The sequence below is a fragment of the Streptomyces sp. NPDC096046 genome (genome assembly GCF_040303285.1).
Taxonomy (GTDB): Bacteria; Actinomycetota; Actinomycetes; order Streptomycetales; family Streptomycetaceae; genus Streptomyces.
The window spans coordinates 381,366-470,521 of record NZ_JBEOSZ010000001.1 but is presented as its reverse complement, the minus strand read 5'-3'; the positions used below and the strand labels follow the sequence as shown (position 1 = coordinate 470,521).

Annotated in this window: 79 protein-coding genes, 11 tRNA genes, 1 other RNA gene and 1 pseudogene; 46 read left to right on the top strand and 46 right to left on the bottom strand. The window is 71.1% G+C overall.

Annotated features, from left to right (window positions below; genetic code table 11):
- A partial coding sequence (locus ABTX62_RS02265; protein ID WP_352114380.1) for a DEAD/DEAH box helicase occupies nt 1-1,593 on the bottom strand: 1,593 nt, incomplete at its 3' end.
- Nucleotides 1,594-2,541: 948 nt separating this feature from the next.
- Nucleotides 2,542-2,892: a metallopeptidase family protein gene (locus ABTX62_RS02260; RefSeq protein ID WP_283974205.1), complete on the bottom strand. Its 351-nt coding sequence runs from the start codon at nt 2,890-2,892 to the stop codon at nt 2,542-2,544.
- Between the two features lie 83 nt (nt 2,893-2,975).
- On the opposite strand from ABTX62_RS02260, the gene ABTX62_RS02255 reads away from it, so the two are divergent.
- The 4 genes from ABTX62_RS02255 (at nt 2,976) to ABTX62_RS02240 (ending at nt 4,911) form a co-directional block, all read left to right on the top strand.
- Nucleotides 2,976-4,550, top strand: coding sequence for a metallophosphoesterase family protein (locus ABTX62_RS02255; protein WP_352114379.1), 1,575 nt, complete (start codon nt 2,976-2,978; stop codon nt 4,548-4,550).
- An 80-nt stretch (nt 4,551-4,630) separates the two neighbouring features.
- Nucleotides 4,631-4,703: transfer RNA gene (locus ABTX62_RS02250), tRNA-Glu, on the top strand.
- Between the two features lie 35 nt (nt 4,704-4,738).
- Nucleotides 4,739-4,813 (top strand) — tRNA-Asp (locus ABTX62_RS02245).
- A gap of 24 nt (nt 4,814-4,837) precedes the next feature.
- Nucleotides 4,838-4,911, top strand: a tRNA-Phe gene (locus tag ABTX62_RS02240).
- 239 nt (nt 4,912-5,150) lie between these two features.
- Here ABTX62_RS02240 and ABTX62_RS02235 read toward each other — a convergent pair.
- Nucleotides 5,151-5,447: an IS200/IS605 family accessory protein TnpB-related protein gene (locus ABTX62_RS02235; protein WP_352114423.1), complete on the bottom strand. Its 297-nt coding sequence runs from the start codon at nt 5,445-5,447 to the stop codon at nt 5,151-5,153.
- Nucleotides 5,448-5,721: 274 nt separating this feature from the next.
- Between ABTX62_RS02235 and hrpA the strand changes: the two genes are divergently transcribed.
- From hrpA to ABTX62_RS02220, 3 genes are all read left to right on the top strand, one after another.
- Entirely contained in the window at nt 5,722-9,666 is a 3,945-nt protein-coding gene (gene hrpA, locus ABTX62_RS02230) for an ATP-dependent RNA helicase HrpA (RefSeq protein WP_352114378.1), read from the top strand.
- A 94-nt stretch (nt 9,667-9,760) separates the two neighbouring features.
- A tRNA-Asp gene (locus tag ABTX62_RS02225) sits at nt 9,761-9,835 on the top strand.
- A gap of 156 nt (nt 9,836-9,991) precedes the next feature.
- Complete coding sequence (locus ABTX62_RS02220; protein WP_352114377.1) at nt 9,992-10,183, top strand: DUF6274 family protein; 192 nt, start codon at nt 9,992-9,994, stop codon at nt 10,181-10,183.
- Between the two features lie 461 nt (nt 10,184-10,644).
- Here ABTX62_RS02220 and bldC read toward each other — a convergent pair whose 3' ends face one another.
- A complete protein-coding gene (gene bldC, locus ABTX62_RS02215) occupies nt 10,645-10,851 on the bottom strand; it encodes a developmental transcriptional regulator BldC (protein ID WP_003949541.1) in 207 nt (68 codons plus the stop codon).
- 599 nt (nt 10,852-11,450) lie between these two features.
- On the bottom strand, nt 11,451-12,296 hold the full coding sequence (locus tag ABTX62_RS02210) for a DUF8083 family protein (RefSeq protein ID WP_352114376.1): 846 nt from the start codon (nt 12,294-12,296) through the stop codon (nt 11,451-11,453).
- Between the two features lie 220 nt (nt 12,297-12,516).
- On the opposite strand from ABTX62_RS02210, the gene ABTX62_RS02205 reads away from it, so the two are divergent.
- On the top strand, nt 12,517-13,623 hold the full coding sequence (locus tag ABTX62_RS02205; RefSeq protein WP_352114375.1) for a Leu/Phe/Val dehydrogenase: 1,107 nt from the start codon (nt 12,517-12,519) through the stop codon (nt 13,621-13,623).
- A 319-nt stretch (nt 13,624-13,942) separates the two neighbouring features.
- A complete protein-coding gene (locus ABTX62_RS02200; protein WP_283974199.1) occupies nt 13,943-14,191 on the top strand; it encodes a DUF3073 domain-containing protein in 249 nt (82 codons plus the stop codon).
- An 83-nt stretch (nt 14,192-14,274) separates the two neighbouring features.
- Here ABTX62_RS02200 and purM read toward each other — a convergent pair whose 3' ends face one another.
- The 9 genes from purM to purS all read right to left on the bottom strand — a co-directional run bounded on the left by purM (nt 14,275) and on the right by purS (nt 23,271).
- Entirely contained in the window at nt 14,275-15,354 is a 1,080-nt protein-coding gene (gene purM, locus ABTX62_RS02195) for a phosphoribosylformylglycinamidine cyclo-ligase (protein WP_352114374.1), read from the bottom strand.
- A gap of 45 nt (nt 15,355-15,399) precedes the next feature.
- On the bottom strand, nt 15,400-16,929 hold the full coding sequence (gene purF, locus ABTX62_RS02190; protein ID WP_352114373.1) for an amidophosphoribosyltransferase: 1,530 nt from the start codon (nt 16,927-16,929) through the stop codon (nt 15,400-15,402).
- A gap of 63 nt (nt 16,930-16,992) precedes the next feature.
- Complete coding sequence (locus ABTX62_RS02185) at nt 16,993-17,766, bottom strand: META domain-containing protein (RefSeq protein WP_352114372.1); 774 nt, start codon at nt 17,764-17,766, stop codon at nt 16,993-16,995.
- A 37-nt stretch (nt 17,767-17,803) separates the two neighbouring features.
- Nucleotides 17,804-18,601 carry a maleylpyruvate isomerase family mycothiol-dependent enzyme gene (locus tag ABTX62_RS02180; protein WP_352114371.1) on the bottom strand — a complete coding sequence of 266 codons (798 nt, stop codon included), beginning with the start codon at nt 18,599-18,601 and terminating at the stop codon, nt 17,804-17,806.
- 10 nt (nt 18,602-18,611) lie between these two features.
- Nucleotides 18,612-19,445, bottom strand: coding sequence for a M23 family metallopeptidase (locus ABTX62_RS02175; RefSeq protein WP_352114370.1), 834 nt, complete (start codon nt 19,443-19,445; stop codon nt 18,612-18,614).
- Between the two features lie 18 nt (nt 19,446-19,463).
- The gene (locus ABTX62_RS02170) at nt 19,464-19,964 is read right to left on the bottom strand and encodes an ArsR/SmtB family transcription factor (protein WP_352114369.1); all 501 of its coding nucleotides are present in this window, start codon (nt 19,962-19,964) and stop codon (nt 19,464-19,466) included.
- 111 nt (nt 19,965-20,075) lie between these two features.
- Nucleotides 20,076-22,334, bottom strand: a complete 2,259-nt coding sequence (gene purL / locus ABTX62_RS02165) for a phosphoribosylformylglycinamidine synthase subunit PurL (protein ID WP_352114368.1) — start codon at nt 22,332-22,334, stop codon at nt 20,076-20,078.
- Nucleotides 22,331-23,011 (bottom strand): phosphoribosylformylglycinamidine synthase subunit PurQ, encoded by a 681-nt coding sequence (gene purQ / locus ABTX62_RS02160; protein ID WP_283974191.1) that lies wholly within the window; start codon nt 23,009-23,011, stop codon nt 22,331-22,333. Before purQ ends, purL begins: the two co-directional genes overlap by 4 nt.
- Nucleotides 23,008-23,271: a phosphoribosylformylglycinamidine synthase subunit PurS gene (purS, locus tag ABTX62_RS02155; protein WP_010045045.1), complete on the bottom strand. Its 264-nt coding sequence runs from the start codon at nt 23,269-23,271 to the stop codon at nt 23,008-23,010. The genes purQ and purS overlap by 4 nt, the downstream gene beginning before the upstream one ends.
- Before the next feature lie 333 nt (nt 23,272-23,604).
- Between purS and ABTX62_RS02150 the strand changes: the two genes are divergently transcribed.
- The 8 genes from ABTX62_RS02150 (at nt 23,605) to ABTX62_RS02115 (ending at nt 28,233) form a co-directional block, all read left to right on the top strand.
- A complete protein-coding gene (locus ABTX62_RS02150) occupies nt 23,605-23,922 on the top strand; it encodes a histone-like nucleoid-structuring protein Lsr2 (protein WP_352114422.1) in 318 nt (105 codons plus the stop codon).
- Nucleotides 23,923-24,056: 134 nt separating this feature from the next.
- Nucleotides 24,057-24,128, top strand: a tRNA-Gly gene (locus ABTX62_RS02145).
- Nucleotides 24,129-24,246: 118 nt separating this feature from the next.
- Nucleotides 24,247-24,319: transfer RNA gene (locus tag ABTX62_RS02140), tRNA-Gly, on the top strand.
- Between the two features lie 130 nt (nt 24,320-24,449).
- Nucleotides 24,450-25,421, top strand: a complete 972-nt coding sequence (locus ABTX62_RS02135; RefSeq protein ID WP_352114367.1) for an ABC transporter ATP-binding protein — start codon at nt 24,450-24,452, stop codon at nt 25,419-25,421.
- Complete coding sequence (locus ABTX62_RS02130; RefSeq protein ID WP_352114366.1) at nt 25,418-26,221, top strand: ABC transporter permease; 804 nt, start codon at nt 25,418-25,420, stop codon at nt 26,219-26,221. Before ABTX62_RS02135 ends, ABTX62_RS02130 begins: the two co-directional genes overlap by 4 nt.
- Before the next feature lie 22 nt (nt 26,222-26,243).
- Nucleotides 26,244-27,518, top strand: a complete 1,275-nt coding sequence (locus tag ABTX62_RS02125; RefSeq protein WP_352114365.1) for a sensor histidine kinase — start codon at nt 26,244-26,246, stop codon at nt 27,516-27,518.
- On the top strand, nt 27,515-28,135 hold the full coding sequence (locus ABTX62_RS02120) for a response regulator (protein ID WP_352114364.1): 621 nt from the start codon (nt 27,515-27,517) through the stop codon (nt 28,133-28,135). Before ABTX62_RS02125 ends, ABTX62_RS02120 begins: the two co-directional genes overlap by 4 nt.
- A gap of 22 nt (nt 28,136-28,157) precedes the next feature.
- A tRNA-Gly gene (locus ABTX62_RS02115) sits at nt 28,158-28,233 on the top strand.
- A gap of 42 nt (nt 28,234-28,275) precedes the next feature.
- Here the strand turns inward: ABTX62_RS02115 and ABTX62_RS02110 are convergent.
- The 6 genes from ABTX62_RS02110 to ffs all read right to left on the bottom strand — a co-directional run bounded on the left by ABTX62_RS02110 (nt 28,276) and on the right by ffs (nt 37,392).
- Nucleotides 28,276-29,175, bottom strand: a complete 900-nt coding sequence (locus ABTX62_RS02110; RefSeq protein WP_352114363.1) for a phosphoribosylaminoimidazolesuccinocarboxamide synthase — start codon at nt 29,173-29,175, stop codon at nt 28,276-28,278.
- Nucleotides 29,176-29,297: 122 nt separating this feature from the next.
- Nucleotides 29,298-30,767, bottom strand: coding sequence for a N,N-dimethylformamidase beta subunit family domain-containing protein (locus ABTX62_RS02105; RefSeq protein ID WP_352114362.1), 1,470 nt, complete (start codon nt 30,765-30,767; stop codon nt 29,298-29,300).
- A gap of 216 nt (nt 30,768-30,983) precedes the next feature.
- Nucleotides 30,984-32,975 carry a hypothetical protein gene (locus tag ABTX62_RS02100; protein WP_352114421.1) on the bottom strand — a complete coding sequence of 664 codons (1,992 nt, stop codon included), beginning with the start codon at nt 32,973-32,975 and terminating at the stop codon, nt 30,984-30,986.
- A 394-nt stretch (nt 32,976-33,369) separates the two neighbouring features.
- A complete protein-coding gene (gene purD, locus ABTX62_RS02095) occupies nt 33,370-34,656 on the bottom strand; it encodes a phosphoribosylamine--glycine ligase (protein WP_352114361.1) in 1,287 nt (428 codons plus the stop codon).
- A gap of 146 nt (nt 34,657-34,802) precedes the next feature.
- Nucleotides 34,803-37,235 (bottom strand): DNA polymerase III subunit gamma and tau, encoded by a 2,433-nt coding sequence (locus ABTX62_RS02090; RefSeq protein ID WP_352114360.1) that lies wholly within the window; start codon nt 37,233-37,235, stop codon nt 34,803-34,805.
- Nucleotides 37,236-37,297: 62 nt separating this feature from the next.
- An RNA gene (gene ffs, locus ABTX62_RS02085) (signal recognition particle sRNA small type) lies at nt 37,298-37,392 on the bottom strand.
- A gap of 73 nt (nt 37,393-37,465) precedes the next feature.
- Between ffs and ABTX62_RS02080 the strand changes: the two genes are divergently transcribed.
- A tRNA-Ser gene (locus ABTX62_RS02080) sits at nt 37,466-37,553 on the top strand.
- Between the two features lie 62 nt (nt 37,554-37,615).
- On the opposite strand, the gene ABTX62_RS02075 is transcribed toward ABTX62_RS02080, so the two are convergent.
- Nucleotides 37,616-37,816 carry a hypothetical protein gene (locus ABTX62_RS02075; protein ID WP_352114359.1) on the bottom strand — a complete coding sequence of 67 codons (201 nt, stop codon included), beginning with the start codon at nt 37,814-37,816 and terminating at the stop codon, nt 37,616-37,618.
- A gap of 135 nt (nt 37,817-37,951) precedes the next feature.
- Between ABTX62_RS02075 and ABTX62_RS02070 the strand changes: the two genes are divergently transcribed.
- A complete protein-coding gene (locus tag ABTX62_RS02070) occupies nt 37,952-40,387 on the top strand; it encodes a helicase-associated domain-containing protein (RefSeq protein WP_352114358.1) in 2,436 nt (811 codons plus the stop codon).
- 204 nt (nt 40,388-40,591) lie between these two features.
- On the opposite strand, the gene ABTX62_RS02065 is transcribed toward ABTX62_RS02070, so the two are convergent.
- From ABTX62_RS02065 to ABTX62_RS02055, 3 genes are all read right to left on the bottom strand, one after another.
- The gene (locus ABTX62_RS02065; protein WP_352114357.1) at nt 40,592-40,936 is read right to left on the bottom strand and encodes an amphi-Trp domain-containing protein; all 345 of its coding nucleotides are present in this window, start codon (nt 40,934-40,936) and stop codon (nt 40,592-40,594) included.
- 66 nt (nt 40,937-41,002) lie between these two features.
- Nucleotides 41,003-41,227 carry a hypothetical protein gene (locus ABTX62_RS02060; RefSeq protein WP_283974160.1) on the bottom strand — a complete coding sequence of 75 codons (225 nt, stop codon included), beginning with the start codon at nt 41,225-41,227 and terminating at the stop codon, nt 41,003-41,005.
- Nucleotides 41,228-41,271: 44 nt separating this feature from the next.
- A complete protein-coding gene (locus ABTX62_RS02055) occupies nt 41,272-41,505 on the bottom strand; it encodes a DUF8825 domain-containing protein (protein WP_352114356.1) in 234 nt (77 codons plus the stop codon).
- A gap of 123 nt (nt 41,506-41,628) precedes the next feature.
- Between ABTX62_RS02055 and ABTX62_RS02050 the strand changes: the two genes are divergently transcribed.
- Entirely contained in the window at nt 41,629-41,850 is a 222-nt protein-coding gene (locus tag ABTX62_RS02050) for a hypothetical protein (protein WP_283974158.1), read from the top strand.
- 265 nt (nt 41,851-42,115) lie between these two features.
- On the opposite strand, the gene ABTX62_RS02045 is transcribed toward ABTX62_RS02050, so the two are convergent.
- The 3 genes from ABTX62_RS02045 to ABTX62_RS02035 are packed head-to-tail and all read right to left on the bottom strand — an operon-like array spanning nt 42,116 to nt 45,565.
- Nucleotides 42,116-42,601, bottom strand: coding sequence for an MSMEG_6728 family protein (locus ABTX62_RS02045; protein WP_352114355.1), 486 nt, complete (start codon nt 42,599-42,601; stop codon nt 42,116-42,118).
- A 17-nt stretch (nt 42,602-42,618) separates the two neighbouring features.
- Nucleotides 42,619-43,071 carry a DUF4383 domain-containing protein gene (locus tag ABTX62_RS02040; protein ID WP_352114354.1) on the bottom strand — a complete coding sequence of 151 codons (453 nt, stop codon included), beginning with the start codon at nt 43,069-43,071 and terminating at the stop codon, nt 42,619-42,621.
- A 13-nt stretch (nt 43,072-43,084) separates the two neighbouring features.
- Nucleotides 43,085-45,565: a SpoIIE family protein phosphatase gene (locus ABTX62_RS02035; RefSeq protein ID WP_352114353.1), complete on the bottom strand. Its 2,481-nt coding sequence runs from the start codon at nt 45,563-45,565 to the stop codon at nt 43,085-43,087.
- Between the two features lie 158 nt (nt 45,566-45,723).
- Between ABTX62_RS02035 and ABTX62_RS02030 the strand changes: the two genes are divergently transcribed.
- Nucleotides 45,724-46,692, top strand: coding sequence for a DUF72 domain-containing protein (locus ABTX62_RS02030; RefSeq protein WP_352114352.1), 969 nt, complete (start codon nt 45,724-45,726; stop codon nt 46,690-46,692).
- Here ABTX62_RS02030 and ABTX62_RS02025 read toward each other — a convergent pair.
- The 4 genes from ABTX62_RS02025 to ABTX62_RS02010 all read right to left on the bottom strand — a co-directional run bounded on the left by ABTX62_RS02025 (nt 46,592) and on the right by ABTX62_RS02010 (nt 51,937).
- Complete coding sequence (locus ABTX62_RS02025; protein ID WP_352114420.1) at nt 46,592-48,457, bottom strand: copper resistance CopC/CopD family protein; 1,866 nt, start codon at nt 48,455-48,457, stop codon at nt 46,592-46,594. The two genes, ABTX62_RS02030 and ABTX62_RS02025, sit on opposite strands and share 101 nt — an antisense overlap.
- A 306-nt stretch (nt 48,458-48,763) precedes the next feature.
- Nucleotides 48,764-49,243 carry a cupin domain-containing protein gene (locus tag ABTX62_RS02020; protein WP_352114351.1) on the bottom strand — a complete coding sequence of 160 codons (480 nt, stop codon included), beginning with the start codon at nt 49,241-49,243 and terminating at the stop codon, nt 48,764-48,766.
- Nucleotides 49,240-49,848 (bottom strand): GNAT family N-acetyltransferase, encoded by a 609-nt coding sequence (locus ABTX62_RS02015; RefSeq protein ID WP_352114350.1) that lies wholly within the window; start codon nt 49,846-49,848, stop codon nt 49,240-49,242. Before ABTX62_RS02015 ends, ABTX62_RS02020 begins: the two co-directional genes overlap by 4 nt.
- Nucleotides 49,841-51,937 carry a penicillin acylase family protein gene (locus ABTX62_RS02010; RefSeq protein ID WP_352114349.1) on the bottom strand — a complete coding sequence of 699 codons (2,097 nt, stop codon included), beginning with the start codon at nt 51,935-51,937 and terminating at the stop codon, nt 49,841-49,843. Before ABTX62_RS02010 ends, ABTX62_RS02015 begins: the two co-directional genes overlap by 8 nt.
- Before the next feature lie 78 nt (nt 51,938-52,015).
- Here ABTX62_RS02010 and ABTX62_RS02005 point away from each other — a divergent pair, with 78 nt between their 5' ends.
- The 6 genes from ABTX62_RS02005 (at nt 52,016) to ABTX62_RS01980 (ending at nt 56,011) form a co-directional block, all read left to right on the top strand.
- Nucleotides 52,016-52,750, top strand: a complete 735-nt coding sequence (locus ABTX62_RS02005; protein ID WP_352114419.1) for a siderophore-interacting protein — start codon at nt 52,016-52,018, stop codon at nt 52,748-52,750.
- 36 nt (nt 52,751-52,786) lie between these two features.
- Complete coding sequence (locus tag ABTX62_RS02000) at nt 52,787-53,380, top strand: HhH-GPD-type base excision DNA repair protein (RefSeq protein ID WP_352114348.1); 594 nt, start codon at nt 52,787-52,789, stop codon at nt 53,378-53,380.
- A 521-nt stretch (nt 53,381-53,901) separates the two neighbouring features.
- On the top strand, nt 53,902-54,240 hold the full coding sequence (locus tag ABTX62_RS01995; RefSeq protein ID WP_352114347.1) for a hypothetical protein: 339 nt from the start codon (nt 53,902-53,904) through the stop codon (nt 54,238-54,240).
- 54 nt (nt 54,241-54,294) lie between these two features.
- Nucleotides 54,295-54,435 carry a hypothetical protein gene (locus ABTX62_RS01990; RefSeq protein ID WP_352114346.1) on the top strand — a complete coding sequence of 47 codons (141 nt, stop codon included), beginning with the start codon at nt 54,295-54,297 and terminating at the stop codon, nt 54,433-54,435.
- A gap of 543 nt (nt 54,436-54,978) precedes the next feature.
- Nucleotides 54,979-55,275, top strand: a complete 297-nt coding sequence (locus ABTX62_RS01985) for a type II toxin-antitoxin system VapB family antitoxin (protein WP_003999914.1) — start codon at nt 54,979-54,981, stop codon at nt 55,273-55,275.
- A gap of 121 nt (nt 55,276-55,396) precedes the next feature.
- Nucleotides 55,397-56,011 carry a LytR C-terminal domain-containing protein gene (locus ABTX62_RS01980; RefSeq protein ID WP_352114418.1) on the top strand — a complete coding sequence of 205 codons (615 nt, stop codon included), beginning with the start codon at nt 55,397-55,399 and terminating at the stop codon, nt 56,009-56,011.
- A gap of 194 nt (nt 56,012-56,205) precedes the next feature.
- Here the strand turns inward: ABTX62_RS01980 and upp are convergent, their stop codons facing one another.
- Complete coding sequence (upp, locus tag ABTX62_RS01975) at nt 56,206-56,841, bottom strand: uracil phosphoribosyltransferase (RefSeq protein WP_283972326.1); 636 nt, start codon at nt 56,839-56,841, stop codon at nt 56,206-56,208.
- A 131-nt stretch (nt 56,842-56,972) separates the two neighbouring features.
- Between upp and ABTX62_RS01970 the strand changes: the two genes are divergently transcribed.
- From ABTX62_RS01970 to ABTX62_RS01935, 8 genes are all read left to right on the top strand, one after another.
- The gene (locus ABTX62_RS01970) at nt 56,973-57,221 is read left to right on the top strand and encodes a hypothetical protein (protein WP_352114417.1); all 249 of its coding nucleotides are present in this window, start codon (nt 56,973-56,975) and stop codon (nt 57,219-57,221) included.
- 275 nt (nt 57,222-57,496) lie between these two features.
- Nucleotides 57,497-58,039, top strand: a complete 543-nt coding sequence (locus tag ABTX62_RS01965) for a tRNA adenosine deaminase-associated protein (RefSeq protein ID WP_352114345.1) — start codon at nt 57,497-57,499, stop codon at nt 58,037-58,039.
- 56 nt (nt 58,040-58,095) lie between these two features.
- Nucleotides 58,096-58,527, top strand: coding sequence for a tRNA adenosine(34) deaminase TadA (gene tadA, locus ABTX62_RS01960; RefSeq protein ID WP_352114344.1), 432 nt, complete (start codon nt 58,096-58,098; stop codon nt 58,525-58,527).
- A gap of 45 nt (nt 58,528-58,572) precedes the next feature.
- A tRNA-Ser gene (locus tag ABTX62_RS01955) sits at nt 58,573-58,657 on the top strand.
- 140 nt (nt 58,658-58,797) lie between these two features.
- Complete coding sequence (locus tag ABTX62_RS01950; RefSeq protein ID WP_352114343.1) at nt 58,798-58,974, top strand: hypothetical protein; 177 nt, start codon at nt 58,798-58,800, stop codon at nt 58,972-58,974.
- A complete protein-coding gene (locus ABTX62_RS01945) occupies nt 58,974-59,267 on the top strand; it encodes a Dabb family protein (RefSeq protein WP_352114342.1) in 294 nt (97 codons plus the stop codon). The genes ABTX62_RS01950 and ABTX62_RS01945 overlap by 1 nt, the downstream gene beginning before the upstream one ends.
- Nucleotides 59,268-59,446: 179 nt before the next feature.
- The gene (locus ABTX62_RS01940; RefSeq protein WP_352114341.1) at nt 59,447-60,409 is read left to right on the top strand and encodes an RNA polymerase sigma factor SigF; all 963 of its coding nucleotides are present in this window, start codon (nt 59,447-59,449) and stop codon (nt 60,407-60,409) included.
- Between the two features lie 268 nt (nt 60,410-60,677).
- Nucleotides 60,678-61,580 carry an RNA polymerase sigma factor SigF gene (locus ABTX62_RS01935; RefSeq protein ID WP_352114340.1) on the top strand — a complete coding sequence of 301 codons (903 nt, stop codon included), beginning with the start codon at nt 60,678-60,680 and terminating at the stop codon, nt 61,578-61,580.
- A 444-nt stretch (nt 61,581-62,024) separates the two neighbouring features.
- Here the strand turns inward: ABTX62_RS01935 and ABTX62_RS01930 are convergent, their stop codons facing one another.
- Complete coding sequence (locus ABTX62_RS01930) at nt 62,025-62,222, bottom strand: hypothetical protein (protein ID WP_352114339.1); 198 nt, start codon at nt 62,220-62,222, stop codon at nt 62,025-62,027.
- 213 nt (nt 62,223-62,435) lie between these two features.
- Between ABTX62_RS01930 and ABTX62_RS01925 the strand changes: the two genes are divergently transcribed.
- The 3 genes from ABTX62_RS01925 to ABTX62_RS01915 all read left to right on the top strand — a co-directional run bounded on the left by ABTX62_RS01925 (nt 62,436) and on the right by ABTX62_RS01915 (nt 66,418).
- Nucleotides 62,436-62,921, top strand: coding sequence for a MarR family winged helix-turn-helix transcriptional regulator (locus tag ABTX62_RS01925; protein ID WP_352114338.1), 486 nt, complete (start codon nt 62,436-62,438; stop codon nt 62,919-62,921).
- Nucleotides 62,922-63,018: 97 nt separating this feature from the next.
- Complete coding sequence (locus ABTX62_RS01920; RefSeq protein WP_502997892.1) at nt 63,019-65,475, top strand: MFS transporter; 2,457 nt, start codon at nt 63,019-63,021, stop codon at nt 65,473-65,475.
- A gap of 88 nt (nt 65,476-65,563) precedes the next feature.
- Nucleotides 65,564-66,418, top strand: a complete 855-nt coding sequence (locus ABTX62_RS01915) for a YceI family protein (protein WP_352114336.1) — start codon at nt 65,564-65,566, stop codon at nt 66,416-66,418.
- Here ABTX62_RS01915 and ABTX62_RS01910 read toward each other — a convergent pair.
- Together ABTX62_RS01910 and ABTX62_RS01905 are read right to left on the bottom strand one after the other, a co-directional pair.
- Nucleotides 66,404-67,102, bottom strand: coding sequence for a GAF and ANTAR domain-containing protein (locus ABTX62_RS01910; RefSeq protein WP_352114335.1), 699 nt, complete (start codon nt 67,100-67,102; stop codon nt 66,404-66,406). The genes ABTX62_RS01915 and ABTX62_RS01910 overlap by 15 nt on opposite strands.
- Before the next feature lie 57 nt (nt 67,103-67,159).
- Nucleotides 67,160-67,882, bottom strand: a complete 723-nt coding sequence (locus ABTX62_RS01905) for an ANTAR domain-containing protein (RefSeq protein WP_283972314.1) — start codon at nt 67,880-67,882, stop codon at nt 67,160-67,162.
- A gap of 215 nt (nt 67,883-68,097) precedes the next feature.
- Between ABTX62_RS01905 and ABTX62_RS01900 the strand changes: the two genes are divergently transcribed.
- The gene (locus ABTX62_RS01900) at nt 68,098-68,451 is read left to right on the top strand and encodes an STAS domain-containing protein (protein ID WP_352114334.1); all 354 of its coding nucleotides are present in this window, start codon (nt 68,098-68,100) and stop codon (nt 68,449-68,451) included.
- A gap of 10 nt (nt 68,452-68,461) precedes the next feature.
- Nucleotides 68,462-68,932 carry a PPOX class F420-dependent oxidoreductase gene (locus ABTX62_RS01895; RefSeq protein ID WP_352114333.1) on the top strand — a complete coding sequence of 157 codons (471 nt, stop codon included), beginning with the start codon at nt 68,462-68,464 and terminating at the stop codon, nt 68,930-68,932.
- A gap of 1 nt (nt 68,933) precedes the next feature.
- On the opposite strand, the gene ABTX62_RS01890 is transcribed toward ABTX62_RS01895, so the two are convergent.
- The 7 genes from ABTX62_RS01890 to ABTX62_RS01860 all read right to left on the bottom strand — a co-directional run bounded on the left by ABTX62_RS01890 (nt 68,934) and on the right by ABTX62_RS01860 (nt 78,751).
- A complete protein-coding gene (locus ABTX62_RS01890; RefSeq protein ID WP_352114332.1) occupies nt 68,934-69,713 on the bottom strand; it encodes a TetR/AcrR family transcriptional regulator in 780 nt (259 codons plus the stop codon).
- 381 nt (nt 69,714-70,094) lie between these two features.
- Nucleotides 70,095-71,591, bottom strand: a complete 1,497-nt coding sequence (locus ABTX62_RS01885; protein WP_352114331.1) for an MFS transporter — start codon at nt 71,589-71,591, stop codon at nt 70,095-70,097.
- Between the two features lie 106 nt (nt 71,592-71,697).
- Nucleotides 71,698-73,896 (bottom strand): ArnT family glycosyltransferase, encoded by a 2,199-nt coding sequence (locus ABTX62_RS01880; RefSeq protein WP_352114330.1) that lies wholly within the window; start codon nt 73,894-73,896, stop codon nt 71,698-71,700.
- Nucleotides 73,893-75,413, bottom strand: a complete 1,521-nt coding sequence (locus ABTX62_RS01875) for a bifunctional glycosyltransferase family 2/GtrA family protein (protein WP_352114329.1) — start codon at nt 75,411-75,413, stop codon at nt 73,893-73,895. The genes ABTX62_RS01880 and ABTX62_RS01875 overlap by 4 nt, the downstream gene beginning before the upstream one ends.
- Nucleotides 75,414-75,427: 14 nt before the next feature.
- The gene (locus tag ABTX62_RS01870) at nt 75,428-77,035 is read right to left on the bottom strand and encodes a sensor histidine kinase (protein ID WP_352114328.1); all 1,608 of its coding nucleotides are present in this window, start codon (nt 77,033-77,035) and stop codon (nt 75,428-75,430) included.
- Nucleotides 77,032-77,772, bottom strand: a complete 741-nt coding sequence (locus tag ABTX62_RS01865; protein WP_352114327.1) for a response regulator transcription factor — start codon at nt 77,770-77,772, stop codon at nt 77,032-77,034. Before ABTX62_RS01865 ends, ABTX62_RS01870 begins: the two co-directional genes overlap by 4 nt.
- Before the next feature lie 106 nt (nt 77,773-77,878).
- Nucleotides 77,879-78,751 carry a DUF2797 domain-containing protein gene (locus ABTX62_RS01860; RefSeq protein WP_352114326.1) on the bottom strand — a complete coding sequence of 291 codons (873 nt, stop codon included), beginning with the start codon at nt 78,749-78,751 and terminating at the stop codon, nt 77,879-77,881.
- A 682-nt stretch (nt 78,752-79,433) separates the two neighbouring features.
- Here ABTX62_RS01860 and ABTX62_RS01855 point away from each other — a divergent pair.
- Nucleotides 79,434-79,967 (top strand): NUDIX hydrolase, encoded by a 534-nt coding sequence (locus ABTX62_RS01855; RefSeq protein ID WP_352114325.1) that lies wholly within the window; start codon nt 79,434-79,436, stop codon nt 79,965-79,967.
- Here ABTX62_RS01855 and ABTX62_RS01850 read toward each other — a convergent pair.
- Nucleotides 79,945-81,284 (bottom strand): annotated as a pseudogene (locus ABTX62_RS01850) (NsdA family TPR-like regulatory protein). The gene ABTX62_RS01855 and the pseudogene ABTX62_RS01850 overlap by 23 nt on opposite strands.
- A gap of 113 nt (nt 81,285-81,397) precedes the next feature.
- Between ABTX62_RS01850 and ABTX62_RS01845 the strand changes: the two are divergent.
- The 3 genes from ABTX62_RS01845 (at nt 81,398) to ABTX62_RS01835 (ending at nt 83,246) form a co-directional block, all read left to right on the top strand.
- Complete coding sequence (locus tag ABTX62_RS01845; RefSeq protein ID WP_352114324.1) at nt 81,398-81,640, top strand: hypothetical protein; 243 nt, start codon at nt 81,398-81,400, stop codon at nt 81,638-81,640.
- Nucleotides 81,641-81,846: 206 nt separating this feature from the next.
- Nucleotides 81,847-82,290, top strand: coding sequence for a glycine-rich domain-containing protein (locus ABTX62_RS01840; RefSeq protein WP_352114323.1), 444 nt, complete (start codon nt 81,847-81,849; stop codon nt 82,288-82,290).
- A 68-nt stretch (nt 82,291-82,358) separates the two neighbouring features.
- Nucleotides 82,359-83,246, top strand: a complete 888-nt coding sequence (locus ABTX62_RS01835; RefSeq protein WP_352114416.1) for a protein kinase family protein — start codon at nt 82,359-82,361, stop codon at nt 83,244-83,246.
- Between the two features lie 285 nt (nt 83,247-83,531).
- Here the strand turns inward: ABTX62_RS01835 and ABTX62_RS01830 are convergent, their stop codons facing one another.
- The 3 genes from ABTX62_RS01830 to ABTX62_RS01820 all read right to left on the bottom strand — a co-directional run bounded on the left by ABTX62_RS01830 (nt 83,532) and on the right by ABTX62_RS01820 (nt 85,035).
- Entirely contained in the window at nt 83,532-84,362 is an 831-nt protein-coding gene (locus tag ABTX62_RS01830; RefSeq protein ID WP_352114322.1) for a PASTA domain-containing protein, read from the bottom strand.
- Nucleotides 84,363-84,675: 313 nt separating this feature from the next.
- Nucleotides 84,676-84,748: transfer RNA gene (locus ABTX62_RS01825), tRNA-Arg, on the bottom strand.
- A 196-nt stretch (nt 84,749-84,944) separates the two neighbouring features.
- Nucleotides 84,945-85,035 (bottom strand) — tRNA-Ser (locus ABTX62_RS01820).
- Between the two features lie 284 nt (nt 85,036-85,319).
- On the opposite strand from ABTX62_RS01820, the gene ABTX62_RS01815 reads away from it, so the two are divergent.
- Both ABTX62_RS01815 and ABTX62_RS01810 read left to right on the top strand, forming a co-directional pair.
- Complete coding sequence (locus tag ABTX62_RS01815; protein WP_502997891.1) at nt 85,320-85,739, top strand: SSI family serine proteinase inhibitor; 420 nt, start codon at nt 85,320-85,322, stop codon at nt 85,737-85,739.
- Nucleotides 85,740-86,164: 425 nt separating this feature from the next.
- The coding region (locus ABTX62_RS01810) for a PAS domain-containing protein (protein ID WP_502997890.1) at nt 86,165-89,156 on the top strand (2,992 nt) is incomplete at its 3' end.

Sequence of the window (89,156 nt, the reverse complement as noted above, 5' to 3'; positions counted from 1 at the left end):
CGAACGCCCACCACCACGGCTGTCATCACGACGCTCGTCCCGGCGGAAACCACCACCACGACTGTCGTCACGACGCTCGAACCCACGGCCACCACGATCGTCCCGGTCCGCCCGGTCGACGTCCTGCGCCGCCGGCTGCTCGGGCACGGACACCTCGGCCGCCGCGGCCACCGCCGCCTGCGCCTCGGCCACCGCGGCCTCCGGGTCCTCACCCTGCTCACGAGCGACCCGCGCGACCAGACGGTCGGCCTCCTCGCGCAGCTCGCTCGCACGCCGCTGCGCCCGCTCCAGCTCCTTGGCGAGCTGAGCGACCTCACGCTCGGCCTGCTGCGCGGCACTGCCCACCGACTCGGCCTGAACCTCGGTCATCGACCGGGCACCGGTGATCTCGGCGACCTCCGGGTCGAACGCGCCGGCACCCTGGATGATGTGACGCCCGGCGTCGACGCCCGCGTCCTCCATCAGCCGGAAGATCTGACGCCGCTGATGCGGCAGCGACAGGGACACGACCGTGCCCGTGCGGCCGGCCCGCGCGGTGCGGCCCGCCCGGTGCAGGTAGTCCTTGTGATCACCGGCCGGATCCACGTTCAGCACCAGGTCGATGCCGTCGACGTGAATACCGCGAGCGGCGACGTCCGTCGCGACGAGCGCGTTGACGTAGCCCTTCTTGAAGTCCTCCAGCACACGGGTACGCGCACCCTGCGTCATACCGCCGTGCAGCGCGTCCGCCTTCACACCGGAGTCGCAGAGCTGCTCCGCGATACGGTCCGCGCCCAGCTGGGTGCGGACGAAGATGATCGTGCGGCCCTTGCGGGAGGCGATCGCGGCCGTGACCGGCGCCTTGTCCTTGGGCTTCACGATGAGAATGTGGTGCGACATGGTCGTCACATTGCCCTGGGCGCTGTCGACCTCATGCGTGACCGGGTCGGTCAGGTAGCGCTTGACCAGCGTGGAGATCTCGTTCTCCATCGTGGCCGAGAACAACATCCGCTGGCCGCCGGCCGGAACCTGGTCGAGCAGCTCGGTGACCTCGGGCAGGAAGCCCAGGTCCGACATCTGGTCGGCCTCGTCGAGAACGGCGATCTGCACGTTCTCCAGCGAACAGGCACCACGGTTGATGATGTCGCGCAGTCGGCCCGGCGTGGCGACCAGGACGTCGACGCCCCGCTCCAGGGCGTAGATCTGGTTGCCCATCGACGTACCGCCGCAGACGACCTTCATCTTCAGGCCGAGGACGTCGCCGTAGGGCTGCAACGCATCGGCGACCTGCATGGCCAGCTCACGCGTCGGCGTCAGGATGACCGCACGCGGCTTGTGCTTCTCGGTACGGCCACCGGCCAGCGTGGCCAGAGTCGGCAGACCGAACGACAGAGTCTTGCCGGAGCCCGTGCGGCCACGGCCGAGGATGTCCTTGCCGGCCAGGGCGTCCGGAATGGTCGCGGCCTGGATCGGGAAGGGAGTGGTCACGCCGTTCTGCGCAAGCTTGCGCACAACGCCTTCGGGAAGACCGAGGTCCGCGAACGTGGCCTCGGGGGCGTCCTCGATTGCCTCGTTCTCGGGCACGACGACGTGATCAGTACTGGCGATGGACATGCGAATGCGAAACCTTCCGGAGTCTCAAGTCGGCACGCGCCCGTCAACTCCGTGATTCGCGATTCGCAATACGACCGCCTCAATGCGGTCCACCACGGCAAGGGAGAGTACGCGCCACACGGCGCGCTCTGCAGTGGCGCCGGGCAAGATGGGATCAAACGATCTGCCACCATACGCACTCCGGGCCCCTCAAGGCAAACCGGACCGCGCAGGAGACAGTGGGCGACTGTCCGTCGACCGAACGGCCACCCGAGAGCTGCAACCACCCGCCCACCGGAAATGTTCCCACCCCGGTCCACAGACTCCCCGCCCCCACACCGCATCCCCACCTCACGCCGGCGAACCCGCCTCCGGCGCCGGCTCCCGCTGCGCCAACTGCGGACTCGGCGGCTCATGCGCCGACGACGACGGCTCCGGCGTCGGCTCCGGCGACACCGTCGGCTCCGGCGGCTCCGGCGTCGGCTCCGGCTCGACCGTCCGCGTGGGCGTCGGCGGCACCGGCGGCCTCGGCGAGGGTCGCGACGGCTTCCCCGGCCCGTCACGCCCCGGCGCCGACAGACTCACATCAGCGCTCGGCGACACCTCGGGGGACGCCGACCCCCGCGCCCCGCCCCCCTTGCCCTTCCCGTCCTTCTGGCTCTTGCCACGCCCCCGCTCACCCTCGGCCCCCGCCGCGCCGAACCCGCCGCCGCCCGAAACCGCCGGCCCCCCATCGGGCGCCTCACCACCCGGCCGACCGGCCGAGTGCGACGGCTTGGCACTCCCGCCCACGTCGTCGTCGCCGACACTCATACAGCCGGCGGCAGCGGCGACCGCCACGACCGTGACGGCCAGTCGGACGGGTACGTACAAGGGGCGCACGGGGCCACCTCCGGAAGGCGCGATGGAGTCAACACCTCCAACTCCCCCCGCCCACAAGAGGACACGCGCACCGCATTCACAACCCGGTCACCCGTACCCCAGAGCGTGAAGACGCGCGTCATCAATGCCGAAGTGATGCGCGATCTCATGCACCACAGTGATCTCCGTCTCCGCGACGACATCCTCCCGCGACTCACACATCCGCAACGTCGGATTCCGGTAGATCGTGATCCGATCCGGCAACACACCCGCGTACCACTCACCCCGATCCGTCAACGGAGTCCCCTCGTACAACCCCAACAACTCCGGATCATCCGCCGGCGGCTCGTCCTCGACGAACACCGCGACGTTGTCCATCAACCGCATCAACTCCGGCGGAATCCGGTCCAGCGCCTCGGCGACCAGCTCCTCGAACTCCTCACGCGTCATCTCCAGCACACGCCCATTGTCCGGCACCACCCCACCGCACGAGAGCCCTCCCGCTCCGCATATCCACCCACGCACACGGGCATACGCGACCAATGGCCCGCGTCCCCGCCACAGTCCGGAGCATCCTCAACCCGATCCTCCAGGGCCCACGCGCCCTCACCCGCCACTACCGCTCACGCCAGGCACCCACCACCATCGAACTCGTGGCACAGCCGCACCCCTGGACCCGGGCAGCAGGACTCGTCACCGTCGTCCTCCTCGGCGCCTGGCTGGGACTCCTCGTCGTCGGCAACGTCCGCGTCCCCGTCGGCCCCATGAACACCACCATGACCCTCCGCCCCTCCCTCACCGGCGGCACCAAAATCAACATCTCACCGCTCGGCGACCTCCAGCTCGACAGTCACAACGCCCCCCTCCGCCTCGACGTCAACATCGACCAACTCGACCCCGACCGCTCCCAAGCCCTCGTCGACCACCCCGAACGCCTCTCCGGCCTCCAAGACGAGGTCAACGAAGACGTCGGCCGCGGCACCCTCGACCTAGCCCTCCGCTCCGGCGTCGCCGTCGTCGCCGGAGCCACCGCCCTCGGCCTCGCCGTCTACCGCCGCCCACGCCGCGCCCTCGCCGCCGGCGGCCTCGCCCTCACCCTCCTCGCCGCCTCAGGCACCACCGCCTACGCCACCTGGCGCCCCGACTCCGTCCTGGAACCCAAGTTCTCCGGCCTGCTCACCTCCGCCCCCTCCCTCGTCGGCAACGCCCGCAACATCGTCACCGAATTCGACATCTACCAAAAGGAATTGGCCCGTCTGGTCACCAACGTGACCAAGCTCTACGACGCCACCTCTACACTCCCCGCCTACGCGCCCGACCCCTCCACCATCCGGGTCCTGCACGTCTCCGACATCCACCTCAACCCAGCGAGCTGGAAGATCATCGCCTCACTCGTGGAGCAGTACAAGATCGACGTCATCGTCGACTCCGGCGACACCATGGACCACGGCACAGCCGCCGAAAACGGCTTCCTGGACCCCATCGAAGACCTCGGCGCCCCCTACGTCTGGGTCCGCGGCAACCACGACTCGATGACCACCCAGCGCTACATGCAGAAGCTGAAAAACGTCCACGTCCTGGACGACGCCAAAGCCAAGACGATCAAAGGCCTGCGCTTCGCCGGCATCGGCGACCCCCAGTTCACCCCCGACCGCTCCCAGCAGGCAGGCGCCGAGCAGTCCCAGGAACTCGCCGGCGCCCGACTGGCCACAGCGCTGCGCGACCAGAGCACGGCCGGCACCCCGGTCGACATCGCCGTCGCCCACGAACCCGCCGCCGCCCGCGAAGTCGACGGAGAAGTCCCCCTGGTCCTGGCAGGCCACGTCCACCACGACGAAATGGAGATCCTGCCCTACGGCACCCGCCTCCGCATCGAGGGCTCCACAGGCGGCAGCGGCCTGCGCGCCATCGAGGGCAAGCACCCCGACCCCATCGAGACGTCGATCCTCTACTTCGACCGGGACACCCGCCATCTCCAGGCCTGGGACGAGATCGAACTGGGCGGCCTCGGCCTCACCACAGCCGAGGTCAGCCGCCACATCCCGAAGGAGAACCAGCCCGGCGCGAGCCCGTCCCCCAGCACCCCACCAGAGGGCACTCCGACGGCCTCTCCCTAAACCGTTTTGGCGATAGCTCCCCCCATCCCATATGCTTCTCACGTCCCCGACGCGCTGAGAAGCGCCCAGGCGGGCCGATAGCCCTCATCGTCTAGCGGCCTAGGACGCCGCCCTTTCAAGGCGGTAGCACGGGTTCGAATCCCGTTGGGGGCACGCACCACCCTGTGCGACACTGTCGTACGAAGCTTGGTCCTGTGGAGCAGTTTGGAGTGCTCGCCACCCTGTCAAGGTGGAGGCCGCGGGTTCAAATCCCGTCAGGACCGCTGAGGTTTCACGTGAAACCTTATGGCTGGGTAGCTCAGTTGGTACGAGCGATCGCCTGAAAAGCGATAGGTCGCCGGTTCGACCCCGGCCCCAGCCACAGCGAAGGCCCCGATCCGCGGATCGGGGCTTTGTTGTACGCCGTGATCCCGCCCGAGTACGAGCGTCCGCGTCCGCTGCCGAAGAGATGCGTCTCCCCGGCTCGCAGCTCGCCCCGCCGATGGCTTCGGCGTAAGCGGCGCATCCAGCTCTACGCGATCAGCGTGAGAGCAGGGACGTGCGACTCGGCCCCGCAGACCCAGGTCCACCAGCCGCGATCGGCGATGACGTGGGGCGCGTTCAGGTCCGCCTGCTCAACGAAGCCGCAGTCCTGCAGGAGAACACGGCCTGTGTCGGCCGGTTCCTCTTGTCGATGTGAGGGCAGCGTGAGCACTCCTGGCCGGTGTGGGCCGGGTGGACGTATACCACCGGCACTCCGGCCCTGCGCGCCCTGTATGCGATGAAGGCGCCGAGCTGGGCGAAGGCCCAGGAGTGGATCGTGACGCGTTGGGGCTTCTTCAGCCGTGCCCCTTCGCGGATGCCGCCCAGGTTTTCCAGGGGGATGCCGCGGCCGATGCGTTGGGTCTCCGGCTCCACACGCTTCCGCAGATGTGGGAGACGTGGTCGGCTGCCGCGTTGCTGGCGTGGAGGGTTACCTGTGGTGCCGATGCCTGTTCGGGGGTCGGCAGGAGTTTCGCGGATGACGAGTTTCACGTGCAGGAATGCAGGAGGAGGACGGGGCTGTGTTCAGGTGATCGATCTTCGGTCACTCGATCGAGTGGCTGGTCGGTCGTGAGCTCGCAGGGCGTCTTCGTGTGTGGTCGAAATCCGTTCGCCTCTGTTTTGCGGGGGATGAGATCCTGGATCGCGTATGTCTACGCACTCTGCCTCCGCCCTCGGCGCCCTCGCCCCCCGCCTGTCCGAGCTGTCCCTGCGCGATGCGCATCGGCTCGGGCGCAGGCTCGAAGGTGCGCGCAAGATTCGCAAGCCGGAGGCGCGGGCCGCCGTGCTCGCCGAGATCGAGGCGGAGGTGGGCAGGGCCGAGGAGCGGATGGCCGGGCGGCGTGCTCTTGTGCCGGAGGTCTCGTATCCCGAGCAGTTGCCGGTCAGCCAGAAGAAGAGCGATATCGCGGCGGCGATTCGTGATCATCAGGTCGTGATCGTCGCCGGTGAGACGGGTTCGGGGAAGACGACGCAGATTCCCAAGATCTGTCTGGAGCTCGGTCGGGGTGTGCGCGCCATGATCGGGCATACGCAGCCTCGCAGGATCGCCGCTCGTACGGTGGCCGAGCGGGTTGCCGAGGAATTGGACACGCCGCTCGGTGGGGCCGTGGGCTGGAAGGTCCGTTTTACGGATCAGGTCGATCCGGATGCCACGTTCGTGAAGCTGATGACGGACGGCATCCTGCTCGCGGAGATCCAGACGGATCGGGAGCTGCGCGCTTACGACACGATCATCATCGACGAGGCTCACGAGCGGTCGCTGAACATCGACTTTCTGCTGGGTTATCTGGCTCAGTTGTTGCCGAAGCGGCCTGATCTCAAGGTCGTGATCACGTCGGCGACAATCGATCCTGAGCGCTTTTCTCGGCATTTCGGTGATGCCCCGATCATCGAGGTCAGTGGTCGTACGTATCCGGTGGAGGTTCGTTACCGGCCGCTACTGGAGGAGGAGGGCGACGACGCCGACCGGGATCAGATCACGGCGATCATCGATGCCGTGGAGGAGCTGCAGCGGGAGGGGAAGGGCGACATCCTGGTGTTCCTCTCGGGTGAGCGGGAGATCAGGGACACGGCCGACGCGCTCACCAAGAAGAATTTTCGGTTCACGGAGATTCTGCCGTTGTATGCCCGGTTGTCGCATGCGGAGCAGCATCGTGTGTTTCAGCCGCATTCGGGGCGCAGGATTGTTCTGGCCACGAATGTGGCGGAGACCTCGTTGACGGTTCCGGGTATCAAGTACGTGATCGATCCGGGGTTCGCGCGGATCTCTCGTTACAGTCACCGTACGAAGGTGCAGCGGCTGCCCATCGAGCCGGTCTCGCAGGCCAGCGCCAATCAGCGCAAGGGTCGTTGTGGTCGTACGTCGGACGGTATCTGTATCCGTCTGTACAGCGAGGACGATTTCAACGCGCGTCCGGAGTTCACGGACGCGGAGATCCTCCGGACGAATCTCGCTTCGGTGATCTTGCAGATGACGGCGGCCGGCCTGGGTGACATCGAGAAGTTTCCCTTCATCGATCCGCCGGACCATCGCAACATCCGTGATGGTGTTCAGCTGCTCCAGGAGCTGAACGCTCTCGATCCGGCGCAGAAGGACCCGCGCAAGCGGCTGACGGACACCGGCCGCAAGTTGGCCCAGTTGCCGGTCGATCCGCGGTTGGCGCGGATGGTGCTGGAGGCGGACAGGAACGGTTGTGCGCGTGAGGTGATGGTGATAGCCGCCGCGCTGTCCATTCAGGATCCGCGGGAGCGTCCGGCGGACAAGCAGGCTCAGGCCGACCAGCAGCATGCCCGGTTCAGGGACGAGAGCAGTGATTTCCTGGCTTATCTGAATCTGTGGCGTTATGTCCGTGAGCAGCAGAAGGAGCGGGGTTCGTCGTCCTTCCGCCGGATGTGCAAGCAGGAGTATCTGAATTTCCTTCGCATCCGTGAATGGCAGGACATTTACACGCAGTTGCGCACGGTCGCGAAGCAGATGGGCATCCATCCCAACGAGGACGACGCCCCGGCCGACCGTGTCCATCTCTCCCTGCTGGCCGGCCTGTTGTCGCACATCGGCATGAAGGATGTGAAGGAGGGCGCGAAGAACGAGTACCTGGGGGCGCGCGGTGCCAAGTTCGCGGTCTTCCCCGGTTCGGCGCTCTTCAAGAAGCCGCCGCGTTTCGTGATGTCCGCCGAGCTGGTCGAGACCTCTCGTCTGTGGGCACGCGTCAACGCCAGGATCGAGCCCGAGTGGGTCGAGCCGCTCGCCGCGCACCTGGTCAAGCGCACGTACAGCGAGCCGCACTGGGAGAAGGACCAGGCCGCGGTGATGGCGTACGAGAAGGTGACGCTGTACGGCGTGCCGATCGTGGCGCAGCGGAAGGTCAATTACGGGCGGATCGATCCGGAGATCAGCCGTGAGCTGTTCATCCGGAACGCGTTGGTCGAGGGTGACTGGCGTACGCATCACAAGTTCTTCTCGGACAACCGGCGTCTTTTGACGGAGGTCGAGGAGCTGGAGCACCGGGCCCGGCGCCGGGACATCCTGGTGGATGACGAGACGCTGTTCGACTTCTACGACCAGCGGATTCCCGAGCATGTCGTCTCGGGCGCGCATTTCGACTCGTGGTGGAAGCACAAGCGGCATGAGCAGCCTGATCTTCTCGACTTCGAGCGCGAGATGCTCATCAACGAGAAGGCGGGCGAGGTCACCAAGGCGGACTATCCGGACTCGTGGCGTCAGGGGAATCTGAAGTTCCGGGTGACGTACCAGTTCGAGCCGGGTGCGGACGCCGACGGTGTGACGGTGCACATCCCGTTGCAGGTGCTCAACCAGGTGACGGACGAGGGTTTCGACTGGCAGATTCCGGGCCTGAGGGAGGAGTTGGTCACGGAGTTGATCCGGTCGTTGCCGAAGCCGGTCCGCCGGAACTACGTGCCGGCGCCGAACTTCGCGAGGGCGTTCCTGGACCGGGCCGTCCCGCTTCAGGAGCCCTTGACCACGACCATGGCCCGTGAGCTGAGGCTCATGGTGGGTGTGCCCTTCGAGGCGGACGATTTCGATCTGTCCAAGGTTCCCGACCATCTGAAGGTCACGTTCCGGATCGTTGACGAGCGGCGTCGCAAGCTGGCCGAGGACAAGGATCTGGAGGTGCTGAAGCTGCGGCTGCGCCCGAAGGCCCGTAAGGCCCTTTCGCAGGCGGCCGCGGCGACGGCCGAGCGCTCCGGGGGCGAGTCCTTGGAGCGCTCGGGCCTGACGGACTGGACGATCGGCGCTCTCACCCGGGTCTTCGAGACGCGCCGGGCGGGTCAGCCGGTGAAGGCGTATCCGGCGCTGGTCGACGACGGTGACACGGTGTCCGTGCGGCTGTTCGACACGGAGGCGGAGCAGGCGCTGGCCATGTGGAAGGGCACGCGAAGGCTGATCCTGCGGAACATTCCGGTGAGTCCGGCGAAATTCGCGAGCGACCGCCTGACGAACGCGCAGAAGCTGGCGTTGTCCGCGAATCCCCACGGTTCGATACAGGGTCTGTTCGACGACTGTGCGATGGCCGCCGCCGACAAGCTGATCGGGGACTTCGGGGGGCCGGCGTGGGACGAGGAGTCGTACCGGAAGCTGTTTGACAGGGTGCGTGCCGAGATCGTCGACACGACGGTGCGTACGGTGGGGCAGGTGCAGCAGGTGCTGGCCGCTTGGCAGGCGTGTGAGCGGCGTCTGAAGGCGGTGCGCAGCCCCGCGCTGCTGCCGAACCTCCAGGACGTGCGGGGGCAGTTGGACGCTCTCGTGAAGCCGGGTTTCGTGACGGAGGCGGGGGTGCGGCGCATGCCGGACCTGATGCGCTATCTGGTGGCGGCCGACCGGCGTTTGCAGCAGATGCCGGCAAACGTCCAGCGGGACACGACGCGGATGCAGAAGGTCCACGAGATGCGGGACGAGTACGCCTGGCTGCTGGAGCAGATGCCGCAGGGCCGGCCGGTGCCGTCGTCGGTCCTGGACATCCGCTGGATGATCGAGGAGCTCCGGGTCAGCTATTTCGCTCACGCCTTGGGCACGGCCTACCCGGTTTCCGACAAGCGGATCGTGAAGGCGATCGACGCGGCGGCTCCGTGACGGGGCGGGTACGGGGGGTGAGTTCGCGCCCGGGGCTCACCCTCCTGTAGAGTCTCTTCTCGCAGCGCAACGCACGAATGGCGCCGCGAAACCTGGTCCTGTGGAGCAGTTTGGAGTGCTCGCCACCCTGTCAAGGTGGAGGCCGCGGGTTCAAATCCCGTCAGGACCGCTTGATGAGAGCCCGGATCTTCGGATCCGGGCTCTTTTGTGTGCCCTGCCGTTGGTGTCCGGCTTCTGGGCCGCTCCACGCCGTCTTGACGCCCCTTCATTCCGTCGGTACCCCAGAACCAGGGCCGTTCTCCGTGCGGCCTTGTGGAGGTGGCGTATGGCGGCAGCGGTCAGGCACGAGACGCGGGCTCTGCTTCGCGCGCACTTGGCGGCCGCGTCGTCGTATCGGCACCTCACCCGGCACTGTCCGATCTGCCACCGTCTGCTGCGGCTGGCGATGGAGTCGGCGCCGCGTGCCGCTCAGGGCCCGGCTGCGGCCGGGGAGCACGAGAGGCCGGCTCGCGGGTGATCGACGTGTTGCCCCAACGCCCGCTGGGGCGGGGGTTGCTGGAGCCGGAGGGTTCTCTACCGCACTCGCGGCAGGGCTAACAAGCCGCTTGGTATGTGACGGGTGTCACCGCATGAGTTTTGGAAAGTGCGGTATTTACCTCCCTCCTACAAAGAGTCAATTTTATATGTGCAATTGCACCCTGACCGGGGCGTCCCGCACAGGGGATCCGGCACCCCTCCCCAGGCTCCTACAGGGCCGCTCACAGCAGCGTCGGCGGACCGATCGGGGGCGCACAAAAAAGATCGCGCTGGACCCGGCGGAGTCCAGCGCGATCGACGACGCACCCTTGTATGCCTGGAAAGCTCTGACTGGCGTGGGCGGGGGGCCTGTTGGGGCAGATCCCGCGTCGTGTGGAGCTGTGGTTCCGGACGGCGCGGCCAGTTGGGGGAACCAGCCGGTTTGCCCGGTTATTCAGTTGTTCAGGCCTCGCTGCGCTGCTGCGGGATGCCCGCGAGCAGAGCGCGGACCTCGGCCTCGCGGTAGCGCCGATGCCCGCCGAGCGTGCGGATCGACGTGAGCTTGCCGGCTTTCGCCCACCGCGTGACCGTCTTGGGGTCGACGCGGAACATCGTGGCGACCTCAGCCGGGGTCAGCAGCGGCTCGGCATCAGGGGTGCGAGCGGTCATGAGCGGCCTCCTCGGGAGAACCGAACCTTCTCGGTTCTTTCCTCTAAATTCTGCACCTTGACCCGCGTTGCCCGAAATGGCGGACGCGAGTCGAGTCGGTTATAGGACGAACGGCTTGTCCTCGGCACTACAACTACACCATCCGTCCAGCCGCGTCGGCCAAACCGATGGAATTGCCCCTCCAGGTGTTCATCAGCGACGGAAGCCGATGGACCATGCCATAGCGGACAGTCACACCGCTGTGACGATCAGTCACAGGGCGATCAGGAAGTCACCAGGCCCCCCAAAGCGTGCAATGCTGAGATTCCACCCATAGTGCAGCACCACGGGACGGAAGGAGCCCTCCCCGGACTCCTTGTCCTATTTTGGCATGAGGAGGGGCAAGGGACGCAAGAGCCTCGTACGTGTAGTCCGTCACGCTTGGCCTACTTGAGAGGTCTGCCCGGATCGGTCCCTACGTCCTTTGGTGACGGAGCCTCAGAAGACGCACAGCCGGCTTCAGGAACTTGATGCGAGGACGAAACCCCACATCGGGCGGTTCGTCAAACGTCAGTTCGTTACCGAGGGCGAGCGGTCCGCACGGTCATCAAGGTCAGGGGTCAGTTGGCCGACCGCAGATCCCGCACGGCACGCCACCGCTGCACGAGCCGGGCGTAGGCCTTCCCCGCGGCGGCCCTGTCGCCCCGGCGCAGCGCGGCGATGCCCTGCGCCACGTCCGCGGCGGAGTGGTCGTCCTCCAACGTCCCGGCCGGCACCGCGTGCACCAGGCCGCCGTAGTCCAGCTCCACCAGCGAGCGGGGGTGGAACTCCTCCAGCCAGCGCCCGACGTCCACCAGGCCGTCGATCAAAGGCCCCTCGTCCATGGCCTCCCGCAGGGCGCGCAGGCCCCGGGCCACCCGCCGCCGGGCCTGCACCATCGGGGTGCGGTAGCGCAGCACCGGAGGGCTGTCGCCCGAGGCGCCCTTGTCGTACTCGCGCTCCTCGTCGGAGACCAGCACGAACCAGTTGATCGGCACCTGCCAGGTGGCGGTACGGATCCACGGCCGGGCGTCCGGGTTGATCGACAGCCAGCGCTCGTAGTCCTGAGTCGCCTGGCGCCGCAGGACGGGCGGCAGGACCGCGTCCATGACCGGCGGCGGGAGCTCCTCGGGGAGCTCGTCCAGGGCGAGCCAGCCGCGCAGCCGGGTGCGCCAGGGGCAGACGCAGACGACGCCGTCGACCTCGAGCACGAAGGCGTCCTCGCTCTCGTGCACCGGCACCGCGACCGGCGGGGTGGGAGCCAAGTCGGCCAGGGCCCGGCGCAGTTCGTCCTGGTACGAAGGGCGGTCCGTCCGGCGGGCGTAACGGGCCCACTGGCTGCGCTCCGGCTCGGGGAAGGCGGCCAGCGGTTCGTACACGCGCAGGTAGGTCGCGTAGGGGACGATCAGCGAGGTCACCTTGGGCACGCCTGCTCCCTCCCCCGCGCGCCGCCGCGAAAACCTGCGGAACCCACTCGCGATCGCGCGGGAATCCACGCAAATCGTCGCACGGGTGTACTCCGGTCGGAGGTGATCCTGTGCACGGTGCGGTCAGCGGGCCCACCAGGCTCTAATCTCGTGCCCAACAGCCCCGCCACCCGCACGGGAGCTGGTCTCCGCCCGCCGCACCTACACAGGAGTCACCACCGTGACCGACGTAACCGGCGCACCTGCTGATGTACTGCACACCCTGTTCCACTCGGACCAGGGCGGACATGAGCAAGTCGTGCTCTGCCAGGACCGCGCGAGCGGCCTCAAGGCCGTCATCGCCCTCCACTCCACCGCCCTGGGCCCCGCGCTCGGCGGTACGCGCTTCTACCCGTACGCGAACGAGGCCGAGGCCGTCGCCGACGCGCTGAACCTCGCCCGCGGGATGTCGTACAAGAACGCCATGGCCGGTCTCGACCACGGCGGCGGCAAGGCCGTGATCATCGGCGACCCGGAGAAGATCAAGAGCGAGGAGCTGCTCCTCGCCTACGGCCGGTTCGTGGCCTCGATCGGTGGCCGGTACGTCACCGCCTGCGACGTCGGTACGTATGTCGCCGACATGGACGTCGTGGCCCGTGAGTGCCGCTGGACGACCGGTCGCTCCCCCGAGAACGGCGGCGCCGGGGACTCCTCGGTCCTGACCGCCTACGGCGTCTACCAGGGCATGCGCGCCTCCGCGCAGCACCTGTGGGGCGACCCCTCGCTGCGGGGCAGGCGGGTCGGCATCGCCGGTGTCGGCAAGGTCGGCCACCACCTGGTGGAGCACCTGCGGGCGGAGGGCGCCGAGGTCGTCATCACCGACGTGTGCGAGGACGCCGTGGGGAGGATCCTCGCGGCCCACCCGACGGGCGTGACGGCCGTCGCCGACACCGCCACGCTGATCCGCGCCGAGGGCCTCGACATCTACGCCCCGTGCGCGCTCGGCGGTGCCCTGAACGACGACACCGTGCCCGCGCTGACCGCCCAGGTGGTCTGCGGTGCCGCCAACAACCAGCTCGCCCACCCGGGTGTGGAGAAGGACCTCGCCGACCGCGGGATCCTCTACGCGCCGGACTACGTGGTGAACGCCGGCGGTGTCATCCAGGTCGCCGACGAGTTGCACGGCTTCGACTTCGACCGGTGCAAGGCGAAGGCGTCGAAGATCTTCGACACCACGCTGGCCATATTCGCACGTGCGAAGGAGGACGGGATTCCGCCGGCCGCCGCGGCCGACCGGATCGCCGAGCAGCGGATGCACGACGCGGTCCTGGCCCGCCGGGCCCGCTGACCCCGGTCCGGTGCGGGACCGATCGCGGATGTCTCGCACGTTTGACCGGTACCCGCCGGTGGGCAGTTAGAGAGAACTCTCACTTCTACCGGCGGGTCGACCGCCGATAAGTGGTTAAAATCGCGGTTGACCAGCGAGGACGGGGCGCCTCGAAGGTCCTGGGCGCGGGCACGTCATGCGGGCGACGTACCGTATGGGCGCGGGCTCAGGTACCGTGGAAGCCCTACGGACCGGTCTCTCCGCGGAGAGTCCGTGCCGGACCATGAACGCGTGTCAAGACTCTGGGGCCGTCGAGCCCCGTCGTTGAGGGGGTCGAGCCATGGGGCGCGGCCGGGCCAAGGCCAAGCAGACGAAGGTCGCCCGCCAGCTGAAGTACAACAGCGGTGGGACTGACCTCTCACGCCTGGCCGAGGAGCTGGGTGCATCGCCTTCGAATCCGCAGCCGCCTAACGGCGAGCCGTTCGAGGACGATGATCAGGACGACGACCTGTACGCACGGTACGCCGACCTCTACGAGGACGACGACGACGAGGACGGCCAGTCCTCGCAGCATCGTCGCGGCGCTTGACCTTGCACTGAGCACGTGCCCGGTCGGTGACTTCGGTCACCGACCGGGTTCTGTGCTGCTTGCAGGGTCACGAACCCCGTGCCTCAGCTCGCGTAGTCACCGATCAGGGCGGCACCAGTGGTGTGCTCGCCCCGGTTGGTGATCTCTCCGGCCACCCAGGCGTCCATGCCACGGTCGGCAAGAGTCGTCAGGGCCACGTCCACGGACTCCTGCGGCACGATCGCGATCATGCCGACGCCCATGTTCAGGGTCTTCTCGAGCTCCAGTCGCTCGACGCTGCCGGTACGGCCGACGAGGTCGAAGATCGGGGCCGGCGTCCAGGTGGAGCGGTCCACGACGGCGTGCAGGTCGTCCGGGATGACCCGGGCGAGGTTGGCCGCGAGTCCGCCGCCGGTGACGTGGCTGAAGGCGTGCACCTCGGTGGTGCGCATCAGGGCCAGGCAGTCCAGTGAGTAGATCTTGGTGGGCTCCAGCAGCTCCTCGCCGAGGGTGCGGCCGAGCTCCTCGATGTGCGCGTCCAGGGCCAGGCCGGCCTGGTTCAGCAGGACGTGCCGGACGAGGGAGTATCCGTTCGAGTGAAGACCGGAGGACGCCATGGCGATCACCGCGTCACCCGTCCGGATGCGATCCGCGCCGAGCAGCCGGTCGGCCTCCACAACGCCCGTACCCGCGCCGGCGACGTCGAAGTCGTCCTCGCCCAGCAGGCCCGGGTGCTCGGCCGTCTCGCCGCCGACCAGGGCGCAGCCGGCCAGCACACAGCCCTCGGCGATGCCCTTGACGATGGCGGCGACCCGCTCGGGGTGGACCTTGCCGACGCAGATGTAGTCGGTCATGAAAAGGGGTTCGGCACCGCACACCACGATGTCGTCCATGACCATGGCGACCAGGTCGTGGCCGATGGTGTCGTAGACGCCGAGCCGGCGGGCGATGTCGACCTTGGTGCCGACGCCGTCGGTGGCGGAGGCGAGCAGGGGCCGCTCGTAGTTCTTCAGGGCGGAGGCGTCGAAGAGGCCGGCGAAGCCGCCGAGGCCGCCGAGGACCTCGGGGCGCTGGGCCTTCTTCACCCACTCCTTCATCAGTTCGACGGCGCGGTCGCCCGCTTCGATGTCGACGCCCGCGGCTGCGTAGCTGGCGCCGCCCTCGGCATGGGGTTTCTCGGACATGGCTAAAGAGAACCTTCGTGTCGTACGGCAGGTGTTGCGGGCCGTCTACGGGCGGCGGATCGCGTCGGCTGCGGCCGTGGCGGCGGGGCCGGCGGCCAGTTCCGTCTCCAGCAGCTGCTTGCCGAGCAGCTCGGGGTCCGGGAGCTCCATCGGGTACTCGCCGTCGAAGCAGGCGCGGCACAGGTTCGGCTTGGCGATGGTGGTCGCCTCGATCATGCCGTCGATGGAGATGTAGGCGAGGGAGTCGGCGCCCAGGGAGGTGCCGATCTCGTCGATCGTCATGCCGTTGGCGATGAGCTCGGCGCGGGTGGCGAAGTCGATGCCGAAGAAGCAGGGCCACTTCACGGGCGGCGAGGAGATCCGGATGTGGACCTCGGCGGCGCCCGCCTCGCGGAGCATGCGGACCAGGGCCCGCTGGGTGTTGCCGCGCACGATCGAGTCGTCGACGACGACCAGGCGCTTGCCCTTGATGACTTCCTTCAGCGGGTTCAGCTTCAGGCGGATGCCCAGCTGGCGGATGGTCTGCGAGGGCTGGATGAACGTCCGGCCGACGTAGGCGTTCTTGACGAGGCCGGCGCCGAACGGGATGCCGGAGGCCTCCGCGTAGCCGATCGCCGCGGGTGTGCCGGATTCCGGGGTCGCTATGACCAGGTCGGCCTCGACCGGGGCCTCCTTCGCCAGCTTGCGGCCCATCTCCACGCGGGAGAGGTACACGTTCCGGCCGGCGATGTCGGTGTCCGGGCGGGCCAGGTACACGTACTCGAAGACACAGCCCTTGGGCTTCGCGTCCGCGAATCGGGAGGTGCGCAGGCCGTTCTCGTCGATGGCGACGAACTCGCCCGGCTCGATCTCGCGGACGTAGCTGGCGCCGCAGATGTCGAGGGCGGCGGACTCGGAGGCGATGACCCAGCCGCGCTCCAGGCGGCCGAGGACCAGCGGGCGGATGCCCTGCGGGTCGCGGGCCGCGTACAGGGTGTGCTCGTCCATGAAGACGAGGGAGAAGGCGCCCCGGACCTTCGGGAGGACGCTGTGGGCGGCCTCCTCGATGGTCAGCGGCTTGCCGTCCTCGTCGACCTGGGCCGCGAGGAGCGCGGTGAGCAGGTCGGTGTCGTTGGTCGCCGCGACGCGCGGGGTGCGGCCGCCTTCCTGCTTGGGCAGGTCGGCCACCATCTCGGCGAGCTGGGCGGTGTTGACAAGGTTGCCGTTGTGGCCGAGCGCGATGGATCCGTGCCCGGTGGCACGGAACGTCGGCTGGGCGTTCTCCCAGACGGAGGCGCCGGTGGTCGAGTAGCGGGCGTGTCCGACCGCGATGTGACCCTGGAGCGAGCCGAGGGAGGTTTCGTCGAAGACCTGGGAAACCAGGCCCATGTCCTTGAAGACGAGGATCTGTGAGCCGTTGCTGACCGCGATTCCCGCGGATTCCTGGCCTCGATGCTGGAGGGCGTAGAGCCCGAAGTACGTGAGCTTGGCGACCTCTTCGCCCGGAGCCCAGACACCGAAGACGCCACAAGCGTCCTGGGGGCCCTTCTCACCGGGGAGCAGGTCGTGGTTGAGTCGTCCGTCACCACGTGGCACGCCTCCGAGTGTAGGCGAGGTCGACCACTGGTCCGAATTGGGGATACCGGACTTTCCGGTGGATCACCGCTCGGCGACCGCCTGCACACGCGTGCCGTCTTCGCTGGTCAGCGTGAGGGTTTGGTGATCCACTCGGTACGTCGACTTCCCGTCGAAAAGACGCAGCAGGGTCTTCTCGTCGGCCATGAGTGAGTCTTCGCACATCATTCGGGTCGTGGCAGGGGGGCCGAGGGTGATATGGCCGTCGCGGACCGTGGCGCTGGCGTTCACCTTGTTGCAGCCGAGGCTGCCGGAGACGGTGCCCTTCTTCTCGTCGAAGGTGAGGTGGGCCCGGCCGTCCGCCTTCGGGGTCGTGAAGGTCCATTCGGTGCCGGCCAGCGGGGCGTCCCGCGCCTCGGTCAGACGGACGGTGTCGCCCCGGGTGTTGGTGAGGGTGAGGCGGTCGCCGTCCACCTTCGCCTTCAGCTCCTGGTCCGACAAGACCCGGGCGAGGGTCTTCTCGAACGCCATGGACGTGTTCTCGCAGGCCATCTCGGTGGCCATGGTCTTGCCGAGCCGGACGCGGTCGCCGTCGACGGTGGCCTCGGCGCTGAAGTGGTTGCAGCCGAAGCTGCCCTCGGCCCGGCCCTTCTCGATGGTCATGTGCGCCCCGGCGGGGGCCTGCTGCGTCCGGCCGTTCGCGGTGGCGCTGTCCACGCTCCATCGCACACCGGTGACCGGCCGCTCGGCACCGACCGAGCCGCTGCCGCCGTCCGCCGTCTCACTGCCGCAGGCCGCCATGAGCGGGACGAGCATGGCGGCGGCCGTCAGGGTCATGCGCTGCTTCTGCCTGTCCATGCCACTTCGACGGGCGACCCGGGGGGATCGGTTCCCCTTATGTCATCAGGGGCAGGTAGGCCGACAGGTCCGCCCGCTCTCCGCTCGCGCTGACGTTTGCGTCCTGGAGGGCCTGCGCCCATTCCATCCGCCCGGTCGCCAGCCGGATCCAGGTCAGCGGGTCCGTCTCGACGACGTGGGGCGGGGTGCCCCGGGTGTGCCTCGGCCCCTCCACGCACTGTACGACGGCGTACGGCGGCACCCTCACCTCCGTCGACCCGCCGGGGGCCTTCGCGGCGAGCGCGTCGGCGAGCAGCCGGGTGCAGGCGGCCAGGGCCTGACGGTCGTAGGGGATGTCCAGGCCGGGAACGGCGGCGTTGAGGTCGTCGGTGTGGACGACGAGTTCGACGGTGCGGGTGACGAGGTAGTCGGCGAGGGGCAGGGAGCCGGTGCGGGTGGGCAGCAGGCGGGTGCCGGGGGTGTCGGCCAGGCTCTTGGCGAGGCGCTCCGCGGTGCTCGCGTAGAGGGCGTCGAGGTCGGGGTTGGCATCGGCGAGGCGCCGGGTGTCGTCGGCGATGCCGGGGGCGCGGGCGGCGGTGGCGAAGGGCCAGTCGAGCAGGGCCAGGTCCGCCTTCGCCGGCTCCTCGCGGTCGAGGTTGCGGCTGACGGTCTCCACGGCCATAACCACATGCGCGGCAAGCTCCCGCACCGTCCAGTCGCCGAGCCGGGTGGGCCGGCCCAGCTGCTCCGGGGTGAGCCCCCGGACGGCCTGCCGTACGTTCCCGAACTGGGCGAGCACGGCCGCGCGGATCTTGGCTGGGTCGTAGCTGCGGGTGCGCTTCTTGGCCGGTGGCATGGGAGTCAGCCTAAGCGCGGGCTGTGACAGCCGGAGGCGCCTCGAAGATCTCGCCGTTGCGGGGCACGCCGATGCCCTGCCAGGTGAAGGGGACGCCCCGGGCCGCGTCCGGGTCGGGGTCGTCCATCAGCTGGAAGTGCAGGTGCGGTTCGGAGGAGTTGCCGGAGTTGCCGCAGCGGGCGAGCACCTGCCCGGCCCGCACCCGGTCGCCCTCGCGGACGGTGAGGGAGCCGCGCTGGAGGTGGGCGTAGGCGGCGTGGGTGCCGTCGCCGAGGTCGAGGACGAGGTGGTTGCCGAGGATGCGGTGCACTCCGCACAGCTCGCGCACGGAGCCCTCGACGAGCATCAGGTAGAGCAGCCCGGGCAGCGAGGTGCGGCTGAGGTGGTCGCGCTGACCGTCCGCGGCCCGTACGACCGTGGCGTCGGCGACCGCGAGGATCGGGGCGCCGAAGGCCGGGAAGTCCTGGGGACGGCGGGCGAGCGGCCACAGCCGGCCGGAGGCCGGGCGGGCTCCCGGCTCGGGCTCGGCGAGGATGTCGATGGCGTACGTCTGCCCGTGGGCGTGGACGCCATGGCTCGGGGTTCGCTCGGCCGGGCCGTTCAGCGCGGACCAGCGGCCGGCCACGGGCGGGGCGACCTCCAGGGGCTCAGGGGCGACCCGGGGGTCGTCCGGGGCGCCGCCCCAGCGGTTGGCGACGGTGATGACGACGTACGCGAGAACCAGTACCAGGCAGTTCCACAGGACGTGGTAGCGCCAGTCGAAGCAGACATGGGCCGTGACCAGGCCGATGAAGGCCACTTGAAGGCCCCGGCAGGCCGCCATGCCGAGCTTGCGTGCGGACATTCGGTTCCCCCGGTTCGTTTATGGGCGGGTCGTCGCCAGGGCCACCAGGAGCGGTACCACCCGCGCCGGTGGCACCTCGTGGCGGCCCCGGCCGGTCGTGTGGAGCCAGCCCGTGGCGGTGAGCTGGCGCAGGTGGTGGTAGATCTGGCCGGTCGTGCCGACCTCGTCCAGCTCGGTGAGTTCGGTGGCGGTGCGCCGGCCGCCGAGGATCTCGCGGAGCAGGCGGATCCGGACCGGGTGGCCGAGTGCCGCGAACGACTCGGCGGCCGTCGTCCAGTCGCCCTCCAGCAGGTCCTCCGTGAGGACGGTCATCTGCCAGGAGTACTCCGCGCCCGTCGGCAGCCCCACGGAGCCGGTGTAGAGGACACCGCCGTCGGCCACCCCGGCCTCCGACAGTTGCTCCCTCAGCCCGTTCAAAGCCCAGAAGTCGCCCCCGTCGATGCGGGGCTCGGCGCGCCGGGCGCCTTCCAGCTCCACCAGACGGCGCTCCAGGTCTGTGACGCGCTGTTCCAGGTCCATTCTTCGATATTACGGAACTACGTAATCACGTGCAAGAGCCGGTGCGCGCATCCGCCCGGGCACGGCGAAGCCCCCGCCCGGCGGACCGGGCGAGGGCTTCGGAGCGGTCGCCTACTTCAGCAGGGCCGGGATCGTGCCCTCGTGGGTCTCGCGCAGCTCGGCCAGGGAGAGGGTGAACTCGCCCTGGACGTCCACCGAGTCGCCGTCGACGACACCGATGCGGGTGGCGGGCAGGCCCCGCGCTCCGCACATGTCGTTGAAGCGGAGCTCCTCCGAGCGCGGCACGGCCACGACGGCGCGGCCCGCCGACTCGGAGAACAGGAAGGTGAAGGCGTCCACACCGTCCGGGACGATCAGGCGGGCGCCCTTGTCGCCCAGCAGGGCCGACTCGACGACCGCCTGGATCAGACCGCCGTCGGACAGGTCGTGCGCGGAGTCGATCATGCCGTCGCGGGAGGCGGAGATCAGGATCTCGGCGAGCAGCCGCTCGCGCTCCAGGTCGACCTTCGGAGGCAGACCGCCGAGGTGGTCGTGGATCACCTGCGACCAGGCCGAGCCGCCGAACTCCTCGCGGGTGTCGCCGAGGAGGTAGAGCAGCTGGCCCTCCTCCTGGAAGGCGACCGGGGTGCGGCGGGCCACGTCGTCGATGACGCCGAGCACCGCGACGACCGGGGTCGGGTGGATGGCGGCCTCGCCCGTCTGGTTGTAGAGGGAGACGTTGCCGCCGGTCACCGGGGTGCCGAGCTGCTGGCAGGCGTCGGCCAGACCGCGCACGGCCTCCGCGAACTGCCACATCACCGCCGGGTCCTCGGGCGAGCCGAAGTTCAGGCAGTCGGAGACGGCCAGCGGCTTGGCGCCGGTGGTGGCGACGTTGCGGTACGCCTCCGCCAGTGCGAGCTGGGCGCCGTGGTACGGGTCGAGCTTGGCGTACCGGCCGTTGCCGTCCGTGGCGATGGCCACGCCGAGGCCGGTCTCCTCGTCGATGCGGATCATGCCGGAGTCCTCGGGCTGGGCGAGGACGGTGTTGCCCTGCACGAAGTGGTCGTACTGGCTGGTGATCCAGGACTTGGAGGCCTGGTTCGGGGAGCCGACCAGCTTGAGGACCTGGTCCTTCAGCTCCTCGGAGGTCGCCGGCCGCGGCAGCTTGTTCGCGTCGTCGGCCTGGAGCTCGTCCTGCCAGGAGGGGCGGGCGTAGGGCCGCTCGTAGACCGGGCCCTCGTGGGCGACCGTGCGCGGGTCGACGTCGACGATCTTGCCGCCGTGCCAGTAGATCTCCAGGCGGTCGCCGTCGGTCACCTCACCGATGACGGTGGCGATGACGTCCCACTTCTCGCAGATCTCCAGGAAGCGGTCGACCTTCTCCGGCTCGACGACCGCGCACATGCGTTCCTGCGACTCGCTCATGAGGATCTCCTCGGGCGAGAGCGTGGAGTCGCGCAGCGGCACGTCGTCCAGGGTGACGCGCATGCCGCCGGAGCCGTTGGAGGCGAGCTCGGAGGTGGCGCAGGACAGACCGGCCGCGCCGAGGTCCTGGATGCCGACGACCAGTTTCTCCTTGAAGGCCTCCAGGGTGCACTCGATGAGGAGCTTCTCCTGGAACGGGTCGCCGACCTGCACGGCCGGGCGCTTGGACGGCTTGGCGTCGTCGAAGGTCTCGGAGGCCAGGATGGAGGCGCCGCCGATGCCGTCACCGCCGGTCCGGGCGCCGTACAGGATGACCTTGTTGCCCGCGCCGGACGCCTTGGCGAGGTGGATGTCCTCGTGCCGCATCACGCCGATGGCACCGGCGTTGACCAGCGGGTTGCCCTGGTAGCAGGCGTCGAAGACGACCTCGCCGCCGATGTTGGGCAGACCCAGGCAGTTGCCGTAGCCGCCGATGCCGGCGACGACGCCGGGCAGAACGCGCTTGGTGTCGGGGTGGTCGGCCGCGCCGAAGCGCAGCGGATCGACGACCGCGACCGGGCGGGCGCCCATGGCGATGATGTCGCGGACGATGCCGCCGACACCGGTGGCCGCGCCCTGGTAGGGCTCGACGTACGACGGGTGGTTGTGCGACTCGACCTTGAAGGTGACCGCGTAGCCCTGCCCGACGTCGACCACACCGGCGTTCTCGCCGATGCCGACGAGCATCGCGTCGGACTCGGGGGCCTTCTCGCCGAACTGGCGCAGGTGCACCTTGCTGCTCTTGTACGAGCAGTGCTCCGACCACATCACCGAGTACATGGCGAGCTCGGCCCCGGTGGGCCGGCGGCCGAGGATCTCCACGACCCGCTCGTACTCGTCCTTCTTCAGGCCCAGTTCGGCCCAGGGCAGCTCGACGTCGGGGGTCGCGGCCGCGTGCTCGACCGTGTCCAGAGGCGTCCGGCTCATGCGTTGACCAGCTTCTTGAGGATCGAGGTGAAGAACGGGAGGCCGTCGGTGCGGCCGGTGCCGATCAGCGGCTCGACGGCGTGCTCGGGGTGCGGCATGAGGCCGACCACGTTTCCGGCCTCGTTGGTGACGCCGGCGATGTCCCGCTGGGAGCCGTTGGGGTTGAAGTCCAGGTAGCGGAAGGCGACACGGCCCTCGGCCTCCAGCTCGTCGAGCGTGTACGCGTCGGCGACGTACTGCCCGTCGTTGTTCTTCAGCGGGATGTGGATCTCCTGGCCGGCCGAGTAGTCGGTGGTCCAGGAGGTCTCGGCGTTCTCCACCCGCAGCTTCTGGTCACGGCAGATGAAGTGCAGGTGGTTGTTGCGGAGCATCGTGCCCGGCAGCAGATGGGCCTCGGTGAGGATCTGGAAGCCGTTGCAGATGCCGAGCACCGGAAGACCGGCCTTGGCCTGCTCCAGCAGGGGCTCCATCACCGGCGAGAAACGGGCGATGGCCCCGGCGCGCAGATAGTCGCCGTAGGAGAATCCACCGCACAGCACCACGGCGTCGACCTGCTTGAGGTCTTTGTCCTTGTGCCAGAGGGCGACCGGCTCGGCGCCGGCGACGCGGATCGCGCGCTGGGTGTCGCGGTCGTCCAGACTGCCGGGAAAAGTGACGACGCCAATACGAGCGGTCACTTCACGGCCTCCGCGACTTCCTCGACCCGGACCGTGAAGTCCTCGATCACGGTGTTCGCGAGGAAGGACTCCGCAAGATCATGAATGCGGGCGAGGGCGGCCTCGTCGACCGGCCCGTCAACTTCCAGTTCGAAACGCTTTCCCTGACGGACGTCCGAGATCCCCTCGAATCCCAGCCGCGGCAGTGCGCGCTGCACCGCCTGGCCCTGGGGGTCGAGGATCTCCGGCTTGAGCATGACGTCGACTACGACGCGTGCCACTGGCACTCCCGGTGTGTGGTGCTGAGCAGGTCCCTTCAGACTACCCGCACAAAATTTCTACGCGCGTCGACTTGTAGGAAACTACGTGACCGTCATCACGATCCCGCATCAACGGGACCACATCATCGGGGCACCCGAAATTTTCGGGAAAGATCCCGGATCGACACCCGAAAGCTATTGCGTCCGCCCGTCTCCCACCACCACGCTTCCAGCGAAGTCACTCCGCTCCCTCCTGATTCTGGACACGCGGAAGGATTTAGCCGGGCTTCACAATGTATTGCCAGGCACTGTACAAATGAATTGGCAAAGTGCCGCATGAAGGGACCGATATTCGTGGCGCAGAAGGTCGTGGTCACTCTCTTTGACGACATCGACGGCTCGGAAGCGGCGGAAACGATCGCCTTCGGACTGGACGGCAAGTCGTACGAGATCGACCTGAGTGAAGTCAACGCCGGAGAACTGCGTAGGGCGCTCGCGCCCTACGTGGAGGCCGGGCGCAAGCGGTCCCGCTCGGGCAAGGCGTACCGGCAGACGGAGGTCGCCCCCGACCCGTCGGCCGTGCGCGCCTGGGCCCAGGCCAACAAGATGGACGTCCCCGCGCGCGGACGCATCCCCAAGAAGGTCTACGAAGCGTTCAGCGCCGCGCGGTGACGGCCCGTCGGGCCCCGGCCGATGCCCGGTCACCCGCCCCTCGCGGCAACCGACTTGCGCAGCACCCCGGCTGATCAGCTAGAGTCTGGAGCACGCCGAGGGGCGAGGCCGAGAGGCCCGGCTCACGGAGACATGCGGGTGTAGTTCAGTAGTAGAACATCCCCCTTCCAGGGGGAAGGCGCAGTGTGCGATTCCTGTCACCCGCTCTGCATCGCCGTACCGGTCGCTCATGGGGGTATCCCCTGCCCGAGCTTGTCGAAAGCTCGGGGAGGATCAGGTAGGCTGGTGCCCGCACCGGTCAGTGAAAGCTGATCGGGAGCACATGCGGACGTAGCTCAGTTGGTAGAGCGCAACCTTGCCAAGGTTGAGGTCGCGAGTTCGAACCTCGTCGTCCGCTCGGGAATGAAGACCCCGGCCCTGAGGGCCGGGGTCTTCTTCGTGCCTCCGAGCGTCCGTCTGACATTTGTCATGCCGAGTGATGACAGCGCGCACTGCTGCCCGGCCCGCACGGCCGAGACGCTTGAGGCATGGAATCCAACGGACACGAACACGTGATTGAGGTCACTGACCTGCGGCGTGTGTACGGGGGCGGGTTCGAGGCCGTACGCGGCATCAGCTTTTCCGTACGGCGCGCGGAGATCTTCGCACTGCTCGGCACCAACGGCGCGGGCAAGACCTCGACCGTCGAAGTCCTGGAGGGTCTCGCGCAGCCGGCCGGCGGCAGCGTGCGGGTCCTCGGGCACGACCCGTACACCGACCGGGCCGCCGTACGGCCCCGCACCGGCGTGATGCTCCAGGAAGGCGGCTTCCCGTCCGAGCTCACCGTCGCGGAGACCGCGCGGATGTGGGCGGGATGCGTGAGCGGAGCACGGCCCCCGGCGGAGGTGCTGGCGCTGGTCGGCCTGGAGTCGAAGGCCGGCACCCGGGTCAAGCAGCTGTCCGGCGGCCAGCGGCGCCGTCTCGACCTGGCGCTCGCCCTGCTCGGCGATCCCGAGGTGCTCTTCCTCGACGAGCCCTCCACCGGGCTGGACGCCGAAGGCCGCCGGGCCACCTGGGAGCTGGTGAGCGCGCTGCGCGACCGCGGGACGACGGTGCTGCTGACCACGCACTACCTGGAGGAGGCCGAGCACCTCGCCGACCGGCTGGCGATCATGCACGAGGGGCGCATCGCCACCACCGGAACCCCGGCCGAGGTGACCGCGTCGGAACCGTCGCGGATCTCCTTCGAACTGCCCGACGGATACTTCGTCGGCGATCTTCCGCCGCTGGACGAGCTGGGCGTGTCCGGACACGAGACCGACGGCCGCGTCGTCCGGCTCCGTACGCGCGAACTGCAGCGGACGGCCACCGGACTGCTGATGTGGGCCGCCCGGGCCGGGGTGGAGCTGCGCCGCCTGGACATGCGCTCGGCCTCCCTCGAGGAGGCCTTCCTGGGCATCGCCGGGAACGCCTCCGCCGAACGGTCCCCGGGCCTGACGACCAAGGAGTACGCGGCATGAGCACCACTCACACCTCGCCCCGCCCGGCACCGGCCACGACCACCCCGCTGAGCCGGATGACCGCTTTGGCCCGCGCCGAACTGACCCTGCTCGGGCGGACCCGGGGAGCGCTCTTCGCCGCACTGTTCGTGCCGCTGCTGATGCCGATCAGCGTGCAGTCGGCGGCGCGGGAGATGGACCTCGCCGAGGCGGGGCTGAACACCGGCACCCTGGTGCTGCCCGCCGCCGTCGGCTTCTCCCTGCTGTTCGCCGTCTACTCGGTGCTCGTCGGCGCGTTCGTCGTCCGGCGTGAGGAGCTCGTCCTCAAGCGGCTGCGCACCGGGGAGCTGCGGGACATCGAGATCCTGGCCGGCTCCGCGCTGCCGGCCGTCCTCACCGGGCTGGCGCAGTGCCTGCTGCTGGCGGCCGGCTGCGTCGCGCTGCTGGACCTGTCCGCGCCCTCGGCGCCCCATCTGGTCGTCCTCGGCCTGCTGTCGGGCCTGGTGATGTGCGCCGCCCTCGCCGCGGCCACCGCGAGCTTCACCCGGACCGGCGAGAGCGCCCAGGTCACGCCCATGCCGCTGCTGATGGTCTCGATGATCGGCTCCGGCATGTTCATGCCGCTGGAACTGCTCCCGGACCGGGTCGCCTCCGTCTGCGAACTGCTGCCGCTGACGCCCGTCGTCACCCTGGTGCGCGGCGGCTGGACCGGGTCCCTGTCCACGTACGAGGCACTCGGCACCCTCGCGACCGCCATGGCCTGGATCCTCATCTCGGTGTTTGCTGTACGGCGGTGGTTCCGCTGGGAGCCACGGCGTTGACCGAAGGGGGAGTGACGGGCCGATGCGCGCGCCGGGCAGGTGGTGGCGGCACAAGAGCACGCCGGAGAAGGTCGAGACGTACACGCGGTGGTCGTTCCACTTCTTCGCGGTGATGGAGTTCTTCTCCGTCGGGCTCACCTCCGTGGCCCCGCTCGGGGCGCGGCGGGGCGGTGCCGCCCTTCTGGTGGTGGCCGTGCACGCCGCCCTCTGCTTCGTGACCGTGTCCCGGGCGATCGACTGGACGCGTGGCCGCAGGCCCCAGCCCGTCAAACTGATGTGGACGCTGGCCGCCGTCACCGCCGCGATCGCCGCCGCCGCGATCGCGCTCGCCGAGCTCGGACCCGACGGCGAGCGCGTCGACACCGCCGCCGGCGGTGTCTTCGGAGTGATCCTGATCTTCGGCCCCGGCATCATCGCGCTCGGCGTCCGCGGCCGGCGGCGCGCGTTCGCCATCGCGGGCGGCTTCGCGGCAGGGGCCGGGACCGTGGCGTTCACGCTCGGCGCACCCGTGCTCACGGCGCTGACCACGGCGCTGATCGTGCTGATCGGCGGCGTGTTCATCGCTTTCACGGCCGTCTTCTCCGTGTGGCTGCTCAACGCCGTCTACGAACTCGACGAGGCCCGCGAGACCCGGGCCCGGCTCGCCGTCGCCGAGGAGCGGCTGCGGTTCGGGCGTGATCTGCACGACGTGATGGGGCGCAACCTCGCCGTGATCGCGCTGAAGAGCGAGCTGTCGGTGCAGCTGGCCCAGCGAGGGCGGCCGGAGGCCGTGGCGCAGATGGTCGAGGTGCAGCGGCTCGCGCAGGAGTCGCAACGCGAGGTGCGGGAGGTCGTGCGCGGCTACCGGGAGACCGACCTGGCGTCGGAACTCGCCGGTGCGCAAGGGGTGCTCGCGGCGGCCGGCATCGACTGCACGGTCGGCGGGGCGACGGTGACCGGACTTCCGGCCACCGTGCAGTCCGCCCTGGGGTGGGTGGTGCGGGAGGCCACGACGAACGTCCTGCGGCATGGGGACGCGCGGCGGTGTGAGGTGCGACTGCGGGTGCTGGAGGGGCGAGTGGTGCTGTCCGTGGAGAACGACGGGGTGAGCGAGACGGGGACGGAACCCGCGTCCGGGCCCCCCGGTTCGGGGCTGGCCGGGTTGCGGGAGCGGCTGGCGGAGCTCGACGGGACGCTGGACGCCGAGCCCGCGGGGCGGGGGCTGTTCCGGCTGACGGCGGAGGTTCCGCTGCCCGCTGCGTCCGGCGCCGTCCCGGCCGCTGTCGCCGTGCGTGCGGTGAGCGAGGTCACGCGATGACGCTCGCGGAGCCCGTGCGGCTGCTGCTCGCCGACGACGAGCACCTCATCCGGGGAGCGCTCGCCGCGCTGCTGTCGCTGGAGGACGACCTCATGGTCGTCGCCGAGGCGGCCACCGGGCCCGAGGCGCTGGCGATGGCCCGGGCGCACCAGCCCGATGTCGCCGTGCTGGATCTCCAGATGCCCGGAGCCGACGGTGTGAAGGTCGCCACATCCCTGCGGGCCGAACTGCCCGGCTGCCGGGTCCTCATCGTCACCGGTCACGGGCGGCCCGGGCACCTGAAGCGGGCGCTGGAGGCCGGGGTGCGGGGGTTCGTGCCGAAGACCGTGAGCGCGCAGCGACTCGCGGAGATCATCCGCACGGTGCACGCCGGGAACCGTTACGTCGACCCTGAGTTGGCCGCCGACGCGATCGCCGCCGGGGACTCGCCGCTGACCACGCGGGAGGCGGAGGTCCTGGAACTCGCGGCCGAGGGGGCGCCGGTCGCGGAGATCGCCCAGCGGGCCGCGCTGTCCCAGGGGACCGTGCGGAACTATCTGTCGTCGGCCGTGTCGAAGCTCGGTGCGGAGAACCGGCATGCGGCGGTGCGGCTCGCGCGGGAGCGAGGTTGGGTATAGTGGTTCTCGCGCCACGGCGCATGCGAACGTAGCTCAGTTGGTAGAGCGCAACCTTGCCAAGGTTGAGGTCGCGAGTTCGAACCTCGTCGTTCGCTCCATCGAGAAGCCCCCCGGTTCCGGCCGGGGGGCTTCTCCGCGTGCTACGACCAGCCCGTGCCGGTCAGGCGCTCGTAGGCCTCGACGTACTTGGCGCGGGTGGCGTCGACGACCTGCTGGGGCAGGGCGGGCGGCGGCTGCTCGCTCCCCCGGTCCCAGCCGGACTCCGGCGAGGTCAGCCAGTCGCGGACGAACTGCTTGTCGTACGACGGCTGCGCGCGGCCCGGCTCCCACTGGTCGGCCGGCCAGAAGCGGGAGGAGTCCGCGGTGAGGACCTCGTCCGCGAGGACCAGGTCGTCACCCTCGAAGCCGAACTCGAACTTCGTGTCCGCGAGGATGATGCCCCTCTCCCGGGCGATGTCCCGGCCCCGGGAGTAGACCGCGAGGGTCGCCTGGCGCAGCCGGGCCGCGGTGTCGGCGCCGACCTGGCGGGCGACCTCCTCGTAGGAGACGTTCTCGTCGTGCTCGCCGACGGCGGCCTTGGTGGCCGGAGTGAAGATCGGGGCGGGCAGTTCACTGCCGTCGGTCAGGCCCTCCGGCAGGGCGAGGCCGCAGACCGTGCGGGTCTGGTTGTACTCGGCGAGGCCGGAGCCGGTGAGGTAGCCGCGGGCCACGCACTCCACCGGGACCATCCGCAGCGACTTGCAGACGAGTGTGCGGCCCGCCCAGTCGGCCGGGGCGCCCTCGGGCAGTTCCGCGCTCAGGACGTGGTTCGGTACCAGGTCGGCGAGCCGGTCGAACCACCACAGGGACAGCTGGGTGAGGATCCGGCCCTTGTCGGGGATCTCGGTGGGCAGCACCCAGTCGTAAGCGGAGATGCGGTCGCTGGCGACCATCACGAGGTCGCCCGCCTCGTTCCGGTACAGCTCGCGCACCTTGCCGGTGTGCAGATGTACCAGGCCCGGAATCTGGAGCGGCTCGGGCTTTTCGACGAATCCGGACACGGTTCCTCCCCGTGGTCGAGAACAAAGGGGCGCCCGAAGGGCCCGAGCAGGGCGGGGGTGGGCGACGGGCGGGCCCAAGTGGCTCGATTCTCCCGTACTCCGGCCTGATCACCGACAGGGGGTCAGTCGCGTTTGCAGATGCGGTCCAGGAGATTGGCGGTGGCGCGCTGGACGCGCGTGTCGACGTGGCCGGGGCGGTCCAGGGCCGGTGACCAGGCGAACGTTCCTGCTGCGAAGACCCAGGCGCCGGAGGGGGCGCGGTACAGGGACGTCTCCTGGTGGCGCAGGACGCCGTCCTTGTCGGTGTACGGGGAGTGGGCGAGCAGCATGCGCTCCTCGTGCTCGGGCAGCGGGGTGCGCGGGAAGTAGCGGTCCGCTTCGCCCGCCACCAGGTTCTCGATCTCGTCGCCCTCGTGTGCCCCGGTCGCCTCCCACAGCCAGTGCCCGGCATTGCGGACGATCAGCGGGTGCGGCTCGGGGACGGGCCCGGCGTACTGGATGCCCAGGAGCTGCTGCTCCGCGCGGTCGATCTCCCGCCACAGCACCGGCTTGCCCGGGCCCCTGCGCTTGCGGCAGGTCAGCAGCCGGTCGGGGACTCCGGACGGGGAGGGCCCCAGCTCCACCTGCCAGTACATGGAGTTCGCGGAGAGGAAGACGAGCGAGGTGCCGGCGTCGCGGGCGTGCTCCACGGTGGCGCGCATGGCGGCCGACCAGTACTCGTCGTGGCCCGGGAAGACCAGTCCCCGGTAGCGGGTGGGGTCGACGTGGCCCGCGTGCAGGTCGCTCGCGTCGGCGTAGGCCACGTCGTAGCCGTAGCGCTCGGCCCAGCGGATGAAGTCGTAGGCGTGGCCGACGTGCAGGGGGAGGCCGGCGCCCGCGTAGGGGCGGTCGAAGGAGACCGTCGTGGCGGCGTCGGACTCGCCGAGCAGACGGCCCTGCTCGTCCCAGGCGTGGTAGAGGCTGGCACCGGTGCGGCCGTCCTCCGGGTAGAGGTTGTAGGCCTGCCAGGTGACGTCGGGCAGCACCAGCAGCAGGTCGGCGGGCTGGTCGTGGCGGACGGTGAAGGGCACGTGGGAGCGGTAGCCGTCGGTGGTGGTGAGGACGGCGACGTACGCGCCGATGTGCCAGTGCGACGGGACCTGGAGCCGCCAGGACAGCCACCAGTGGTGGCAGGAGACCGTGCGGTCCGCGGTGAGCGGCGCGGGCTGGACGATGCCGGACAGCCGCGGGCTGGTGGTGATCTTCGCGGCGCCGTCACCGCCGTAGTGACCGATGCGGTAGATGTCTACGGCGAACTGCTGCGGTGGGTCGACGGTGACGTGGAAGTCGATGGCCTCGCCGGGCGCGACCGCGCCGGTGGAGGTGAAGCCCTTGATCTGGCGGTGCACGTCGTCGGCCGCGCGGGGGCCGCCCGTGCCCTTCTTCGACGGATGCGGCGCGTCCTGGTCCACGTACCAGGGGACGACCTGGCCCGAGTCGTCGAAGTACGTCACGTTGCCGCGCAGCCACGGAACGGGGCCCTGCCCGAAGGGATCCGTCACGGCGTGCGCCAGCGCTCCCGACTCCCAGCGGCGGATCTGCTCCGAACCCATGGTGGCTTCCCCTCCCCTTGACCCCCGTGGTGGTGCGTACCTGTGTGGTGTGTGCGGTGTGCTGCGGTGCGTGTGACGCCTTCGCGCCTATGTGGTTGTCGTATGTCGCGAGCCCTTGCCCTACGCACGAACGGTCCAAGCACATCACATAAAGCGCGCACTTCGTCACTGTTCGTTTCGAATTGGCCAGAACCGGAAGCAGGTACTCCGGGGGCGTCAGCCGAGACGCACCGGCTTCTCCGGGCGTATGCCGAGCTGGGAGAGCCAGACCCGCAGCGGGGTGGCGTCGCCGTCCTCGATGAGGGTGAGGACCTTGGGCGCCAGATCGGCTGTGCGCTCACCGTCGACGAGGAGGGTCGGGCCGTCCAGCCAGTCCAGGCCCGGCATCGCTCCGGCGGTGTCCATCGCGGCGCAGCAGACCATCGCGGTGAGGTGGTCGGCGAGCAGTTCTCTGGCCGTGCGCGGGGGCTGGAGGGGGAAGAGGGGGAGGGCCCGGTCGTCCCAGAGGGCGGCGGGATCGGCAGCGGGGGACGGGGCTATGGGGGACGGGGCCGCCGGGGAGGGGGCGGCCTCCTCGCGGGCCAGTTCGGCGCTGAGCCGGGCGGCGAGGGTGGCGCTGGGCGCCGTCGTGCCGGAGAGGTCCTCGTCGTCGTGGAGGTCCGGGGTGCCGGGGGATGTCGCGGGGTTCTCGGCCGGGGTGATCTCCCGCCGGGGGGGCGGGGAGCCACCCGCTGCGGGGCCGGTCTCCGGTCCGGGGGACAGGGAGTCCGCTGCGGGGCCGGTCCCCGGTCCGGGCCAGAGGGAGTCCGCTGCGGGGCCGGTCTCCCGGTCGGGTGACGGAGAGCCCGCTGCGGGGCCGGTCCCCGGTCCGGGCGACAGGGAGTCCGCTGCGGGGCCGGAGGCGCCCGGCTTCTCGGCCGTCCACGCGGGTGCCGTGTCCGTGAGGTGGTCCAGGACGCGGGACAGGGTCGGGGCGCCGGTCGCCGGGGCCGTGGAGCCGGTGGAGGGACGGACGCCCATCGCGTCCAACACACGATGGAGGCGGGCCGCGTCGAGGCGCCACTTGCGGTCCACGACCTCCTCCGGATAGTCGCTCCAGTCCACCGGCGCCCAGTCGGGCCCGGGCCCGGCGGGACCGCCGTGGAAGAGGCGGGCGGCGAGGAGGGAGGCGGCCTCGTCGACCGCGCCCGGCTCCTCCAGCAGATCGCAGGCGGGCCGCTCGCCGAGCCGGGACGCGAAGCCCTCGGCCAAGCGGTCACGCCGGGACAGTTCCGTGAGCGCCGCGACGACACCGGCGTCCAGCCGGGACGGCCAGCGGCCCATCCGCCAGGCCGGCAGCGCGACCCGGGTCAGCAGCCGGTCCCAGCCCGCGTAGGCCAGGCCCACCTGCTCCTGGGCGACGATCCGCAGCCCGTAATCCACAGCCTGTGCACGCTCCGCGGCCGCGGCCGCCACGCCCCGCTCCATCTCGGCGGCATGGAGGCGGCAACCGCGCAGCAGCAGCCGGACGACCCGGCCGACCCCGGCGAGCACGACCCGCGACACCGGATCGCGGCGGGGCGCCGACGCCACGGCCGCCGCCGCGTCCAGGCCTCGGACGAAGCGCCGGGCGGCGGCTATGTCCGGGTGGGCCGAAGGGCCCGTACCGGCGATGACCGGAGCGAGGACGGCGCGCAGCTCGCCGACCCTCATCCACCACAGGAACGGGGAGCCGATGACGAGGACCGGCGCGACGGGCTGCCGACGGTGCGCCTGCCTCCCCGCACCCGCTATGTCGTGGTGTTCTTCGGCCGGGGGCGGCCCGTGGGCCGGGTGGGTGCGGTCCTCCAGCCAGCTGTCGCAGTCCGGGGTGAGCGCTATCGCGGAGGGCGCGGGGACGTCGAGGCGATCGGCGAGGTCGCGCACCATCCGGTACAGGTCGGGAGCCGCCTCCTCGGTGACCGGAACGGTCGGGCTCATCGCGGGCCGGGCCCGGGCGACGACCAGGGCGACCCCGGCGGCGGCGAGCAGCACGAGGGCCGCCACCGGCGTCAGGGCCCAGCGGACCCGGTCCCAGACGGGCCCCTCCAGGCGGTCGCCCGCCGCGCCCGCGAGCAGGATCACGGCGACGGCGGCGGGCAGCAGGGCGACGGCCAGTGCCCTGCTGCGGACGCGCAGCACGGCCACTGCCCGTGCCCGCGCGACCTGCGCGCCTGCTTCCACACCCATTCCGGTCACGACCGACCTCACCCCCTCCCCGTTGACCCGACGCTTTCCTTGCTCACTCCCCCACTGTGGCACCCGCCACTGACATCGCAATGCCGGTGGGCCAAGTGCCGGAACGCTTGCGCCGCACCCTAGTTGGGGCTCCGCCCCCCGTCAGCCGGATAGGGCAGCGGTCACTCGATGGAATGGCTTTGGGGAGAGGTGGATGACGGAAAGCGCGCATCAGCCCTCACTTCTCGATACGTCAGCCCCTACTTCTCGGGCACACGCCAGGCTCCGGTCCTCGCATTGCCACGCCCCGGTTCTCGCATACGTCAGGCCCCGGATCCTGAGACGGATCCGGGGCCTGTGGGGTTCATCGGCGGCGGGGTGGTTCCCTGTTCCGCGAGGGTGACGGTTACGCCTCTGCGGCCTCCGCGGCTTTCGCGGCTTTCGCGGCTTTCGCGGCTTTCGCGGCGATGTCCGTGCGGTGCCGGGAGCCGTCGAGGCGGACGCGTCCCACAGCCGTGTAGGCGCGGTCGCGGGCCTCGCCGAGGTCCTTCCCGATGGCTGTGACGGACAGCACGCGCCCACCGGCGCTGACGACCGCGTCGCCGTCCCGCTTGGTGCCGGCGTGCAGCACGTACGCGTGCGGGGCGTCCTGGGCGGCGACCTCGTCGAGGCCGGTGATCGGGTCGCCGGTGCGCGGGGTGCCGGGGTAGTTGTGCGAGGCGACGACCACGGTCACGGCCGCGTCGTCGCTCCAGCGCAGCGGCTCCAGATGGGCGAGGTTGCCGGTGGCGGCGGCCATCAGGAGCCCTGCCAGCGGTGTCTTCAGCCGGGCCAGGACGACCTGGGTCTCGGGGTCGCCGAACCGGGCGTTGAACTCGATCACCCGGACACCGCGGGAGGTGATGGCGAGACCGGCGTAGAGCAGGCCGGAGAACGGCGTTCCGCGCCGCCGCATCTCGTCGACGGTCGGCTGCAGCACGGTCTGCAGGACCTCGTCGACCAGCTTCGGGTCGGCCCAGGGCAGCGGGGAGTAGGCGCCCATGCCGCCGGTGTTCGGGCCCTCGTCGCCGTCCAGGGCGCGCTTGAAGTCCTGGGCGGGCTGGAGCGGTACGACCGTCTCGCCGTCGGTGACGGCGAAGAGGGAGACCTCGGGGCCGTCGAGGTACTCCTCGATGACCACGCGCTCGCAGGCCGCCGCGTGGGCCCGGGCCGCTTCGAGGTCGTCGGTGACGACGACGCCCTTGCCGGCGGCCAGCCCGTCGTCCTTCACGACGTAGGGAGCGCCGAAGGCGTCGAGGGCCGTGTCGGCCTCTTCCGGAGTCGTGCAGACGTACGATCGGGCGGTGGGCACCTCGGCTACCGCCATGACGTCCTTCGCGAAGGCCTTGGAGCCCTCGAGCTGCGCTGCCGCGCCGGACGGGCCGAAGACCGGGATGCCCGCCTCGCGCACGGCGTCGGCCACACCGGCGACCAGCGGGGCCTCCGGGCCGACGACCACGAGCTCCGCGCCGAGCCGGGTGGCCAGCGCGGTGACGGCGGCGCCGTCCAGCGCGTCGACCTGGTGCAGCTCGGCGACCTCGGCGATGCCGGCGTTGCCGGGTGCGCAGTGCAGCGCGGTGACATCGGGGTCGTGGGACAGGGAGTGGCACAGGGCGTGTTCGCGGGCGCCGCTGCCGATGACGAGGACCTTCACGGGGTCAGCCTAACGGGAGACGCCGGATTCCCCTTGTGCGGGCTTCCGAAAGGGGGAGCGATCACGATGTGGAGGTTCCTCCGAGGCGCCTTGTCGAGGAGGCCCCTGCCTGATCCTCGGGAGGTGGCTCCGCTCGCCGGGCCGGGCTACTCGTTCGTGAACTCCTCGACCACCGTCGCGCCCAGTTCCCGGACGATCAGCTCCTGGCCGGAGAGGGCCGATTCGTCGAGGTCGGGGTCGTCGTCCTCGGGGATGTCCTCCTCGGCGGAGACATGGCGCGGCGCCGGGGCGGCGGGCTGGGGGACGGAGGCGGCCGGGGCCGGGGCCGGGGCGGGGGTGCTCGCCCGGGAGGCGGGGGCAGGCGGGGCGGTCGGGGAGGGGGCGGGGCGCTGGGCGGTCGCCGTGCCTCCGCCTCCGGCCTCGTAACCGCCACCGCCACCGCCGCCGCCTGCGGGGTAACCGCCGCCACCGCCGGTGCTGTAGCCGCCCCCGCCGCCGAATCCGGAGGGGCCGCCCGGCGCCGGGGGCGCGGAGCCGCCCGAGGGGTCGACGATGGCCTCGATCTTCCACTGGACGTTGAACTGCTCCCCCAGCGCCTGCCGCAGCACGTCCTCGCTGCCGCTGCTCAGGAAGTTGTCCCGCGCGCCCGCGTTGACGAACCCGAGCTGCAGGGTCGTGCCGTCGAAGCCGGTCACCTGGGCGTTCTGGCTGAGCAGGATCCAGGTGAAGCGGCGCCGGTTCTTGACCGCCTCCAGGATGTTCGGCCAGAGCATCCGGGGGTCGACACTCCCACCGCCCGTGGGAGCGGGGGCGGGCGGGGCCGGAGCCGCAGGCGGGCCCGCCTGCGGGGTGGCGGAGCCGGGAGGGCTCGCCGGCGGGGTGTTCGGGGCCGACGCGCCCGGAGCGGCCGTGGGCCAGCCGCCGGGGCGGCGGCCACCGCTGCCCGCGGGGGCGGCGGTGGGCCAGGCGCCGGGGGCGGGCTGGGCCGGGGAGGGCTTCGCCTGCCCGCCGGGGGCGGCGGAGGCGGCCGGGGCTTCGGCGGGGGCACCTGGTCCTTCGGGGCGGCCGGGTGCGCCCTGGGCGGCGGGAGCGGGGGCGTGGTGAGCCGGAGGAGTGCCCGGCGCCGACGGCGGGGCGCTCTGGCCGGGCGACGACGGTGGCGCACCCGGGCCCGCAGCCGGAGGGGCGGAGGCGGCCGGAGCCGCCGTGGGGCCGCTGCCGCCGGTCGCGGTGCCCGCCGTGGTGCCGGTGGTGCCCGGTGCTCCGGATCCCCGCACCGCCGCACGGGCCGCGGCCGGGCCACTGCCCGGTGCCACCGGACCGCCGCCCGCCTGGACCGGGGCGGCCGCCGCTCCCCCGTGCCCCTCCGGACCGGGCACGTATCCCATCGCGGGCATTCCGGCGGGAGCCGCGGAGTAGTTCACACCGCGCTCGATCCGGTCGAGGCGGGCCATGACGGAGCGCTCGTCACCGTAGGCGGCCGGGAGCAGGACCCGCGCGCAGATCAGCTCGAGCTGGAGGCGGGGCGAGTGGGCGCCGCGCATCTCGGTCAGGCCCTCGTTGACGAGGTCGGCGGCGCGGCTCAGCTCGGCCGGGCCGAAGGTGCCGGCCTGAGCCTGCATGCGCTCGATCACATCGGCGGGGGCGTCGATCAGCCCCTTCTCCGCCGCGTCCGGAACAGCGGCGAGGATCACCAGGTCGCGCAGCCGCTCCAGCAGGTCGGCGACGAAGCGGCGGGGGTCGTTGCCGCCCTCGATCACGCGGTCGACGACCTCGAACGCCGCGGCCCCGTCGCCGGTGGCGAAAGCCTCGACGACGGAGTCGAGAAGTGAGCTCTCGGTGTACCCGAGCAGGGCGGTGGCCATGGCGTAGGTCACACCGTCCGCCGCGGCGCCCGCGAGGAGCTGGTCCATGACCGACATGGAGTCACGCACGGACCCGCCGCCGGCCCGCACCACGAGCGGAAGCACGCCGTCCTCGACGGGGATGGTCTCCTGCTGGCAGACCTGGCCGAGGTACTCCCGCAGCGTGCCGGGGGGCACGAGCCGGAACGGGTAGTGATGGGTCCGCGACCGGATCGTCCCGATGACCTTCTCGGGCTCGGTGGTCGCGAAAATGAACTTGAGGTGCTCCGGCGGCTCCTCGACGACCTTCAGCAGCGCGTTGAAGCCGGCCGACGTGACCATGTGGGCCTCGTCGATGATGTAGATCTTGTACCGGCTGCGGGCGGGCCCGAAAAAGGCCTTCTCCCGCAGGTCACGGGCGTCGTCCACACCACCGTGGGAAGCGGCGTCGATCTCGATGACGTCGATGGAGCCGGGGCCGTTGCGCGCGAGGTCTTGACAGGACTGGCACTCGCCGCAGGGCGTCGGCGTGGGCCCCTGCTCGCAGTTCAGGCAGCGCGCGAGGATGCGGGCACTGGTCGTCTTGCCGCAGCCGCGCGGCCCGCTGAACAGGTACGCGTGGTTGACCCGGTTGTTGCGCAGCGCCTGCTGCAACGGGTCGGTGACATGCTCCTGCCCGATGACCTCGGCGAAGGTCTCCGGGCGGTAGCGGCGGTACAGAGCGAGAGACGACACGCATACGAGGTTATAGGCGCCCACCGACAACGGGCCCCGGCCGGGAGACCCGGCCCGGGAACGCAGACGCCCCTCACGCACCCGCCAGAGCCGACCTACCCTTGCTGCCTTCCGGCCCTGGGGGAGTTCAGTCAGATAGCGCCGCGTGAGGGGCTGCGCCAAGGTTACCTGATGTCGGGGGCCGGGAACGAGTTCGCGAGCACTCCTCTCGGTCATGTAATGTTCCTGGCGGAGGATTCGCCTAGAGGCCTAGGGCGCACGCTTGGAAAGCGTGTTGGGGGCAACCCCTCACGAGTTCGAATCTCGTATCCTCCGCCAGTGCCTCACCGGGCACGATGTCGAAGGGCCCCACCGTTCGCGGTGGGGCCCTTCGACATGTCTCAGCGCTCGTTGTTCTGGATTTTGTCCACAGCGGATGCTTTCGGGGTTCCCCAGATGGCATCGGCGATCTTCCGGGCCACGCCCTTGAGCATGGCGCCCGGCGCCTGGAGGTGGCACGCCCGCATGCTCGCGGAGGTGCCCGGCTCCCACTCCGTGGTCCTATTGATGACCCGGGTCGGGACACCGAGCAGCATGAGCACGGCGGCGGCCGTGTGCCGAGGGTCGGAACATGTTCCGTGCGGCACCCGCTGATCACGGGAATGCGCCATTCTTGAAGCCGGTGCCGAGAGTCCGGCCCGCTGCGATACCCCCTGGCGCAACGAGGTGCATACCGCGTGAAGTCCCGATCAACGCTGGCGACATGGCTGAGCGGCCTTGACGGACCTCGTCTGGCGCGCGTGCTCGTAGCGCGAAAGGACGCGATGTCCCCTCCGGAGCCGCGCTCAATGGGAGAACTGGCGGACCGTCTTCAGCGCCCGGGATCGGTGGCACTGTCCTTGCCGCGGCTCGCCCTGCCGCATCTCCAGGTGGCCGAGGCGCTGGCGGCGCTGGGTGCGCCCGCCTCGCGCGAAGCCCTGGCGGAGCTGCTGGGGGTGGCAGACGACGAAACCACCCGTGATCTGGACGCCGTGCTGGACGTGCTGGCCGACCATGTCCTGGTCTGGCCGGACGGCACGGGGAAGCTCCGCATGGCCGGACCGCTGCGGCAGGCGTGGGACGCGCCCTTGGGACTGGACGCTCCCCTGGAGCAGCTGCTCGCGGGCGCGACCTCCGACGAGCTGCGCGGCATGCTGGCGGCCCTGGGTGTCAAGCCGCCGGGCACCAAGCCGCAGCGACTGGCCGCACTGGTGGAGCACCACGGCAACGCGGAACAGGTGGTCTCGGTGGTCGCGCAAGCCCCTGCGGCGGCCCGGAAGCTACTGGAACGCCGGGCGGAGGGTGAGCCCGGGGAGCCGCAGTTCATCGTGTTCGGCACTCCCGGCCCCGGTCTCGAACCGGGCGAGCGATGGGCGTTGGAGCGGGCGCTCCTGGTCCGGGACCGTCACGGCTATGGGCCGGCCCGTATGCCGGCCGAGGTGGCGCTCGCGCTGCGGGGGCCGGGCTGGCACGCCCCGTTCGAGCCCGGCCCGCCTGCCGCACGGTTGGCGTCCGTCACGCCGGTAGAGGTGGACCGCGAGGCGTCGGCCGCTGCCACGGTGTTCGCCGCGCACGCCGCTTCCGTCCTGTCGGTGTGTTCTGCGGCCGCGCCCGCCCGGCTGAAGTCCGGCGGGATCGGTGCGCGTGAACTGGCCCGGATCGGCAAGGCCGCCCAGGCCGACGACGCCGTCGTGCGCCTTGTTCTCGAGACCGCTTTCGCTGCCGGGCTCTTGGGCCGGGACGGCGATCGCGTGGCGCCCACCGACGCGTACGACACCTGGGCGCGACAGGAACCCCCGGACCGGTTCGCCGTCCTGCTTCAGGCATGGCGGACGCTGCCGCTCACCCCGACACAAGCGCGTGACGGGGACAACAAGACGCTTGCCGCTCTCGCGGGAGCACCGCCCTGCGACGGATGTGTGCAGGCCCGCCACGGGCTGTTGGAGGCAGCCGCGCGGCTTCCGGCAGGGCAGGGCACGGCGGCCACGGCGGATCTCGGGCCTCTGATCGCCTGGCACCGTCCGCTCGCCCACGCGTCGCCCCAGGACGGAACGCCGTTCGCCCTCGTGATCCGTGAGGCCGAAATCCTCGGCGTACTCGCTCGCGGTGCCCTGTCCGCCTTCGGTGTCCACCTGCGGACCGACGACACGGACGGGCTGGGAATCGAGTGCCGGCGGCTGCTGCCCTCGGCCACCGCGACGGCACGGATCGGCGCCGACCTCACCGCCGTCGTCACCGGCACACCGACCGCGCGCCTGGCCTCGCTCCTGGACTCCGTCGCCGACCGGGAGACCGGCGGCACGGCATCGGTGTGGCGGTTCAGCGCCGGCAGCATCCGCCGGGCCCTGGATGCCGGCCGTGGCCCCGACGCCATCGCCGCCGACCTGGCCGCCGTCGCCGCCGGGCCCCTGCCACAGCCGCTGTCGTACCTGATCACCGACACCGCACGTGGCCACGGACGCGTGCGCGTCGCCCCGGCCGCCTGCGTCCTCCACAGCGACGAGCCCGCGCTCTTGGCGGAACTCGCCGCCCACCGCAAGCTCGCCAAGCTCGGGCTACGGCAGCTGGCGCCGACGGTGCTGGTCAGCCGCAGCTCGCTCGACACGACTGTCGCCGCGCTCCGGGCCGAGGGATACGCCCCGGTCGCCGAGACCGCCGAGGGCACGGTACGGATCGAGAAGGACCGGCCTCAGCGGGCCGCCGCCCCTGTGCCGGCACCGCGCCGCACCGGCGCCAGGCGCAACGGCCGGATCGCCGCCACAGGCGTGGCCAGGGCCGCCGCCCGTGTAGACCCGGACATCCTGGCGGCCCGGCTGCTGAAGGCCCCGCCGACGCCTGACGAACCCGAGCCGGTCGACGCAGGAGCGGCCTTCGCCACGGACACCGAGGAGATCGTCGCAGGGTGGGCCAAGCACCTGCCGTACACCGACGTCCGTCAGCTCGCCCATGCCATTGATACCGGTGAACCCGTCACCGTCGAGTACGTCGCCGCCTCGGGGAACAGGACGGTGCGCACCCTCAGCCGCCTCAATCTCGATCCGCCCTACCTCGAAGCCTGGTGCCACCTGCGAGAAGACGAGCGGGTTTTCACCCTCTCCCGTGTCCACGGCGTGATGAGCCTCATGTCCGAGTGAGGGCGGACGGTATCGGGAGCGAGGTTCCGCATCTCGTGGACCGCGTCGACGCCTTCGAGGGCATGCTTCGGCGGCATGGGACCGACCGGCTGGTCAGCCGCAAGCCGGTGTTTCTCCTCCTGGTCGGATCCGGGCTGTCGATCACGGAGATGACGTGGCGGGGCCCTTCGACGTCTTCCTCGGCCCCGGCCCTCTCACGTCCGCTCACGGCTTCTTCGGGGCGGACCGTTTCGCGCCCCGGTTTCGACCCGCCGGGGCGGGCGCGTTCTTCCGCTGGGGTTTCTCCGTGCGGGCGTCCGTGCGGGACGGCGTCGCGGGCGCTGGGGCGGTCGGCCACTTGAGCTCGATCTCCAGCTCGATCTCCCCGTCGCCGATCTCGACCTCCAGCTCGCTGTGGAGGTCGTCGGGGATTCGCAGGCCCAGCGTGCCGGGGCCGAGGTGCAGCTCGGCGTCCCCGCCCTCTCTCAGGGCGTCCGCGAGTGCCGTGAGCTGATCGGCGGCCTCCTGGCGGGACAGCGAGCGCTTTTGCTCGTACTTGAGGTCCTTCATGGGGCCCTCCGGTGTGACGCGGAAGAGTGGTTGAAGCCGGTGTGGCGTGATGTGCGGATCCGCGGGTCAGTCGCCTGTCTCCGGGCCCCAGCGCTCGGGGCCCACTCCGTGCCAGTCGATCCACGGCGCCTCCGCCACGTCCGCCGGGTCGATCTCCAGGCCGGCGCGGCGGAGGAACTCCGCGACGTCGGTCACGTTGTGGGCGAGTCCGAGGATCTCGCCGTCCACGCGCACCCGCCGGCCGCCCGAGGGCGAGGGCGGATGCACGATCACGCGAATCGATCCGGACATGCCTTCAGGATCGTCCGGGATGTACGGCTCCGCAGGTCGGCGCGTCATCCGTCGAGCCGCTCACTCGTGTTCCCGGCCGACCGCCCCAGCTCCCTCAGCTCCCACCAGGCCGCGGGGGCCGGCCGTCGCCGCTGCCAGGAGGGGTGGAAGAACGTCCGGGCCGACAGCCGGTACAGGCGACGGCGCAGCTCGGTGCGGCCGGGCCGGTCGGCGAGCCGGCGGTAGGTGGCGGTCCACTCCCCCTGCGCCCGGACAAGATCGTCGGGAAACGTTCGCATGGCCGAATTCAAGCATGCGTTCGAATTTCTGGGCCAGTGCGACATCTCTCGTACGTCTCGGTTCGGGCACTGCACGTGGACAGCCGCAGCGCGAGGGGCATGAGTAGGCGCATACTGAGGTCAATGACTAAGCCTGCTGCTCCCAAGCGTCATTTGCCTACCAGCCCCTTCAAGGCGCCGGTCGCCCCCGCTCCCAAGCACTTCGCCGTGGGTGACCAGGTCACGCACGACATGTACGGGCTCGGCCGGGTCATCGGTATGGAGGAAGGAATCGCGGCGCTCGTCGACTTCGGGTCGGCGCAGATGCGGATCCTGAGCCCTTACGCCAAGATGACCAAGCTGTAGGACCTTCGTGCCCGGTCAGGGCACGCCTGGCCCTCCCCTGGGCCAGTAACGGAAAAGAGACCTCTCATCGAACCGACTTCGTTGTTCTCCGCTGTGGAAGGGCAACCCGACCGTACCGGCGCGGCGTCGCCGCCTCCGGCGACCAACCCCTTCCAGGCTCCGGACTTCGGGGAAGACGACACCTTCCCGTTCGAGGACGTGACGGAGCAGCCCACCACCTCCGGGCGCCCGGCACGCCGCAGGGCCGCCTGACTCCGCGAGACCGTCAGGTCCCGGACGTCTCCCCACCCGTGCGGTCCGAGGCCGGCCAGATGTAGGGCAGGTCGTCCGGTACGCCCGGGAAGAGGTCCGCGTAGGTGGCGGGGTCCTTGCGGACCAGGGCCGAGCGGTGGCTTTCGTGGAACGGAGCGTCGCCGAGCCAGGGCGGGAGTTCGCCGTCGGCGGCCAGTTTGCGCTGGTCGCGGATCGGGGCGTGCGGGCGGGTCGCCGCGAGATCGGCCACCAGCGTGGCCGCACAGGTGTCCTGGTGGCCCTGTTCACGCCAGACGCGGCAGATCTCCAGGCCGTAGCGGACCAGCGCCTCCTCGTAGCCGAGCCACATCCTGACGGCCGGGTGGCGCCGCCACCCGTAGCCGGGGACCACCAGGCCGCGCAGGACCTGCAGGGCCTCGACGCGTTGTTTGCCGAGGCGGCGGCGGTCCAGGGCCAGGGCCGTGGTGCGGAAGTCGGGGTAGGGCAGGAAGGTCTGCATGCCGTCGTGGGTGATCCCTACCGTGCGCCGCCGCGGGTGGAGCGCCGGCGGAGAGCCAGAGCCAGGCCGATCATGACGATGCCCAGGACGAAGTGGAGCCAGTCGTCCGCGGTGTTGAGCGGGATGAAGTTGGCGTCGCTGTCCTGGCCGACGGACAGCCCGTACACCCACAGCACCAGATAGACGGCGCCACCGACCAGCAGGTACGAGTACGCCCCGGCGGCCGAGCGGGACAGGGCCAGACCGGCGAGGCCATAGGCCAGGTGCACCAGGTTGTGCAGGATCGAGACCTGGAACAGGCCGAAGAGTTCGGCGCCCGAGTCGTGGGAGGCGAACTCCATCGAGCCGTAGTCGGTGGTGATGCCGGGGATGAAGCCCAGCACGCCGATCAGCAGGAAGACGATGCCGAACAGCAGGGCGGCCTGCTGAACGGGGGCGCGTACGGCCCGGTGGGACGTGTGTGTGGTCATGGCCGGTGCCTCCTCACGGGCGGGACAGGGTCTGTTCCGCCCAGATGGTCTTGCCGGTGGCGCCCTGGCGGGTGCCCCAGCGCTGGGTCAGCTGGGCGACGAGGAGCAGGCCGCGGCCGCCCTCGTCGTAGGTGCGGGCGCGCCGCAGGTGGGGAGCGGTGTTGCCGCCGTCGGAGACCTCGCAGATCAAGGACGTGTCGTGGATCAGGCGCAGCCGGATCGGCGGCTCGGCGTGCCGGATGGCGTTGGTGACGAGTTCGCTGACGACCAGTTCCGTGACGAACACGGCGTCGGAAAGACCCCACCGCTCCAGTTGCGCCACCACGTCCTTGCGGGTTCGCGCGACCGCGGACGGGACGGCCGGCACCGCCCAGGTGGCGACCTGGTTCGCGTCGAGCGCGCGGGTGCGGGCGATCAGCAGGGCCACGTCGTCGGCCGGGCGCCGCGGCAGCAGGTCGGTGAGGACCGTGTCGCACAGCGCGTCCAGTGAGCCCGCCGGGCGGGCCAGGGCCTCCCGCAGCCGGTGGACGCCGGTGTCGAGGTCCCGGTCGGCGGTCTCGATCAGGCCGTTGGTGTAGAGCGCGAGCAGGCTGCCCTCGGGGAGGACGACCTCGGTGGCCTCGTACGGCAGACCGCCCACGCCGAGCGGGGGTGCGGCCGGGAGCCCGACGAGGTCGACGGCGCCGTCGGGGCTCACCACGAGCGGTACGGGATGCCCGGCCCCGGCCAGGCAGCAGTGCCGCGTCACCGGGTCGTAGACGGCGTACAGGCAGGTGGCTCCGACATCGGCCGAGGCAGTGCCGGTGGAGCCCGCTGTGCCCGGTTCGCCGTCGTCCTCCTCGGTGTTCAGGCGGGCGACCAGGTCGTCGAGACGGGTCAGCAGCTCGTCGCACGGCAGGTCGATGTCGGCCAGCGTGCGGACCGCCGTGCGCAGCCGCCCCATGGCCGCCGAGGCGTGCAGTCCGTGGCCGACCACGTCGCCGACGACCAGGGCCACCCGCGCCCCGGAGAGGGGGATGACGTCGAACCAGTCCCCGCCGACACCGGCGTGCCCGCCCGCCGGGAGGTAGCGGGAGGCGACCTCGACGGCCGCCTGCCGGGGCAGCCGCCGCGGCAGCAGGCTGCGCTGGAGGGTGACGGCCGTGGCGCGCTCGCGGGCGAAGCGGCGGGCGTTGTCGATGCTGACCGCGGCCCGGGCGGCGAGTTCCCCGGCCAGGACCAGGTCGTCGTGCCGGAAGGTCTCCTGGTTGGCGTGCCGGACGAAGAAGGCGACGCCCAGCCTGGTGCCGCGGGCGGCCAGCGGCACGGTCATCGCGGAGTGGACGCCGAACGCCCGGACCCGGGCGGCTCGGGTCGGATCGCGGGCGAGCCAGGCGGCGAACGCCGGATCGGTCACCGCGTGCAGGGCGGGCCGTCCGGTGCGCAGGCTCTCGTAGGGCAACGAGCCCGCCGGGTAGGAGCCCACCGCGCCGGCCGCCACGGCCGACTCCGGAGCGCCGGGGGTCACGGACCGCAGGGCGGCCCGGCGCAGCAGCAGCGGCCCGTTCTCCGGGACCGCCCGCGCGGGCGGCTCCGGCGCGTCGTCCAGCGCGGCCAGCAGATCGACGCTGACGAAGTCGGCCAGGGCCGGGACGGTCACGTCCGCCAGTTCCTGGGCCGTGCGCGTCACGTCGAGCGTGCTGCCGATGCGCCGGCCGGCCTCGGCGATCAGCTGGAGGCGCTTGCGGGCCCAGAACTGCTCGGTCATGTCGTGTGCCGACAGGCAGACGCCCTGGACGGCGCCCTCGTGGTCGCGCAGCGCCGACATGAAGACCGACCAGGCGTGCTCATGGCTCTCGCCCGGGGCGCGCAGGTAGTTCTCCGCGTACTGCGGCTCGCCGGTCCGCAGCACCCGGGCCATGTCGCGTTCGGCCCGCAGGCCGGCGTCGTCGTCGACGATCTCGGACACGCGCAGGCCGCGCATCTCCTCCTCGGTGAGCGACATGGAGCGCTCCATGTCGGCGTTGGCCCGGCGCAGCCTGAGCCGGGTGTCGTAGATCGCCTGGGCGCAGCACGGGGACTGGGCGAAGCTCCAGCTCACGAGGGATTCGTCGAGGCCGGCCCGCGGCTGCCGGCCGGTCAGGGCCGAGACGATGAGCCAGGCCGGGGCGTCGGCGCCGGGTGGCCTGTGGTGGGCGAGGATCCCGACCGTCAGTTTCCGGCCGTCGCGGTGCCTCAGCGCGACGTCGCCGTTCCAGCGCGCCAGCCCGGCCAGGGTGGGCAGGCCGCCGCGGACCGGGATCGGCTCGGCCAGCAGGTCCGCGGCGCGGTGGCCGGTCACCTCCCCGGCCGCGTACCCGAGGAGCCGCTCGGCGCCCGCGTTCCAGCCGGTCACGATGCCGTGTTCGTCGACGCAGACCCGGGCCGTCAGCGACGCGCCGACGAGGGCGTCGAGGGCTTCGGGCGCTTCCCCGAACGGCCGGGTGCCCCGGCCGACGGTGACGGGCTGCTCCATGATCGGTCATCTCACTCTCGGGAGACTCCAGCCGTAGCCCCAGGCATGGGCTGATATGACCTGCTTAGACCTGCTTACCCCGATTGGGCCGGGTTTCACCGAGGCGTTCCCGCGAGAAGCGGAGCCTGCCGCCGCCCGGCCCGGGTAACCGCTCCCCCATGGGTGAGATCCGCGTGGGCACGTGTTCCTGGACCGACCGGGCACTGGTCGGCAGCGGCTGGTATCCGGCGGGGCGGCGGGACGCCGAGGGGCGGTTACGGCACTACGCCGAGCGGTTCCCGGTCGTCGAGGTCGACGCCTCGTACTACGCGCTGCCGAGCGAGCGGAACAGCCGTCTGTGGGCCGAGCGGACACCGGACGGGTTCGTGTTCGATGTGAAGGCCTTCTCGCTGCTGACCGGGCATCCCACCCGGGAGGCGGTGATGCCGGACGGGCTGCCGGCCGAGCACCGGGACCCGGCGGTGCTCGACGAGGTGTGGGCCCGGTTCGCTGCCGGGATCGCGCCACTGCGGGAGGCCGGGCGGCTCGGGTGCGTGCTGTTCCAGTTCCCGCCCTGGTTCCGGCCCGGGCCGCGGGCGGAGACGTTCCTCCGGGAGTGCGCCGAGCGGACCGAAGGCTGGCCGCTCGCCGTGGAGTTCCGGCACCCCTCCTGGTGGGAGCCGGGGCAGGACGAGGCGACACAAGCCCTGCTGGCCCGGCACGGCATGGCCGCGGTCGCCGTCGACATGACGCAGACCCTGCCCTCCTCCGTCCCGCCGGTCACCCCCGTGACCTCGCCGCGGGTGTCCGTCGTCCGGTTCCACGGCCGCAGCGCCGCCTGGGGGACCGGCAGCAAGGAGGACCGGTTCCGGTACGCCTACGCCGAGGAGGAACTCGCCGGGTGGCTGCCCCGCGTGCGCCGGCTGGCCGAGCGGACCGAACAGGTCCACGTGCTGTTCAACAACTGCTGCGGCGACGCCGCCGTCCGCGCCGCCGAGACCATGACACGGCTCGTCGGCGACGATCCGCCGGCGGCGGTGCGGCTGCCTAGGGCTCGATCCGCACCCGGCGCTCGACCGACACCTGGTCCACGTCCGACACCCGCACCGTCGTCTTCATCGTCCAGTCCCCAGCGAGCGGCAGGTTGACGGAGTTGGTGCTCCAGTAGCCGCCCCGGTCGGTGAGTTCGGCGTCGATCGGTCCGATCTTCCGGGAGGGCAGGGTGAAGGTGATGCGGAGCTCGGGGACGACGACCAGGCCCTCGTCGGAGCCGTGGACCACCGCTTGGATGCCGTTCTCGCCGACCCGGGCCGGATCCAGGGTGACCAGCACCGCACCGCGGCCGGCCAGGGTCGCGGCGCCCGTGTCGAAGGGCACGGTCGTCTGGGTGGTGGGCGGGAGCGAACCCGCGGGGGCCTGCTCGGCCGCCTCGGCCTGGGCGCGGCCCGGCAGGGTTCCCGTGAGCACGGTCGTGATCATCAGCACCACGGCGGCGACGGCGACCTCGACGAGCACGGAACGCCGCAGGCGGCGGCATTGGTCGTCCCGGTCGGCGTCGGACGCGGCGGGCTCCTCCACCGGCCCACCGGGCCCCTCCGGCTCCGGTTCGCCGAGCCCCTCCGGCCCCTCCGGCTCCCCCGGCTGCCCGGGTCCGCCGCATTCCGCCGGTGCGCCGGGCTGCCCGGGCCCGTCGGGTGCCGCCGGTGCGCCGACGGGCTGCGGGACCCGGGCCGGTGCGGCCGCCAGGACGGCCGTCTCCGGGGCCGCGAGCCGCTGCGTCCAGCGCCGCGAGTACCCGGCCACGAGCAACAGCACGGCCACCCCGGCCACTTTGGCGAGCAGCAGCCGCCCGTACGGCGTGCTCAGCGCGAAGAGGGAGCCGAGGCCCCGCCAGGACTGGTAGAGGCCCGTGACGGCCAGGACGATCACCGAGGCGAAGGCGATCCGCGAGAAGCGGGGCACGACCTCCACCAGGTCGTCGGAGGCGCGACGCAGGGTCAGCAGCAGCGCCACCAGGCCGCCGAGCCAGACACCGGTCGCCAGCAGGTGCAGTACGGACGACGTCATCGCCAGCGGCACCTGGATCCCGGCGGAGGCGTGCTCGGCCGCCGCCCAGGTCAGGGCCAGGGCGGCGGCCAGGGCGGTGCCGGTCGCCAGGGTGGCCGGCCCGCGTCGTTCCCGGCGCCCGGACAGCCGTACCAGGAAGGCGGCGGTCAGCAGGAGGATGACCAGCCGGGCCAGCAGGGCCTCGCCGGGGCGGCCGGTGAGGGTGCGGCCCAGGGCGGAGGCGTCGAAGGCCGAGGCCGGGCCCGCGCCCGTCTCGTAGGGGACGCGCAGCAGGAGCAGGACGGCCGTCGAGCCCAGCAGCGTCCACCAGGCCGCCACCAGCGGCCGGCGCAGCGGGGAGGTGTCCGCGGGCCGGCACAGCAGCGCGAACGCCGCCGTGCCGACGAGCAGCGCGGCGGCGAGGTAGGCGAGGTAGCGGGCGGCGTCGTAGAGGCCGCGGGTGAGCGGGTCCTCGGCCGGGCCCGTGTCGAGCTGGGAGGTGGTCGCGGAGCGCTTCCCCACGGAGAAGCTGAAGGCGCCGGAGACGGGGTGGCTGTCGGCGGAGACGACCCGCCAGGCCACCGTGTAGGTGCCCTGGGCGAGCTTGCCGGGCAGGGCGACCCGGGCCGTGTCGGAGCGGCCGTCGGCGTGCGTGGCCTCGCCGGTGTGGACCCGGCGCTGGTCGGGCCCGAAGACCCGGAAGGAGTCGTCGAGCAGGCCGACGGACTCGGTGAAGGTCAGGGTGACGTGGCGGGGGGCCTGCCGGAGGACCGAGTCGTCGCCGGGGTCGGTGGCGCGCAGGGCGGCGTGCGCGGACGCGGGGGCCGCCCCGGCGAGGAGCAGGACCAGCACGGCGCCGAGGAGCACCAGGGCCTGACATCGCCGGGGGTGTCCGGCATCGCGGTCCTCGTTCCGGCGTTGGTCCACGTCGTTCTCCGGGGTCGGGCTGGACGGCTCCGCGTTATGTACGCACGGGATCGGTGCGGCGCTCAACGGGGTGGGAGCGTGGCTAGGGGGTTCTGATGGATCTACGTGGAAGAAGGAGCGGCGTTCGGTGCGTGCGATCGGCGTGCGCCGTGAACGGTCATGTGGCGGAGCCACCTGTCCGTTCACGGCGTGCGGCGAGCGTGCGTGCCGGGCGTCGTGACGCCGCGGAGATCCATCAGAAGCCCCCTAGGCGGAAGGCCTGCACAGTCCGGCGATCCTGTCCGCCGCTGCCGGGAAACGAGCCGTCAGTTCCGCCGCGTCCCCGTGTTCGTAGCCCTCGAACGTGAAGCCCGGGGCCATCGTGCAGCCGAACAGGGTCCATGAGCCGCCCTCGCTCACCCTGCCGCCCATCCAGGTGCCCGCCGGGACCGTGAACTGGACGTGGTGGCCGTTCAGGACGTCCGGCCCGAGGACCGCCGTCCGGATGCCGCCGTCCGGGGCGAGCAGGAGGAGCTCCAGGGGATCACCCCGGTAGAAGTGCCAGATCTCGTCCGTCGGCAGGCGGTGGAGGGCGGAGAAGTCGTCCGCTGCCAGGAGCGCGACGATCGCCGTGCCCTCCGGCCTGCCGTCGGGGCGTTCGGGACCGGCCCAGGTCTGGCGGAACAGGCCGCCCTCACGCGGGATCGGTTCGAGCCGGTAGTGGGCGATGAGGTCCTGTGGCGTCACCCGGGGAACAGTATCTCCCGGTCCAGGAAGGCGAGCTGGGCCTTCTTCTCCGGCAGGTACACGTCCGGGAGGTCGATCTCCGGCAGGGCCACCACCGGCCCGGCGGTGAAACCCGTCCTGAGGAAACGGGTGATCGCCTTCTGGTTGCGCACGTCCGGGTCGACCACGACCCGTCGGCGGTCCAGGCCGAGCAGGACGTATGCGGCGACGACCGACATGAGACGGGCCGTCCAGCCTGGCTGTGCGCCTCCCGGGCCGGCGGGGGCGAGGAGCAGGTGGAGGCCGATGTCACCGGGGCGGACGGCGTAGCACTCGCTGACGCGGTCGGCCTCCGGCTCGTAGGTCTGCAGGAGCGCGACCGGCTCGCCGTCCCGGACGACGAGGTGGGCGTGGTGGGTGTCGAGCGTGGCCATGTGGGCGTAGAGGTCGGCGACCTGTTGTTCGGTCAGTTCGGTCATGCCCCAGAAGACGGCCCGTTCCCCGCTGACCCAGTGGTGGATGACGGCGGCGTCGGCGGCGGGGTCCAGCGGCAGTACGCGGACGGTGCCGAAGCCGTCGATCGGCTGCTCGTGGACGGGCGTGCGGGAGGCGTACGGGTCAGACATCGGCTTCCTTCTCCAGCTGAGCCCAGTCGGTGACGACCGGGACGAGGTCTCCCGCGAGCCACAGGGGGAGCTGGTCGCGGTGGTGGGGTGAGCCGGGGACGCCCGAGGCGCCGAGCGGTACCACCCAGCGGCTGTCGTCGCGCCGGGCCAGGTCCCAGACGTACCGGGCGGCCGGGCCCCTGGCGGCGCGGTCGGTGAGGCCCGGCACGCCCGAGGTGCACAGCACGCAGTCGTGGTCGCCGGACAGCCCCGGTTCGTCGTAGGGCCGCTCCGGCTCCAGCGCCCGCCAGGGGGCGAGGCGGTGGGTGTCTCCCCAGACCCCGGCCGGGGGGTGTACGGCGACGTCCTCGATCGCCGCCCGGACGGCCGCCGGGCGGTCGATTCCGTACAGGTCCCCGGCCCGCAGCAGGTGCTCGAGGGCGAAGGCGACCCGGGGGAGGAGGGCCAGCCAGGGCTGGAAGAGGTCCGGGTACGCCGGTGGCGCGGTGAGCGGGATGAACACCGGGTCCGCCGCGAGCCGCCGTACGACCGCCGCGCGCACGGCCGCGTAGAGGGCCGCGTCGGCGCTGCCGGCGTCCATGTGGCGGTCCCAGCCGAGGAGCCGGTCCCGGAGGGCGGCGGCCTCGGGGGTGAGGTCGTCGAGGGCGCCGAGGTGGTCCAGGAGGGAGGATGCGGAGACCAGGTGGGTGTCCGTGTGGATCGCGGTCATGTCGGCGGCGGACCAGCGCTCCTTGCCGGCGAGCAGCGCGGCGATGCGGTCGGCGCGGTGCGGCGGGGCGAACTCGACGCCGAGGGGCCCGGACGGGCCGCGCTGGTTGGCCATGACGGCGACCCCGTCGGTGAGCCCGGCGCGGGGCGTCTCGTGCCAGCCCCGCCACTCGTGACCGGGCTCCCAGGCGGGCACCACGCGCAGGGAGTTGGTCCCGGCGCGCCGCGGCACCCGCCCGGCCACGCGGTGCAGGACACCGCCCTCGGTGTCGGCGGCCTGGACGACGTTGACCGGTTCGGCCCAGTGGTCGAAGGCCCGGTCCACGTCGGCGACCCGGCGCGCCCGCAGCAGTGGCAGCAGTGCGCCGAAGCCGAGGTCCGCGGTGACGCGGGGCGGGTGGCGCAGGCTGATCGCCACGGGCGGGCCGGAGGGATCGGCCGGGTCGGCCGGGTCGCCGTCGAGGCCCTCGGGTCCGCCGATGATCACCGGGCCCCGGGCGGTCTCGATCACCTCGACCTCGACCGGTTCCTCACCCGCCACCTCGACGGTCTCGGTGTGCCGGGCCGCCCGCCGCCAGATCCCGTCCGGGCCGAGGGCCTCCACACCGGCGCCGGTGCGCCGCAGCCGTTCCCGGTAGAGGTCCTGGTAGTCGGCCATGGCGTTGGTGATGGCCCAGGCGACCGTGCCGGTGTGCCCGAAGTGGGCGATGCCGGGCACGCCGGGGACGGCCAGGCCCACCACGTCGAACTCCGGGCAGGACAGGTGGATCTGCTGGTAGACGCCCGGGTCCTCGATCCAGCGGTGGGGGTCGCCGGCGATGACCGCCTGTCCGGTGACGCTCCGCTCGCCGCTCACCAGCCAGCCGTTGCTGCCGGAGGTGCCGGGGCCGTCGGTGGCGAAGAGCCCGACGGCGTCCGCGCCGAGGTGGGTGGCGACCTGCTCGCGCCAGAGCTTGGCCGGGAACCCGGCGAAGAGGATGTGCGTGGCGAGCCAGACGCCGAGGGGGGTCCAGGGTTCCCAGCGGCCCGGGGCGAGGCCGGTGCGGGCGAACTCGGGGGCGGTGCCGCCGGCGAGCCCTTCGTTGACCCCGTCGACGTACGCGCGCACCCACCGCGCCGTCTCGGGGTCCTTCCTCTCCAGGTCCGCGAAGCAGCGTCGCGCGGTGTCGTCGACTCTGGCCCGTCTCGCGAACCGGTCCCAGGCCAGGGCGCCTGCGCCGAGGAAGGACGCCGAGGTGCCCTGCGCCCGGTGGCGCTCGATCTCCAGCTGCCAGGCCCGGTCCCGGGCGGTGACGAGGCCCTGGGCGTGGGCGAGTCCGGCCGCGCCGCCCGCGCGCAGATGCGGAATGCCCCAGGCATCACGGTAGATCTCGGTGGCCACGCTGCACTCCTTCTTCCTTTTAGGTTAGCCTTGCCTAAGTCAATCGTGGCGGAATGGTACGTGAAGGGTGAGGGCGCGATGGGGCAGGGGCGGGGTTGGGAGGGCGCGGTCCTCAAACTGCTGCGCGGCAAGGACTTCGAGTTCACGGTCACGGACGTCGAGGACGTCACCCCGCACTACCGGCGGCTGCGCTTCACCGACGGCGGTCTGCTGGCCGCGACCGGAGTGCATCCCGCCATGTGGGTACGGCTGTGGTTCGACAACGCGGGCAAGCCGCACCAGCGGGCCTACACGCTGGTCGACCCCGAACCCGACCCCGGTGCCGGGACCGGCACCTTCGCCCTGGAGTTCGCCCTGCACGAGGGGTGCGCCGGCGACTGGGCCAGGGCGGCGAAGCCGGGCGACACCATCGAGGCGACCGTCCAGGGCACCGGCTTCGAGCACCCGGACCCCGCGCCCTCGCACGTCTTCGCCGTCGGCGACCCGGCCTCCCTCCCGGCCCTCAACTCGCTCCTGGACGCCCTGGGCCCCGCCCCGGCGACCGTCTGGTTCGAGGGCGGCGACGACGACCTGCCGTACCGCACCGACCCGGCCCGGCACGAGCTGCGCAAGGTGCCGCGCCAGGACTCCGGCGCCCACCTCGTCGACCGGGTGAAGTCGGACCTGCCCGGCCTGCTCCGGGACACCTCCGACCCGTACGTCTGGATCGCCTGCGACACGGCGACGACCCGGACGCTCGCGACGTACGTCCGCAAGGAACTGGGCCTGCCCAAGCAGCGGGTGCACGCGCTGGGCTACTGGCGGGCGACCTGAGCAGCGGGAGCGCCCGCCCCGGGGGATGATCGGGGCATGGACGTCACCCTGCACCTCGCCCAGGATCCCGAGGCCGACGCGCTGCTCGGCCGCAGTCCGCTCGCCGCGCTGGTCGGCATGCTGCTGGACCAGCAGGTTCCGATGGAGTGGGCGTTCAAGGGCCCGGCCACGATCGCCCGGCGGCTCGGCGGCGACGACCTGGACGCGCACGAGATCGCCGCCCACGAGCCGGAGGCTTTCGCGGCGCTGCTCTCCCGCAAACCGGCGGTGCACCGTTACCCGGGCTCCATGGCCAAGCGCATCCAGCAACTGTGCCAGTACCTCGTCGAGCACTACGACGGTGACGCCGAGGCCGTCTGGAGGGACGTCGGCACCGGCAAGGAACTGCTGAAGCGCCTCGCGGAACTGCCCGGCTTCGGCAAACAGAAGGCCCAGATCTTCCTCGCCCTGCTCGGCAAACAGCTCGGCGTACGGCCGACGGGGTGGCGAGAGGCCGCGGGCTCCTATGGCGACCCGGACTCCTTCCGCTCGGTCGCCGACATCACCGGCCCGGAGTCGCTGGTGAAGGTGAGGGCACACAAGCAGGAGATGAAGGCGGCGGCGAAGGCGGCGAAGGCCTCCGGCACGTAGCGCCTGTCGTCCACCTGGCCCGCCCGGGTGGCGCGCCTCCGCGGCCGGACCCGAGCATGAACCATGGCCGAGCCACCGAGCGGCTCCCCTTCGGGCCGGGAGCACGACACCGACCCCGATCGCGCGCCCGACGGCCCGATACCCCCTGACCGGCAGGGCCGTGAACGGCACGGACGGCCCCCTCACCGGCCATCCGGACCGCCCGCCCCCTGGCCGCTCGATCCGCAGGCGCCCCGGAACCCCGGCCCACGCGAACAACCCGGCCGGACCCCGCCACACGGCCCGCAGCACACCTGGCCACCCGACCCGCACGGCCCGCACCCGTCATCCCCCGGCGAGCCGCACGGCCCGCACCCCTCATCGCCCCGTGAGCCGCACGCCCCCACCCCGCCCACGGAGAACGACCGGCCCGAGCCACCGGGACCGTCACGGCCGCGCGCCGCGGGCACCGGCATACGCCGAGCGGACGGATCTCGCGGCCGGCGCGATGAACGGCCCGCACCCGGCGGAGATGACCTCCCGTGACCTCCGCCCCGCAGCCGGTCCCCCGCGGCCCGCGCCGGAACACCTGGCTGCGGGTGCTCGTCCTGCTGCTCGCCCTGCTCGTGCCGGGCGCCCACGCCGAGGCCCACGCGGGGTCGACGGCCGCCGTCTCCGGGGACAGCACCACCGTCGGGTGCGACGTCCTCGACGCCGTCCTGCGCCCGCCGGTCAGAGGCTCCCGCCGCACCGCTGTCCCGCCGGGCCCCGCCCCGCTCCGGGCTCCCGGGCCCGCGTCCCCCGCGCACCGCTCCGGGCCCGTGCCGCCGAGCCCGGCGTACGACCCTCGCCCCCTGCGTTCCGAAGTCCTGCGCTGCTGACCCGGCCGGCAGCCCGCACGGAACAGGAACGACGAGGAATGACGAGGAACAGCCATGCGTCAAGACCCGTACGCCGTCCTGCGCGCCCTGGTGCGCGCGGAGGCCGCCCGCAACACCCCCCGGCCGCCCCGCCCCGAACCCTCCCGGCCCGAGCCGGACACGCGGAAACGGCCGGGGGAAAGGGAACGCGGCTGACCGGAGGCGCGACGGCGGAGGCGGCCCGACCGACGCCTCCGCCGCCCCGAACGGCTCCGTCGCAGGGCACGTCTCCCCGCCCCGAACGCCTCCGCCGCAGGGCACCTCTCGCCGCCCCGAGCTGCGAGCGCGTGAGCGCCTGATCTCCGGCCCGATCCTCGTCCCCACCGACCGGGCCGGCGACGTCCCGAGGGCGTGCCGGTCGCGCTGGCCGAGCCGGGCGAGGACCTCGGCGGGTACGCCCTTCGGAGCCTGCGGCAACGAAGAGGACGCCCCCTCCTGAGCCGCTCCCTGACGCCGACTCCTTTCGAGCGAATTCCGTGTGCCGGGCCGCCCGGACGCCCGGACGCCCGGGCAGAGGGCCGGGCCGGGGAAGACCTGGCCCGAGGCGATTCGCAGGGGCTCCGGCGGAAGGGCGGCGGCGCGGGCGGACACCTCCGGGGCGGGAGGCTCCGGGTTCATACCGCCTTGTGGGGATTTTTTCAGCGCCGCACTGGGGCGCCATGGCTGCGCCCGGAAGGTCTTGACCGGTAGGCTTTCCGTGTGATCTTCAAGCGCATCGGAAACGGCCGGCCGTACCCCGACCACGGCCGGGAAAGCACCCGGCAGTGGGCGGACGTCGCGCCGCGCCCGGTCCGCCTCGATCAGCTCGTGACGACCAAGGGTCAGCTCGATCTGGAAACACTGCTCGCCGAGGACTCCACGTTCTACGGCGACCTCTTCGCGCACGTCGTGAAGTGGCAGGGCGACCTGTACCTGGAGGACGGACTGCACCGCGCGGTGCGGGCGGCACTCCAGCAGCGCCAGGTGCTGCACGCGCGCGTGCTCGAACTCGACTGATCCCCGCCGGTCGCGGGTTGACCCTTTCGGGTTCCACTGGGCGACGTCGAATGATCATCTAGTAGGCATCGTCGCCCGGGCGCACTACGCTGCGCTCATGAGCATGCTGACTCCCCCCGGCATGGGCGGCAAGTACCGCATCACGGGCAACAAGTACCCCAAGATGCGCCGGCCCCGGCGGCGCGGCAGGCTCGTCGTCCTGACCGTCGCGTCCGTTGTCGTCCTCGGCGTGGGCGGATGGGGCACGCTGCAGCTCATCGACGTCTTCACCGGCGGCGGCAGAAAGGCTTCGGCGGCCGGTGACGGGACGGACTGCGGCGTCGCGACCAAGGCGAGCGCCTCGCCCAGCGCCAAGCCCCTGCCCGAGCCGCGCACGATCACCGTCAACGTACTCAACGCCACCACCCGCGCCGGCCTGGCGAAGAAGACCGCCGACGAGCTCAAGAAGCGCGGCTTCAAGATCGGCGACGTGGGCAACGCGACCAAGCAGTACGACAAGAAGGTCAAAGGCACCGGGCTGCTGCTCGGCCCGGCCACCGCGCTCGACACCACGCTGCCCGTGCTCGGCACCCAGCTCCCGGGCGCCGAACGACGGACCGAGGCCGCCCGCAAGGGCCCTGCCGTCGACCTCGTCATCGGCGACGCCTTCAAGGAGCTGGCGAAACAGCGCGATGCCGACCGGACCCTGACCAAGCTGGCCAGGCCCGAGCCGGCGCCGTCCGGGAAGGGCTGCTGAGCAGGTCCCCGAGGGCCGGCGGCTCCCGGGGGTGTAACCGCAAGTCCCAGGGGTGCGCCCACAGGTGCCCGATGGTGTACCCGCAAGTCCCCAGGCGTGCGCCCACTGGTGCCCGATGGTGTACCCGGAGGTCACCGGGTTCCTGTCCGCAGGCCCACGAGGGTGTACCCGCGGGCCCCGGGCCCCCGGGGGCCCTACTCGGCGGATCCGTACATCCGGTCCCCCGCGTCTCCGAGGCCCGGCACGATGTAGCCGTGCTCGTTCAGCCGCTCGTCGACCGAGGCGGTCACGACCGTCACCGGCGTACCCGCCAGCTCGCGCTCCATGATCTCGACGCCCTCCGGGGCCGCCAGCAGCACCACGGCGGTCACGTCGTCGGCGCCGCGCCGGATCAGCTCCCTGATCGCCGCGACCAGCGTGCCGCCGGTGGCGAGCATCGGGTCGAGCACGTACACCTGACGCCCCGACAGGTCCTCGGGCATGCGCGTCGCGTACGTGGAGGCCTGGAGCGTCTCCTCGTTGCGGATCATGCCCAGGAAGCCCACCTCGGCGGTCGGCAGCAGCCGGACCATGCCGTCCAGCATGCCGAGCCCGGCGCGCAGGATCGGCACCACCAGCGGCCGAGGGTGGGACAGCTTGACGCCCGTGGTCCGCGCGACCGGCGTCTGGATGTCGACCTGTTCGGTGCGCACGTCACGCGTGGCCTCGTAGGCGAGCAGGGTGACCAGCTCGTCGGCGAGGCGGCGGAAGGTCGCGGAGTCGGTGCGCTGGTCGCGCAGCGTGGTGAGTTTGTGGGCGACCAGAGGGTGGTCGACGACGTGGAGACGCATGTCCACAACAGTAACCGGGCGGGATCCACCGGACCGCACGGCAAGCCCGCCGTACGGCCGCGCGCGAGCACCGGCGTCAAACCGCCCGTCCGGGGGAACGTGGGAAGGATGGAGTGGGGATGGTGAACCTGATGCCCGACCGGAAATTCCGAGACGAGACATTCCGAGACGAGCCGTCGCCGCGCTCATGGCCGGGGACGAACCCGGAGCCCGACCGCGCGGACGGGGCCGAGGAGTCCGACGCCGAGCGGCGCCGGCGTCGCGCCCGGTTCCTGCGCGATCTGGCCGAGGCCCGGGAACTGCGCGACCGCGTCCAGCCGCGCCGCGCCAAGACGGCCCGGCTGCGCCACGCGATGCGCATGCGCACGTTCCGCTGGTAGGGAACGGGGTGGAAACCCCCGGCGAAGATCACGAACCGCGCGGAGGTTGTCGCGGTCGACCGTGCGTGGAGCGGGGCAAAGCCGCGTACGATCCGCAGGTGGCGGCAACGGGCGTGCGAGCGGAACTGCCGGACACAGGGAGCCGAAGACGTCCCCTGAACGCCTTGTTTCTGCCACGATTCCGAGTGGGTGGGGCTCGGACGAGCACTCCCCGCCCGTAACCTCCGCCGGGGGGACCCCCAACCGGCACGCCTAAGACCAGTGGGAGAGTCACGGTGTACTTCGCCGCACTGCTCGCGCGCACCGAAGACGGGTGGGAAGCGAGCGACACAGAGCTCGACGATGTGGAAACCCTGTCGGATCTCGCCGACCTCGCCCGTGAAGCCTCCCCCGACGAGGACACGGTGCTCGTGCTCATCGAGCAGGAGGACGCCTGGTTCGGCGTCGTCCGCGTGGACGGCGAGGAAGACCCTCGTATCTACGTCTCGGACGCCGCCGCCGCTGCCCGCAGCAGCTACGGCGAGATCCTGCTCACCGACGAGCTGCTCGGCCGCGATCCGGACGACGGGGACGTCCTCGACGCCCTCGACCTCGACGGCACCGAGGACGGTGATTCCGAGGACGACGAGGACGATACCGACGACGACGCCGGGCCCGCCGCCTCCGCCGAGGCCGTGCCGCACGGCCCGGTCGGCGACGCCCTGATCCTGGACGACCTCGGCGTGAGCGAGAAGGAACTGCGCTCGCTGGCGACGGACGCCGTCAACGAGATCGCCGAGTCCCTGGGCGCCTCGGAGACCCTGGAGACCGTCCGCTGACCGGTCCCGCCACCCCGGCACCGCCGGATCCGGTCCGGGACCCCTGGCGGCCCGCGATGCGACTCGCCCTGGACGAGGCCGCCGAGGCCGTCCGGGGCGGGGACGTCCCCGTCGGCGCCCTCGTCCTGGCCCCGGACGGCACGACCGTGCTCGCGGCCGGGCACAACGAACGCGAGGCCGGCGGCGATCCGACGGCCCACGCGGAGGTCCTCGCCCTGCGGCGGGCCGCGGCGGCGCTCGGCGCGTGGCGGCTCGCCGGCTGCACCCTCGTGGTGACCCTGGAGCCCTGCACGATGTGCGCGGGCGCGATCCAGCAGTCCCGCGTCGACCGGCTCGTCTACGGCGCCCGCGACGAGAAGGCCGGCGCGGTCGGCTCCCTCTGGGATCTCGTGCGCGACCGGAGGCTCAACCACCGGCCCGAGGTGATCGGGGGAGTGCTCGCCGAGCAGTGTGCCGAGCTGCTCACCGACTTCTTCCGAGGGCGCTGAATACCGATTTCGAAGCACGCGGCACCTTGCTGTAAGGTCTCCCTCGGTAGCGTGTCCGAGCGGCCGAAGGAGCTCGCCTCGAAAGCGAGTGTGGCGCAAGTCACCGAGGGTTCAAATCCCTCCGCTACCGCTTGAGAAGGGCCCCGTCGTCAGGCGGGGCCCTTCGTGCGTCCGCCCCTTCGGGTGATCGATCCTTCGTGCGATCATGTGCGGCACGGACACCAGTGACACATGTGCGCTGCACGGGAACCAGTGACAGGGGAGGCCGCGATGGCGGTGAACGCGAAGAAGGTCGTCGTCTTCGCCCTTGTGGTCTTCGCGGTGTACGTGATCATCACGGACCCCGAGACGGCGGCCGACTACGTCCTCATAGGGTTCCAGGGCATCTCGGACGCCGCCGGGGCCCTCGGCGACTTCGCCACGTGGGTCGCAAAGGGAGGAAAGTGATGATCCGCCACCTCGTTCTGTTCAAGCTCGGTGAGGGTGTCGAGCGCGACGACGCCCGGGTCGTGGAGGGCGTCGAGGCCTTCCGCGCGCTTGAGGGCACGATCCCCGAGATCCGCTTCTGGGAGCTCGGCTGGAACCTCAGCGACCGCCCCATCGCGTACGACTTCGCCATCAACTCGGCCTTCGACGACGCGGACGCGCTGCGGAGGTACGTGGAGCACCCGGACCACCAGGCGGGCGTCGCGCTGTGGCGGGAGTTCGCCACGTGGGTGATCGCGGACTACCAGTTCTGAGGCCGGCCCTCCCGAGCCCCCTGTCGCCATGACAGGGGGCTCTTCTGTTACTTGAGTTGACTTGTGCGGCTTTCATTCCTCAACACGTAGTTATGGGGTGCTTGCACACAGTGCACATGTCTTGTGATGCTATGACCGCTTTTCATGGAAGAGTTGATGGATGAGTTGACGATGACGAGGTGGAGTTGACCGTGCTGGCCAGTACCGCACCTCAGGCACCGTCCCCTCAGCCACCGCCACCCCAGTCGTCGTCTCCTCAGCCGTCGTCTCCTCAGCCGCCGTCGCCGGCTCCGCAGGCCGCACCCGCGCAGACGGCGCCCGCCCAAGGCGCGGCCACGGAACCCGCCCCGGTCGTTCAGGCCGCTCCCCAGCGGAGCAGCCGTGGGGCCGACACCCGGGCGCTCACCCAGGTCCTCTTCGCGCAGCTCAAGGACCTCCAGCCGGGCACCCCGGAGCACGACCGCGTGCGCGGGGCGCTCATCGAGGCGAACCTTCCGCTCGTGCGGTACGCCGCCGCCCGGTTCCGCTCCCGCAACGAGCCGATGGAGGACGTCGTCCAGGTCGGCACGATCGGGCTCATCAACGCCATCGACCGCTTCGACCCGGACCGGGGCGTGCAGTTCCCGACCTTCGCGATGCCCACGGTCGTCGGCGAGATCAAGCGGTACTTCCGCGACAACGTCCGCACGGTCCATGTGCCGCGCCGGCTGCACGAGCTGTGGGTGCAGGTCAACAGTGCGACGGAGGACCTGACGACAGCCTTCGGGCGGACCCCGACGACCGCGGAGATCGCCGAGCGGCTGCGCATCACCGAGGACGAGGTGCTGTCCTGCATCGAGGCCGGACGGTCGTACCACGCGACCTCCCTGGAGGCCGCGCAGGAGGGCGACGGCATGCCGGGGCTGCTGGACCGGCTCGGCTACGAGGATCCCGCGCTGGACGGCGTGGAGCACCGCGACCTCGTACGGCACCTGCTCGTCCAGCTGCCCGAGCGGGAGCAGCGGATCCTGCTGCTGCGGTACTACAGCAATCTCACGCAGTCTCAGATCAGCGCGGAGCTCGGCGTCTCGCAGATGCATGTGTCGCGGCTACTCGCGCGTAGCTTCCAGCGGTTGCGGTCCGCGAACCGCATCGACGCGTAACCGCAAACGTAAGCGAGAGGTCACCTCGGGGAGGGAATCGCTCATCAGGGCGCTTTCCGGTAGTTGAGAGCCGAAAGGCCGTCAGACCCCTTGTTTGCAGGGCGGATTCGCATCTCAGATGTCGACATGTCACTACAGCGTGTTGCCGACATGTGACATTCTGCGTGAAGCGCGTTTGCCGGAGCTCCGGCTCCGGTATTCAGGTGAAGGCTGCGTTCCTCAGACGGGAGCGTCCGCCGCGACCGTCCCGCGACCCAAAGGGGGTGGCATGTCCGCAGAACAGGGCAGCTCGAAGGTGCTCACGCTCGCGGAGAGCGAGTCAGCTCCCCATGCTCTCGACTCACTCGGCCCCATCGATGAGGCTCCGGCCCTCGTGGCCGAGCCCGTCCCGGTCCTTCCGACCGCGGGCGCCATCGACACCCGCACCCTGTCCCGCTCCCTGTTCCTGCGGCTGGCCGCGCTCGACGAGGACAGCCCCGAGCGTGCGTACGTCCGAGACACACTCATCGAGCTCAACCTCCCGCTGGTGCGGTACGCCGCCGCGCGGTTCCGGTCCCGGAACGAGCCGATGGAGGACATCGTCCAGGTCGGCACGATCGGGCTGATCAAGGCGATCGACCGGTTCGACTGCGAACGGGGCGTGGAGTTCCCGACGTTCGCGATGCCGACGGTGGTCGGGGAGATCAAGCGGTTCTTCCGGGACACGTCGTGGTCGGTGCGCGTGCCGCGCCGGCTGCAGGAGCTGCGGCTCGCTCTGACCAAGGCCAGCGACGAGCTCTCGCAGAAGCTGGACCGGTCGCCGACGGTGACCGAACTCGCCTCCGTGCTCGGGGTGTCCGAGGAGGACGTCGTCGACGGGCTGGCGGTGGGGAACGCCTACACGGCGTCCTCGCTGGACTCGCCGGCGCCGGAGGACGACGGCGGCGAGGGGTCGCTGGCGGACCGGCTGGGGTACGAGGACACCGCGCTGGAGGGTGTGGAGTACCGCGAGTCGCTGAAGCCGTTGCTGGCGAAGCTGCCGCCTCGTGAGCGGCGGATCATCATGCTCCGCTTCTTCGCGAACATGACGCAGTCACAGATCGGCGAGGAGGTCGGCATCTCGCAGATGCATGTCTCCCGGCTGCTGACCCGGACGCTGGCGCAGCTCCGGGAAGGCCTGATCTCGGACTGACCGAGGGGCCGGATTCGGGGTCGGCTCGATGCCCTGCGGGCGCATCGGGATCGGCTCGCGCTCGGGCTCGGGCTCAGGTTCGGCTCGGGCGCAGGTTCGGCTCGGGCGCAGGTTCGGCTCGCGCTCGGGCTCGGGCTCAGGTTCGGCTCGGCTTCGGGTTTTCTGACACGGCCGTCGCATGCCTGCGGCGGCCTGTCTGCTTGCTGGGGGTACGCGTCCGCTACGCCGGACGCCGGGCGCCGGGTGGCGGGCGGGGCCGCGCCGGGGGTGTCCGTCCTCGGAGCGGCGCGATGGGCCCCCTTGCCGACTGACCGGCGTTGAGGCGCCAACCGCTGCGGGCGGACACCCCCCGACACGGCCCCTTCTCGCCGTACGCGAGTGCGGGACCGTGGGGGCGGGCGCCCCCCGTTCCGCCGGGCTGCCTCAGTGTCGGCGCGGCCCGGGTTACGCCAGCGCCAGCCAGGCAACCGCCGCGACGACCGCCACGGCGGCGATGACGCCGAGGATGAGACCGATGCGCGGTCCGCTGCTGGAAGGTGCCGCCGCCTGACGGCCCTGCGGGGCCTCGTCGACGAACGCGCGGAACATCTGGGTGCTGCCGGCGGGGTCGTGATTGCCCTGCGGGGCCTGGTTGTTAGCCATGGCCCGAGACCCTAGCGAAAACGGCGGGGCTCCCCAAGTGGGGGTAGGGATTCCGCTTGGGTGCGGTCGGCTCGTACCGCCGGAGTGCCGACCAGAGCGTTCACCCCCGCAATACTTGCCTTTGCCAACTTTTTATGCCGCTCGTCGATCTTTTGTTTGCGTGTAACAACCAACAGCTTCTATGGTTGCCCTAAGCAACGAAAGCGGGGTGTCATGGCCGACAGGGCGCAGTACGAAGAGCTGGTCCGCCAGTTCAGCGCCTTCGGCGCCGTGAAGCGGGAGCTCGGCAGGATCATGCCCGCCGAGTGCCCCGGCGGGTCGGCGGCCGTTCTGACCCTGCTGGACCGCCATGGCGACATGCGCATCAGCAAGCTCGCCGAGCTGCTGGCGGTGGACATGTCGGTCACCAGCCGCCATGTCGCGCACGTCGTGGACCGAGGCTGGATCGAACGCTCCCCCGACCCCGCGGACAAGCGCTCACGCATCCTGCGCCTCACACCCGCGGGCCGCACACAGCTCGACGAGCTGTCCCGGCGGACCACCGAGGTCCTCGCCGAGCGTCTGGGCGACTGGACCGAGGAGGAGGTCGGCCAGCTCACGCACCTCATGGCGCGGCTGCGGGAGAGCTTCGACTGCCGGCCCGGGAACCGCGTCGCGCCGGCCGCCTTCGACCCCACCCGTACACCCGCAAGCACGTAAGAAAAGGAAGCCCATGGCAACGACCACACCAGCCGGTGTGCGGGCTCATGCCAAGCACGGGGGAGGCTCCCACGGCTCCTCCGGTGACGGCGCTGCGATGACGCACCGGCAGATCATGGAGGCCCTCACCGGCCTTCTGCTCGGCATGTTCGTCGCGATCCTGTCGTCGACGATCGTCTCCAACGCCCTGCCCCGGATCATCAGCGACCTCGGGGGCGGTCAGAGCGCCTACACCTGGGTCGTGACCGCGTCCCTGCTGACGATGACCGCGTCCACCCCGCTGTGGGGCAAGCTCGCCGACCTGTTCTCGAAGAAGCTGCTGATCCAGCTCGCGCTGGTCGTCTTCGTGCTGGGGTCGGCGGCGGCCGGCATGTCCCAGAACCCGGGCATGCTCATCACCTTCCGTGCGGTCCAGGGCATCGGCATGGGCGGTCTGTCCGCGCTGGCCCAGATCATCATGGCGGCGATGATCTCGCCGCGTGAGCGCGGCCGGTACAACGGCTACCTCGGCGCCACCTTCGCCACCGCCATGGTCGGCGGCCCGCTGGTCGGCGGTGTCATCACCGACACCGACTGGCTCGGCTGGCGCTGGTGCTTCTACGTCGGTGTGCCCTTCGCCGTGATCGCCCTGATCGTGCTGCAGAAGACCCTGCACCTGCCCGTCGTGAAGCGGAAGGTCAAGGTCGACTGGGCCGGCGCCTTCTTCGTCACCGCGGCCGTCTGCCTGCTGCTGGTCTGGGTGACCTTCGCCGGTGACAAGTACGACTGGGTGTCCTGGCAGACGTACGCGATGGTCGGCGGTTCGCTGGCGCTGCTGGCGGTGTTCGTCCTCGTCGAGGCGAGGGCGAGCGAGCCGATCATCCCGCTGCGGCTGTTCCGCAACCGGACCATCACGCTGGCCTCGCTTGCCTCGCTGTTCGTCGGTGTCGCGATGTTCGCCGGGACCGTCTTCTTCAGCCAGTACTTCCAGCTGGCCCGGGACAAGTCGCCGACGATGTCCGGCGTCATGACGATCCCGATGATCGCGGGCCTGTTCGTCTCCTCCACCGTCTCCGGGCAGGTCATCACCCGGACCGGTCGCTGGAAGGCGTGGCTGATCGCCGGCGGTGTGCTGGTGACCGCGGGCCTCGGCCTGCTGGGCACGATCCGGTACGACACCGAGTACTGGCACATCGCGATCTTCATGGCGCTGCTGGGTCTCGGCATCGGCATGATGATGCAGAACCTGGTGCTGTGCACGCAGAACCAGGTGGAGCCGGGCGACCTGGGTGCCGCCAGCTCCACGGTGACCTTCTTCCGGTCCCTCGGCGGTGCGGTGGGCGTCTCCGCCCTGGGCGCGGTCCTGGGCAACCGGATCACCGACTACGTCAAGAACGGCCTCACCGACCTCGGCCCCAGGGGTGCGGCCCTCGGTCACGCGGGCACGGGCGGCGGCGGCATCCCCGACCTGAGCACGATGCCCGCGCCGATCCGCACGGTGGTGGAGAGCGCCTACGGCCACGGTGTCGCGGACGTGTTCCTCTACTCGGCTCCGATGGCGCTGCTCGCGCTGGTGGTGACGCTGTTCATCAAGGAGGTCCCGCTGAAGACCAGGGGCGGACTGACGCGGGCCGCCGACTCTCAGGCGCATGCCGCGGCTCCGGCCGGAGCCGCCGAGGCTCCTCCCGCGGCGGAGAAGGCCGCGCCGAGCTGGGCCGAGACCGCGGCCACCGACGGCCCCGGACCCGAGGGAACGCAGCGGCTCGCCGCCGTCGCCACGGCGGCTCCGGCCGGGAAGTCCGCGTCCGGTGGGAGCGGTATTCCGGTCCGCGGTGTCGTCCGCGGCGCCGAGTCCGCGCCCGTGCCGCAGGCCGCCGTCACGCTGATCTCGCTGGCCGGGCGCCAGCTGGGCCGGTCCGTGGCGCAGGCCGACGGCTCGTACGCGGTGGACGCGCCGGGCTCCGGTGCGTACGTGCTGATCGCCTCCGCCGACGGTTTCCAGCCGCAGGCGTCCACGGTCGTGGTGAACGGTGAGCCGGTCGCCTACGACATCCTGCTCAGCGGCACCAGCGGGCTGACCGGCGTGGTGCGGGCCGCCGAGAACGGGCAGTCCGTCAAGGACGCCGTGGTCATCGTGACCGACGTGCGCGGGGACGTGCTCGCCAACGGGATCACGGGCGAGCAGGGTGAGTTCTCCTTCGCCGAGCTGGTGCCGGGGGCGGTGACCGTCGCGGTGAACGCCGCCGGGTACCGGCCGCGTGCCCTGCCCGTCGAGGTGGGCGGCACCGGGGTCACCCGGGTCGAGATCGGCCTGGACTCGGGCGCCCGCGTCCAGGGTGTCGTCCGCGCCCCGCACGGCCCGCTGGCCGACGCCCGGGTGACGCTGGTCGACCAGGCGGGCAACGTCGTCGGCTCGGCCACCACCGGGACGGACGGGGCGTACGCCTTCACCGACCTGGACGGCGGCGAGTACACCGTCATCGCCACGGGCTACCCGCCGGTGGCGACCGCCCTGACGGTCACGGGCCCCGGCACCGACGCCCACGACATCGAACTCGCCCACCCCGGCGAGTAGGGACCGGCCCCGGCCCATGACGGGTGGCGCGCTCCGAGCGGAGGTGCGCCCCCGTCGCGGGCCGGTTTCTTTCGGAGGAGTGAGTGAGATGGGACTGACCGCGAGGATCCGTACCCGGGACGGATGGGCCGTGTCGCACGCGGTCGTCACGGTGGCGGACATGACCGGCGCGCAGGTGCTGCGGGCCGAGGCCGACGCGGAGGGCGCCGTACGGGACGCGACGCCGATGGCGCCGGGGGCGTACACCGTCGTCGTCACGGCCGTCGGATACGGGCCCGCGGCCTCCAGCCTGATCGTCACGGGTGGGGGTGCCTCCCGCTCCGGCGGAGCCGAGGGCGGGGGAGGGCGCGCCGAGGTCGGCACCGTGACGCTGGCGCGGCAGGGCGGCACCGAGCTGCCGCCGCCCGGCCCGTGGACCGTCGACCCGGTGCACTCCAGCGTGGCCGCCGTGGCACAGCACCTGGGCATCTCCAGCGTGCACGGCCGGTTCACGGAGTTCGCCGGCTCGATCGAGATCGCCCCGGACGACGTCACCGAGTCGCGTGTCGAGGCGGTGATCCGGGCCGCGTCCGTCGACACCGGCAACGGCATGCGCGACGGGCATCTGAGGTCGCCGGACTTCCTGGACGTCGAGCGGTACCCGGAGATCACCTTCCGGTCGACGGGGCTGACGGCGACCAAGTCCCACCGGTGGACCGTCCACGGCGAGCTGGGCATGCACGGGGTCGTACGGCCCGTGGACCTCGACCTGGCCTACCTCGGCACGGGTCCGGACCCGTGGGGCGGCACCCGCGCCGCGTTCCGCGCCACGGCCGAACTGCGCCGCGAGGACTTCGCCATGCACTACAACCAGGTCCTGCAGGCCGGTATCGCCGCCATCGGCACGACGCTGAAGGTGGAGCTGGACATCCAGGCCGTACAGGGCGCGTCACTGCCGGCGTGAGTCCGGGGCGGACACCTTCGCCACCAACTGGCCGCACAGATCACGGAGCTTGACGTTCCGGTTCTGCGAGACCCGGCGCAGCCGCTCCAGGGCGATCCGCGCGTCGATCCGCTCCCGGGCCATCAGGATGCCGACCGCCTGGTCGATGACGCTGCGGGAGAGCAGCGCGGTGCGCACATCGGCTGCGGACTGCCGCCGGCTCTCGATGCGCAGCGCCATGTCGATCGCGTCCGCCGCCCGGGCCGCGAAGGCACGGCCCGCCTCCCGGCCCGTGCCCAGATCCTGCGCGCCGACGCCGTAGAAGTTGATCGCGGCGCCGCTGCCGCCCACGACGGCGACCGGCAGCGCCAGCACACAGCGGACGCCCGTGGACAGGGCGTACTCCGTGTACGCCGGCCAGCGCGACTCCGCCGCCAGATCCGGGGCGTACTGCTCCGCACCGGTCTCGGCCGCGTCTACGCAGGGCCCCGAGCCGTTCTCGTACTGGCGCAGGTCCAGGCCGCTGGGCAGGCCGCCGCTGCCGGCCAGAGTGAGCAGCCGCCCGGCGCGGCGCACGGTGATGCTGCACGCGACGGCGCCGGGCACCTCCTGCACCGCGCGGTCGGTCAGATCGCGCAGCAGCGTGTCGAGACCGCTGCTGCGCACCATCGCCTGGTCGAGCGTGTCGGACGTCTCGGAGCTCATGACCGTACGGGTATCCCGACATCACCCGAACACGCCTTCTCCGTAATTCACCCCACCTCAGGGGGTGTTGTGAGCACCGACGATCCGGCGGGCGAGATCGCGCAGCTTCACGTTCTCCCGCTGGGAGGCGCGCACCAGGCTCTCGAAGGCCGCCGAGGCGTCGATGCCCTGGCGTTCCATGAGGATGCCGGTGGCCTGGCCGATCAGGTCGCGGGTGTGCATGGCCTCGGTGAGCTGCTCGCGCACGGTCGCGGAGTCCAGGGCGATGCTGACGTGCGCGGTGAACAGCCGGCCGATGCGGGTCGCGTCCTCGTCGAAGACGCCCGGTTTGCTCGCGTAGGCCGTGAGCACGGTCAGCCGGCGGCGGTCGGCGCGCAGCCGCAGGGCCAGCGCCGAGCGCAGTCCCAGACCGGCCAGCACGTCCCAGCCGTCGTCGGCCTCGCTGTCCGCTATCCGCGCCACCGGGCTGTTCCACAACAGGTCCCACAGGCCGTGCTGTTCGCGGCCGGTGTGCCGGTCCTCGGCGGAGCGCACGATCTCGTCGGTCCAGGCGAGCGTGCGCATCTTGCTGCCGCGTTCGATGACGGAGATCCCGGCGTGCTCGGCGCCCGGCATGAGGTGCACGGCCAGCCGGACCGCCGTGCGCAGCGCGCTGTGCGGCGTGAGGGTTTCGTGCAGTTGCTGAGAAGCCACCGTGAGAGCTTCGGCCAGCTCGACGCCAGCCGGATAACGGGGCAAATCAGGAAACTCGGACGCAGCCACCACGAACCTCTTCGGCATGCACGGCCATGGCCGTGCGCAGGAGAGCTCCGCAGCACATTCCCGACTGCGAGCACAGGACGGACAGCACTCTAACTGTTCGGTTGCCTCCGAGTGACGTCCGGCCGACGCCGCCGCGGGTGCTTCCTCCGGCCGCCCCCCGCATGGTGGAATGGCCCCACGGGTCAGGAAGCGGCCTTACCGGAATCCGGACGAACGTCTGCCAGGTGAGTGCCGTGACCTTCTTCACGAATCCCACAGAACCGCGCGACCTCCCCGGCCGCGTCCACCTCACGCTGCCCGCCGAGATCGACTTCTGTAACGCGGCGCGGCTGCTGCCGCTCGTCATGTCCGCGGCCCGGGCCCGGGGCGACCGGCTGGAGGTCCTCGTCCTGGACCTGAGCGCGACCTCCTTCATGGACTCCCAGGGCATCCGCCTCATCAACGATGTACGGCACCGGCTGCGTCCCGGGGCCCGGGTGCGCCTGGTGGCCCGGCCGGAGGGGGTCACGAGCCGTGTCCTGGAGCTGACCGGCCTGCGCCGGGACGTGCCCGTGTACGACAACGTGGCCGAAGCGATGGCGTCGTAGGCTGCCGGGCATGGCACCGAACATCGCGACGAACACCCGCGTCTCCCTCGACGAGTTGCTCGACTTCGTCCGACCCCGGCACCACGCCGTCCTGCTGACCCGTCGAGCCGACGGCGGCCCTCAGAGCTCCCCGCTGACCTGCGGTGTCGACGACTCGGGCCGGATCGTGGTCTCCACCTACCCGGAGCGCGCCAAGACCCGCAACGCCAAGCGGGACCCGCGCGTGAGCCTGCTCGTGCTCAGCGACGACTGGAACGGCCCCTGGGTCCAGATCGACGGCACGGCCGAGGTGATCGACTCCCCCGACTCCGTCGAACCGCTCGTGGAGTACTACCGGAACATCGCCGGGGAGCACCCCGACTGGGACGAGTACCGCGCGGCCATGCTCAAGCAGGGCAAGTCGATCATCCGGATCACGCCGGAGCGGTGGGGGCCCGTGGCGACCGGAGGCTTCCCGGCGCGACTGGTGGAAGAGAAGTAGGTCAACTCTCTCCGTCGGCGTCACGCTCACGGGTGACCATCGCCTCGATGCCCGCGATCAGCAGTTCCAGCGCGAACTCGAAGTCGCGCTCCAGCATCTCGGCGACCGTGTCGCCGCCGCGCGCCGCCATGATCTCCCGGGACTCCTGGAGGACGTCGGCGGCCTGCGGGGCGGCGGTCACGGCGTTCAGGGCCTGCTGGAAGTACTCGTCCACGCTCATGCCGCCGACGGCTGCCCGGGAGGCGAGATGACCCTCCAGGGTGCCGTAGCCGTAGACGAACTGGAAGACGGCCGAGATCGTGCTCGTCAGGCGTTTCGCGGGCAGCCCGGTCCTGCGGACGACGCGCTGGATCACCCGTGAGAACGCCAGGCTGTTGGGCCCGATGTTGAGGAAGACCCCGACCAGCGCGGACACCCAGGGGTGCCGCACCAGCAGCGTCCGGTACTCCCGGGCCAGCGCCCGCACCTGGTCCCGCCAGTCCTCACCGGCGTCCGGATCGGGCAGCCGCACCTCGCCCATCACCTGGTCGAGGGCGAGTTCGAGCAGGTCGTCCTTGGTGTCGACGTACCAGTAGACGGACATCGCGGTGACGTTCAGCTCGCCGGCCAGCCGCCGCATGGAGAACTTGGCCAGGCCCTCGGCGTCCAGCAGCCGCACGGTGACCTCGGTGATGCGCGCCCGGTCCAGCCCCGAGGGCTGCCCTCCACCGCGCCGCCGGTGCGCTGTGCTCTCCAGCCAGACGCTGGACCGCGGCTGACCCTGCCGGGCGGCTTTCGCCATGGCGCACCTTCCTCGACCTCTTGCTGCCGATCATGCTAGTGCCGCAGCAGGCAACGTTCGCCCCGTCGCGACGCCCGGCACGCACTCTCGCCGCACCGGGCGCAAGCCCAGTACACCCAGTACGAGGGCTTGCACCCGGCACGCCGAGAGCACGCACCGGACGCCGCTCCTTGACGGGCAAACGTTGCCTGCCGCGGCACTAGGCGCCTTGAGGGGCGCGGGGAACTACGCGACTGACCACGGCGGCCCCGCATCCGCACGACGACCGCACAGCCCGTTCTCCTGGGCGGCACTAGGCGGATTCTGCCCGCTCGGCCCGCCGCAACAACCCGGCCGCGACCAAGCCCCCCGACCCGCACGACCACCGCCCACCCCCTCCTCCTAGGCGGATTCCGCCCGCTCGGCCCGCCGCAACAACCCGGCCGCGACCAAGCCCCCGGCCAGCACGGCGACCGCCCCCACCAACTGGCTGGTCTCCAGGCCCGAGGCGAAGGCGTCGGAGATCCTGGCCTTCTCCTCGGCCGAGTCGGCGGCTGCCAGCGCCGCCGGCAGTGACGCCGCGGACACGGTGACCAGCGACGCGAACCGCGAGTTGAGCACGGCACCGAGCACCGCGACGCCCAGCCCGTTGCCGAACTCCGCCAGCGTCCCGTTGATCCCCGCTCCGACTCCGGCCTTCTCCGGCGGGATCGCCCCCATGATCGCGTTGGCCATCGCCGGCATGGACAGTGCCACTCCCGCCCCCATCACGATCAGCCCGAGCAGCATGCCCCCGTACCCGTGGCCGCCGAGCAGCGCGATCGCCGCCAGCCCGGCGGACACCAGGGTCATGCCGAGCGCGATGGCCGCCGGCGTCCCGGCCTTCAGGACCAGCTTCGCCCCGACTCCCGTGAAGTTGAGCGCGACGACGGTCAGCGCCAGGGGCGCCGTCCGCAGCCCGGCGTCCAGCGGCTCGTACCCGAGGACGAACTGGAGATGCTGTGTGAGCAGGAACAACGACCCCGTCATACCGAACGCCACGAGGATCGCGCCCGCGACCGCGCCCACGAACTTCTGGTTGCGGAAGAAGTGCATGTCGAGCATCGGATGCTCGGTCCGCAACTCCCACAGCACGAACAGGCCGAGCACCACCGAGCCGATCAGCGCGGAGACCGGCACCCGCGCGGAGCTCCAGCCGTGCTCGGGCCCGGTGATGATGGCGTACACGACGGCCGTCATGCCGATGGTCGACAGCACCGCGCCGAGCAGGTCGGGCCGGTCGCCCGCCTTGTGCTTCGACTCCGGCACCAGTGCGGCGACCGCGACCAGGCCGAGCACGGCGACCGGGATGTTGATCAGGAAGATCGCGCCCCACCAGAAGTGGTTCAGCACCACACCGCCGATCAGCGGCCCGGCCGCGAAGCCGAGCGAACTGACCGTCGACCACAGCGCGATGGCCTTCACGCGCTCCTGGTCGTCGAAGATCTGCACGACGACGGCGAGGGTCGTGGTCATCAGCAGCGCACCGCCGACGCCCATGCCGGCACGGGCCGCGATCAGCTGGGCCGGGCTCTGGGACAGGCCGGCCGCCAGCGAGCCGACACCGAAGACCGCCAGGCCCGACATCAGCATCAGCTTGCGGCCGTAGCGGTCGGCGGAGTTGCCCGCGGTGAGGAGCAGGCCGGACTGCACCAGGGAGTAGGCGTTCATCATCCACTGGACGTCGGCGGTCGAGGCGTCCATCTCGCGGGTGAGCGAGGGGATCGCCACGTTGAGGATCGTGTTGTCGAGCAGCACGGTGAGCTGCGCGAGGCAGATGACACCGAGGATCAGCCAGCGCTGGGGATGGCCGCCGGACGCGATGTGCGGCGGGGCCTTCTCCTGGGGGGACGTCGTCATGTTGTACACCGTAGAACAGTTCCTATACGGCGTACAACGAGGTTGCGTCGGGCACGGCGGAGGGCGGTGGCTTTCGGCCACCGCCCCTCGTCCGGTCAGGGACGTGTCAGCCGCTCGCCTTCTGTGTGAGGTCGTAGAAGGTGCTCGAACCGACCGTGACCTTCTTGAAGTTTGCCTCCACCCAGGAGGTGATCCGGGAGGACGCGCCGTCGCTGCCGCCGCCCATGCCGCCGCCCATGCCTCCGGAGGCAATGAAGTAGTGAATCCTTCCGTCCGCCACGTACTTCTTGAACTGGGCCGGCGTCGGGGACGGGTCCGTGCCGTTGAAACCACCGATCGCCATCACCGGCTCGCCGGTGGACAGCTGATAACTCGCCGCGTTCTGGGCGCCGATGGCCGCGGCGGCCCAGGTGTACCGGTCGGCGTCGGTCTCCAGGAGCTTCTTGGCCTCGGAGCTGACGCCGGCGCCGTTGAGCAGGCCGCCCATACCGCCACCGCCGCCGCCCATGGCGCCGCCGTCGCCGTTCGGCTGGTTCTGGCCCTGGCCCTGCTGGTTCCGGCCGCCGGGGAACCCGCCTCCGGGGAAGCCGTTGCCGTTCTGCTGGTTCTGCTGGTTCTGGTTCTGCTGGTTCTGCTGGTTCTGGTTCTGCTGGTTCTGCTGGTTCTGGTTCTGCTGGTTCTGCCCGCCGCCCGGGAAGCCGCCACCGCCCGGACCACCGCCACCACCCGGTCCGCCGCGGCCGCCCGCCACCGTCGGACCCGCTGTGACGATCGAGCCGGTGTGCCCCTCGTTCACGGTGGTCAGGGTGTACGCCGCCGGACCGGCCAGCGCGGCGACCACACCCAGCCCTGCCGCTCCCAAGGCCAGCCGGGGCACCAGCCGACCGGCGAAGATCAGGCCGAGGGCGGCCGTCAGACCGCCGACCAGGACGAACCACTTGAGCCAGGGCAGGTAGTCGGAGGAGCGGTTGAGCAGGACGTATCCCCAGGCGGCGGTCGCCGTCATGGCGGTGGCCAGGCTCAGCGACGCCCAGGCCTTGTCGCGCTTCTCCCAGAGCAGCGTTGCGCCCATGCCGACCAGCGGGGCGATGTAGGGGGCGAGGGCGACCGTGTAGTACTCGTGGAAGATGCCCTGCATGTAGCTGAAGACCAACATGGTGGTGAGCAGCGCGCCGCCCCACACCAGGAACGCGCCCCGGGTCGCGGAGGTCCGGCGGGCCTTGCGCGTGGCGACCAGTCCGGCGACGAGCAGGATCAGCGCGGCCGGGATCAGCCAGGAGATCTGGCCGCCGATGGAGGAGCCGAACAGCCGGTCCCAGCCGGTCTCACCCCAGGCGCCGCCGCCGTTCCCGCCGCCACCGCCTCCTCCGACACTCCCGGTCTCCTCGCCGTTGAGGCGCCCCAGGCCGTTGTAGCCGAAGGTCAGTTCCAGGAAGCTGTTGTTCTGCGAGCCGCCGACGTAAGGGCGAGAGGAGGCCGGCCAGAGTTCGACGATCGCGACCCACCAGCCGCCGGACACGACGATCGCGGCGAGACCCCCGGCGAGCTGCCCGATCCGCTTCCTCACCGTCACCGGGGCGCAGACGCCGTAGACGAGGGCGAGCGGCGGCAGGATCAGGAAGGCCTGGAGGGTCTTGGCGAGGAAGGCGAAGCCGATCGCGGCTCCGGCCCACAGCAGCCACTTCGTGCGGCCGTCCTCCAGGGCGCGGACGACGAGGGAGCAGGCCGCCGCCATCAGCAGCGCCAGCATCGCGTCGGGGTTGTTGAAGCGGAACATCAGCGCCGCGACGGGGGTGAGCGCGAGCACGACACCCGCGATCAGTCCGGCCGCGGGACCGAACCGGCGCCGGACGGCCGCGTACACGACGGCGACCGTGCCGACGCCCATGAGGACCTCGGGCGCGAGGATCGCCCAGGAGCCGAGGCCGAACAGCCGCACCGAGAGGGCCATGGGCCACAGGGCGGCCGGGGGCTTGTCGACCGTGATGGCGTTCGCCGCGTCGAGCGAGCCGAAGAAGAACGCCTTCCAGGACTGACTGCCGGCCTGTACGGCCGCCGAGTAGAAGGAGTTGGCGTAACCCGAGGCGCTGAGGTTGTAGAGGTACAGCACGCCCGTCGCCAGCAGCAGGGCGAGGAAGGCGGGGCGGGCCCAGCGGGGGTCCTCGGGCCGGCCGCGCCAGATCCGTTGCACGAAGGGCCTCTTGGGGGAGCCGGCGGCATGGGCCGGTGTCGGGGACGGGGTGCGGGTCCGGCTGCCGGGACTCGTGTCCGCGTCGATGGCCGGTCGGTCGAAGTGGACGGTCATCGGATGTCCCTCGTGTCGGTGTCGTGCGGGCGCACGGGCTGCAGGTGCAGGGTGGTCTCCCTCCCCCACTCTCGGCTTCGCTCGAGCGGGGGCACCCCCACGGTGCCGTCCGCGGCCTCAGCGGCGCGGAACTGCGCGGTGTCGTAAGGGGTGGTGCGGTAGGCGGTGGTGCCGGCGTGCGTGAAGCCGGTGGGGGCAGCGGTGGGGCCGGTGCCGGCGTGCGTGAAGCCGGTGGGGGTGGTGGTGCCGTACGGGGTGGCGCCCGACGGGTCGTCCTCGCGCCGGTCGGGGAACACCCAGGCCCGGAAGAGCAGGAACCGCAGGACCGTCGCCGCGAGGTTGGCCGCGATGAGGACGGCCAGTTCGGTGGAGTGCGCGGGCTCGGAGGACGCCGCGTTCAGTGCCGCGAGCGAGCCGCTGGTCAGGGCGAGCCCGATACCGAAGACGACCAGGCCCTGTGCCTGGTGCCGTACGGTCCCGCCGCGCCCGCGCACCCCGAAGGTGAGCCGCCGGTTGGCCGCGGTGTTGGCGACCGTCGAGACCAGCAGGGCGAGGGCGTTGGCTGCCTGGGAGCCGGTGAAGACCCGGAAGCCGCTGTAGAGCAGCAGGTAGAAGAGGGTGGACAGGGCTCCGACCACGCAGAATCCGACGAGCTGGCGGGCGAGTCCCGTCGGCACGCCCTTGATGTCGCGGTCGCGCGGGTCGTCGCCGAACGGCCGGGCGAGCCGGTACAGCGGCAGGGAACCGGTGGTCAGCGCCCTGCCGATCCGCCACACGCCCTTGAGGTCGTCGGTCGCGGTCTTGACGATGTGGACCGTCGAGTCGGGATCGTCGACCCAGTCCACCGGCACCTCGTGGATCCTGAGGCCCGCGCGCTCGGCGAGCACCAGCATCTCGGTGTCGAAGAACCAGCCGGTGTCCTCGACGAGGGGCAGCAGCACCTGCGCCACGTCCCGGCGGATCGCCTTGAAGCCGCACTGGGCGTCGGAGAACCGCGCCTGGAGCGAGCCGCGCAGGATGAGGTTGTAGGCCCTGCTGATGAACTCCCGCTTGGGGCCGCGCACCACCCGCGAACTGCGGGCCAGCCGGGAGCCGATGGCGAGGTCGGAGTGGCCGGAGATCAGGGGGGCCACCAGCGGGAGCAGGGCGTTGAGGTCGGTGGACAGGTCCACGTCCATGTAGGCGAGGACCGGGGCGTCCGAGGCCGACCAGACGGCCCGCAGGGCCCGGCCGCGGCCCTTCTGCTCCAGGCGGAAGACGGCGGCCTCGGGGATCTCCGCCGCCAGCCGTCCGGCCACCTGCGGGGTGGTGTCCGTGGAGGCGTTGTCCGCGATCGTGATGCGGAACGGGTACGGAAACGTCCGGTCGAGGTGCTCGTGCAGTCTGCGGACGCACGGCCGGAGGTCCTTCTCCTCGTTGTAGACGGGGATCACTACGTCCAGGACAGGCGTACCGGCTGGTGCGGCCGGGAGGTGCTCCCGCGCCGGCAGGGTGCCGGGAGAAGAGTCGGTTCGCATGGGACCGACTGTCGTCAGGCGCCCTGTTGTGCCCGTGTGGTGACGCTGTGGCGTGCCTGTGAGTGCCGCTGCCGCGTCGAATCCTGCCCCGGCTGGGGCGGCGGGGCGGGCAGACGGACCGTGAACACGGTCCGCCCGGACACGCTGTCGACCGTGACGGCACCGCCGTGCGCGTCGGCCACGGCCTGCACGATGGCGAGGCCCAGACCGGTCGAGCCGGTGGCGCGGGTGCGGGCGGAGTCGCCGCGCGCGAACCGTTGGAAGACGTGTGGCAGCAACGCGGCCGGGATGCCCGGCCCGTCGTCCTCGACGTCCACGCACAGCCATCCCTCGTGCCACCGCACCCGCGCGGTGACGGTCGTCCCGGGCGGTGTATGGGTACGCGCGTTGCCGAGCAGGTTGACGAGCACCTGGTGCAGCCGGGCCGCGTCCGCCGAGACGAGCGCGGGCTCGTCGGGCAGGTTGAGCCGCCAGTTGTGGTCCTGGCCGGCCGCCCGGGCGTCGCTGATGGTGTCCACGACGAGCGGGACGAGGTCGGTCTGCTCGAACCGGAGCGGCCGTCCGGCGTCGAGCCGGGCGAGCAGCAGCAGATCCTCGACAAGAAGGGTCATCCGGCCGGCCTCGGACTCGATCCGGCCCAGGGCGTGCCGGGTGTCGTGGCCGACCTGTTCGCGTCCCCGCCGGGTGAGTTCGGCGTACCCGCGGATGGAGGCGAGCGGAGTGCGCAGCTCATGACTGGCGTCGGCGACGAACTGTCGGACGCGCGTCTCGCTGCGCTGCCGTGCGTGCAGCGCCCCGTGGACGTGGTCCAGCATCCGGTTGAGCGCGGCACCGACCTGTCCGACCTCCGTGCACGGGTCGGTCTCGGAGTCGGGGACCCGCTCACTGAGGTTCACCTCGCCGGTGTGCAGGGGCAGTTCGGAGACCCGGGTGGCGGTGGCGGCGACGCGGCGCAGGGGGCGGGTGGCGACGCCGACCAGTACGGAACCGGCGAGACCGGCGGCGGCGAGACCGGCGCCGGTGACGCAGACCTCGACCAGGATGAGGGTGTTGATGGTGTCGGTGACGTCCGTGGTCGGGATGGCCACGTAGTAGCTGCCCTTGTCACCGCTCTCGTACGCGACCTGGTACTCACCGAGGCCGGGGATGTCGACGGTGCTCGGCGGTCCCTCGGTCTGCGGCACGGAGGCGAGGGCGGCTCTCTGCGCGGCGTTCAGCGACCGCGCGCTCATGTGGTAGCTGTCATCGGAGACGCCGTACGCGGACTGCGTGATCCGGCCGCCCTCGATCTTGGCGGCGACCGTACCGCCCGGCTGCGGCCCCCTCGTGACGAAGGCGGTGAGGCTTTCCCCCTTGTTCTTCGCGAGCGCGTCGGCCCCGTCGTCACCGGGCTCGCGGGGTGGGCTGAACGCGGCCCTGGACGCGGCTGCGTCGAGTTGCTCGTTCAACTGCGCGTACAGATGGGAGCTGAGGGCCAGCGTCGTCACCGTCCCGATCACCGCGCACACCACGGCGATCAGCACCACGCACGCGACGACGAGCCGCGTCCGCAGGGTGCGCGGCTTGCCTGCCCGCCGGCCGACCGCCTGCTGCTGCGTACGCTGCCGTCGTCGACCGCTCATGCGGCCGCGGGCTTGATCAGGTACCCGGCACCGCGCCGTGTGTGGATCATCGGCTCGCGCCCGGCGTCGATCTTGCGCCGCAGGTAGGAGATGTAGAGCTCGACGACGTTGGCCTGACCGCCGAAGTCGTACGACCACACCCGGTCGAGGATCTGCGCCTTGCTGAGGACGCGCCGCGGATTGCGCATCAGGAACCGCAGCAGCTCGAACTCGGTCGCGGTCAGGTGGATGTCGTCCCCGGCCCGGGTCACCTCGTGGCTGTCCTCGTCGAGGGTGAGGTCTCCGACGACCAGCATGGACTCCGAGCGCCGGTCGGCGGCGCCGGAGCGCCGTATCAGCCCGCGCAGCCGCGCGACGACCTCCTCCAGGCTGAACGGCTTGGTGACGTAGTCGTCGCCGCCCGCCGTCAGTCCCGCGATCCGGTCCTCGACGGCGTCCTTGGCGGTCAGGAACAGCACCGGCACGTCCGGCAGTTCGCGGCGCAGCCGCCCGAGCACGGCGAGCCCGTCCATGTCGGGCAGCATCATGTCGAGGACGATGGCGTCGGGCCGGAAGTCGCGAGCGGTCTGGACCGCGCCGGTGCCGTCACCGGCACTGCGGATCTGCCAGCCCTCGTAGCGCAGGGCCATGGACAGCAGCTCGGTGATCGACAGCTCGTCGTCCACCACAAGCACGCGGACGGGGCTCCCGTCCGGCCTGAGCAGTTCGGTGCGCCCCTGGGGCGAGGTCGTGGTCATGTGAACACGATGTCGAGGGCCTCTGAGAGCACACTTTCGGCAAGCTGTGATTTCGCTGAGAAACACACAGGCGCTTCTCAGGAAACGCCTGGGAAGGCCGGGCGGGTCAGAACAGGCCGTCCTGCACGCCCCCCGCCTCCTTGAACGGACGCAGGGGGACGGTCAGCCCCTCCCCGGTGGCGGGCATCAGACCCCACCCCGTCATCAGCCGGGTGTCGAGCACCACGACGCCGTCCCCGGTGGCCAGGTGCAGATCGGGTCCGGCTGCCGCGACCAGCTCGCCGCCCACCGCACCCCCGGAGACGAGCTCGCTCACGCCCCCGACGGCGACGGGCACCCCCGCGAGCCCGAACACCCCGACATGGTCGACGACCCGCAGCGGCTTCCGTACGAGCGACTCCGGCCACGCGGGGAGCGCGACCGCCCGCTCGTGCAGCTCGGCGACCTCACCCGCCCGGTCGGCGGCCGCCTCCGGCAGCGCGGCCCGCACGGCCCTCTTCTCGGCGTACGGAATCCGGTCGGGCACCCGCAGGGCGGCCCTGAGCAGCTCCTCCGTACGCCGGGCGGCCATGAGCGGACCGACGCCGAGCCAGCTGAAACAGACGGCCCCCTGTTCGAGCAGCCGCGCGGACCCCCGCTCCTGCGCGGTGATCCCGACCTTGACCATGCCGGGCCCGAACCACGCCAGATACACGTGGTACGGCCGGGGATCGTCGGCGATGGTGTCCGCCGCCACCGAGTGCGCCCGGTCCAGCCGCGCACACTCCTCGCACCGCGCCCCCGTACTGCGCCCCGGCACGACCGCACTCACCGGGCACGCATGCCCCCGAGCCCCCACACACGTGCGCGCACCCCCTTCCACGACCCTGAAGGCCACGCGTTTCCCCCGGGTCAGCGCGCTGCGCCGACCGCCGTCCCAGAGCAGCTCGGGACCATCGGCCGACCAGCGCAGCCCCGAGCACTTCCATGCCTGTGCCATCCCTGCCGAGCGTAGGGGGCACCACTGACAACGGGGCGCGGCCGACGCGGAGCGGCCTCACGGCACGGAGTCGCCACCGGCGACGACCACGATCCTCCCTGCTCTTCCCCATCGCATGCCACGCCTACCTGGGCGACGTGACGTGGAACGTGCACTGTGACGACGCTTACCGGCCATTACGGGAGCAGTTCGGGCGGCGGTTGAAGAAGCCGCAGTTCCGGTACCAGGGCCCCACGGGGAAGTGGCGCGGCGGGATCGTCGTATCCGACCGGCGGACACAGCAGCCGTCCAGCCTGATGTTCGGACCCAAGGAGACAGTCACCGTGCCGACTACTGCGGTCCCCGGACAGCCGGGAGCTCCGGCCCCCGAGCAGCGCGAGGCCGAGCCGGACGGGGATTTGCCGCTCATCCCGTAACGGACGACATACGCGAGGGGCGGCAGCTTTGGCAGCCCAATTGGCCAGCTCAACGACCGTAGACACCCCGAGTGCTCGCAGTTTCCTAAGCCGAGGTCTCAGCGACATCCCCCGCCGTCGCTCGTGAGTTCGTCCGTCTGACGCTCCCTCCTAGCCGGCGGGTCCTCGACGACACATCTCGTCAATGTGACGCGAAAAGCTGGGAACTCGCACAGGCCTTCAGATCGGTCTGAGATCCTGGAGTCCGATCGAGAGGGGCCGCAGGTATGGAGTGGAAGACCCACGGTGAGCGTCAGGTCTACACCAACCCTTGGGTGAATCTGTGTCTGGTCGACGTCCAACAGCCGGACGGACGTAGGTGGGAGTACCACGTCGTCCGCCTCCGGCACCTGGCCGTTGCCGCCGTGGTCAACGACCGCAAAGAGGTCCTGATGATGTGGCGACACCGCTTCATCACGGACTCGTGGGCCTGGGAGCTACCCATGGGCTTGGTCGAGGACGGTGAGACCCCGGAAGAAGCTGCGGCACGTGAAGTCCTGGAAGAGACCGGCTGGCGTCCCGGCCCGATCAAGCCTCTGATCTATGCCGAGCCGGCCAATGGGATCACCGACTCGCAGCACCACGTCTTCCGCATCGACGGCGCCACGTACGCCGGTCCGCCCACGGAGCAGAACGAGTCCGACCGCATCGAGTGGATCCCGCTCTCAGAGGTGCGCGGGATGATAGACCGCCGCGAGGTCGTGAGTAGTGGATCACTCGTCGGCCTGCTCTACCTGCTCATGGATGAAGTGATCCGCTGACCGGCGGGAGGAGTTCCCGTAGCCGCGCCTCGAAGGCAAGGGCTACGGGCTCCTGCCTATGTGGGGCCAACTGGTCGTAGAACTCCCTGAGGTGCCCTGACACACGCTCGGAGGCCACCGCCGACGCGGGCTCCAGGGCTTGCGTGGCGGTGTGGCACGCCTGGTCGAGCTTGCCCTGGTCCAACTGTGTGCGGGCCAGCCAGAACGAGTGGAAAGCGCGGCCTCGCTGGTTGGTGTGGTCCTCCCGCCGCAGGGCGTCTGCGATCAAGGGTTCGGCAGTCGCCGCTTCGCCCAGACGGCCATGGGCGATGCCCGTGTCCACGATGAGCTTCGGCTCATCGAAGTAGGTCACCCATGAGGGGTCCGGATCGCTCGCCCCGATCCGCTCGAATTGGCTGTGCGCTTCCCCGATCGCCCGGTGGGTGTCATCACGGTTGCCGAGGGTGGCGTGGGCGAACGCTTCCCGCATGGCCAGCATCGACATAACGCGTGGCGTGCTGCCGAGTGTTGACCCAGCCTGATCCTGGGCTGCGGTCACGAGTGCCAACGAGTCCGCGGGCTTGTCCTGGTAGGTCGCCTGCAAGCTCATGCAGGCGAGGACGTTGGCCATGAACTGCCGGTCGTCGATCTCCTTCGCCAGTTGCAGGGCCTCGGTGAAGTAGGCGCGAGCCTGGTTGTACTGGCGGGCGTCGAAGTAAGTCCAGCCAGTCAGGCGCGCCAGCTCGGCCGCGATGCCGTACAGGCCGTTCTGGATCGACGGTGATCGGCTCTCCTTCAAGAGCCCGACGACATAACGGAGCTGGCCAACGATGGCGGCCGCAGTGCTTCGCCACCGTGCTGGTCGTCCCGTCGCCAGTAGTCCTCGATCGAAGAGCGGAAAGCTTCAAGCGTGGCCTTGTTCAAACTGGCTCGCGTGGCCAGCGCCAAGATGCTGTCCACATCGGGACCAGGCAGAGACGCGGGGGCCTGCTGCTCCGGCTCCGACATCTGGGGCGCCTCGCGCTCGTCGACCACGAAGGCCTGGGGCGTCTCCCACGCTCGGCGGGCAAGCCCGAGCATGTCTCCTGGGATGCGCAAGCCGTCTGAGATTCGCTCGATGACATCCATGTGCTGCAAGTGGCGTCGGCCTGCGATGACTTCGCCCACTCGGCTCGGCGTCAGGTCACAACGCCGGGCGATCATCGACGGGTATATCCCCGCCCTGACCTTCACCAGCCGGAAGACTCTGGCGAAGTCCCGGACCCGACACGCATCGATCATCTCGGGATCGGTGAGCAGCCTGGCCGGCAGTTCCTGCGGCCGGTCCGGTTCGGGCATCGGCAAGCTCCCACACTGCGAGGGCTACGCCACGTCGCTGGTTCTCTACTTCCGGCGATGTTACCCAAGTTGGGTAATCAGCCTGACCTTTTAGCGGCGGCCCTCCGATCGCGATGCTCGTGTGCATGGCGAGCAACCAGCAGACCAGACCAGGCATCGGTGAACTGGCGAAGGACACCGCCAAGGGGCGTATCGGCATCGTCATGGGTGAGCTCGGCGGCCGAGTGCAGATACGGCCCATCGGCGGCGGCCGGGAGTGGGATGCCATGCCGGACAAGGTGGCGCAGCCGAGTGCTCGGGAGGAACTGAGCGCCCGCCTGGCCATCAAGAACGGCAACAGCAGGAACGGCCTGTGATGCGCGCCATCGGCCGATACGCGGGAGTCCTCTTCATCATCCTGATCAGCGGGTCGTGCGGCCTGGTGATCGGCATGGCTCTCGCTGTCGGCCAGTAGACCGGCCGCCCCGGACGGGTGCTCATTCCCCGGTTCCCCCACCCCCGTTCGGGGCGGCCTCCCAACCCGTAAGTACCACGCTCCACTACCCAAAGAGGGAGTACTCGCATGACGGCAACGGCGAACGATCAGAGGACCGGCCGCGCGGTGGCTGGCGAGGAGCTGTTCCAGAGCCTCGCCCACTTCGTGGCCGTCCACAGCGGGCAGTCACCCGAGCGTGCCGAGCGGATCGCGGACCAGGCGGTCGCCTTCGTGGTCACCGCAGCCACCGCCATCGTCCCCATGGTCCCGTCGGACGACGTGGACCTGGGCCTTCACGCGTTCATCCTGCACACGAAGGAGTACGCCGAGCTGTGCGAGCGGTACGCGGGCCGCTTCCTGCACCACAACCCGAAGCCCGGTGGTGGTGCCCGTGACCCGAGGCAGGTCGCCGCTTCGGCACGTGCCATGAAGACGGCGGGCTTCATGGTCTTCGATGACCTGTGGACGGTGGACGGCACGAACCTTGCCCAGTGCGACTCCGACTGCGGCCGCCCGTACGGCCAGGCGTAGCAAGACAGCAGCGGCGCGGCCGGCCTCGACTCGTGGTCGGCCGCGTTCGCCCGGAAGGAGAACAGACGTTGTCCGGCTCACCCTCTGAACTGCCGATCGTTGTGCTCGACGCCCTCATGCCCACGTCTCAGCGCCTGGTCCTGAACCGCCGGGGCTCCATGGTCTGGGAGGTGCAGAGCCATCGAGGTCACTACGCCGTCAAGGTCGGCTATCCGATCGAGGCTACGGCCGACTGGCCCGCCCAGCCCTGGACCGCCCTCGCGCCCGCACGCGAGGGTGCCGTACTGCATCGCCTCGGCTTCGACGACTTCGCGTACGGAGAGTGGGAGGGCGGAACGTGGAACTTCCAGCCGTGGCATGAAGGGCCGGACCTGTACCGACTGTGGGAGCCCTGCCGAAGCAACGGCGCGTCCGTCGCACCGCACGCCGGCGTGGCGCTGGGTTGTGTCGAGGCCCTGGCCGCACTGCACGCCAAAGGTTGGGCCCATGGCGACGTGCAGCCCGCCCACTTCATCGTCGGGCCGGAACGGACGCATCTGATCGACCTGGCTCTGTCCCGAGGCGGACACGTCCCCGAGGGGTACGACTTCCCGTTCCGCGGCTGTCTCGTCCACTACGAAGCGCCGGAGATCGCGCGCAGCGTGCTCGCCACGGGTGAAGCCGAGCCCACGCCGGAAGCCGACGTCTACGCCCTCGGCGCCTCCCTGCTGATTTCGGCCACTGGTTGGCGGGCTGTCGAGTATCCGGACGACGCTCCGCGCCCCGTCCAGAGAGAGGCCGTGGCCAACGGCAGACGCCGCCCCGTCAAGGCGCCCGGTGAGCTGGGCAAGTTGATCGAAGCCATGCTCAGCCATGCTCCCGAAGACCGGCCGACCATCTACGAGGTGGGCAAGGCCCTGAGCTGCCTCACGTCACGACCCATGAAGAACGGACCCTCATCGAGCCGCGCAACCTGAACCGCTCCCTGGAGGCTCTGTGCGTCGGCGCCGCGTCCGTAGGGTCCGCTCGCACGACCTGCGCCTCGTTGCTCCACGAACAGCGCGCCGAGGCCCGCATGATCATGAAAGTCCTCGGCCACAGCTCCATCCCAGTGACCATGGATCTCTACACCTTCGTACGGCTCGACTCTCAGCGCTTGGCGTTCGAGCGTGTCGGGGATGCAGCGCGGCCCTGAATCAGGTCGGAGATCTCACTCCGCTGCAGGGCCCGCGCCAGGAGTAACTGGCGCGGGCCCCTGCGCGCTACCGGCAGCCCCCGGGCGGACACGGGTTGTAGCAACCGCCAGGCGGGCATCCGCCCTTATCACCCGGGGAGTAATCCTTCTCGCTGCTGCTACCACTGTCCCCACTGCTGCCGTCGTCAGCGGACGATCCGTCGTCAGCAGACGTTCCATCGTCAGGTTCGGCGTACTGCCGATCGAGGTAGTCCGGATCGTTTTCGGGGTTCTTGTACAGCCCCTTCGACAACGGACACGCCTCGTCCTTCTCTACGGCGTGCACGACGACATCTGGTTCTTGCGCCAGTCTCGTCCCAGCCTTGACGCTCTGGAAGCACACTTTCCAGCTCGCGTACTCACCAGATTCGTTGTTCGTGTCGTAGGCCGCCTCGTCCTCGTAAGCGGCCTCGATGGCTACCGCGCCGACGGCATCACCCAGCTTCTCCACCGCGTCGGCGTACGTGGAGCCCTTCACGTTCGGCATCTTGGGCCAAGGGATGCGTTGACCATCCTTCTTCGGGCACGGTGCCCCGTCTGGCACGGCAGCGAAGTCGACCTTGCTCAAGGTCGCCTTTTCGAAGCACACGGTCCAGTCCCCGCCCGGATTCTCGTCCCGGTCGCTGGCGTCGTGCACCGCAACGCTCAGCCCGGTCTGCCCTACTCGCTCCAAGGCACTGTCGACGCTCTTACCGACCTGGCTCCCAGCTGGGCTCGGAGTGGCCGTGATCGTGACCGGCGCGGTAGGCGTCGACGCCGCATCGTCACAGTTGTCGCCACAAGATCCGAGTAGCAGTAGAAGCAGCACCACAGCCAAGACGGCTATGCCACCGAACAGCCCCTTTTCACCCCTGTTCATTGCCAATGTGGTGATACCCCCCTGACTCGCATGGTGGTCCGGGCGACCCGCCCGGGGCGCGGTGCTGTCACTCCGCGGACACCCCCACCGGAGGAGAGCGTGGGCACGTCACCACCAGCAGCGGATAGCAGGTGATGATCCGCGCGTATCGGGTTCTATCGGAGCGAGAGAGGTGATGGCAACAGAGGGGACGAAAGGCAAGGACCTGAACGTATACCCCATCGCCGTGTGACCCGCGGTTGCCGCCGGAAACCGCCGTCAAGACAAAGACCAGAGGCCCTGTGGATCACTCCACAGGGCCTCTGGTCTGCTGTGCACTCGGCAGGATTCGAACCTGCAACCTTCTGATCCGTAGTCAGATGCTCTATCCGTTAAGCTACGAGTGCTTGTTCTGTTTTTTCGCCGCTCTCGGGCCTTCCGGCTCGCTCGCGGCGACAGGAAGAACATTACATGACTGCCGCCGCCATGTGAAATCCGTTAGCCGCACCCCTTGTGAGCTGCGGAAACGGCACTTCCGGCCGCACTGTCGGGGGCAACGACAGCGAAGCCCCGGTCGGCTGACCGGGGCTTCGTGATCGAGTGCGGAGGCGGAGGGATTTGAACCCTCGATGGGCTGTAAGGCCCAAACCGCATTAGCAGTGCGGCGCCATAGACCGGACTAGGCGACGCCTCCAGCATCACTCCCGCGCGAGCGCGAGCGGTGCGTGCCGATGATGACACAGTCGAGCGTGCTGTCACCAATCGACCCCCACGGTACTAGGCGGGAAGGGCGGGGGGCAAAGGCCTTGTCAGGCCCGTGCGGGCCTCCGCCCGTGGGGCCGCGCGCAACATCCGGGGCCGTGCCGCGTTAGGCAGGGCATGTTGCGTGCCACTCCCCGGGCCACCGCCCGCCCCGCCCTGCGGCGCCTCTTCATCACGGCCGCCGCCTCCATCGCCGCCGCCGGGTCCCTGACGGCGGTGTCCCCGGCCGCCTATGCCCAGGCCGACAAGGCCGGCCTGTCGTTCCCGACCCGGCCGGGCGACGGCCCGGACCGCGATCACCTCACCGTCACCGTCCGTAACGCCGGCGGCGGAGCAGACGGAACGTTCGAGCTGTACTGCGACCCCGACGGCGGCAGCCACCCGGACCCGCACGGCGCCTGTGCCGCCCTGGAGCGGGACACGCAGTGGGGACAGGACGTCTTCGCTCCCGCCCCGGAAGGCGGCTTCTGCACCATGCAGTACGGCGGACCCGCCACCGCGCACGTCACCGGCACCTGGGCCGGACGTCCCGTCGACGCCACCTACGACCGCCGCGACGGCTGCCAGATCTCCCGCTGGGACCGGCTCGTGCCGCTGCTGCCGGGAGTGGGGGGCGAGGCGGGCACCAGGGCCTGAGCCGTCCGCCCGTGGAAGGACGGTGGGGGAGCGAGGCAGTGGGGCGCCGGTCCGCCGACCGGCGCCCCCTACTCGTATGCGCCACTCGCCGCCCTCATCACGCCGGTCCGCCGAAAGGTACAGAAAGTCCGTCGCTGTAAAGGTCCCGCGAAGGTCCCGCGACGTCGTCGCAGGAGGGCGGGCGTTTCCGCTTACTCGGTCGTCAGTTCGGTGTCACTTCCTCGTGCGACCTCGCTCTCATCCGGCGTCGCGAGCGCAACCGCAGCCCTTAGACTCCCTCGCGTGACACGCCGCGGGACGGTTGGCAAGATGGCCCGAGCGGTCGGCAAGGTGCGGTAACAGGGAGGAAGCGTCTCGTGAGCAGCAGGCCATCCCGAGGCGCTGCTCGCCTCGCAGCCATACTGGACGCGCTTCCCGACGCGTTGGTGCTGGTCAACGCCAACGGCACGGTCGTCAACGCCAACACCATCGCCCTGGAGGCCTTCGAGACTCCGGGGACCGCTCTGGTGGGCCGCGGGCTGCTGGATCTGCTGCCGCAGTTCGACTCCAAGCTCATCCCCGGCTCCATGCGACGCCCGGAGCACCTCGATCCGCATGCCCGGACCAAGCCCACCCGGATGATCGCGCGCCGGACCGACGGGACCGAGTTCCCCGTCGAGGTCACCAGTGCGAATCTGGAGAACGGCCAGCAGGCCTACGACGGTTACGGCTACACCAGCGACGAGCTGCTCATGCTCGTCGTGCGCGACCTCTCCGGGACGGTGGACACCGAGGCCGAGCTCGCCCGGTCCCAGCGGCAGACCGAGATGATCCTGCGGGCCGCCGCCGAGGGCGTCGTCGGCACCGACACCGACGGGCGGATCGTGCTGGTCAATCCGGCCGCCGCCCAGATCCTGGGATTCCGGGCCAGCGACCTCGGCGGGCGCGAGCTGCACACCCTCGTGCTGCACTCGCGTGCCGACGGCTCGCCCTTCCCCTACGAGGACTCGCCGCTCGCCGACACCCTGCGCTCCGGGCGCAAGCACCGGGTGCGCGGGCAGGTGCTGTACGCCAAGAACGGCGGCAAGGTCCCGGTCGACCTGACGACCGCGCCCGTACGCGACGGGGACCAGCTCGTCGGCGCCGTGATGACCTTCACCGACCGGCGGCCGTACGACGCCGTCGTCGAGGAGAAGGAGGCGGCGGAGAAGCGGCACGCCGAGGAACTGGAGCGGATCGCCGAGGAGCACGCCTCCGAGCTCACAGCGCTGCGCCAGCAGCACGTCACCGAGGTGGAAGAGCTGACCGAGCGGCACGCCGAGGAACTCGCGGCGAACGAGGAGCGGTACGCCGCGCTCGGGGAGCGGGAGAAGGACCGGTTCGAGGCGCTCGCGGCCCGGCACGAGCAGTTGCTGACCCTGCTCGGGCGGTCGCTGCGCGGCCCGCTGGAGGAGCTGCGCCGCGAGCTGGCCGTGCTGGCCGCCGACGACGCCGGGCAGCTGTGGCCCGAGGCGAACCAGGTGCTGCACCACCTGTCGGCCGGCTACGCGCGCATCACGACGCTGATCGACAACGTCCTCGGCTACCAGCGCCTCGACGCGGGCAGCGAGAACGTCGCCCGCACGAAGGTGATGCTGGACGCCGTCGTCGCGGCCGGGGTCGACGGGGCCGTCGAGCTCATCGGGCCCGGCCGGGTGCAGTTCGCCGTGCACGCGCCGCCCATCGAGGCGGAGGTCGATCCCCGGCTGCTCGCGACCGCCCTCGCGCATCTCGTCGCGGACGTGGCGGGCGTCGACGCGACCGGCAACACACCCGTGTCGGCGGGCGGTTATCTCGACAACACCGTCGTGGTGGCGGCGGCCCAGCGCGGCGAGGTCGTACGCATCGAGGTGCGCGGGCCGTACGCCGGTGGCGACACCGTGCACGAGCCCATCGTCCGCGGGATCGTCCGGGCCCACGGCGGGGTGCTGCAGACACACGACGTGCCGGGCATGAGCGGGAGCGCGTACGTACTCGAGGTGCCGATCGGCGGCGGGGCCGGAGCCGTCGCCGCCCAGCCGGTGGACGAGTCCGCCGCGCTCGCTCTCGTCGAACCCGCCGAGCAGACCTCCGGCGGGGGGCGGCGCCGGGCACGGCGGTCCAGCACCGACGCCTTCCTCGACGCGGACGTTCCGGGTGGAGAGGGCGACGGGACCGGAACTCCCCGAGCCGACGGGACCGCACCCACCGGGCGGCGCAGGCGCCGGGCCGCCGGGGAACAGGCCGCCCTTCCGGAACAGGCGTCCGGTGAGGGCGCCGCGTCCGGCGGGACCGGGCGGCGGCGGCGCGCGGCCGAAGACGCGGCTGCGGGTGCGGATGCGGATGCGGATGCCGTCGGCAGTGCCGTCCAGGGTGTCGCCGAGGGGGCCGTGATGACGGCCGCCGAGCACGCGGCGGGGGCCGCCGCCTCGAACACGGGTTTGGGCGGAACCGTGCCGCCGCAGGGCGTGCCCGCGCCGTCCGCCCGGCGGGAACCCGGTGGGCAGGCCGCGCTGCCGCCGGCGCTGCCCGCGGCGTCCTCCGGGGGTGAGTCCGCCGGTTCGGCCGAGGCGGCCCCGGAACAGGCCCAGCAGCCGACCGGACGCCGGCGGCGGGCGCTGGCCGCCGCCAACGAGCGGGCGGCTGCCGCTGCCGCCGCGCAGGAAGCGGCGGGGCCGCGCGCGGTGTTCGCACTGCCCCCGGCCGAGGCCGATCAGACTCCGGCCCCGGCTTCGGCTCCGGCCCCTCAGGAGGCGCAGGCCGACCAGGGGCAGCAGGTCGCTGACGCTCCCGTGGGTGCGCCGGGAGCCGTGCCCGCCCAGGGGCAGGCCCCGGTCCAGACGCCGGGCGCCGTGGCGGTTCCCGGTGCGGCCTCCGCCGGTGACGGGGTGGCCGGGGAAGGGCGGCACGACGCCGTTCCGCACGACCAGTCCGCCGATCACACTCCGCCGCAGCCGCATCCGACCAGCGCGCCGACCGGCCGCCGGCGGCGGGCCGTCGCGACGCCGCAGCCGGCCGAGGGCGCCGGGACGCGGATGCCGGGGCATCCCGACCAGGCGGGTCCGGTGCCCGCCGCCTGGGGGTCCGCCGACCCGGCGCAGGGTGTTCCGGCGCAGCAGGACGCCACCGGTCAGGTCCCCTCGGGGCAGGGCACTCCCGCCCAGGTCGGGATCGCCGCTTCCCCGGTCCCTCCGGGTACGGCCGTGCCGCCGCAGGGCATGCCGGTCCCCGCGCAGGGCAACGCACCCGGTCAGGTCCCCTCGGGGCAGGCCGGTCCGGGGCAGGGCGCTCCCGCCCAGGTCGGCGTCGCCGCTTCCCCGGCCCCTCCGGGTACGGCCGTGCCGCCGCAGGGCATGCCGGTCCCCGCGCAGGGCAACGCACCCGGTCAGGTCCCCTCGGGGCAGGCCGGTCCGGGGCAGG

Bases quoted from the DNA above. Each gene is read 5' to 3' on its own strand.
- ABTX62_RS01915 (WP_352114336.1), top strand. From the start codon at position 65,564: ATGGGACTGACCGCGAGGATCCGTACCCGGGACGGATGGGCCGTGTCG.
- ABTX62_RS02030 (WP_352114352.1), top strand. From the start codon at position 45,724: ATGGGTGAGATCCGCGTGGGCACGTGTTCCTGGACCGACCGGGCACTG.
- ABTX62_RS02175 (WP_352114370.1), bottom strand. From the start codon at position 19,445: ATGTCCGCACGCAAGCTCGGCATGGCGGCCTGCCGGGGCCTTCAAGTG.
- ABTX62_RS02130 (WP_352114366.1), top strand. From the start codon at position 25,418: ATGAGCACCACTCACACCTCGCCCCGCCCGGCACCGGCCACGACCACC.
- ABTX62_RS02185 (WP_352114372.1), bottom strand. From the start codon at position 17,766: ATGGACAGGCAGAAGCAGCGCATGACCCTGACGGCCGCCGCCATGCTC.
- ABTX62_RS01845 (WP_352114324.1), top strand. From the start codon at position 81,398: ATGCTCGTGTGCATGGCGAGCAACCAGCAGACCAGACCAGGCATCGGT.
- upp (WP_283972326.1), bottom strand. From the start codon at position 56,841: ATGCGTCTCCACGTCGTCGACCACCCTCTGGTCGCCCACAAACTCACC.
- ABTX62_RS02125 (WP_352114365.1), top strand. From the start codon at position 26,244: ATGCGCGCGCCGGGCAGGTGGTGGCGGCACAAGAGCACGCCGGAGAAG.
- purM (WP_352114374.1), bottom strand. From the start codon at position 15,354: ATGTCCGAGAAACCCCATGCCGAGGGCGGCGCCAGCTACGCAGCCGCG.
- ABTX62_RS01875 (WP_352114329.1), bottom strand. From the start codon at position 75,413: ATGCGAACCGACTCTTCTCCCGGCACCCTGCCGGCGCGGGAGCACCTC.
- ABTX62_RS01990 (WP_352114346.1), top strand. From the start codon at position 54,295: ATGCGTCAAGACCCGTACGCCGTCCTGCGCGCCCTGGTGCGCGCGGAG.
- hrpA (WP_352114378.1), top strand. From the start codon at position 5,722: ATGTCTACGCACTCTGCCTCCGCCCTCGGCGCCCTCGCCCCCCGCCTG.
- ABTX62_RS02170 (WP_352114369.1), bottom strand. From the start codon at position 19,964: ATGGACCTGGAACAGCGCGTCACAGACCTGGAGCGCCGTCTGGTGGAG.
- ABTX62_RS01945 (WP_352114342.1), top strand. From the start codon at position 58,974: ATGATCCGCCACCTCGTTCTGTTCAAGCTCGGTGAGGGTGTCGAGCGC.
- ABTX62_RS02050 (WP_283974158.1), top strand. From the start codon at position 41,629: ATGACTAAGCCTGCTGCTCCCAAGCGTCATTTGCCTACCAGCCCCTTC.
- ABTX62_RS02120 (WP_352114364.1), top strand. From the start codon at position 27,515: ATGACGCTCGCGGAGCCCGTGCGGCTGCTGCTCGCCGACGACGAGCAC.
- ABTX62_RS01935 (WP_352114340.1), top strand. From the start codon at position 60,678: ATGTCCGCAGAACAGGGCAGCTCGAAGGTGCTCACGCTCGCGGAGAGC.
- ABTX62_RS01830 (WP_352114322.1), bottom strand. From the start codon at position 84,362: ATGAACAGGGGTGAAAAGGGGCTGTTCGGTGGCATAGCCGTCTTGGCT.
- ABTX62_RS01870 (WP_352114328.1), bottom strand. From the start codon at position 77,035: ATGAGCGGTCGACGACGGCAGCGTACGCAGCAGCAGGCGGTCGGCCGG.
- ABTX62_RS02220 (WP_352114377.1), top strand. From the start codon at position 9,992: ATGGCGGCAGCGGTCAGGCACGAGACGCGGGCTCTGCTTCGCGCGCAC.
- ABTX62_RS02005 (WP_352114419.1), top strand. From the start codon at position 52,016: ATGGGGCAGGGGCGGGGTTGGGAGGGCGCGGTCCTCAAACTGCTGCGC.
- ABTX62_RS01905 (WP_283972314.1), bottom strand. From the start codon at position 67,882: ATGCCGAAGAGGTTCGTGGTGGCTGCGTCCGAGTTTCCTGATTTGCCC.
- ABTX62_RS02100 (WP_352114421.1), bottom strand. From the start codon at position 32,975: ATGGGTGTGGAAGCAGGCGCGCAGGTCGCGCGGGCACGGGCAGTGGCC.
- ABTX62_RS01920 (WP_502997892.1), top strand. From the start codon at position 63,019: ATGACGCACCGGCAGATCATGGAGGCCCTCACCGGCCTTCTGCTCGGC.
- ABTX62_RS02255 (WP_352114379.1), top strand. From the start codon at position 2,976: ATGGCCCGCGTCCCCGCCACAGTCCGGAGCATCCTCAACCCGATCCTC.
- ABTX62_RS01860 (WP_352114326.1), bottom strand. From the start codon at position 78,751: ATGGCACAGGCATGGAAGTGCTCGGGGCTGCGCTGGTCGGCCGATGGT.
- ABTX62_RS02135 (WP_352114367.1), top strand. From the start codon at position 24,450: ATGGAATCCAACGGACACGAACACGTGATTGAGGTCACTGACCTGCGG.
- ABTX62_RS01930 (WP_352114339.1), bottom strand. From the start codon at position 62,222: ATGGCTAACAACCAGGCCCCGCAGGGCAATCACGACCCCGCCGGCAGC.
- purL (WP_352114368.1), bottom strand. From the start codon at position 22,334: ATGAGCCGGACGCCTCTGGACACGGTCGAGCACGCGGCCGCGACCCCC.
- ABTX62_RS01925 (WP_352114338.1), top strand. From the start codon at position 62,436: ATGGCCGACAGGGCGCAGTACGAAGAGCTGGTCCGCCAGTTCAGCGCC.
- ABTX62_RS02040 (WP_352114354.1), bottom strand. From the start codon at position 43,071: ATGACCACACACACGTCCCACCGGGCCGTACGCGCCCCCGTTCAGCAG.
- ABTX62_RS02000 (WP_352114348.1), top strand. From the start codon at position 52,787: ATGGACGTCACCCTGCACCTCGCCCAGGATCCCGAGGCCGACGCGCTG.
- ABTX62_RS01895 (WP_352114333.1), top strand. From the start codon at position 68,462: ATGGCACCGAACATCGCGACGAACACCCGCGTCTCCCTCGACGAGTTG.
- ABTX62_RS01855 (WP_352114325.1), top strand. From the start codon at position 79,434: ATGGAGTGGAAGACCCACGGTGAGCGTCAGGTCTACACCAACCCTTGG.
- ABTX62_RS02065 (WP_352114357.1), bottom strand. From the start codon at position 40,936: ATGAAGGACCTCAAGTACGAGCAAAAGCGCTCGCTGTCCCGCCAGGAG.
- ABTX62_RS02055 (WP_352114356.1), bottom strand. From the start codon at position 41,505: ATGCGAACGTTTCCCGACGATCTTGTCCGGGCGCAGGGGGAGTGGACC.
- ABTX62_RS01880 (WP_352114330.1), bottom strand. From the start codon at position 73,896: ATGACCGTCCACTTCGACCGACCGGCCATCGACGCGGACACGAGTCCC.
- ABTX62_RS01840 (WP_352114323.1), top strand. From the start codon at position 81,847: ATGACGGCAACGGCGAACGATCAGAGGACCGGCCGCGCGGTGGCTGGC.
- ABTX62_RS02105 (WP_352114362.1), bottom strand. From the start codon at position 30,767: ATGGGTTCGGAGCAGATCCGCCGCTGGGAGTCGGGAGCGCTGGCGCAC.
- ABTX62_RS01970 (WP_352114417.1), top strand. From the start codon at position 56,973: ATGCCCGACCGGAAATTCCGAGACGAGACATTCCGAGACGAGCCGTCG.
- ABTX62_RS02060 (WP_283974160.1), bottom strand. From the start codon at position 41,227: ATGTCCGGATCGATTCGCGTGATCGTGCATCCGCCCTCGCCCTCGGGC.
- ABTX62_RS01950 (WP_352114343.1), top strand. From the start codon at position 58,798: ATGGCGGTGAACGCGAAGAAGGTCGTCGTCTTCGCCCTTGTGGTCTTC.
- ABTX62_RS01865 (WP_352114327.1), bottom strand. From the start codon at position 77,772: ATGACCACGACCTCGCCCCAGGGGCGCACCGAACTGCTCAGGCCGGAC.
- ABTX62_RS01890 (WP_352114332.1), bottom strand. From the start codon at position 69,713: ATGGCGAAAGCCGCCCGGCAGGGTCAGCCGCGGTCCAGCGTCTGGCTG.
- ABTX62_RS01980 (WP_352114418.1), top strand. From the start codon at position 55,397: ATGGGCGGCAAGTACCGCATCACGGGCAACAAGTACCCCAAGATGCGC.
- ABTX62_RS01885 (WP_352114331.1), bottom strand. From the start codon at position 71,591: ATGACGACGTCCCCCCAGGAGAAGGCCCCGCCGCACATCGCGTCCGGC.
- ABTX62_RS02200 (WP_283974199.1), top strand. From the start codon at position 13,943: ATGGGGCGCGGCCGGGCCAAGGCCAAGCAGACGAAGGTCGCCCGCCAG.
- tadA (WP_352114344.1), top strand. From the start codon at position 58,096: ATGCGACTCGCCCTGGACGAGGCCGCCGAGGCCGTCCGGGGCGGGGAC.
- ABTX62_RS02180 (WP_352114371.1), bottom strand. From the start codon at position 18,601: ATGCCACCGGCCAAGAAGCGCACCCGCAGCTACGACCCAGCCAAGATC.
- ABTX62_RS02045 (WP_352114355.1), bottom strand. From the start codon at position 42,601: ATGCAGACCTTCCTGCCCTACCCCGACTTCCGCACCACGGCCCTGGCC.
- ABTX62_RS02015 (WP_352114350.1), bottom strand. From the start codon at position 49,848: ATGTCTGACCCGTACGCCTCCCGCACGCCCGTCCACGAGCAGCCGATC.
- ABTX62_RS01910 (WP_352114335.1), bottom strand. From the start codon at position 67,102: ATGAGCTCCGAGACGTCCGACACGCTCGACCAGGCGATGGTGCGCAGC.
- bldC (WP_003949541.1), bottom strand. From the start codon at position 10,851: ATGACCGCTCGCACCCCTGATGCCGAGCCGCTGCTGACCCCGGCTGAG.
- ABTX62_RS02035 (WP_352114353.1), bottom strand. From the start codon at position 45,565: ATGGAGCAGCCCGTCACCGTCGGCCGGGGCACCCGGCCGTTCGGGGAA.